The organism is Salinicola endophyticus (assembly GCF_040536835.1).
Lineage (GTDB): Bacteria > Pseudomonadota > Gammaproteobacteria > Pseudomonadales > Halomonadaceae > Salinicola > Salinicola endophyticus_A.
The window spans coordinates 4,202,388-4,316,971 of record NZ_CP159578.1 but is presented as its reverse complement, the minus strand read 5'-3'; the positions used below and the strand labels follow the sequence as shown (position 1 = coordinate 4,316,971).

The 114,584-nt window shown below is 67.3% G+C and carries 96 protein-coding genes (2 of these 96 cut by a window edge); 60 read left to right on the top strand and 36 right to left on the bottom strand.

What is annotated here, in order from left to right; all coding sequences use genetic code 11:
- The 5 genes from atpA to glmU all read left to right on the top strand — a co-directional run.
- Nucleotides 1–95, top strand: the final stretch of a protein-coding gene (gene atpA / locus ABV408_RS19420; protein ID WP_035470101.1) for a F0F1 ATP synthase subunit alpha. 1,450 nt of this gene lie to the left of the window's left edge; only the last 95 of its 1,545 coding nucleotides appear in the window; its start codon lies beyond the left edge, outside the window; it ends in the stop codon at nucleotides 93–95.
- A gap of 71 nt (nucleotides 96–166) precedes the next feature.
- The gene (gene atpG, locus ABV408_RS19415) at nucleotides 167–1,057 is read left to right on the top strand and encodes a F0F1 ATP synthase subunit gamma (RefSeq protein WP_106418975.1); all 891 of its coding nucleotides are present in this window, start codon (nucleotides 167–169) and stop codon (nucleotides 1,055–1,057) included.
- A 78-nt stretch (nucleotides 1,058–1,135) separates the two neighbouring features.
- Nucleotides 1,136–2,527: a F0F1 ATP synthase subunit beta gene (atpD, locus tag ABV408_RS19410; protein WP_353980507.1), complete on the top strand. Its 1,392-nt coding sequence runs from the start codon at nucleotides 1,136–1,138 to the stop codon at nucleotides 2,525–2,527.
- 57 nt (nucleotides 2,528–2,584) lie between these two features.
- Nucleotides 2,585–3,010: a F0F1 ATP synthase subunit epsilon gene (locus ABV408_RS19405; protein WP_035470097.1), complete on the top strand. Its 426-nt coding sequence runs from the start codon at nucleotides 2,585–2,587 to the stop codon at nucleotides 3,008–3,010.
- 135 nt (nucleotides 3,011–3,145) lie between these two features.
- Complete coding sequence (gene glmU, locus ABV408_RS19400; protein ID WP_353980506.1) at nucleotides 3,146–4,513, top strand: bifunctional UDP-N-acetylglucosamine diphosphorylase/glucosamine-1-phosphate N-acetyltransferase GlmU; 1,368 nt, start codon at nucleotides 3,146–3,148, stop codon at nucleotides 4,511–4,513.
- A 233-nt stretch (nucleotides 4,514–4,746) separates the two neighbouring features.
- Here glmU and ABV408_RS19395 read toward each other — a convergent pair whose 3' ends face one another.
- On the bottom strand, nucleotides 4,747–5,841 hold the full coding sequence (locus tag ABV408_RS19395) for a DUF1615 domain-containing protein (RefSeq protein ID WP_353980505.1): 1,095 nt from the start codon (nucleotides 5,839–5,841) through the stop codon (nucleotides 4,747–4,749).
- A gap of 246 nt (nucleotides 5,842–6,087) precedes the next feature.
- Here ABV408_RS19395 and ABV408_RS19390 point away from each other — a divergent pair, with 246 nt between their 5' ends.
- From ABV408_RS19390 to ABV408_RS19365, 6 genes are all read left to right on the top strand, one after another.
- On the top strand, nucleotides 6,088–6,168 hold the full coding sequence (locus ABV408_RS19390; RefSeq protein ID WP_353982257.1) for a potassium-transporting ATPase subunit F: 81 nt from the start codon (nucleotides 6,088–6,090) through the stop codon (nucleotides 6,166–6,168).
- Nucleotide 6,169: 1 nt separating this feature from the next.
- Nucleotides 6,170–7,870, top strand: a complete 1,701-nt coding sequence (gene kdpA, locus ABV408_RS19385; RefSeq protein WP_353980504.1) for a potassium-transporting ATPase subunit KdpA — start codon at nucleotides 6,170–6,172, stop codon at nucleotides 7,868–7,870.
- A gap of 30 nt (nucleotides 7,871–7,900) precedes the next feature.
- The gene (gene kdpB, locus ABV408_RS19380) at nucleotides 7,901–9,931 is read left to right on the top strand and encodes a potassium-transporting ATPase subunit KdpB (RefSeq protein ID WP_353980503.1); all 2,031 of its coding nucleotides are present in this window, start codon (nucleotides 7,901–7,903) and stop codon (nucleotides 9,929–9,931) included.
- 92 nt (nucleotides 9,932–10,023) lie between these two features.
- Nucleotides 10,024–10,665 (top strand): potassium-transporting ATPase subunit KdpC, encoded by a 642-nt coding sequence (gene kdpC / locus ABV408_RS19375; protein WP_353980502.1) that lies wholly within the window; start codon nucleotides 10,024–10,026, stop codon nucleotides 10,663–10,665.
- Between the two features lie 61 nt (nucleotides 10,666–10,726).
- Nucleotides 10,727–13,444, top strand: coding sequence for a sensor histidine kinase KdpD (locus ABV408_RS19370; protein ID WP_353980501.1), 2,718 nt, complete (start codon nucleotides 10,727–10,729; stop codon nucleotides 13,442–13,444).
- Nucleotides 13,441–14,145 carry a response regulator transcription factor gene (locus ABV408_RS19365; RefSeq protein WP_353980500.1) on the top strand — a complete coding sequence of 235 codons (705 nt, stop codon included), beginning with the start codon at nucleotides 13,441–13,443 and terminating at the stop codon, nucleotides 14,143–14,145. Before ABV408_RS19370 ends, ABV408_RS19365 begins: the two co-directional genes overlap by 4 nt.
- Before the next feature lie 22 nt (nucleotides 14,146–14,167).
- On the opposite strand, the gene ABV408_RS19360 is transcribed toward ABV408_RS19365, so the two are convergent.
- Entirely contained in the window at nucleotides 14,168–15,238 is a 1,071-nt protein-coding gene (locus ABV408_RS19360) for an FAD:protein FMN transferase (RefSeq protein ID WP_353980499.1), read from the bottom strand.
- A 169-nt stretch (nucleotides 15,239–15,407) separates the two neighbouring features.
- On the opposite strand from ABV408_RS19360, the gene ABV408_RS19355 reads away from it, so the two are divergent.
- The 6 genes from ABV408_RS19355 (at nucleotide 15,408) to ABV408_RS19330 (ending at nucleotide 23,483) form a co-directional block, all read left to right on the top strand.
- Nucleotides 15,408–16,178: a DeoR family transcriptional regulator gene (locus ABV408_RS19355; protein WP_353980498.1), complete on the top strand. Its 771-nt coding sequence runs from the start codon at nucleotides 15,408–15,410 to the stop codon at nucleotides 16,176–16,178.
- A gap of 17 nt (nucleotides 16,179–16,195) precedes the next feature.
- Nucleotides 16,196–18,037: a glutamine--fructose-6-phosphate transaminase (isomerizing) gene (gene glmS, locus ABV408_RS19350; protein WP_353980497.1), complete on the top strand. Its 1,842-nt coding sequence runs from the start codon at nucleotides 16,196–16,198 to the stop codon at nucleotides 18,035–18,037.
- Nucleotides 18,038–18,231: 194 nt separating this feature from the next.
- Nucleotides 18,232–19,077 (top strand): dipeptide/oligopeptide/nickel ABC transporter ATP-binding protein, encoded by an 846-nt coding sequence (locus ABV408_RS19345; RefSeq protein ID WP_353980496.1) that lies wholly within the window; start codon nucleotides 18,232–18,234, stop codon nucleotides 19,075–19,077.
- Nucleotides 19,078–19,304: 227 nt separating this feature from the next.
- Nucleotides 19,305–20,048 (top strand): dipeptide/oligopeptide/nickel ABC transporter ATP-binding protein, encoded by a 744-nt coding sequence (locus ABV408_RS19340; protein ID WP_353980495.1) that lies wholly within the window; start codon nucleotides 19,305–19,307, stop codon nucleotides 20,046–20,048.
- Nucleotides 20,045–21,685, top strand: coding sequence for an ABC transporter substrate-binding protein (locus ABV408_RS19335; RefSeq protein WP_353980494.1), 1,641 nt, complete (start codon nucleotides 20,045–20,047; stop codon nucleotides 21,683–21,685). The genes ABV408_RS19340 and ABV408_RS19335 overlap by 4 nt, the downstream gene beginning before the upstream one ends.
- Nucleotides 21,645–23,483, top strand: coding sequence for an ABC transporter permease subunit (locus ABV408_RS19330; protein ID WP_353980493.1), 1,839 nt, complete (start codon nucleotides 21,645–21,647; stop codon nucleotides 23,481–23,483). Before ABV408_RS19335 ends, ABV408_RS19330 begins: the two co-directional genes overlap by 41 nt.
- 79 nt (nucleotides 23,484–23,562) lie before the next feature.
- Here the strand turns inward: ABV408_RS19330 and ABV408_RS19325 are convergent, their stop codons facing one another.
- Nucleotides 23,563–24,654 (bottom strand): GTP-binding protein, encoded by a 1,092-nt coding sequence (locus tag ABV408_RS19325; RefSeq protein WP_353980492.1) that lies wholly within the window; start codon nucleotides 24,652–24,654, stop codon nucleotides 23,563–23,565.
- A 202-nt stretch (nucleotides 24,655–24,856) separates the two neighbouring features.
- On the opposite strand from ABV408_RS19325, the gene ABV408_RS19320 reads away from it, so the two are divergent.
- Entirely contained in the window at nucleotides 24,857–26,041 is a 1,185-nt protein-coding gene (locus ABV408_RS19320) for an S-(hydroxymethyl)glutathione dehydrogenase/class III alcohol dehydrogenase (protein WP_353980491.1), read from the top strand.
- A gap of 132 nt (nucleotides 26,042–26,173) precedes the next feature.
- On the opposite strand, the gene ABV408_RS19315 is transcribed toward ABV408_RS19320, so the two are convergent.
- From ABV408_RS19315 to ABV408_RS19305, 3 genes are read right to left on the bottom strand one after another with little or no spacing between them, the layout of a single operon-like run.
- Nucleotides 26,174–27,715 (bottom strand): MFS transporter, encoded by a 1,542-nt coding sequence (locus tag ABV408_RS19315; RefSeq protein ID WP_353980490.1) that lies wholly within the window; start codon nucleotides 27,713–27,715, stop codon nucleotides 26,174–26,176.
- Between the two features lie 42 nt (nucleotides 27,716–27,757).
- Nucleotides 27,758–30,877 (bottom strand): multidrug efflux RND transporter permease subunit, encoded by a 3,120-nt coding sequence (locus ABV408_RS19310; RefSeq protein WP_353980489.1) that lies wholly within the window; start codon nucleotides 30,875–30,877, stop codon nucleotides 27,758–27,760.
- A 16-nt stretch (nucleotides 30,878–30,893) separates the two neighbouring features.
- On the bottom strand, nucleotides 30,894–32,039 hold the full coding sequence (locus tag ABV408_RS19305) for an efflux RND transporter periplasmic adaptor subunit (RefSeq protein ID WP_353980488.1): 1,146 nt from the start codon (nucleotides 32,037–32,039) through the stop codon (nucleotides 30,894–30,896).
- A 298-nt stretch (nucleotides 32,040–32,337) separates the two neighbouring features.
- Here ABV408_RS19305 and ABV408_RS19300 point away from each other — a divergent pair, with 298 nt between their 5' ends.
- A complete protein-coding gene (locus ABV408_RS19300) occupies nucleotides 32,338–33,066 on the top strand; it encodes a response regulator (protein WP_353980487.1) in 729 nt (242 codons plus the stop codon).
- Nucleotides 33,063–34,133 carry an ATP-binding protein gene (locus ABV408_RS19295; protein WP_353980486.1) on the top strand — a complete coding sequence of 357 codons (1,071 nt, stop codon included), beginning with the start codon at nucleotides 33,063–33,065 and terminating at the stop codon, nucleotides 34,131–34,133. The genes ABV408_RS19300 and ABV408_RS19295 overlap by 4 nt, the downstream gene beginning before the upstream one ends.
- On the opposite strand, the gene ABV408_RS19290 is transcribed toward ABV408_RS19295, so the two are convergent.
- Nucleotides 34,130–35,047 (bottom strand): oxidoreductase, encoded by a 918-nt coding sequence (locus ABV408_RS19290; RefSeq protein WP_353980485.1) that lies wholly within the window; start codon nucleotides 35,045–35,047, stop codon nucleotides 34,130–34,132. The two genes, ABV408_RS19295 and ABV408_RS19290, sit on opposite strands and share 4 nt — an antisense overlap.
- 161 nt (nucleotides 35,048–35,208) lie before the next feature.
- Between ABV408_RS19290 and ABV408_RS19285 the strand changes: the two genes are divergently transcribed.
- Entirely contained in the window at nucleotides 35,209–35,775 is a 567-nt protein-coding gene (locus tag ABV408_RS19285; RefSeq protein WP_035475466.1) for an HdeD family acid-resistance protein, read from the top strand.
- 63 nt (nucleotides 35,776–35,838) lie between these two features.
- On the opposite strand, the gene ABV408_RS19280 is transcribed toward ABV408_RS19285, so the two are convergent.
- Complete coding sequence (locus tag ABV408_RS19280) at nucleotides 35,839–36,939, bottom strand: MltA domain-containing protein (protein ID WP_353980484.1); 1,101 nt, start codon at nucleotides 36,937–36,939, stop codon at nucleotides 35,839–35,841.
- Between the two features lie 455 nt (nucleotides 36,940–37,394).
- Between ABV408_RS19280 and pdxY the strand changes: the two genes are divergently transcribed.
- The 11 genes from pdxY to ABV408_RS19225 all read left to right on the top strand — a co-directional run bounded on the left by pdxY (nucleotide 37,395) and on the right by ABV408_RS19225 (nucleotide 45,663).
- Complete coding sequence (gene pdxY / locus ABV408_RS19275; RefSeq protein WP_353980483.1) at nucleotides 37,395–38,267, top strand: pyridoxal kinase PdxY; 873 nt, start codon at nucleotides 37,395–37,397, stop codon at nucleotides 38,265–38,267.
- Between the two features lie 3 nt (nucleotides 38,268–38,270).
- Nucleotides 38,271–39,143 (top strand): DUF72 domain-containing protein, encoded by an 873-nt coding sequence (locus ABV408_RS19270; RefSeq protein ID WP_110673782.1) that lies wholly within the window; start codon nucleotides 38,271–38,273, stop codon nucleotides 39,141–39,143.
- Nucleotides 39,144–39,245: 102 nt separating this feature from the next.
- Nucleotides 39,246–39,650, top strand: coding sequence for a MerR family DNA-binding transcriptional regulator (locus tag ABV408_RS19265; protein WP_035475471.1), 405 nt, complete (start codon nucleotides 39,246–39,248; stop codon nucleotides 39,648–39,650).
- A 535-nt stretch (nucleotides 39,651–40,185) separates the two neighbouring features.
- On the top strand, nucleotides 40,186–40,845 hold the full coding sequence (locus ABV408_RS19260; protein ID WP_353980482.1) for a hypothetical protein: 660 nt from the start codon (nucleotides 40,186–40,188) through the stop codon (nucleotides 40,843–40,845).
- A 20-nt stretch (nucleotides 40,846–40,865) separates the two neighbouring features.
- Nucleotides 40,866–41,465 (top strand): hypothetical protein, encoded by a 600-nt coding sequence (locus ABV408_RS19255; RefSeq protein ID WP_353980481.1) that lies wholly within the window; start codon nucleotides 40,866–40,868, stop codon nucleotides 41,463–41,465.
- A 94-nt stretch (nucleotides 41,466–41,559) separates the two neighbouring features.
- Nucleotides 41,560–41,898 (top strand): hypothetical protein, encoded by a 339-nt coding sequence (locus ABV408_RS19250; protein ID WP_353980480.1) that lies wholly within the window; start codon nucleotides 41,560–41,562, stop codon nucleotides 41,896–41,898.
- Between the two features lie 87 nt (nucleotides 41,899–41,985).
- The gene (locus ABV408_RS19245) at nucleotides 41,986–42,228 is read left to right on the top strand and encodes a hypothetical protein (RefSeq protein WP_353980479.1); all 243 of its coding nucleotides are present in this window, start codon (nucleotides 41,986–41,988) and stop codon (nucleotides 42,226–42,228) included.
- 267 nt (nucleotides 42,229–42,495) lie between these two features.
- Nucleotides 42,496–43,005: a hypothetical protein gene (locus ABV408_RS19240; protein WP_353980478.1), complete on the top strand. Its 510-nt coding sequence runs from the start codon at nucleotides 42,496–42,498 to the stop codon at nucleotides 43,003–43,005.
- Between the two features lie 370 nt (nucleotides 43,006–43,375).
- On the top strand, nucleotides 43,376–44,119 hold the full coding sequence (locus tag ABV408_RS19235) for a GNAT family N-acetyltransferase (protein ID WP_353980477.1): 744 nt from the start codon (nucleotides 43,376–43,378) through the stop codon (nucleotides 44,117–44,119).
- Between the two features lie 550 nt (nucleotides 44,120–44,669).
- Nucleotides 44,670–45,056, top strand: a complete 387-nt coding sequence (locus tag ABV408_RS19230) for a tautomerase family protein (RefSeq protein ID WP_353980476.1) — start codon at nucleotides 44,670–44,672, stop codon at nucleotides 45,054–45,056.
- Between the two features lie 52 nt (nucleotides 45,057–45,108).
- Nucleotides 45,109–45,663, top strand: a complete 555-nt coding sequence (locus ABV408_RS19225) for a hypothetical protein (protein WP_353980475.1) — start codon at nucleotides 45,109–45,111, stop codon at nucleotides 45,661–45,663.
- Between the two features lie 154 nt (nucleotides 45,664–45,817).
- Here the strand turns inward: ABV408_RS19225 and ABV408_RS19220 are convergent, their stop codons facing one another.
- The 8 genes from ABV408_RS19220 to ABV408_RS19185 all read right to left on the bottom strand — a co-directional run bounded on the left by ABV408_RS19220 (nucleotide 45,818) and on the right by ABV408_RS19185 (nucleotide 56,487).
- A complete protein-coding gene (locus ABV408_RS19220) occupies nucleotides 45,818–46,717 on the bottom strand; it encodes a hydroxymethylglutaryl-CoA lyase (protein ID WP_353980474.1) in 900 nt (299 codons plus the stop codon).
- A gap of 1 nt (nucleotide 46,718) precedes the next feature.
- Nucleotides 46,719–48,869: an acetyl/propionyl/methylcrotonyl-CoA carboxylase subunit alpha gene (locus tag ABV408_RS19215; protein ID WP_353980473.1), complete on the bottom strand. Its 2,151-nt coding sequence runs from the start codon at nucleotides 48,867–48,869 to the stop codon at nucleotides 46,719–46,721.
- Entirely contained in the window at nucleotides 48,866–49,693 is an 828-nt protein-coding gene (locus tag ABV408_RS19210) for an enoyl-CoA hydratase-related protein (protein ID WP_353980472.1), read from the bottom strand. Before ABV408_RS19210 ends, ABV408_RS19215 begins: the two co-directional genes overlap by 4 nt.
- Before the next feature lie 145 nt (nucleotides 49,694–49,838).
- Entirely contained in the window at nucleotides 49,839–51,446 is a 1,608-nt protein-coding gene (locus ABV408_RS19205) for a carboxyl transferase domain-containing protein (RefSeq protein WP_353980471.1), read from the bottom strand.
- Between the two features lie 9 nt (nucleotides 51,447–51,455).
- The gene (locus tag ABV408_RS19200; protein WP_353980470.1) at nucleotides 51,456–52,625 is read right to left on the bottom strand and encodes an isovaleryl-CoA dehydrogenase; all 1,170 of its coding nucleotides are present in this window, start codon (nucleotides 52,623–52,625) and stop codon (nucleotides 51,456–51,458) included.
- Between the two features lie 290 nt (nucleotides 52,626–52,915).
- Nucleotides 52,916–53,383 (bottom strand): MaoC family dehydratase, encoded by a 468-nt coding sequence (locus ABV408_RS19195; RefSeq protein ID WP_353980469.1) that lies wholly within the window; start codon nucleotides 53,381–53,383, stop codon nucleotides 52,916–52,918.
- Between the two features lie 31 nt (nucleotides 53,384–53,414).
- Entirely contained in the window at nucleotides 53,415–55,085 is a 1,671-nt protein-coding gene (locus ABV408_RS19190; RefSeq protein ID WP_353980468.1) for an acyl-CoA synthetase, read from the bottom strand.
- Between the two features lie 4 nt (nucleotides 55,086–55,089).
- Nucleotides 55,090–56,487: a GntP family permease gene (locus tag ABV408_RS19185; protein WP_353980467.1), complete on the bottom strand. Its 1,398-nt coding sequence runs from the start codon at nucleotides 56,485–56,487 to the stop codon at nucleotides 55,090–55,092.
- Nucleotides 56,488–56,712: 225 nt separating this feature from the next.
- On the opposite strand from ABV408_RS19185, the gene ABV408_RS19180 reads away from it, so the two are divergent.
- Complete coding sequence (locus ABV408_RS19180; RefSeq protein WP_353980466.1) at nucleotides 56,713–57,138, top strand: hotdog fold thioesterase; 426 nt, start codon at nucleotides 56,713–56,715, stop codon at nucleotides 57,136–57,138.
- A gap of 18 nt (nucleotides 57,139–57,156) precedes the next feature.
- Here ABV408_RS19180 and ABV408_RS19175 read toward each other — a convergent pair whose 3' ends face one another.
- The 7 genes from ABV408_RS19175 to ABV408_RS19145 all read right to left on the bottom strand — a co-directional run bounded on the left by ABV408_RS19175 (nucleotide 57,157) and on the right by ABV408_RS19145 (nucleotide 66,167).
- Nucleotides 57,157–58,902: an AMP-binding protein gene (locus ABV408_RS19175; protein WP_353980465.1), complete on the bottom strand. Its 1,746-nt coding sequence runs from the start codon at nucleotides 58,900–58,902 to the stop codon at nucleotides 57,157–57,159.
- A gap of 55 nt (nucleotides 58,903–58,957) precedes the next feature.
- Nucleotides 58,958–60,148 carry an acetyl-CoA C-acyltransferase gene (locus tag ABV408_RS19170; RefSeq protein ID WP_353980464.1) on the bottom strand — a complete coding sequence of 397 codons (1,191 nt, stop codon included), beginning with the start codon at nucleotides 60,146–60,148 and terminating at the stop codon, nucleotides 58,958–58,960.
- Between the two features lie 244 nt (nucleotides 60,149–60,392).
- Nucleotides 60,393–61,163 (bottom strand): SDR family NAD(P)-dependent oxidoreductase, encoded by a 771-nt coding sequence (locus ABV408_RS19165; RefSeq protein WP_353980463.1) that lies wholly within the window; start codon nucleotides 61,161–61,163, stop codon nucleotides 60,393–60,395.
- 125 nt (nucleotides 61,164–61,288) lie between these two features.
- A complete protein-coding gene (locus ABV408_RS19160) occupies nucleotides 61,289–62,995 on the bottom strand; it encodes an AMP-binding protein (RefSeq protein ID WP_353980462.1) in 1,707 nt (568 codons plus the stop codon).
- A 42-nt stretch (nucleotides 62,996–63,037) separates the two neighbouring features.
- Nucleotides 63,038–64,177 carry an enoyl-CoA hydratase/isomerase family protein gene (locus ABV408_RS19155; RefSeq protein ID WP_353980461.1) on the bottom strand — a complete coding sequence of 380 codons (1,140 nt, stop codon included), beginning with the start codon at nucleotides 64,175–64,177 and terminating at the stop codon, nucleotides 63,038–63,040.
- On the bottom strand, nucleotides 64,174–65,004 hold the full coding sequence (locus ABV408_RS19150) for an enoyl-CoA hydratase (RefSeq protein ID WP_353980460.1): 831 nt from the start codon (nucleotides 65,002–65,004) through the stop codon (nucleotides 64,174–64,176). Before ABV408_RS19150 ends, ABV408_RS19155 begins: the two co-directional genes overlap by 4 nt.
- Complete coding sequence (locus ABV408_RS19145) at nucleotides 65,001–66,167, bottom strand: acyl-CoA dehydrogenase family protein (protein ID WP_353980459.1); 1,167 nt, start codon at nucleotides 66,165–66,167, stop codon at nucleotides 65,001–65,003. The genes ABV408_RS19150 and ABV408_RS19145 overlap by 4 nt, the downstream gene beginning before the upstream one ends.
- Nucleotides 66,168–66,466: 299 nt before the next feature.
- Between ABV408_RS19145 and ABV408_RS19140 the strand changes: the two genes are divergently transcribed.
- The 5 genes from ABV408_RS19140 to ABV408_RS19120 all read left to right on the top strand — a co-directional run bounded on the left by ABV408_RS19140 (nucleotide 66,467) and on the right by ABV408_RS19120 (nucleotide 73,921).
- Nucleotides 66,467–67,711: a thiamine pyrophosphate-dependent dehydrogenase E1 component subunit alpha gene (locus ABV408_RS19140; RefSeq protein WP_353980458.1), complete on the top strand. Its 1,245-nt coding sequence runs from the start codon at nucleotides 66,467–66,469 to the stop codon at nucleotides 67,709–67,711.
- Nucleotides 67,708–68,685 carry an alpha-ketoacid dehydrogenase subunit beta gene (locus ABV408_RS19135; protein WP_285951105.1) on the top strand — a complete coding sequence of 326 codons (978 nt, stop codon included), beginning with the start codon at nucleotides 67,708–67,710 and terminating at the stop codon, nucleotides 68,683–68,685. Before ABV408_RS19140 ends, ABV408_RS19135 begins: the two co-directional genes overlap by 4 nt.
- 10 nt (nucleotides 68,686–68,695) lie before the next feature.
- Complete coding sequence (locus ABV408_RS19130; protein ID WP_353980457.1) at nucleotides 68,696–70,396, top strand: dihydrolipoyllysine-residue acetyltransferase; 1,701 nt, start codon at nucleotides 68,696–68,698, stop codon at nucleotides 70,394–70,396.
- A gap of 9 nt (nucleotides 70,397–70,405) precedes the next feature.
- A complete protein-coding gene (locus ABV408_RS19125; protein ID WP_353980456.1) occupies nucleotides 70,406–72,229 on the top strand; it encodes a protein kinase domain-containing protein in 1,824 nt (607 codons plus the stop codon).
- Between the two features lie 348 nt (nucleotides 72,230–72,577).
- Nucleotides 72,578–73,921 carry a sodium-dependent transporter gene (locus ABV408_RS19120; RefSeq protein ID WP_353980455.1) on the top strand — a complete coding sequence of 448 codons (1,344 nt, stop codon included), beginning with the start codon at nucleotides 72,578–72,580 and terminating at the stop codon, nucleotides 73,919–73,921.
- Between the two features lie 211 nt (nucleotides 73,922–74,132).
- On the opposite strand, the gene ABV408_RS19115 is transcribed toward ABV408_RS19120, so the two are convergent.
- Entirely contained in the window at nucleotides 74,133–74,321 is a 189-nt protein-coding gene (locus ABV408_RS19115) for a PA3496 family putative envelope integrity protein (protein WP_035469655.1), read from the bottom strand.
- A 344-nt stretch (nucleotides 74,322–74,665) separates the two neighbouring features.
- Between ABV408_RS19115 and hexR the strand changes: the two genes are divergently transcribed.
- The 11 genes from hexR (at nucleotide 74,666) to ABV408_RS19060 (ending at nucleotide 89,274) form a co-directional block, all read left to right on the top strand.
- Nucleotides 74,666–75,532: a transcriptional regulator HexR gene (gene hexR / locus ABV408_RS19110; RefSeq protein ID WP_035469657.1), complete on the top strand. Its 867-nt coding sequence runs from the start codon at nucleotides 74,666–74,668 to the stop codon at nucleotides 75,530–75,532.
- Between the two features lie 357 nt (nucleotides 75,533–75,889).
- Complete coding sequence (gene imuA / locus ABV408_RS19105) at nucleotides 75,890–76,516, top strand: translesion DNA synthesis-associated protein ImuA (RefSeq protein WP_353980454.1); 627 nt, start codon at nucleotides 75,890–75,892, stop codon at nucleotides 76,514–76,516.
- A 4-nt stretch (nucleotides 76,517–76,520) separates the two neighbouring features.
- On the top strand, nucleotides 76,521–77,930 hold the full coding sequence (locus ABV408_RS19100) for a DNA polymerase Y family protein (RefSeq protein ID WP_353980453.1): 1,410 nt from the start codon (nucleotides 76,521–76,523) through the stop codon (nucleotides 77,928–77,930).
- A complete protein-coding gene (locus tag ABV408_RS19095) occupies nucleotides 77,927–81,196 on the top strand; it encodes an error-prone DNA polymerase (protein ID WP_353980452.1) in 3,270 nt (1,089 codons plus the stop codon). The genes ABV408_RS19100 and ABV408_RS19095 overlap by 4 nt, the downstream gene beginning before the upstream one ends.
- Nucleotides 81,197–81,530: 334 nt before the next feature.
- Entirely contained in the window at nucleotides 81,531–82,082 is a 552-nt protein-coding gene (locus ABV408_RS19090) for a ZapG family protein (protein ID WP_353980451.1), read from the top strand.
- Between the two features lie 167 nt (nucleotides 82,083–82,249).
- Nucleotides 82,250–84,475: a DNA helicase II gene (uvrD, locus tag ABV408_RS19085; RefSeq protein ID WP_207036687.1), complete on the top strand. Its 2,226-nt coding sequence runs from the start codon at nucleotides 82,250–82,252 to the stop codon at nucleotides 84,473–84,475.
- Nucleotides 84,476–84,614: 139 nt separating this feature from the next.
- Nucleotides 84,615–85,391: a phosphate signaling complex protein PhoU gene (phoU, locus tag ABV408_RS19080; RefSeq protein WP_353980450.1), complete on the top strand. Its 777-nt coding sequence runs from the start codon at nucleotides 84,615–84,617 to the stop codon at nucleotides 85,389–85,391.
- A gap of 103 nt (nucleotides 85,392–85,494) precedes the next feature.
- Entirely contained in the window at nucleotides 85,495–86,223 is a 729-nt protein-coding gene (cysZ, locus tag ABV408_RS19075) for a sulfate transporter CysZ (RefSeq protein WP_353980449.1), read from the top strand.
- A gap of 7 nt (nucleotides 86,224–86,230) precedes the next feature.
- Nucleotides 86,231–87,121 (top strand): ZIP family metal transporter, encoded by an 891-nt coding sequence (locus ABV408_RS19070; RefSeq protein ID WP_353980448.1) that lies wholly within the window; start codon nucleotides 86,231–86,233, stop codon nucleotides 87,119–87,121.
- 297 nt (nucleotides 87,122–87,418) lie between these two features.
- Nucleotides 87,419–88,030, top strand: coding sequence for a superoxide dismutase (locus tag ABV408_RS19065; RefSeq protein WP_285951096.1), 612 nt, complete (start codon nucleotides 87,419–87,421; stop codon nucleotides 88,028–88,030).
- A gap of 194 nt (nucleotides 88,031–88,224) precedes the next feature.
- Complete coding sequence (locus ABV408_RS19060) at nucleotides 88,225–89,274, top strand: siderophore-interacting protein (RefSeq protein ID WP_353980447.1); 1,050 nt, start codon at nucleotides 88,225–88,227, stop codon at nucleotides 89,272–89,274.
- Nucleotides 89,275–89,326: 52 nt separating this feature from the next.
- Here the strand turns inward: ABV408_RS19060 and ABV408_RS19055 are convergent, their stop codons facing one another.
- The 5 genes from ABV408_RS19055 to ubiA all read right to left on the bottom strand — a co-directional run bounded on the left by ABV408_RS19055 (nucleotide 89,327) and on the right by ubiA (nucleotide 95,437).
- Nucleotides 89,327–90,130 (bottom strand): M23 family metallopeptidase, encoded by an 804-nt coding sequence (locus ABV408_RS19055; RefSeq protein WP_353980446.1) that lies wholly within the window; start codon nucleotides 90,128–90,130, stop codon nucleotides 89,327–89,329.
- A gap of 189 nt (nucleotides 90,131–90,319) precedes the next feature.
- Nucleotides 90,320–91,969 (bottom strand): methyl-accepting chemotaxis protein, encoded by a 1,650-nt coding sequence (locus ABV408_RS19050; RefSeq protein WP_353980445.1) that lies wholly within the window; start codon nucleotides 91,967–91,969, stop codon nucleotides 90,320–90,322.
- A gap of 299 nt (nucleotides 91,970–92,268) precedes the next feature.
- Nucleotides 92,269–93,618 (bottom strand): phosphate regulon sensor histidine kinase PhoR, encoded by a 1,350-nt coding sequence (gene phoR / locus ABV408_RS19045; RefSeq protein ID WP_353980444.1) that lies wholly within the window; start codon nucleotides 93,616–93,618, stop codon nucleotides 92,269–92,271.
- An 8-nt stretch (nucleotides 93,619–93,626) separates the two neighbouring features.
- Nucleotides 93,627–94,316 carry a phosphate regulon transcriptional regulator PhoB gene (phoB, locus tag ABV408_RS19040; RefSeq protein ID WP_353980443.1) on the bottom strand — a complete coding sequence of 230 codons (690 nt, stop codon included), beginning with the start codon at nucleotides 94,314–94,316 and terminating at the stop codon, nucleotides 93,627–93,629.
- 203 nt (nucleotides 94,317–94,519) lie between these two features.
- Nucleotides 94,520–95,437 (bottom strand): 4-hydroxybenzoate octaprenyltransferase, encoded by a 918-nt coding sequence (gene ubiA, locus ABV408_RS19035; protein ID WP_353980442.1) that lies wholly within the window; start codon nucleotides 95,435–95,437, stop codon nucleotides 94,520–94,522.
- A 304-nt stretch (nucleotides 95,438–95,741) separates the two neighbouring features.
- Between ubiA and ABV408_RS19030 the strand changes: the two genes are divergently transcribed.
- From ABV408_RS19030 to ABV408_RS19015, 4 genes are read left to right on the top strand one after another with little or no spacing between them, the layout of a single operon-like run.
- Nucleotides 95,742–97,262, top strand: coding sequence for an amino acid permease (locus ABV408_RS19030; RefSeq protein ID WP_353980441.1), 1,521 nt, complete (start codon nucleotides 95,742–95,744; stop codon nucleotides 97,260–97,262).
- Between the two features lie 30 nt (nucleotides 97,263–97,292).
- Nucleotides 97,293–98,672 (top strand): glutamine synthetase, encoded by a 1,380-nt coding sequence (locus ABV408_RS19025; protein ID WP_353980440.1) that lies wholly within the window; start codon nucleotides 97,293–97,295, stop codon nucleotides 98,670–98,672.
- 50 nt (nucleotides 98,673–98,722) lie between these two features.
- Complete coding sequence (locus tag ABV408_RS19020) at nucleotides 98,723–100,114, top strand: aldehyde dehydrogenase family protein (RefSeq protein ID WP_353980439.1); 1,392 nt, start codon at nucleotides 98,723–98,725, stop codon at nucleotides 100,112–100,114.
- A 31-nt stretch (nucleotides 100,115–100,145) separates the two neighbouring features.
- Nucleotides 100,146–101,330 carry an iron-containing alcohol dehydrogenase gene (locus tag ABV408_RS19015; protein ID WP_353980438.1) on the top strand — a complete coding sequence of 395 codons (1,185 nt, stop codon included), beginning with the start codon at nucleotides 100,146–100,148 and terminating at the stop codon, nucleotides 101,328–101,330.
- 38 nt (nucleotides 101,331–101,368) lie between these two features.
- On the opposite strand, the gene ABV408_RS19010 is transcribed toward ABV408_RS19015, so the two are convergent.
- Nucleotides 101,369–101,827 (bottom strand): chorismate lyase, encoded by a 459-nt coding sequence (locus ABV408_RS19010; protein WP_353980437.1) that lies wholly within the window; start codon nucleotides 101,825–101,827, stop codon nucleotides 101,369–101,371.
- Between the two features lie 250 nt (nucleotides 101,828–102,077).
- On the opposite strand from ABV408_RS19010, the gene ABV408_RS19005 reads away from it, so the two are divergent.
- The 3 genes from ABV408_RS19005 (at nucleotide 102,078) to ABV408_RS18995 (ending at nucleotide 104,184) form a co-directional block, all read left to right on the top strand.
- Nucleotides 102,078–103,241, top strand: coding sequence for an FAD-dependent oxidoreductase (locus ABV408_RS19005; protein ID WP_353980436.1), 1,164 nt, complete (start codon nucleotides 102,078–102,080; stop codon nucleotides 103,239–103,241).
- A gap of 188 nt (nucleotides 103,242–103,429) precedes the next feature.
- Nucleotides 103,430–103,705 (top strand): HU family DNA-binding protein, encoded by a 276-nt coding sequence (locus ABV408_RS19000; RefSeq protein ID WP_035472794.1) that lies wholly within the window; start codon nucleotides 103,430–103,432, stop codon nucleotides 103,703–103,705.
- A 122-nt stretch (nucleotides 103,706–103,827) separates the two neighbouring features.
- Nucleotides 103,828–104,184, top strand: coding sequence for a hypothetical protein (locus ABV408_RS18995; protein WP_353980435.1), 357 nt, complete (start codon nucleotides 103,828–103,830; stop codon nucleotides 104,182–104,184).
- A 105-nt stretch (nucleotides 104,185–104,289) separates the two neighbouring features.
- Here ABV408_RS18995 and ABV408_RS18990 read toward each other — a convergent pair whose 3' ends face one another.
- The 4 genes from ABV408_RS18990 to trpB all read right to left on the bottom strand — a co-directional run bounded on the left by ABV408_RS18990 (nucleotide 104,290) and on the right by trpB (nucleotide 107,924).
- The gene (locus ABV408_RS18990) at nucleotides 104,290–104,895 is read right to left on the bottom strand and encodes a YceI family protein (RefSeq protein ID WP_353980434.1); all 606 of its coding nucleotides are present in this window, start codon (nucleotides 104,893–104,895) and stop codon (nucleotides 104,290–104,292) included.
- 111 nt (nucleotides 104,896–105,006) lie between these two features.
- Complete coding sequence (locus tag ABV408_RS18985) at nucleotides 105,007–105,720, bottom strand: pirin family protein (protein WP_353980433.1); 714 nt, start codon at nucleotides 105,718–105,720, stop codon at nucleotides 105,007–105,009.
- A gap of 177 nt (nucleotides 105,721–105,897) precedes the next feature.
- Complete coding sequence (gene trpA, locus ABV408_RS18980; RefSeq protein ID WP_353980432.1) at nucleotides 105,898–106,719, bottom strand: tryptophan synthase subunit alpha; 822 nt, start codon at nucleotides 106,717–106,719, stop codon at nucleotides 105,898–105,900.
- Nucleotides 106,716–107,924: a tryptophan synthase subunit beta gene (gene trpB, locus ABV408_RS18975; protein WP_353980431.1), complete on the bottom strand. Its 1,209-nt coding sequence runs from the start codon at nucleotides 107,922–107,924 to the stop codon at nucleotides 106,716–106,718. Before trpB ends, trpA begins: the two co-directional genes overlap by 4 nt.
- Nucleotides 107,925–108,074: 150 nt before the next feature.
- Here trpB and ABV408_RS18970 point away from each other — a divergent pair, with 150 nt between their 5' ends.
- Nucleotides 108,075–108,980: a LysR family transcriptional regulator gene (locus ABV408_RS18970; RefSeq protein WP_353980430.1), complete on the top strand. Its 906-nt coding sequence runs from the start codon at nucleotides 108,075–108,077 to the stop codon at nucleotides 108,978–108,980.
- A gap of 26 nt (nucleotides 108,981–109,006) precedes the next feature.
- On the opposite strand, the gene ABV408_RS18965 is transcribed toward ABV408_RS18970, so the two are convergent.
- Both ABV408_RS18965 and ABV408_RS18960 read right to left on the bottom strand, forming a co-directional pair.
- Nucleotides 109,007–109,909 carry an oxygenase MpaB family protein gene (locus ABV408_RS18965; RefSeq protein WP_353980429.1) on the bottom strand — a complete coding sequence of 301 codons (903 nt, stop codon included), beginning with the start codon at nucleotides 109,907–109,909 and terminating at the stop codon, nucleotides 109,007–109,009.
- Complete coding sequence (locus tag ABV408_RS18960) at nucleotides 109,906–111,051, bottom strand: DUF4105 domain-containing protein (protein WP_353980428.1); 1,146 nt, start codon at nucleotides 111,049–111,051, stop codon at nucleotides 109,906–109,908. The genes ABV408_RS18965 and ABV408_RS18960 overlap by 4 nt, the downstream gene beginning before the upstream one ends.
- Nucleotides 111,052–111,323: 272 nt before the next feature.
- Here ABV408_RS18960 and yccS point away from each other — a divergent pair, with 272 nt between their 5' ends.
- From yccS to otnK, 3 genes are all read left to right on the top strand, one after another.
- Complete coding sequence (gene yccS, locus ABV408_RS18955; protein WP_353980427.1) at nucleotides 111,324–113,447, top strand: YccS family putative transporter; 2,124 nt, start codon at nucleotides 111,324–111,326, stop codon at nucleotides 113,445–113,447.
- A 233-nt stretch (nucleotides 113,448–113,680) separates the two neighbouring features.
- On the top strand, nucleotides 113,681–114,508 hold the full coding sequence (locus tag ABV408_RS18950) for a DeoR/GlpR family DNA-binding transcription regulator (protein WP_353980426.1): 828 nt from the start codon (nucleotides 113,681–113,683) through the stop codon (nucleotides 114,506–114,508).
- Between the two features lie 15 nt (nucleotides 114,509–114,523).
- Nucleotides 114,524–114,584: the 5' portion of a 3-oxo-tetronate kinase gene (otnK, locus tag ABV408_RS18945; protein WP_353980425.1), read on the top strand. 1,196 nt of this gene lie beyond the right edge of the window; 61 of the gene's 1,257 nt are visible here — the first part of the coding sequence; it begins with the start codon at nucleotides 114,524–114,526; its stop codon lies off the right edge, out of view.

The window sequence follows — 114,584 nt, the reverse complement described above, 5'->3', positions numbered from 1 at the left end:
TCGACAAGATCAACTCAAGCGGCGGCTACGACGACGAGATCCAGAAGGGTCTCAAGTCGGGTCTCGAGTCGTTCAAGTCCACTCAGACCTGGTAAGCGGTGCGGCCCGCCTCCTCCGGGAGCGGGCCGCCTCGCCCAGCTGAGCGGCAGGAATCAGGTGATCCGCGATGGCAGCTGCAAAAGAGATCAAATCCCAGATCGGGAGCATCAAGAACACGCAGAAAATCACCAGCGCCATGGAAATGGTCGCTGCGTCGAAAATGCGTCGGGCCCAGGACCGCATGGCGGCCAGCCAGCCCTATGCCAACCTGATCCGCCGGGTGGTCGGCCACGTCGCCAAGGCCAATCCGGAGTACCGTCACGAATATACCCTCGAGCGTGAGGTCAAGCGCGTGGGCTATATCGTGGTCTCCAGTGATCGGGGCCTGGCCGGCGGCTTGAACGTCAATCTGTTCAAGGCCGTGGTCAACCACGCCCGCGACTGGCACGACAAGGGTGTCGGCGCCGACTTCGCGGCCATCGGCAGCAAGGCCGGCGGCTTCTTCCGCAAGCGTGGCGGCAATCTGCTGGCGGCCAAGAAAGGGCTCGGCGATGCGCCGGAAGTCCAGGATCTGGTCGGCAGCATCAAGGTGATGCTCGATGCCTTCGACGAAGGCAGTCTGGATCGGCTCTACGTGGTGTACAACGAGTTCGTCAACACCATGAGCCAGAAACCCGTGGTGCGTCAGCTCCTGCCGCTCGAGGCGGTCGAGGACGACACCCAAGGCGATGAACAACCCAGTCCCGGTACGAATCAGGGTAATTGGGACTACCTGTATGAGCCGGATGCCAAGACCCTGCTCGATCACCTGCTGGTTCGCTACGTCGAATCCCAGGTGTATCAGGCCGTGGTCGAGAACGCGGCCTGCGAGCAGGCTGCGCGCATGATCGCGATGAAGAACGCGACCGACAACGCTGGCAATCTGATTGACGATCTGCAACTGGTGTACAACAAGGCGCGTCAGGCGGCCATTACCCAGGAAATTTCGGAAATCGTCGGTGGTGCCGCGGCGGTATGACGACGTCGCCCCGCGGGGCGACGCTCGCGAGTACGGCTTGGCCTACAGGTTTCATTTGCAGGTTTACGAGGAACCACTATGAGCGGACGTATCGTACAAATCATCGGCGCGGTGGTTGACGTAGAGTTTCCGCGGGACAATGTCCCCAAGGTCTACGAAGCGCTGACGGTCTCGGGCAAAGAGGCCATTCTCGAAGTGCAACAGCAGCTCGGCGACGGCGTGGTGCGCGCCATCGTCATGGGCTCCAGTGAAGGTCTGCAGCGCGGCATCGAAGTGGCCAACACCGGTGCCCCGATCTCCGTGCCGGTGGGCAAGGAGACGCTGGGCCGCATCATGAACGTGCTCGGAGAGCCGATCGACGAAGCCGGCGACATCGGTGGCAGCGCCAGCGCCGACGTCGAGCGCATGCCGATCCACCGTCAGGCACCGACCTACGCCGAGCAGGCCGCGTCGAGCGAACTGCTCGAGACCGGCATCAAGGTCATCGACCTGGTCTGCCCGTTCGCCAAGGGTGGTAAGGTCGGCCTGTTCGGCGGCGCCGGCGTGGGCAAGACCGTCAACATGATGGAGCTGATCCGTAACATCGCCACCGAGCACAGCGGTTACTCGGTGTTTGCCGGTGTCGGTGAGCGTACGCGTGAAGGTAACGACTTCTACCACGAGATGCAGGAGTCGAACGTTCTCGACAAGGTCGCACTCGTCTACGGCCAGATGAACGAGCCGCCGGGCAACCGTCTGCGCGTGGCCCTGACCGGCCTGACCATCGCCGAGAAGTTCCGTGACGAAGGTCGCGACGTACTGCTGTTCGTCGACAACATCTACCGCTACACCCTGGCCGGTACCGAAGTGTCGGCCCTGCTGGGTCGTATGCCGTCGGCGGTGGGCTACCAGCCGACCCTGGCCGAAGAGATGGGCGCCCTGCAGGAGCGTATCACCTCGACCAAGACCGGCTCGATCACCTCCGTGCAGGCCGTCTACGTGCCCGCGGACGACCTGACCGACCCGTCGCCGGCGACCACCTTCGCCCACCTCGACTCCACCGTGACGCTGTCGCGCTCGATCGCCGAGCTGGGTATCTACCCGGCCGTCGACCCGCTCGACTCCACCTCGCGTCAGCTCGACCCGCTGGTGGTCGGCGAGGAGCACTACGACACCGCGCGCGGCGTGCAGAACGTGCTCCAGCGCTACAAGGAGCTCAAGGACATCATCGCCATCCTGGGGATGGACGAGCTCTCCGACGAGGACAAGCTGGCGGTATCGCGGGCGCGTAAGATCCAGCGCTTCCTGTCGCAGCCGTTCTTCGTCGCCGAGGTGTTCACCGGTGCGCCCGGCAAGTACGTCTCGCTCAAGGAGACCATCCGTGGCTTCCAGGGCATCCTCAACGGTGACTACGACGACATGCCCGAGCAGGCTTTCTACATGGTCGGCACCATCGACGAAGCGGTCGAGAAAGCCAAGAGCATGAAGTAAGTCAGCCTGGTTCCGGGGTATCGTACCCCGGGGCCTCTGGCACAAGAGGATAGCGCTATGGCCACATTTCAGTGCGATATCGTCAGCGCCGAGAAGGAGATCTTCTCGGGCAGCGCGGAGCAGCTCATCGCTGCCGGCGTGGCTGGCGATCTGGGTATCCTGCGCGGTCACGCGCCGCTTCTGACCGAGCTCAAGCCCGGTCCGGTGCGCGTCATCCAGGAGAGCGGCGAGGAAGAGCTCTACTACGTCACCGGCGGCTTCCTCGAAGTCCAGCCGGACGTGGTCTCGGTGCTGGCGGATACCGCCATTCGCGCCAGCGACCTGGACGAAGCCGAAGCCGAGCAGGCGCGCCAGCATGCGCTGCAGTCGCTCAACGACCAGCAGTCGGAGCTCGACTACACGCGTGCCGCCGCCGAGCTTGCCGAAGCCGCCGCCCAGCTGCGTACGCTGCAGCAGCTTAGGCGCAAGGGCGGGCGCGGCTGATCCTGCGCACCTGCGCAGGCGCCGACTCCGCTGGCAGGACCCGAAAAAGGCGACTCTCCGGAGTCGCCTTTTTCATGCGGTGCGGTTACCTCGATAATGGCACCGACCCGATACCGAACAGGAAAGGATGATCCCATGTCACTCGACGTCGTGATTCTGGCCGCCGGCCAGGGAACCCGCATGCGCTCCAAGACCCCCAAAGTGCTGCACCGCCTGGCGGGCAGACCGCTGGTGCAGCACGTCGTGGACACCGCCGCGGGGCTCGAAGAGGCGCGTCTGCACGTGGTCGTCGGTCATGGCGGTGAGGCGGTGCGCGAAGCCCTCGACGGACGCGGCCTGAACTTCTGCGAGCAGGCCGAGCAGAAGGGGACCGGCCATGCCGTTGCCCAGGCCCTCGACGACCTCGGCGATGGCAAGGTGCTGGTGCTCTACGGCGACGTGCCGCTGATTCAGGCCAAGACCCTCAAGGCGCTGCTGGAGGGGGTCGACGAGCAGCACATGGGGCTTCTGACCGTGACCCTCGACGACCCCAGCGGCTACGGGCGCATCGTGCGTAACGACAAGCAGGCGGTGGTGGCGATCGTCGAGCACAAGGATGCCACCAGTGCGCAACGCGCCATCCGCGAGTGCAACACCGGGATCATGGCGATGACCGCGGCCCAGCTCAAGCGCTGGCTGCCGCAGCTCTCCGCCGAGAACGCCCAGGGCGAGTACTACCTGACCGATGTGATCGCCATGGCCGCCGGCGATGGGGTCGAGGTCAAGGCTGCCCAGCCGGCGTCGCCGATCGAGGTCGAGGGGGTCAACGAGCGCCGCCAGCTCGCCACCCTGGAGCGCGCCTTCCAGCGCCGCCAGGCCGAACGGCTGATGGCCGCCGGGGTGACCCTGGCCGACCCGGCACGCTTCGATCTACGCGGCGACGTCACTGTGGGGCGCGACATCGAGATCGATGTCGGGGTGATCCTCGAAGGCCATGTCACTCTCGAGGATGACGTGGTGATCGGCCCCCACTGCGTGATCAAGGACAGCGTCATCCGCCGCGGTGCGGTGATCAAGGCGCACAGCCACCTCGACGGCGCCGAGATGGGCGAGGAGAGCGACTGCGGGCCCTTCGCGCGTCTGCGCCCGGGGACGCGTCTCGGCGCCCGCGCCCATATCGGCAACTTCGTCGAGACCAAGAACGCCACCCTCGGCGAGGGCGTCAAGGCGGGGCATCTCAGCTATCTGGGGGATGCCGAGATCGGCCGCGACACCAACGTCGGCGCCGGCACCATCACCTGCAACTACGACGGTGCCAACAAGCACCTTACCCGGATCGGCGAGCGGGTCTTCGTCGGCTCCAACACTGCTCTGGTCGCGCCGCTGGCGATCGCCGACGACGCCACCATCGCCGCCGGCTCCACCATCACCCGCGAGGTAGCGCAGGGCGAGCTGGCGATCGCCCGGAGTCGACAGACCGCCAAGCCCGGCTGGCAGCGCCCGGTGAAGACACCGAAGCGTTGATGTTGCGTCTGACCGATGTTCCAAGAGGGTGTTTACAAACCCACTGATGATGGGCGCTGGGGGCAGGGCAAAGCGAGGGTCCTTTGCCAGGGATGGCAAAGGTAGCGCCCAGGGAAGGGTTCACAGCGCCCTCGCGACGCCCTGCCGCCGGATAAGCCCACGCCATCTACCGGTTGGAAAGGCGTTCTAAATCGGCATTGGCCATTCCTTGGCGTCTACCCTTTTGTATCCGTCTACCGAGCGCGGGCCATGCACTGCTGCCAGCGCGTTTCGACCCGCTGGGCGAACCAGGCGGTGGTCAGGTTGCGGGTGATCTTGGGGCTTTCGAGCTTGATCCCCGGGAGGCGTGCGTAGGGGGGCGGATGACCCGCCTGCCGCGCCGCCAGCGCGCGGACCTTGTCATAGAGCGCGGTACGCTCGAAGTCGAGGGAGTCTTCTTGCTCGAGGGCGTCGCGGATCTCGCCGTCATCCATCCCCAGGCGGGGTTTCAGCGTGCGTACCGCGAGTTCGGTCTGTCCGGCCTGGCGTGAGCCGGGAATGATCAGGTCGCCGTCGAGGGCGAGCGGAATGCCGGAGAGCTGGCTCACTGCAGCCTGAAAGGCCGCATTGCGGCTGGCGTACCAGCCGGCGTTGTAGTCGGCGAAGCGGTAGATCGGCTCAGCGTAGTGGGCCGGGTAGCCGAGCAGGTGGGCGATGCCGAAATAGACGCCGCCGCGCCGGGTGAACACCTCGTGACGGATCGAGCCGTCGATCGGGTACGGGTAGTTGTCGGCGTGCTTTTCGGCGAAGTCGACGCTGACCTGCATCGGCCCACCGGTATGCACCGGATTGAGACCGCCGAACAGCTCCCGACCCAGCGGCGCCATGTCTATGAAATCCTCGTACAGCTCGCTCAGTTGGCGCTCGCTGCGCACCTGGTCGAGGCGTTCGGCGTAGGTCTCGCCGGTGGGCGAGGTCAGCTTCAGCCCCGCCGCGAGCAGAAAACCGGGCACATGCAGCGCCGCGGCACGACGTTCGATCTCCTCCCGGGCGATACGCGCCAGATGGGGCACCTGCGGGTCGGCGTCGAAGGTCGACTCCTGGCCGATCACCGCCAGCGTGGCGCACAGGTTCTCGCGCGTGGCCGGCAGGTTCTGGGCCGCGAACGCCGCCGTGATATCCGTGGCCCAGCCGTCGCGGTCGCGGGTGCCGGCAGGCATCAGCGTGAACAACTGCTGCTTGACGCTCGCCGGGGGCTGGTCGAAGCCCGGCTGCGGCGCCTGCGAGCTGCAGCCGGCGAGCAGGGCCAGCAGCGCCACGCCCAGCCAGCGGCGGGGCGGGCGCCTCACGCGGTCGCGGTGACGAGCCTCATGACGAGGGCGCCCGCCAGGCAGGGCCGGGGCGAGGGGTGATAGCAGGGAAGTCGTCACGCGGGTCTCCATGGGCGAGAAGGGGGGATGATGCCCAGCCCGCGACGGCTTGACCATGACGTGGGACATTTTTACGCCCTCTTTACGCCTCACGGCGCTTTTCGATCTCGAATTTTTACGCCGCCGGCATCGAGACTGAGCCTCCCCTGACCTGGAGTGCTCGGCATGTCCTACCTGATGCTGGCGATCGTCGCCGCCACCGCGCTGTATCTGGGAGTCGCCCTGTGGCGGCCGGAGCGGTTTTGAGATGAGTGCGCTGACGCTCTGCTATGCGCTGCTCATCGGCCTGGCGCTGCCCCTGGGCCTCTACATGGGGCGTGCGCTGGATACGCATCGCCCCAGCGCGCTGGATCGCCTGTTCGGGCCGCTGGAGGCGGCCCTGATGCGCCTGGCCGGCGTCGACCGACGCGCGTCGATGACCTGGTCGGCCTATCTGCTCGCGGTGTTGAAACTCCACCTGCTGCTGATCGGGCTGGCCTGGCTCGTCTTCATGGGCCAGGGGGTGTTGCCGCTCAACCCCGATGGCATTCCCGGCATGCACTGGGATACGGCGCTGCATACGGCCGTTTCGTTCGCCACCAACACCAATCAGCAGCACTACTCGGGCCAGGCCCAGCTCTCCTACCTGAGCCAGACCCTGGCCATCGTCACCCTGCAGTTCCTGACCCCGGCCACCGGGCTTGCGGTGCTGCTGGCGATCACCCGCAGCCTGCTGCGCCGCCCCGCAGCCGCAGCCATGGACAGCGCGGCCACCGGCGTGGGCAACTACTACCTCGATCTGACCCGCATCGTGATCCGGGTACTGCTGCCGCTGGCGCTGGTGACTGCCCTGGTCCTGGTGTGGCAGGGCGTGCCGGCGACCTACCAGGGCGCCCAGCGGGTGACGATGCTCGAGGGTGGCGCGCTGCAGACGATCCCGCGCGGGCCAGTGGCTGCGATGGTGGCGATCAAGCAGTTGGGTACCAATGGCGGGGGTTGGTACGGGCCCAATTCGAGCGTGCCGCTGGAGAACCCCACCGCGCTCGCCGACGTGGTCGAGAGCGTGGCCCTGCTGCTGATTCCGGTGGCCTCGCTGATCGCGGTGGCGATGATCAGCGGGCGCCGTCGGCTCCTGCTAGGGATCGGTGGGGTGATGCTGGCGCTGTCGCTGTCGAGCACCACCCTGGTGATGTTCTCCGAGCGCCTGCCCAATGCCGCCCTCCACGGCCTGGCGCTGGCCGGGCCCAACCTGGAGGGCAAGGAGCTGCGCTTCGGCAGCGATCTCTCGGCGCTGTGGGGTAGCTGGACCACCCAGACCTCCAACGGCTCGGTCAACGCGATGCTCGACAGCTTCAATCCCCTCGGTGGGCTGGGTCTGCTGATGGACATGTTCGTCAACGTCACCTTCGGCGGTATCGGGGTCGGCCTGATCGGCTATCTGCTCTACCTGATGCTGGCGGCCTTCATCGGCTCGCTGATGGTGGGGCGGGCGCCGGAGCTGTTCGGCAAACCTCTGGAGACTCGTGAGATGCGCTGGATCTCGCTGGCGATCCTGGCCCAGCCGCTCAGCGTGCTCGGCCTGAGCGCCCTGGCGGTGAGCTTCCCCGGCCTCGCCGGCACCAGCAACCCGGGCTATCACGGGCTCTCCCAGGTGCTCTACGAATATACCTCGGCGTTCGCCAACAACGGCTCGGGCTTCGAAGGTCTCGCCGACGTCACGCCGTGGTGGAACCTGAGCTGCGTCGTGGCGCTGGCACTCGGGCGCTTCCTGCCCATGCTGGTGCCACTGGCGGTCGCCGGCTGGCTGGCCGGCAAGCGCAAGGCGCCGCAGGGGCGTGGCAGCCTGGATCTGGAGAGCGGCGCCTGCGTCGGGCTCACCGCCGGGGTCATCGTCATCGTCAATCTGCTGGGGTTTCTGCCCGTGCTGGTGCTGGGCCCCATCGCCGAACAGTTGAGCCTGGCCGGCTGAGCCCGCGCCCGGACATCACGAGGAGCTTCCATGACTCTGCTTGCCTCCGATACTGCCGCGCGCCGCGCGCGCCCGGCACCGCTGTGGCTGATGGGCGAGGCCCTGCGCCGGCTCGATCCGCGCAGTCTGGCGCGCAACCCGGTGATGGCGGTGGTCGCCATCGGCACCCTGGTGTGTGCGCTCTACACCGCGCTGACGTTCGCCCGCGGCGAGAGCAATACCGGCTTCGCCCTCGCCGTCAGCCTGATCCTGCTCGCCACGCTGCTGTTCGCCAATGCCGCCGAGGCCCTGGCCGAGTCGCGCGGCAAGGCCCACGCCGGTGCCCTGCGTGCCACCCGCGGCGAGTTGCAGGCACGCCGTCTGACCCAGAACGGCGAGGAGATCGTCGCCGCCGAGCGGCTGCGCCGGGGGGACCGCGTGCGGGTGGTCGCCGGCGAGCTGATCCCCGCCGACGGCGAGATCGTCGACGGGGCCGGCTCGATCAATGAATCCGCGGTCACCGGTGAATCGGCGCCGGTACTGCGCGAGGCGGGCACCGACAACAGCGGCGTCAGTGCTGGCACCAAGCTGCTCTCCGACGAACTGGTCATCGAGGTCAGCGTCGACCCCGGTGAGTCGCTGCTCGATCGCATGATCGCCCTGGTCGAGGGCGCCAGCCGCCAGAAGACTCCCAGCGAGCTGGCGCTCTCCGTGCTGCTGTCGACGCTCACCCTGATCTTTCTGATCGTCGTCGTCACGCTGGTACCGCTGGCCCAGTTCGTGGGTATCTCGGCTTCGCCGGTGATGCTGGTGGCGCTGCTGGTATGCCTGATTCCGACCACCATCGGTGGGCTTTTGCCGGCCATCGGTATCGCCGGGATGGAGCGCGCCATGCGTGCCAACCTGGTCGCCAAGTCGGGCAAGGCAGTGGAGATCGCCGGCAGCATCGACACCCTGCTGCTCGACAAGACCGGCACGATCACGCTCGGTGACCGCCGTGCCACCGAGTTCGCCGCCTGCCATGGGGTCGACCCGGCGCGACTGCGCGAGGTCGCAGCGCTCTGCTCGCTCGAGGACCCCACGCCGGAGGGCCGCTCGATCGTGGTGCTGGCGAGAGCGCAGGGTGCGGTGCTGGTACCCGTCGAGGACGCCGATGTGGTGCCATTCAGCGCCGCCAGCCGGGTCTCCGGGCTCGACTTCGCCGATGGCCGGCGTTGGCGCAAGGGCGCGCCCAACGCCATCGCCCGGCAGATAGAGGAAGCCGGTGGTCGCGTGCCGGAGGAGTTCGAGTCGCTGGTCGAGCGCATCTCGCGCCACGGTGCCACCCCCCTGGCGGTAGCCGAAGAGGCGCGCCTGCTGGGCGTGATCGCGCTCTCCGACGTGATCAAGCCGGGCATCGCCGAGCGCTTCGCGCAGCTGCGCCAGATGGGCGTGAAGACGCTGATGATCACCGGCGACAACCCGATCACCGCCGCGGCGATCGCTGCCGAAGCGGGGGTCGACGACTACGTCGCCGAGGCGACCCCCGAGCGCAAGCTCGCGCTGATCCGCGAGGAGCAGGCCGCCGGGCGGCTGGTGGCGATGATGGGCGACGGCACCAACGACGCTCCGGCGCTGGCCCAGGCCGATCTCGGCCTGGCGATGAACTCGGGCACCCAGGCCGCGCGCGAGGCGGCCAACATGGTCGATCTCGACTCCGACCCCGGCAAGCTGCTCAGCGCAGTGGAGATCGGCAAGCAACTGCTGATCACCCGCGGCGCGCTGACCACCTTCTCGCTGGCCAACGACGTGGCCAAGTACTTCGTCATCCTGCCGGCGATCTTTGCCGCCAGCGCGCCGGCGCTGGGCAGTCTCGACGTGCTCGATCTGCACTCGCCGCGGTCGGCGGTGCTGGCGGCGGTCATCTTCAACGCCCTGGTGATACCCGCGCTGATCCCGTTCGCCCTGCGGGGCGTGCGCGTACACGCGGCCTCGGCCAGCGCCATGCTGCGGCGCAATCTGCTGATCTACGGCGTAGGCGGCCTGCTGCTGCCGTTCCCGGCGATCAAGCTGATCGATCTGGCACTCGGCGCGCTGATGTGACGCCCTGCCGCTGGATAAGTCGACTGCTTCTACCGGTTGGGAAAGACGTTCTCAGAAAAGGTCGTGAAAGACGCTCCGAGAGGGACAAGACGATGAGCAACGAGACGATGAGTGATGTGAAGATGGTCGATGAGACTGGCGCGACCGGCGCGCCGGCCCGGGCTGGCGCCGGCTGGGGCTCGGCGCTGCGTTTCACGCTCGCCATGGCGCTGCTGCTGGGCCTGCTCTACCCGCTGGCCGTGGTCGGGCTGGGCCAGTGGCTGTTTCCCCATCAGGCCAACGCCAGTCTGTTGGCCGACCCCGAGGGGCGGGTGCTCGGCTCGACGCTGGTGGGGCAGGCGTTCACCGGCGAGCGCTACTTCCAGGGCCGGCCCTCGGCGGTGGACTACGCCGCCGACACCCTCGGTGGCTCCAATCTGGCGCCGAGCAATCCGGCGCTGCGTCAGCGCGTCGAAGCCGATGCCAAGCGCATCACGGCCCGTGACGGCGTGGCGCCGGGCCGGATACCGGGGGATCTGCTGACCGCCTCGGGCTCCGGGGTCGACCCGCATATCAGCCCTCAGGCGGCGGCGATCCAGATCGCCCGGGTGGCCCGCGCCCGCGGCCTGCGCGAGGCGGATGTCCGCGCGCTGGTGGCGCGCTATAGTGACAGCGGCGGGTTCGGCCAGCCGCGGGTAGCGGTGCTGCCGCTCAATCTGGCCCTCGATGGCATCGCCGTGCGGCCGCTGCCGTGAGCCTGCGTGGCGCGTGCCAGGAATCTGCCCGGCCAGCGTACCGCCCCTGTCGGAGCCCTGTGTGAACCACACCCAAGACCCCCCGCGTCCGGACCCGGATGCGCTGTTGGCCACCACTCAGCATGGCGCTGCGCTACGCATCTTTCTGGGTGCCGCGCCGGGGGTGGGCAAGACCAGCGCCATGCTGCGTACCGCCCGCGAACGCCACGAGCGCGGCGAGGAGGTGGTACTGGGGGTGATCGAGGCCCACGGGCGGGCCGAGACCGAGCAGCTGTGCGTCGGGCTCGAGCAACTGCCACCGGTGACGCGCGACTACCGCGGTCGTGGCTATTCGGAGTTCGATCTCGACGCAGCGCTGGCCCGGCGTCCGGCGATCCTGCTGGTCGACGAGCTGGCCCACCGCAATATTCCCGGTGGGCGCCACGCGCGGCGTTGGCAGGATATCGAAGAGCTGCTCGACGCGGGCATCGAGGTGTGGACCACGCTCAATGTCCAGCACGTCGAGCGGCTCAACGACGACGTCGCCCGGATCACCGGCGTGCGCATGCGCGAAACGGTGCCCGACGCGCTGATCGCCCGGGCCCGCGACCTGTCGCTGATCGACCTCACCCCGCAGGAGCTAATCGAGCGGCTCAAGCAGGGCAAGGTGTATGTCCCCGAGCAGGCCCGCGCGGCGCTGGCGCGCTACTTCTCCCCGGGTAACCTGACCGCGCTGCGTGAGCTGGCGCTGCAGGTGATGGCGGAGCGGCTCGACAGCGATGTGCGCCGGGTGATGGATGCCGGCGGTGTCGCCGGGCCCTGGCCGGTGCGCGCGCGTCTGCTGGTGGCGGTGGAGGGGCGGCGCGGCGACCAGGCGCTGCTGCGCGCCGCCAGCCGCTGGGCGCAGCGCCATCAGGCGCCGTGGGTGGTGGTGCTGGTGACGCCGCTGCGCGAGCTCGACGCCGCGGCGGCCGGCGAGGTGGGCACGCTGCGTCAGCAGAGCGAACAGCTCGGCGGCCGCTGGGAGACCCTGCGCGGTGACGATCCGCTGGCCGAGCTGCTCGAATACGCCACGCGCCACAATGTCACCACGCTGATGCTCGGACGCACCCCGCTAAAGTGGCGCTGGTGGCAGGCGCCGCTGGTCGATCGTCTGCTCGCCCGCCGCCCGCCATTCGATCTGATCCTGCTTGCCGAGGCGCCCTCGGTACCGTCGCGGCGTACCCGGCAGTGGCGCTGGCCGCGCTGGCGCGAAGGGCTATGGCCACTGGCCAGCGTGGCCCTGGCGGCAGCGGTGGCGGCGGGTCTGTCGAGCCTGCTCGATCTGGCCAACCTGTCGCTGGTGTTCCTCGCCGCGGTGCTGGCCTGCGCGCTCAAGGCGGGGACCCGCGCGGCGATGCTGGCGGTGGCGCTGAGCGCCCTGGTCTACAACTTCCTGTTCACCGAGCCGCGCTTCAGCCTGGCGATGATCCATCAGGACCAGGTGCTCACGGTGCTCGTATTCTGCCTGGTCGCGGCGGTGGCCGGGCAGCTGGCCGGCAAGGTGCGGCGCCAGCTGCTGCTGCTGCGTCAGAGCCGGCATCAGATCCAGGAGATGCTGTCGATCTCGCGTGCCCTGGCGGCGGCGGCGGACCGCGAGCGGGTCCGCGAGATCGCGGTCAAGGTGCTGGCGGACCAGCTCGAGTTGCCGTGCGTGTTCGTCGACAGCCCCGAGGCCGAGGCGCCGCCGCGGGTCAGCGCCTCGCACCCCGGTAGCATCTCACTCGACGCCGCGACGCTGCAGGCGGCGCACTGGAGTCAGCGCCACGCCCGTCCCAGTGGCCACGGCACCCAGACCCTGGCCGCGCAGCGCTGGCGCTTCGTGCCGATCCTCGAGCAGGGCGCCAGCGAGGGGCCGGTGCCGGCGGTGCTGGGGCTGGCGCTCGGCGAGCGCGGGGCGGGGCTCGACGAGGCCGAGGAGGCGCTGGTGGCCAACCTGGTCAATCAACTGGGCGCCGCGCTGGCGCGCACCCGGCTGGTCGAGGAGCTTGGCGCGGCCAGGCTGGCGGAAGAGAACGAACGCCTGCGCTCGGCGCTGCTGTCGTCGGTCTCCCACGACCTGCGTACGCCGCTGGCGGCGATCATCGGCTCCGCCAGCGCGCTGCGCGACCTGTGGGCAGAACTGGCGGAGAGCGACCGCCGCGAGCTGCTCGACGGCGTGCTCGGCGAGAGCGAACGTCTCAACCGCTATATCCAGAACCTGCTCGACATGACCCGGCTCGGACACGGCGGACTCAAGCTCGAGCGCGACTGGGTCGCCCTTGCCGATATCTTCCACTCGGCGCTCAAGCGTCTGGGCTCGGTGGTCGAGCCGCTGCGCATCGAGCGTCACCTCGACCCCCAGTTGCCACTGCTCTACGTGCATCCGGCGCTGATCGAGCAGGCGCTGATCAACGTGATCGAGAATGCTGCGCGTTTCTCGCCACCGGGCGGGCGGCTGCGGCTGGTGGGCGAACGGGAAGGGGAGTGGATCGTGATTCGGGTCGCCGATCAGGGGCCGGGTATTCCGGAAGCGCTGCGTGAGCGTATCTTCGACATGTTCTTCAGCGGTGGCGACGGCGACCGGGGCCCCCAGGGCAGCGGTCTGGGTCTGGCCATCTGCCGCGGCATGGTCGGCGCCCACGGTGGCGAGATCCGTGCCCGCGCAGCGGACTGGGGCAGCGGCAGCGAGATCGTGATCCGGCTGCCGCTGTGGGCGCTGCCCGAGACCGACACGCCCCCCCGAGATCGATATCAAGAGGGAGAGCCAACCCCGTCATGACTGATGTCTCCCCCGAGCGCGGGCCGCGCCTGCTGGTGATCGAGGATGACCGCCAGATTCGGCGCTTTCTACGCATCAGTCTCTGCTCCCAGGGCTTCGAGGTGGAGGAGTGCGAGAGCGGCGCCGCCGGGGTGGCGGCGTTCAACCGCCAGCCGCCGGCGCTGGTACTGCTCGATCTCGGCCTGCCCGACGTCGACGGCATGGAGGTGCTCGACGCCCTGCGCGCCCAGAGCGAGGTGCCGGTGCTGGTGGTCTCGGCCCGCGGCAGCGAGCGCGAGAAGGTCGCCGCGCTGGACGCCGGCGCCAATGACTACGTGACCAAGCCGTTCGGTATCCAGGAACTGCTGGCGCGGGTGCGTGTGGCGCTGCGCGCGCCCGCCCCCGGTGCCACCCCCACGCTTTATCATCTGGGCGAGCTGACGCTGGATATCGCCGGGCACCGTGTCACCCGGCGCGGCGAAGCGCTGCACCTGACGCCGCGCGAGTTCAGCGTGCTGGCGATGCTGGCGCGCCAGCCGGATCGGGTGGTCACCCAGCATCAGCTGCTGGCCGAGATCTGGGGCCCGGTGCATGTCCACGACACCCACTATCTGCGCATCGTCATCAGCCGCTTGCGCCACAAGCTGGGCGACGACCCCGACGCGCCGCGCCTGATCCAGACCGAGCCGGGGGTCGGCTACCGCCTGGTGGCGACCCCCTGAGTCGAGCCTTTCGCCGCGCCGCTCAAGGCAGCGCCTTCACCAGGTCGGACTCGGCGAGCGCCGGGCTCCGGCTCTCGTGCAGCTTGCCATCGCCATCCTCCTGGATGAACAGCACCGCCAGATGTTGGGCTCGCGCCACCGCCATGCCCGCCTGCTGACCCAGGCAGAGCATCGCCGTGGCCCAGGCATCGCCCAGGCGCGGGTCGCTGCCGATCACACTCGCCGAGACCAGGTCGTGGGTCACCGGGGCGCCGGTGCGCGGATCGAGAATATGCGAGTAGCGGTGGCCCGCGTCATCGAAGAAGTGGTGATAGGTGCCCGAGGTATTGATCGACACCCCCGATTTACCAGTGATCTCCAGTACCCGCTCGACCGCCATGCGATCCGGCGAGGGGCGCTCGATCGCCACCTTCCAGGTACTGCCATCCGGCTTGCGCCCGCGCGCCAGCATGTCACCACCGAACTCGATCAGATAGGCCTGGATGCCGGCGTTCTCCAGCACCTGACGCAGGCGCCACAGGGTGTAACCCTCGCCCATCGAGGACATGTCCACCGAGAGCCCGGGCAGGGTCTTGCGGACCCGATCCTGCGCCGGGTCGAGCTGCAGATGATCGAAGCCGATCTCGTCCAGGGTCGCCGTGATGCGCGCCGGGCTCGGCGGCTGGAAGTGGTCGGCGCGAAAGCCCCATAGATCGAACAGCGGCGCGATGGTGGGGTCGTAGCAGCCCCGCGATTCGCGGTGCACCGTCTGCGCGATCGCCAGCAGCTGGACGACATCGCTGGGGAATGTCTGCCACTGAGTGGACGACCCACGGTCGAAGCGCTCGATCAGGGAGTCGTCGCGGTAGTTGGAGATCCACAGATCGACCTGTCGCAGCGCCTGATCGATGTTCTTTTCGAGCGCATCGGGGTCGACCTCGCGCTGCGACCACCAGCTGATGTGATAGGTCGTGCCCTCGGCCGCCCCCGCCAGCTTGTGGATCTCCGGCGGGCGCGAACAGCCCCCCAGCAGCAGCATGGCGAACAGCGTGACGATGGTGATGAGCCAGCCGAGCGGGCGGCGGCGCGCAGCGAGCGAGACGGAATGCGGCATCGTGGAGTGACCTGACTGAACGGGAGACCGATGAACGGAATCGATTATCGCAGATCGGCTGACGACCGGGCTGCCCGTGCGCGGAAGATGGCGGATCGTCGCCCGCTCGCTTGACATGAGACGCACTTTAAGTTTCGATTCGCTCTCAATTATCTTTCGAAGTGAAAGAATGCCGAAACGCGACACCGCCCAGCGACGCCACGCCATCCTCGCCTACGTCAACGCCCATGGCGAGACACCGGTGGAGGCGCTGGCATCGCGCTTCGCCATCTCCGAGGTCACGGTGCGCAAGGATCTCGCCACCCTGGAGAGCAGCGGCCTGCTATTGCGCCGCTATGGCGGAGCGGCGCCGCTGCCCCAGGAGATGCTGGCCGAACCGGCGCAGACGCTCTCGCCCCTCAAGCGTGCCATCGCCCGCGCCGCCCGGGCGCGTATCCGTGAGCACAACCGCATTATCGTCGACAGCGGCACCACCACGGCGGCGCTGATCGGTGAACTCGGTGGCCTGCGCGGGCTGGTGGTGATGACCAACTCCCTCGCCGTGGCCGGCGCCCTGCGCGAACTCGAACCCGAGCCGGCGCTGCTGATGACCGGCGGCACCTGGGACCCGCACTCCGAATCCTTTCAGGGGCAGGTCGCCGAACAGGTGCTGCGCGCCTACGACTTCGATCAGCTCTTCGTCGGTGCCGACGGCATCGACATCGACCGCGGCACCACCACCTACAACGAGCTGTTCGGCCTTACCCGCGTGATGGCGGAGGTCGCGCGTGAAGTGGTGGTGATGGTCGAGGCCGACAAGCTCGGCCGCCGTATTCCCAATCTGGAACTCCCCTGGGCACGTATCGACACCCTGGTGACCGACTGGCGCCTCGCGACGGCGGATGCCGCCGCCATCGAGGCCCAGGGCGTGACGCTGGTGGTCGCCGACGCGCCCCAATAATCTCGAGGACATCGAACATGTGTGGAATCGTCGCCGCGCTGGCAGCGCGCAACGTGCAGGGCATCCTGCTGGAAGGGCTCAAGCGGCTCGAGTATCGCGGCTACGACAGCGCCGGCATGGCGGTGCTGTGCGGCGATGGTGCGCTGGCACGCCGGCGCGCGCTGGGCAAGGTCGCGGCGCTGGAAGAAAAGCTCGCTGCGGAGGATCTCAAGGGACATATCGGTATCGCCCACACCCGCTGGGCGACCCACGGCAAACCCTCCGAGGCCAATGCCCACCCGCACGTCGCCGGTGGCCGTTTGGCGCTGGTGCACAACGGCATCATCGAGAACTATGAACCGCTCAAGCGCGATCTCGAGGCCGAAGGCGTGACCTTCCACTCCGAGACCGACACCGAGGTGGTGGCGCATCTGCTCGAACGCGCCTTCGACGCCCATGGTGATCTGCTCGCCGCGGTGCAGGCGACCCTGGCCCGGATCGACGGCGCCTATGCGCTGGCAGTGATGCACGTGGAGGCGCCGCGCGAGATCGTCGGCGCGCGCAAGGGCAGCCCGCTGGTGGTCGGCGTAGGGATCGACGAGCACTTCCTCGCCTCCGACGCCCTGGCGCTTTTGCAGGTCACCGACCGCTTCATCTATCTGCAGGAGGGCGACGTGGTGCGCCTCTCCGACGCCCACGGGATCGAGATCCACAGCGCTGACGGCGAACGCGTCGAGCGCGAAGCCCACGTCTTCGAACATGGTGACGGCGCCGCCAGCCGCGGCGAGTATCGCCACTTCATGCTCAAGGAGATCCATGAGCAACCGGCGGTGGTCGCCGCCACCCTGGAGGGGCGCCTCAGCGGTAGCCGGGTACTGGAGAACAGCTTCGGGGTCGACGCCAAGGCACTGTTCGAGCGCGTCGAGCAGATCCATATCATCGCCTGCGGCACCAGCTATCACGCCGGTCTGGTGGCGCGCTACTGGCTGGAAAAGCTGGCCGGCATCCCGACCCAGGTGGAGGTCGCCTCGGAGTATCGCTACCGCGAGGTGGTGGTGCCGAAGAATACCCTTTTCGTCACCCTCTCCCAGTCCGGCGAAACCGCTGACACCCTGGCCGCGCTGCGCTACGCCAAGGGCCGCACGGACGGCCAGCGCTATCTCGGCGCGCTGGCGATCTGCAACGTGCCGGGCAGCTCGCTGACCCGTGAATCGGATCTGGCGCTGATGACCCAGGCCGGGCCGGAGATCGGGGTCGCCTCGACCAAGGCATTCACCACCCAGCTGGTGGCGCTGTTGCTGCTGACCCTGGCGCTGCGCCGCGAGCGCGGCGATGCCCGCGAGACGGCGCTGGTGCAGGCCCTGCGTGGGCTGCCGGCGCTGCTCGAACAGGCGCTGGAGATGGATGGCCCGATCGCCGAACTTTCGGAAGCCTTCGCCGAAAAGCACCATGCGCTGTTCCTGGGCCGGGGCACCCAGTTCCCGATCGCCCTGGAGGGCGCGCTCAAGCTCAAGGAGATCTCCTACATCCACGCCGAGGCCTATCCGGCGGGCGAGCTCAAGCACGGCCCGCTGGCGCTGGTCGACGCCGACATGCCGGTGATCGCGGTGGCGCCCAACGACGAGCTGCTGGAGAAGCTCAAGTCCAACCTGCAGGAAGTGCGCGCCCGCGGCGGTGAACTCTTCGTCTTCGCCGACGCCGACGTCGGGCTGACCGCCGCCGCCGACCTGCGCGTGCTGCACCTGCCGCAGGTCGACGAAGTGCTTGCGCCGATCCTCTACACCCTGCCGCTGCAGCTGCTCTCCTACCATGTCGCCGTGCTCAAGGGCACCGACGTGGATCAGCCGCGCAACCTGGCCAAGAGCGTAACGGTGGAATAAATCGCGACGGCGCGACGGGGACCAAGCGGTGCCCGTCGTGCCAACCGTTGCATTGAGTCATCTCTGCTGCCAGACAGCCTCACCCATCACCCGCGCGTACCGACACCGAAGCCATGCATATGGCCATAGCGCATCGCTAAATCGTTATGTTATAACTTCGCGATTCTCGGCCTTTCCAGCAGGAGCGTGGCGTGGTGCCCGAGCCCAATGAGCCCGTGTTACGGGTGGACAATCTGTCGGTGCGTCTCGGTGCGCAGCGCGTGGTGGATGGTCTCGATTTCACGGTCGGGGCGGGTGAGCGCGTCTGTCTGATCGGCCCTTCGGGCTCGGGCAAGTCGCTCACCGCGGCGGCGATCCTGGGCATCACGCCGCCCACGGCGAGCGTCGAAGGGCGTATTCGCCTCGGCGCGCATGAGGTCGCTGGTGTGGCGGCGGCCCGGCGACCGCGTGCGCTGCGTATCGGCATGGTGTTCCAGAACACCCAGGCGGCCCTGAACCCGCTGGTGAGCGTGGGCGCCCAACTGAGCGAGCCGTTCGTGCGCTTCCACGGTCTATCGCGCCGGGCGGCGCGAGTCGCCGCCGCCGAGCTGTTGGCCCGCATGCGACTGACGGCGGCTAATGAGCTGCTGATGCGCTCGCCCGCTGAACTCTCCGGTGGCCAGCGCCAGCGGGTCTGCGTGGCGCTGGCATTGGCCTGCAAGCCTTCACTGATCGTGGCCGATGAGCCGACCACCGCGCTGGATGCGTTGACCCAGGCGGAGGTGCTGACGCTGCTGCATGAGACCACCGGTGGCGCCGGGAAGCCCGCGCTGCTGTTCATCTCCCACGACATGGGGGCGGCCAGCCGGCTGTGTCAGCGCGCGGTGATTCTGGAGCAGGGGCGGATGATCGAGAGTGGTCCGCTGGCGGATCTGGTCGCGTCGCCCCAGCAGCGTTTCACCCGCGAGCTGGTGGCTGCGATGCGCAGTGCCGAGATAGCGCCCGAGATGCTGCCGGCAGCGAACGCCTGGCCCGCCGATGCTGCGGTGGGTGAGCGATGAGACACCTCGATGATTGCCATCCGTCGAAACGCGACGAGGGCGTTCGCCCAGACGCTGATGGCTCTCTTATTAGCGCTGAAGGCGCTTCTCTAAACGCCGATGGCGCTTGTTTAAACGCTGATGGCTCTCTCCTGCGCGTCAGCGGGCTGAGCCGTTGGGTGGCGGGGCCACGGCGCTGGGGCTGGCGGCGCGAGTGGCTGCCGATCTTGAAGGCAGTGGATTTCGCTATGCGCCCGGGTGAGCTGATTGGCCTCGCCGGGGTCTCCGGGGCGGGCAAGTCGACGCTGCTCAATCTGATGCTGGGTCTGGCACGTGCCGACAGCGGCGAGATCTGGTGCCAGGGCCGGCGCATTCGGCCCGGCTCGGTGCGTGCGCTGCGCTGGTACCGCCGGGTGGTGCAGTACATCCCGCAGGACCCGGCGGCCTCCCTCGACCCGCGTATGCGAGTCCGTGAACTGGTGCGCGAGCCGCTGGTACATCTGGGTATCGATGACGATCACCGGCGCCGGGTGAGCGAGGCGCTGGCGCAGGTGGGGCTGGATGGCAGCTTTCTCGAGCGCCGCCCGGCGTCGCTCTCGGGCGGGCAGGCGCAGCGCGTGGCGATTGCGCGGGCGATCGTGGTGCGGCCCCGGCTGCTGCTGGCGGACGAGCCGCTGAGCGGGCTCGACCTGCCGGTGCAGGCCAAGGTCACCCAGGTGCTCAAGTCGCTCAACCACGATGCCGGCATCGGCCTGTTGCTGATCTCCCACGATCTCTCGGTGGTGTGCCGGCTGTGCCAGCGCACGCTGATCCTCGACGCCGGCGAGATCATCGAAGACCGCCCCACCGCGGCGCTGTTCCGCCAACCGGCGCAGGCGCATACCGCGGCGCTGCTGCGCGCCGCCACGACCTTTTCCACGGCTTTTCCCGCGCCCGGGGCGCCTTCAAAGGCTGCCGCGTGCCGCACCATGATCCAGGAGATCCCCTCGTGACCTTCCCTGCTACCGCGATGTTCGGCACCGCCGCGCCGCTGCGCGCTTCCTCGATGCTGGCCGCGTCCCGGCGCGGCGCGGCCACACGCCAACCAGTCAGCCTGTTGCGTCGCGCCCTGGCGCTGCCGCTGATGCTGCTGTCGTTTTCTCTCCTCGCCGGCTGCGGGCAGGATGAGGAGACCTCGGCGGCGCGTGACGATGCTCCCGAGAAGACGCAGACGCAGGATCGGCGCCTCCGCGTCGCCATGCTGCAGCCGCCGCGCTCTGGGCTCAATCCGTTGACCGATGACGCTTTCAAGCTGTCACGCTGGCGCACCGCCGAGACGCTGATTCGGCTCGATACCGATGGCGATCCGCAGCCGTTTCTGGCCACCGAATGGGAACGGCTCGACCCGCAGACCTGGCGTTTCACCATCCGCCCGGGCGTGACCTTTCACGATGGCAGTGCGCTGACTGCCGAGCGCGTGGTCGCCTCGCTCACCGCCGCGACCAACGCCGTGCCCAAGCCGCGCATTCTCGATGGGGTCGAGATGCATATCGAGGCGGACGGCGAGAACGCCGTCATCGTGCGCACCGCGGATGCCGACCCGCTGGTGCCCAACCGGCTCTCCAGCCCGCAGCTGGCGATCATGGCGCAGCGGGCCTATACCCAGGCGGGCCACGTCGACCCCACCCGCGCGGGCACTGGGCCCTTCGTGCTCACCGAGATCAACGGCACCCAGAGCGCCACCCTCGAGCGTTACGACGGCTACTGGGGCGAGCGTGCCGAACTCGCCGGCATCGACGCCGACTACGTACCCGATGGCACTGCCCGCGGCGCCGCGCTGCGCACCGGGGCGGCGGATGTGGTCGAAGCTGTACCGGTGTCGCAGGTGGCGCTGATCGACCCCACGCTGATTCATGAAGTGCCGATGCCGCGTACCAACACCCTCTATCTCAATACCGCCTCCGGTGCGTTCCAGGACCCGGCTCTGCGTGCGGCGGCACGCGAGGCGCTCGACCGTGGTGCCATCGTGCGCACCGTCTACGAGGGGCGCGCCGATGTCGCCGAGGGGCTGCTGGGCCCGGCCCTGGCCTGGGCCAGCGGGCTGCGCCAGCCGCACGATTCGCGCACCGCGGCCGCCGAGCCGAAGGGGGCTTCCATCACACTGGCCACCTTCACCGATCGCGCCGAGCTGCCGGAAGTGGCCGTGCTGCTCGAGCAGCAGCTCGAGGCGGCGGGTTTCGATGTTCAGCAGGAGGTGCGCCAGTACGCGCATATCGAATCCGACATGCTGGCGGGCAAGTTCGACGCCTTCATCCTGTCGCGGGCGACCCTGCTCGACTCCGGCGACCCGGTCGCCTACATGGTCAGCGACTTCTCCTGCGCGGGCTCGTTCAATATCGCCCAGCTGTGCGATCCGGCGATCGACGCGGCGCTGGCGAAGGCCGGCGATCTGCCGCCGGGCCCCGAACGGCGCCAGGCGATCATCGCTGCCGAGGCGGCGATCCTGAAAACGGACGCCGCGATCCCCATGCTTCACGAGCGGGTGATCCAGGGCGAAGCCACCGGCGTGGTCGGGGCACTGCGCGACCCGCGCGAGCGCGAGCTGATCGATGAGCACACCCACTTCCGTCAGGCTGACGATGCCCGCTAGTCAGCCATCGAGTGCGACCCCGGGGGCTGCCGGGATGGCATGGCGCTGGGAGGCGTGGCAGCGCCTGCTGCCGACGCTGTCGCGGCTGGTGACGCTGGCCGGCGTGGTGGTACTGGTGGGGCTGCTGCCGTGGCTCTCCGGGCGCGATCCGGCGCTGAGTATTCTGCGTGCCCGCGCCGGTGATCAGAATCCGAGTGCAGAGGCGCTGGGTGCCATCCGTACCCAGCTCGGCCTGACCATGGGGCCGTTCGAGAAGCTGGGCCACTGGCTGAGCGGGCTCGTGCACTGCGATGCCGGTGTCTCCTGGATCTCCGGCACCCCGGTGCTGCCGGGCATGTTGCAGGCGTCACAGGTCTCGCTGACGCTGATGGCGGCAGCGCTGGGCGTGGCGCTGGTGGTCACCCTGCTGCTCTGCCTGCCGACGCTCAAGCGCGGGCTCGCCGGCGAGTCGGCCCCGACCTCCGGCGCGCTGGGGGCGGCGCTCACCGCGCTGCCGGAATTCCTGCTCGCGGCGCTGCTGCTGGTGGTATTCGCCGCCTGGCTCAACTGGCTGCCGCCCTATGGCTGGGGTGACTGGCGCCATCTGATTCTGCCGGCGGTTGCCCTCGGCCTGCCCGGCGGCGGGCTGCTCGGGCGGCTGTTCAGCGACGCGCTGACAGCGGCATTCGCCGAGCGCTGGGTGGTGACCTGGCACGTGGCCGGCTTTGCGCGCCGGCGTATCGCTCTGGCGGCGATCCAGCGCACCTTGCCCAGCCTGCTGCCGCAGGTGGGGCTGGTGATGGTGGGGCTGACCGGTGGCGCGATCGCGGTGGAGCAGGTGTTCTCCATCCCCGGGTTGGGGCGGGCCACCTTGGGGGCCGCCTCGGCCCAGGACCTGCCTGCACTGCAGACCGGTATCCTGATTCTGCTCGTCATCGCCATCGTGCTGGGTGGCGCCGCCAATCTGTGCCGGACGCTGCTGCTGGGGCGTACGCTGCGTGCCGGCGCGGTGCCGGTGGCGGTGACGCCACCCCGCCCCGGGCGTTGGCGCTGGCTGGTACCTGCGCTCGCGGCGGCGGCGCTCGCGCTGATCATCGTCGCGGGGCTTTGGCGCGATCCGCTGAGTTCGGCCTACCTGCGGCTGCAGCCGCCGAGCCTGGCGCTGCCGCTGGGGGCCGACGGTATCGGTCGCGATATTCTGGCGCGGGTCAGCCATGGCGCGCTCTCGACCATGGGCATGGCGCTGCTGGCTGTGGGCATCACCTTCGTGCTCGGGGTGACGATCGGGCTGATGCCGCGTCTCGCCGCCGGGCCGATCGAGATCACCAACGCCACCCCGCCGGTGATCGCCGGGCTGGTCGTCGCCGGCCTGATGGGGCCCAGCGCCAGCGGCGCGGTAATAGCGGTCACCCTGGTGAGCTGGGCGCCGCTGGCGGCCCACACCGCAGCGCTGGTGACCGAAACGCTGGGCCAGCCGCACGTGCGCATCACCCCGATGCTCGGCGTGGGGCGGCTGCGGTTGCTCACCCGCTATCTGCTGCCGGCGGTGGTCGGCCCGGTGTTCCGCCACGCCATGCTGCGCCTGCCGGGCACCGCGCTGGCGCTGGCGGCGCTGGGCTTTCTCGGGCTGGGCCCACGGCCACCGGCGCCCGAGTGGGGGCTGCTGCTGGCCGAGAGCCTGCCCTATCTCGAACGCGCGCCCTGGGCGGTACTGGTGCCCGCGCTGGCGCTGGTGCTGATGTCGATCCTGGCGGTCTCGCTCTCCAGCGCCGGGTCGCTACCGCGGTGGCGTCGGGCGGCAGCGCCGGCCCCGGCCTGAACGCCCGCGGCTACCGTGGTCTCCTTGCCAGACGCGACGCCTCTCGCCACCCATAGGACATCGGTGCCACGAGGCGTCTTTAGCTCACCGCCACCAGCAGGCTCTCCAGCGACTCGCGCGGGATATCCCGAGTGATGAACACCAGCCGCGAGCGGCGGTCTTCGTCGGGCCAGGCATCGAGCTCCACCGGCGGGTGGAAGATGTGCTGCACGCCATGGATCACGGTGGGGCGCTCGCGCCCGGCAAGATTGAGGATGCCCTTGATGCGCAGCATGTTCTCGCCCATCAGTGCCGCCATCAGTTCGAGCCAGGCCTCGAAGCGGCCGAGGTCGATCGGTGCATCCAGGATGAAGCAGTGGGCGCGTATGCGGTCGTCGTGGCGGTTGGGGTCGCGCGTGGGATCGGGTGCATCACCGTCCATCGACGTGAGCAGCGGTCCGGCACCCGCGGGGCCGGCACTGAAGGCCAGCCCGGACAGACTCGGTGGCTGGGCGTAGGCGTCGATCCAGCGGGCGAGATCGGGGCGGGTGCCGTCTTCCCCCATCAGGCCCAGCCCGGTCAAGGCGCTGGCCTCGATCTCCCCCTGCACCACCTGGCGCTGGCCGGCCCCCGGGTTGATCTCGGCCAGGCGCCGGGCGAGTGCTGCCAGCGTCTCAGCGGGGGCCAGATCGGCCTTGGTCAGCAGCAGGCGGTCGGCCACGGCGGCCTGCTTGAGCGCTTCCGCGTGCTGGTCGAGGGTGGCGCTGCCGTGGACGGCATCGACGGTGGTGACGATGCCATCGAGACGGTATTGGCCGACCAGTCTGAGTTCGGTCATCAGGGTGTGCAGGATCGGCGCCGGGTCGGCCAGGCCGGTGGTCTCGATCACCACACGGTCGAACTGGCGCCGCCCTTCTCGCGCGTAGCGCCAGGGCGCATCGCGCAGCGTGCGGGCGAGGTCGCCGCGAATGGTGCAGCACAGGCAGCCGCTCTCCAGCGCCACCACCTCGGTCTCGTCGGTGGCGCTGAACAGGCGATGATCGAGCCCGATCTCGCCGAACTCGTTGATGATCACCAGGGTGCGGTCCATCGCCGGCTGGCGCACCAGACGATTGAGCAGGGTGGTCTTGCCGCTGCCGAGAAAGCCGGTCAGCAGGGTGACGGGGATGGGTGTCGTCGCGGTGTTGGGCATGGCGGTCGGACCAGAGAGTGGATGCGTGTCGTCGATGAGAAGCTTTGTGTCGGGATACCATAGCATGCCGTTATTGTTATGTTATAACGTATCTATAACGTGTCATGTCGGCATCGTCACGCCGTTGGCGTGTCGGCCCGTCGCGGTGACACCCACAGGGTCGATATGACATCGCCCTCACTTTTCGTTGTCGGAGGTCCTCATGAAAACGCGTGCCGCCATTGCCTGGGAGCCGAATCGCCCGCTGGAGATCGAAGAGATCGATCTCGAAGGGCCCAAGGCGGGCGAGGTGCTGGTCCGGATCGTCACCACCAGCCTCTGCCACACCGATATGTTCACGCTCTCGGGGCGCGATCCCGAAGGGCTCTTCCCCTGCGTGCTGGGTCACGAGGGCGTGGGGATCGTCGAGGAGATCGGCAAGGGCGTCACCTCGGTCGCCCCGGGCGATCACATCATCCCGCTCTACACCCCGGAAGACCCCAACTGCCCCTATATCCAGTCCGGCAAGACCAACCTGTGCCAGACGATTCGCAAGACCCAGGGGCAGGGCCTGTTGCCGGATGGCACCAGCCGCTTCTCCTACAAGGGCAAGATGCTGCGCCACTACATGGGCACCAGCACCTTCAGCGAGTACACCGTGCTGCCGGAGATCGCGGTGGCCAAGATCAACCCACAGGCGCCGCTATCCAAGGCGTGCGTGATGGGCTGTGCGGTGCCCACCGGTATCGGCGCGGTGCGTAACACCGCCAAGGTGCAGCCGGGAGATACCGTCGCCGTATTCGGCCTCGGCGCGGTGGGCATGGCGGTGATCCAGGGCGCCAAGCTGCAGGGCGCGGGGCGGATCATCGGGATCGACGTCAACCCGGCCAAGTTCGCCCTGTCCGAGTCGCTGGGCGCCACCGAGTGCCTGAATCCGAACGAGCACCCCGAGCCGCTGCATGAAGTGATCATCGACATGACCAACGGCGGCGTCGACTTCTCCTTCGAGTGTGTCGGCAACGTGCGCCTGATGCGCGCGGCGCTGGAGTGCTGCCACAAGGGCTGGGGCGAGAGCATCATCATCGGCGTCGCCGGGGCCGGTGAGGAGATCGCCACGCGGCCGTTCCAACTGGTCACCGGGCGAGTCTGGCGTGGCAGCGCCTTCGGTGGCGTGCTGGGGCGGTCGGAGCTGCCGGGCATGGTCGACGAGTGGCTGTCGGGGCGCTTCGACGTCGACCCCTACATCACCCACAACATGACCCACGATCAGATCAATACGGCGTTCGATCTGCTCCATCGCGGTGAGGCGATACGCTCGGTGATCCACTACCAGCCGCAGGAGACGATGACCGGCGATCTCCCCGGGGTGACCCTCGGCGACAGCAAGAAGACCCCCGAGCCCGCCTGATCGCCAACGATTTAGCGCAGCTTGAACTCGCATCAACGCCCGGCTCGTCAGAGTCGGGCGTTGGCGTGAGAACGGACTTTGATGAGGCCACTATTTTTCTGATGCTGTTTTTATAACGCTATCGTTCTGATTCTATCTCTTTGATTCTGGGCGCCGGTCTGGATCTGCTGACGCCGGACGATATCCCCGCAGCAGATGGCACACCAGCATCGCCAGGGCCGCGAGCAGGACGGCGGCGCTCATCAACAGCAGCGAATGGGTGATCGAGAACGCTGCCTTGGCGGCCTCGACCAGGGCGCGAGCCTGGGGCGCGGTGAGGCTTTCGGCGATCACGTAGCTGTCGCCGATGGAGCGCGACGCGCGTTCGGCCAGGGGCGTGGCCAGTTCGGGGTCCAGGGTGAGGCTGTGACGGAACACGCGGCTCATGAACACGCCGAACAGGGTGATGCCCAGGCCCGTACCCAGCTCGTAGGCGGTCGCTTCGAGCGAGCCGGCCGCCGCGCCCTCGCTGGGCGCCACCGAACTCATGATGGCGATGGACGAAGCGGTCAGGCCGATGCTCAGGGCCAGACCCAGCAGCGCCAGCAGGGCCGGTACGCCGACACCGGGATGATGGAAGTCGGCCACGGCCAGCCATGCCAGTGCCACGGCGGAGAGTGCCAGGGACGCACTGGCCACCAGACGCAAGCCATAGCGGTGGGACAGGTGACCGGCGACCGGCCCCCCGAGCGCGGCCGCGGCCATGATCGGGATCATAAAAATGCCGGCCTGCAGCGGTGTCTTGCCCAGTACGTACTGCAGCTCCTGTGCCAGGGTCAGTTCGACCCCCGCCAGGGCACCGCTGGCGAGCGTGGCCATGATGATGCCGGCGAGGATCGCCGGGCGCGAGAACAGCGCCAGATCGAGCATGGGCGTCGTCGCGTGCAGTTGCAGGCGCGCGAACAGGCCCAGCAGCGCGGCCCCCAGCAGGGTGGCCGGCAGCGCCACGCCTAGCGGCTGGGTGCCTCCCACTGAGGCCTTGATGCCATACACCAGCCCCAGCATGCCGCCGATCAGTAGCAGCGCCTGGCCCGGTGTCCAGGTGCCCGGCGTGGTCACCTCGCTGCGCGGCAGCAGGAGGAATACCAGCGGCACGACCCCGAGCATGATCGGCACGTTGAGCAGAAATGCCGAGCCCCACCAGAAGTGCTCCAGCAGCGCCCCGCCGATCAGCGGCCCCAGCGCCGCGCCGGCCGCGCCCACCGTGCCCCACAACCCGAGTGCCAGGGCGCGCTCGCGCTCGTCCTCGAAGGTGCGGCGGATGATGCCCAGTACGCATGGCATGATCATCGAGCCGCCGAGGGCCAGCAGGACCCGCGCGCCGATGAGCAGGGCCGGGGTCGGCGCGAAGGCGGCTAGCAGCGAGGCGAGGCCGAATACCACCAGACCGCCGAGCAGCACGTGGCGGTTGCCGACCCGGTCGGCCAGGGTACCCATCGGCACCAGCAGGCCCGCCATCAGCAGCGGATAGATGTCGATGATCCACAGCACCTCGGTGGCCGAGGCGCCGAGCGCCAGGGTCAGCGAGGGCACGGCGATATGCAGGATGGTCATGTCGATGACCACCGGCAGGAAAGCCAGCATCACCGCCAGCAGGATCAGCCAGCGGCGAGGAATGGTGGGCAACCGTGACATCGCGCTCCTCCATTGTCGGGCTTGAGAGAGTGCCGGGACGTGTCAGGACCTGCGGCGACGCCCTGCGCGCCAGGCGCTGAAGCGTTCCTGGGTGCCGATGACGAAGACGAAGAACGCCGGTACGAAGAACACTGCCAGCAGGGTGCCGCTGAGCATGCCGCCGAACACGCCGGTGCCGATGGCGTGCTGGGTTTCGGCACTGGCGCCGGAGGCGATCATCAACGGCACCACGCCGAGGGTGAAGGCCAGCGAGGTCATCAGGATCGGGCGCAGGCGTAGACGCGCGGCGGTCACGGCGGATTCCACCAGCGGGCGGCCTTCGGCGTGCAGCTGGCGGGCGAACTCGACGATCAGGATGGCGTTCTTCGCCGACAGGCCGATGAGGGTGATCATCCCCACCTTGAAGAACACATCGTTGGGCAGGCCGCGCAGCATCACCGCGGCTACCGCGCCGAGCAGACCCAGTGGCACCACCAGCATCACCGACAGCGGGATCGACCAGCTCTCGTAGAGCGCCGCCAGCACCAGGAACACCACCAGCGCCGAGAGCGCCATGAGCATTGGCGCCTGCGACGCCGACTGGCGCTCCTGCAGCGACTGCCCGGTCCAGGCCACTGCGTAGCCCGGCGGCAACTGCGTCACTAGGCGCTCCATCTCGGCCATCGCCGCACCGCTGGAAACACCCGGCGCGGCGCCCCCGGCGATGCGCACGGCGGGAAAGCCCTGGAAGCGCAGCATTTGCTGCGGCATCTCACCCCATACCGGCGTCACCACCTCGCGCAGCGCCACCATGCCGCCGCTGGCGTTACGCACGCGCAGGCCGAGCACGTCGTCGAGCTGCATGCGCGCCGGGGCGTCGGCCTGCACGATCACCTGCTGCATGCGCCCGGCATTGGGGAAGTCGTTGACGTAGAGCGAGCCCATGGCCGCCGACAGCGTGTTGCTCACGGCGGCGAAGGACAGCCCCATGGCTTCGGCCTTCTGGCGGTCGATCTCCAGACGGATGCTCTCGCCGGGGGGCAGGCCATCGGGGTAGACATCGCTGACGAGCTTGCTCTGTGCGGCCAGTGCCACCAGCTGCGCCTGGGCCGTCAGCAGCGCGGCCTCGCCCCGATTGGCGCGATCCTGCAGGAACAGGCTGAAACCGGATGACGTACCCAGCTCGTCGATCGCCGGCGGCATCAGGCTCATCACCGTACCCTCGACGTTGTCCGCCATGGCCTGCTGCGCCAGCTCGGCTTCCTCGGCGGCGGTGGCGCCGTCGCGCTGATCCCAGTCCTTGAGCATGGTGAAGGCGATGGCCGCGTTGGGGCCAGAGCCGGAGAAACTGAAGCCCAGCACTACCAGATTGGCATCCAGCGCCGGGCGCGTGGCCACGTGCGCCTCGTAGGCCTTGACTACTTCCAGCGTGCGTTCGCTGGTGGCGACGGTGGGCAACTGGATGGAGGTCATGAAGTAGCCCTGGTCCTCGTCGGGCAGGAAGGACGACGGCAGCCTCGTGGCCGCGAAGGCCAGCACCGCGCAGAGCACGGCGAAGAGCGCCATCATCCGCCCGCTGCGCCCGAGCAGGCGCGTCACCCGCGTACTGTAGTTCGCCGTGAGGCGCTCGAAGCCGCGGTTGAAGGCACCGAAGAAGCCGCGCTTGGCATGATGATCCGCGCTTACCGGGCGCAGCAGCGTGGCACACAGCGCCGGGGTCAGGCTCAGGGCGAGGAAGGCCGAGAACAGGATCGATACCGCCATCGACAGGGTGAACTGCTGGTAGATCACCCCCACCGAGCCGCTGCCGAAGGCCATGGGGATGAAGACGGCGGTGAGCACCAGGGTGATGCCGATGATCGCCCCGGTGATCTCGCGCATCGCCCGCAGGGTCGCGGCTTTCGGCGACAGGCCCTGGGTGGCCATCAGCCGCTCGACGTTCTCCACCACCACGATGGCGTCGTCGACGATGATGCCGATGGCCAGCACCATGCCGAACATGGTCAGCGAGTTGATCGAGAAGCCGGCCAGCAGCATTACCGCGAAGGTGCCGAGCAGCGCGATCGGGGCGACGATGGCCGGAATCAGCGTATAGCGCAGGTTCTGCAGGAACAGCAGCATCACCAGGAACACCAGCGCCATGGCCTCGAACAGGGTGTGGACCACCTTCTCGATGGAGACCTTGACGAAGGGCGCGGTGTCGAACGGCACCGAGTAGGTCATGCCCGCTGGCAGGCTCGGCGCCAGCTCGGCGAGACGCTCACGCACCGCCGCGGCGGTGCGTACGGCATTGGCGCCGGGCGAGAGCTGAATGGCGGCACTGGTCGCCGCCACCCCGTTCTCGCGGTTGGAAAAGCCATAGGACTGCGCGCCCAGCTCGACCCGGGCCACGTCGCCGAGCACCACCTTGGCGCCATCGACGCTCGCGCGCAGCACGATGGCGGCGAACTGTTCCGGGGTGGAGAGTTGCCCTTGTACGGTCAGCGGCACGGTCACGCGCTGGCCCTGCACGGTTGGCTCGTCACCGATCCGGCCGGGAGCGATCGAGGTATTCTGCTGTTCGATCGCCTGGGCCAGGTCGTTCATGGTCAGCCCGTAGGCGGTGAGCTTGTGCGGGTCGACCCAGACGCGCATCGCCTGCTCGGCGCCGAACAGCTGCACGCGCCCCACGCCGTCGATACGACGCAGCTCCTGGACGATATTGCGCGCCAGGTAGTCGTTCAGCGCGATCTCATCAAACTGGCCGTTGGGCGAGGTCATGCCGACCATCATCAGAAAGTTGGAGGCGGCCGACTCCACCTCCAGGCCGTTCTGCCGCACGGCCTGGGGCAGGCGTGACTCGACCGCCCTGATGCGGTTCTGCACGTCCACCTGGGCCAGCTCGGGATTGGTGCCCGGCTTGAAGGTGGCGGTGATCTGCGCGCTGCCCGAGGCATCCACCGAGGACTCGAAGTAGAGCAGGTTCTTGACCCCCGAGAGTTCGCGCTCGATCAGGCTAACCACCGAGTCGTTGAGGGTCTGCGGCGTGGCCCCCGGGTAGGTGGCGGTGAGACTGACCGAGGGCGGCGCCACCGAGGGGTAGCGGGCGATGGGTAGCTGCGGGATGGCGATGACCCCGACCAGCACGATGAACAGGGCGATGACCCAGGCGAATACCGGGCGGTTGATGAAGAACTGCGGCATGACGATCTCTCCGAACTCAGCGCGCGGCGGCGCTGAGGGGTTCGCCGCTGGCAGCGGGCTGCCAGCGGCGCGTGGCGACCTGGGTCTCGGGTCTCAGGCGCTCGATGCCCTCGATGACCACCTGCTGCCCGGCGCTGAGCCCGGACACCACGCGGTAGCGGCCCGCGACCAGCTCGCCGAGTTCGACGGGCACCTGGCGCACCAGGTCCTGGCCATCGACCACCCACACGCTGGCCTGGCCCGCCGTGCGGGTCACCGCCTGCTTCGGCACGCTCAGCGCGGCGGGGTAATGCGCGCGGGGAATCCGCGCCTGCACGTAGAGGCCGGGCAGCAGGCGGTGCTGCGGGTTGTCCACCCGCACGCGCAGCAGCACGTCGCCGGTGCCGGCATCCACCTGGATGCCGGAGAACAGGATGCGCCCGAGCAGGCCCAGGGGCTTGCCGTCGCTGCCGAGGATCTCCACGTTCGGTTCCGGCGTCGCCGAGCCGACCTGCTGACGCAGCGTCTCCAGTCGCGAGGCGGGCTGGCGCACATCGACGTAGACCTGATCGATCTGCTGGATGCGCGCCATGGGCGTGGTATCGGTGGATGAGACCAGCGCGCCTTCGCTGACCATTGCCTGGTCGATGCGTCCGGCGATCGGCGCCTCGACGCTGGCGAAGCGCAGGTCCAGCTGGCGCCTTGCCAGCGTCGCTCTGGCCTGGGTCACATCGGCGGCGGCCTGATCGCGCAGCGCGATGGCGTCGTCGTAGGCCTGGCGGCTGATCGCCTCGCTGCGTCTCAGCGTGGTCAAACGCTCAGCCTTGGTGCGGGCCTGGGTCAGCGTCGCCTGGGCCCGTTGCAGCGCCGCCGCGGCGACGTCGACCTCGGCCTTGAAGGTTGCCGGGTCGATCTGGAAGAGCGTGGTGCCGGCTTCGACCTGGCTGCCCTCCTCGAACAGACGCCGCTTGACGATGCCGGAGACCTGGGCCCGCACCTCGGCGCTGCGTACGGCGGCCACGCGCCCGGGCAGCGCTTCATGCACCCACAGCTGGTGGGCGGTCAGTGTCATCACCGAGACCGGGGTCGGTGCGGCTGGGGCCGCGTCGGTGGCGGCGGACCGGGAGTCGCAGCTGGCCAGCCCGGCGATCATCAGCCCGACGATGATCATTCGGGCGATCATCGGCCGGGTCGGGGCCAGCGCGACCAACGCCGCCCGTAACCCGGCCCGCCCCTGGCGCAGACGCAAACCAGGCGCCGCATGCGCCTCGGATATGCCGCCACGCGGCTGGTACGCTCTTCGATTCACTCTCCGGCCTGCCATTTCCCACCTCGTTGAACGCGCTGTGCGATCCGGCCGCCGCGTCGGGCGACAGCCGTGGCGGCAGTCTGGCCTGGCGATGTCGAGAGGGTGTCGAGGCCTGATGGAGAAAGTGTGGAGGGCGCGTTACCATCGAGCGCCGCCGTTATCGAGCCCGCCCATGTCTGATACTGCAGCGCAACCTGGTACACCCGCTCAGGGGCTGGTGCTGATCGCCGAAGACGAAACCGAGATCGCCGAGATTCTCGCCGCCTATCTGCAGCGCAGCGGCCTGCGTACCCGCCACGCCACCGATGGCCAGCAGGCATTGGCCCTGCACCAATCGCTCAAACCGGATTTGTTGCTGCTCGACGTGCAGATGCCCGTTGTCGATGGCTGGAAGGTGCTCAGCGAGATCCGCGCCCGCGGCGAGACGCCGGTGATCATGCTCACCGCGCTCGATCAGGACATCGATAAGCTGATGGGCCTGCGCCTGGGCGCCGACGACTACGTGGTCAAACCCTTCAACGCGGCCGAGGTGGTGGCGCGGGTGCAGGCGGTGCTGCGGCGCACCCGGGCGAGTATCCCCGCCGCCACGCAGGTGCTACGCGTAGGCCCGTTCCAGGTTGACCTGGAGAGCCATGAGGCCAGCGTGGAGATCGACGGCCAGCGGCAGGCGCTGGCGCTGACCCTGACCGAGTTCAAGCTGCTGGCGTGCCTGATGCGAACGCCTCAGCGGGCATTCAGCCGCACCGAACTGCTGGTGAGCTGCCTGCCCGAAGGCGACACGCTGGAGCGCACCGTGGACAGCCACGTGAGCAAGCTGCGCAAGAAACTCGAAGCCTTCGATATCCAGGGCGTGCCGGCCAGCGTCTGGGGCGTGGGCTATCGCTTCGGTGTGGCGCCATGAAGCCGACACCGGGGCTGCGCCGGCAGATCATCCAGTCCCTGGCGGTGATGGCGCTGGGCATCATCGGCCTCTCGGTGATCGGCAGCTACGTGTTCTATGGCTTTGCGCTGACCTACCTGCCGGGCAGCATCTCAGACTCTCTGGTGCCCTCCCGGGTGGAGCTGGTCTGGATCGTCTGCACCATCATCGCCGCCCTGGCGCTGGCGGTAGTCGTCGCCATTCGGCTGTCGCGACGCCTGATCTCGCCGCTGAACGCGGTGGCGCACAGCCTGCGTGACGTGGCCGAGGGCAAGCTCGATGCCCGCGCCCCGCTGGACGACCAGGCCATGGGCGAGACCGCGCAACTGGTGCGCGACTTCAACGCCATGGCCGAACGTCTGCAGGGCATGACCCGCGAGCGCGAGTTCTGGAATGCCGCCATCGCCCACGAACTGCGCACCCCGTTGACCGTGCTGCGCGGCCGCCTGCAGGGCCTGGCGGAGGGCGTGTTCACTCCCAGCAGCGAGCTGTTCGAGGGGCTGCTGCGCCAGGTGGATGGCCTTGGCCGGCTGGTCGAGGACCTACGCGTGGTGAGCCTCAACGACAGCGGCCATCTGGACGTGCAGCGGATCCGCGTGAGGCTGGCCGATGAACTGCGCGCCGTCCTGCAGGCCTTCGCCACGCCGCTGGCGGACAAGGGCTTTCGGCTGGATGCGCAGCTGGATACCGAGCTGGAGGTGGCGTGCGATGCCGTGCGGCTCCGCCAGGCGCTGATGGCGCTGCTGGAAAACGCCCTGCGCCATGCCGACCCGGGCGCCCTGCACGTGCTCCTGGCACGGGTCGACGACGACTGCCTGCTGAGCGTGGAAGACGATGGCCCCGGTCTCGACAGCGCCCTGGCTGCCGACCTCTTCGAGGCCTTCCGCCGTGGCGAGCCCTCGCGCTCGCGCCAGAGTGGCGGCAGCGGCCTGGGGTTGGCGGTGGTCAAGGCGATCATCGAGGCGCACGGCGGGCAGGCGTACTGTCAGCCGTCCGCCCAAGGCGGTACTCGCTTCGTGTTGCGCTGGCCGCTCACCCCTTCGCGCTAACCCCAGCTCGCCCCGGTCAGCTCGCAGGAGACCTGCCACAGCCGCTCTTCCACCGCGCGGTCGCGGGCGGCCTCGCTGCGGTGGGCGGGTTTGGGCGCGCCGCGGGTCTCGCCGAGCCCATTGGGGCCGAAGTAGTCGCCGTTGTGGACATCCTCGGCGAGGGCCGCATGCAGCGTGGGCCGGGCGCCGTCGGCGGCGGACTGGCTGATCAGCGGCAGCAGCAGCTTGAAGGTGCGCCCCAGCAGCGGGCGGCTCTTCACGCCGCTGTCGAACAGCGCGGTACGCGAGAGCCCCGGGTGCGCGGCGACACTCACCAGCGGCCAGCTATCGGCCTCGCTGCGCCGCGCCAGCGCCTGGGCGAACAGCAGCATGGCCAGCTTGGACTGGCGATAGCCGCGCCAGGGGTCGTAGTCACGCGCGGCGTCGAGATTGTCGAAGTCGATCCGGCCGCTGCGGTGGGCCAGGCTGGAAAGCTGGACCACGCGGGCCGGGGTGGCCGGGCCAGCGGCCAGCAGCAGCGGCAGCAGCAGGCTAGTGAGCAGGAAGTGACCCAGGTAGTTGACCCCGAACTGACGCTCGAAGCCGTCACGGGTGGTCTCACGGCTGGGCGGGGCGAGCAGACCGGCGTTGTTGATCAACCGGGCCAGCGACTTTTCCTGCTGGCGCAGCAGCTCGGCGAAGGCGCGTACGGAGTCCAGCGAGTCGAGATCGAGCAGCTCGAAGCGCACCTGTGCGTGCGGATGCTGCGACCGTACGGCGTGGCAGGCGAGGCGCCCGCGCTCTTCGCTGCGCGCGGCGATCACCACGCGATAGCCCGCTGCCGCCAGGCCCTTGGCGGTCTCCAGCCCGAGCCCGGCGGTGGCGCCGGTGACCACGGCGAGTGGCGCGTCGGCGGTGTGAGTCTTGGCGATCATCGAGCTGGCTCCGGTATCGGACTATCTTTTGAGTGTCAGCCTGCAGGCTTGGCCATTGAGACCGCCTATCGCGGCACCTTTAGCGTGGCGGCAGGCGGACATATCAGCAAGCCTTGATACTCAGGGATACCCTGTTTCAGTAGTCACGAGGGGAGTGAAAGATGGCAACGAGAAGTCTGATCGGGCGTAGCTGGATCATCCTGATGGCGTTCGGCGTGGTCGCCGTGATCTTCGGCGCGATCGCGATCTTCAAGCCGCTGGGGGCGATCGCCGCGCTGACCTGGATCATGGGCATCCTGGCGCTGGCGGAAGGCATCACCACGCTGGTGACCACGGCCACCGCCTATCGTGGCGCCGGCAAGGGCTGGCTGATCGGTTATGCGCTGTTCTCGGTGCTGTTCGGCCTGCTCGCGATCTTCGACCCGCTCTCCATGGCCAGTGCACTGCTGGTGCTGGTGGGTATCTGGCTGGTGATCGCCGGGGTGTTCCGCCTGCTGCTCGCACTGCGCATTCGCCGCCCGGTGCCGGGCCAGGGCTGGACCGCCCCCGGCGAGGGCTGGACCGTGCTCAGTGGGGTGCTGGCGCTGCTGCTGGGTATCCTGCTGATCGCCAGCCCGCTGAGCGGCCTGGTGGCCACCGCGCTGTGGATCGGCGTCGTCGCGCTGATCTACGGGGTGATCCAGATCATCGCCGCGCTGCGCGTGCGTAAGGCGTTTTCCGGCCTTTGAGGGGAGCCCCTCCGTCGCCGGGTCGCGGAACGCCCGGCACGGCAGGGTCGAGCATGTTTCCGCTCACTTGGGCATCAGCACCCACATCTCGCCCCGCTGCTTCATGCGGCTGGCGGCCTCGCCGGCGGCGTCGCCGTGGCCCCAGTAGAAGTCCGCGCGCACCGCGCCCTTCACCGCGCTGCCGGTGTCCTGCGCCACCATTAGGCGTTGCAGCGGCTGCTGCGAAAGCGGCTGGGTGGTGGAGAGAAACACCGGCGCGCCGAGCGGGATCTCGCTGGGGTCCACTGCGATACTGCGCTCCGAGGTGAGCGGCACCCCCAGCGCGCCCACCGGGCCGCTGCTGTCGGAGAGCGCCTGGTCGCCGGTCAGCTCGCGGAAGAACACCATGCGCGGATTGACGTTGAGCATCTCTTCCACCTGGCTCGGGTGGCGCCGGGCCCAGGCGCGCACGCCGGGCAGCGTGGCCTCGGCGGGGGTGATCTCGCCGCGGTCGATCAGCCGCTTGGCGAAGGAGCGAAACGGCTGATTGTTGGTGCCGGCATAGGCCACGCGCATGGTGGTGCCATCGGTCATCTCGATGCGCCCCGAGCCCTGGATCTGTAGATAGGCTGCCTCTACCGGGTCATCGACCCATACCAGCTCGGTACCCTTCAGATCGCCGCTGCGCATCAGCTCGCGGCGGGTCGGGCCGACGTGGGTGTGCTTCTTCCAGTACTTCGGATACTCGTAGAGCGGCGTCTGGTAGGGGCCGCCGCGCACCCGCGAGCCGCGCAGGATGGGTTCGTAGTAGCCGGTGATCAGCCCGGTGGAACTGCCGTCGCTGTTGGTCACCCGGTAGGGCGTGAAGCGGGTCTCGAAGAATTGCTGAATCGCCTGGGCATTGAGCGGGTCGACCGATTTCGCATCGGCACACACCCCGCGCCACAGCGGCTTGCGCGCCAGCCGGGTGCAGCTTTCACGAAAGGCGCTCCACGCCGCCATCGGCTGATCCCGGCTCCAACCGGGGAGGTGCTGCCAACTGGTGGCGCGATCCTGGCGCTCGACCCGGGTCTCGGCATCACCGCTCGGCGCCACGCTGGTGATCGGCGCGCTGCTGCAGCCGGCCACTACCAGCGCCAGCAGCAGGCTCCCCAGCAGTGCCGCATGCCGGCGCAGCGCCGCCATCGGGCGGCGGCGCGAGCGCGGCGCCGAAAGAGACGCCGATAGCGGGCAAGACGACGCGGAAAAAGACAGCGCGGGGGAAGACGACGCGGGTAAAGACAACGCGGAAGGATAAGCGGCGGCGCGCTCGGCTGACAGCATACGGTTTCGATCCTTGAACACGGTAAGGTGGCGGCGCGGCGGGGCCTAGGTGCTGTTTGAAAAGTCGACGAGCGAAGGCCAGGCAAGGCAAAAAGCGGCGAAAACGCGGAGTTTACAGGGTGTAAATGAGCATTCTGAGCCGATTTTTAACACCGCATGGGCGAGCGCAGTACTTTTCAGACAGTGCCTAAGTCGCCAACCCGCGAGCATATCGCCACCGCCTGCCAGCGTCGAGACGCCGCCGTGCCCAGGCATGACCCTGCCCCTTGCTCGGCTGCGGCATTACACTGTGCTTTTTCCCGCGGCAGGAACGCCCCATGACCCATGTCATCTCCATCCAGAGCCACGTCGCCTACGGCTATGTCGGCAACCGCGCCGCGGTCTTCCCGCTGCAGCGGCTGGGGCTGGAAGTCACCGCCATCAACACGGTCCAGTTCTCCAACCACACCGGCTACGGCGCCTTCACCGGCGAGGTGTTCTCGCCCGCTCACCTGCGGAATGTGCTCGACGGGGTCGAATCGCTGGTCGGTCTGGGCGGCGTGGATGCGGTGCTCTCCGGCTACATGGGCGACGAAGGCATCGGCCGTGCGGTGCTCGACAGCGTCGACCGGGTCAAGCAGGCCAACCCCGAGGCGCTCTACTGCTGCGACCCGGTGATGGGCGATGTCGGCCGCGGCTTCTTCGTGCGCGAAGGTATCCCCGAGTGGATGCGCGACCACGCCATCCGCCGCGCCGATATCGTCACCCCCAACCAGTTCGAACTCGGCTTCCTCTCCGGGCGCGAGATTCACACCCTGAAAGACGCCCTCGCCGCCACCGCGGCGCTGCGGGCCCAGGGCCCGCGGGTGGTGCTGGTCACCTCGCTCGAGGTGGCGGACGACGACGCCGGCCATATCGGCATGCTGGTGGATGCCGCCGGCGGCAGCTGGCGCATCGCCACGCCCAAGGTAGACTTCGCCATTCCGCCCAACGGTGCGGGTGACTTCACCGCCGCCATGTTCCTGGCTCAGAGCCTGCGCGCCGGGCTCGGCGACGAAGGCCCGGCGCGGGCGCTGGAGCAGACCGCCGCCGCGGTGCAGATGCTATTCGAACACACCCGCCGCGCCGGCACCCGCGAACTGGCGATGATCAGCGCCCAGCACGATATCGTCTCGCCGAGGGTGACCCTGCACGCCGAGCGCCTGCGCTGACCGATGACCCTTGCGGAGACACCCCAGCCGCCGCTCTACCTGGGCATGGCGATGTGGGCCAACAACGACTGGCGCGGCAGCCTGCTGCCGGCCCACGGTGACGCCGGCCTGGCCGACTACGCCCGAGTGTTCAACGCGGTGGAGGGCAACACCACCTTCTACAGCGGCCTGCCCAAGGCGGAGACCATCGCCGCCTGGGCCGCGCAGGCGCCTTCGACCTTTCGCTTCTGCTTCAAGCTGCCGGGCCAGCTTACCCACGCCAAGCGCCTGCGAGAGATCGACGACGAGTTCGCCCGCTTCGTAGAGGGCCTCGGCCCGCTGGCGGATCGGCTCGGCCCGCTGATGGTGCAACTACCGCGGGATTTCGGCCACGCCGAGCTGCCGGCGCTGGCGCAGCTACTCTCGCGCTGGCCGCCGGGCCTGCCCTGCGCAGTGGAAGTGCGGGAGCTTGAATTTTTCCACAAGGGGTTGGCGGAACAGTCACTCAACCGCTTGTTGATAAGTCAAGACGTGGATCGCGTGATGCTCGACGTTCGCGCGCTATTTGCCACACCCGCGGGGCTTGACAAAAAGCTCGCAGCCGCTCAAGGCGAAAAGCCGAAAGTCCCACTACACGTGCTCTCCACGGCGGTCAACCCTGTCGTGCGCTTCATCGGACACTTCGATGAAGCGATCAACGCAGCGCGCTTCGCGCCGTGGATAGAACGGCTTAGCCTGTGGATAAAACAGGGGAAAACCCCTTTTCTCTTTGTGCATACGCCGGATAATCGCCAGGCGCCGGAGCTGGCGCGCCAGTGCTACAGCCGGCTCGCCGAGCGGGTTGCGCTACCCCCGCTGGCCGAGTTTGCCGGTGACCGGCAGGAATCCCTGTTCTGAGTGGTATCCCCCCGCTAGAAACACCGGCGGCACACCCTGCCTTGGTTGATCTTCACGTTAAGGTCAAATCCCGGTAGGGTGAAGAAAAGTTAACAACAGGCAATGCCCGTGTCCGGCCCAACCTACGCCATTGGCGAACTCGCGCAGCAGTTCGACGTTACCACCCGCACCATCCGCTTCTACGAGCAGGAAGGCCTGCTCTCCCCCGAGCGCCGGGGCAAGACCCGCGTCTACCGCGACAAGGACCGCGTGCGCCTCAAACTCGCCCTGCGTGGCAAACGGCTCGGCTTCTCGTTGATCGAGATACGCGAAGTGCTCGATCTCTACGACGACCGCAACCACGGCAGCGTGCGCCAGCTCGAACGCATGCTCGAAATCCTCGCCGACAAGCGCGCCAACCTCGAACGCCAGCTGGAAGACATCCGCGCCATGCAGCGCGAACTCGATCAGGTCGAAGCGCGGTGCCAGAGTGCACTAGGTGAATTGAAGGCATCCGAGCGTTCTTGAACCTGGCCGCTCTCGTTATGCCAAGCGTAAAGTGCCCCCGTCTCCTAAATAATCTTCGGTTTCCAACGCACCAGCGCCTCTCCCTCTGACGCCACGATTGATTAATCCTTTCGTGGCGTTGTCTCTAATGTAATGCTTGGTTACTGTGCGTAGAACAGCACAAGAGATGGCTTACAGCGTCACAAGCTCACAAGGGACAGCCGCGCTGGGATGATGGTAACCATCGTCATCCTCCATGGCTGGCGGTAGCGTGGCGGCCTTCCTCAATAGCTAACCGGACGACCCAACGCCACACGACTGTGTCTATGCACAGTTATATCGGAGCGAGCAAAACGTGTGAGCTTTTTCAAGTTGCAAAGCGAGCGGGCTATCTGACACCTGTTAATTGAAAAGGAGTATGTTTTGTCAAAATTAAACGTATTTGTAGATGGATCATGGCTTTTTAAGGCTTGTGCCCCAGAGAGGGCGCTAGCATACCGGCTCGAATACCCGGACCGTTTGTTCAAACTTGATTTTAAAAAGCTTGTCGACTCGCATGCTGAAGCATGCAAATAAACATGCGGAAGGCGGGTGTGCAGAGCTCGGGAATCTCTTTTTTTCTACCAGCATTTTTGATCTTCCCGATGACTTAGACGAATGGCCAAATGAGCGCGACAATATCTCACCCGCCGATATCGATAATGTTCGGAGAAGCACCGGAGCAAGGGATGTCTTCACCCAAAGGGCTATCGATGCCGGTTTTCTTGAGGATGCTATCTTCCGTCCTCGGCTGAAGGGCTGGATGATTGAGAATCTCAAAGGACATAAATTTCAGGAAAAACAAGTAGACACCACCGTTGTTGCTTTGCTTGTGAAGTCGGCTATCACGCAACCAGAGAATGTACATGTAATCATCACCGGTGATGCTGACATACTCCCTGCAATCAGGGTTGCGTATCCTGAATATTCAAATAATGTTTTTGTTGCAACAACTCATCCGGATCAACTTAAGTCAGAATCAAGGCAAACATCCTACGCACTTGCAGATTTTGATTATTCTATTGAGCCGTTCTTCTTAGAGCGAAAAGCGGAAGAGATATTGGAAGGGTGTAACGTCTATTCATGCGTACATTGCAACAAGGTGTTCTCGCGCCCAGCTCCTATTCCTACAAGAGCGCAACCGTGTTGTAATCCTTGTCATCAAAAACGAACATAATTAACCAGGCCATGCATCAGATGCCAAAACCTCTGTTTCGTGCTGGTTTTGTCACCGGTGATGGCAGCGTTAGCGAGAGGAATAGCTTCGTGCAACTTGATGGAAAATCTCTTACTACACCTGAATCAATAGACCAGAAAGTAGCTTCATTTTGTAGGAGCCTGAGCAGTGAGACTCCGGTATATGTTGAAGTTCACCCTGAGCCATGGTGCCGGCAAAGTTGCTGCGAAATGAATGTGGGTCGACTTATTGAGAAAGATGGAGGGAAGAAAGTTATTGGCTATAAAATTTGGTATAAGAAAAACAAATATATTGAAGCCGAGCGCCACGTCATTTGGAAGAAAGACGGCGCTCTAATCGATCCAACCTTCAATACAGATGGTGAGAAAAAGGTGCTCTTCTTACCAGATTCTAATGCTTCAAAAGAGTATGAAGATCGACCGATAAAAATCAGGAAAGGCTTTACTCAGAGATCGCGGCTGTTCGCGAAGCAGCAAGATGAAAATGACAGGAATATTGTCAGAATGAGTAATGAAGAGTCATGGGAGCGAATGCTTTCCTACGAGGATTGGCTAGCGGGGAAACGCATGCCAAATGTGTGGCGTGAACCAAGTCGCTAAAAATCGCTGACATGGCGACGTCTTTTCCATTGCGGCTGCGCCTTATTATAAAGTCGCGCATGCTGCGGGCGTTAGGCAAAATGATGGAGGACTCGTGGATTTAATCGACGAAATAAAGCATGCTTTAAGGGATGGCCTTGGTAGATCCGAGGCTGGGAGATATGAAGTTTTTGAGTGGGGCAATTCCCCCCCGTCAGCGTTGGCCTACTCTCGTCAGAACAAAGAGCTTCTAATGCTATCTTTGCCTGGCCAAGATGCTGTCGCATTAACTGCTGAAGAGTATTTGGACTTGGCAAAGGATATTAATGAGAAACTAGGGTCTTTTGTATCACCTAATCAGAAAATCGGTGGCTTGCTCCTCTGGGGTGGAAAGACTCAAGGGCCTGTGCATGTTTATCGCTTTCGTGTCTTCAATGAGCCTGGGTTTGCCTAACCAGTGCATGCACGGTGACGTCCATTACATTGCGCCTCCGGCTCCATTTCATGGGCGCGCATGCTGCAAGCGTTATATGAGTGAGAAATGGCCATGGAGAACAGATTTGCGGTCTCGCTGTATGACGTTGATCGATGGAAGCTAACCGATGAAAAGGGGCAAGCAGAAGTTGTCAATCAACTGATGCACGAGTGCGAATTTCATGATGAGAAAAAGTCAAAACTCATGACCTCGGGATTTCGTGCTAATAGCTCTTCCGCTCAGATTGCCAGTGACTTGATCTTGGGGTTTTTATACCTGCGGCCATCACTTTTGCCGGATTCCTTCTAAACATTGCGCCCCACTGATAATCGAATAACTCAAGACTCGCCCTCAGAAAGAGATCACGGTTGACTATAAAGGACACCGAATTACTATCCGAGGTTGTGGTGATGTTGCTAAAGAGCTACAGGGCTTGGTCGAAAAAATAGATGAAAGTGAGTCCGGTGATGACCGATAGAACATATAACCAGGCCGTACACCTGATGCCAATATCAGCGCTTCTCTTCAGTTTTTCCTTCGGTGACGGCAGGCATTACTGAGAAGGTAGGTCGGGCAATGTCTTTGGAAGAAACGCTGTTTATAGGGAGTCCAAAAATTTCTGTGGAGCTGCCCTTGGACCGGATCCTGGAGCACTATGCGATTATTCGAGATGCTATCGCTACCACAGAGCACATTGTGCCCGAAGATTTGCCTGATCTTCTGGTCAATCAATCTTTTATCTATGCTTTTAATTTTTACAAAGCAATCAGCTTTCTTCTGCCTCAGTTTTATCATGAAGCGGCAGCCGCTGTCGTGCGCCAACTCTGGGAGGTATCACTCAATCTTCATGGCGTCGGAATAGACGCTGAAAAACGGTCAAGGGATTTCTGCAACTATACGGTCATGGAATGCCGGAAGTTACTCAGTAAAGCAGATGCCAGCCACCAGATTGACGACTTCGATAAGGCTACCAAGCGTTTTCAAGAACGTTTCAGATATCAAGATAAAAGGGGGTGTAATCGGTCGTATGGCAATTTCGCAGTGGCCAGGATTCACGATAGGGCGACTGAGCTTGGTGAGCCTTGAGAATATGAATATACATTGGTCTACCATCTGGCGTCTATGCATGCTCATGGAGCACCAGTAGCTGTTTTGCGCGCGATTTTTCAAGCGAGTTACCCAAATCCGGAACGACTTGAAAAATTCAGCATCTTTAATGGCTATCCTCGCTGTAAAAGTAATGGTTCGCAATGTGGAGCTGCTTCATTAACTTGGCGTGATCTCTGATGCTTCTGCAACTCGGCAAGCGTTCCGGGACTTTGAGGCAACAATTAAAATAGAGCCCGAAGGCTCTCAGTAGCAAAGTGGTCAACGGGACGCCAACTACGCTGCGCTCCGTTGGTACCCATTACCACGGGCGTTATGCAGTGTATGTCAGAACCATCGAGGGCTGAAGATGAGAGAATCAAATTTGTCATTTGGATTGGCTACTGACCATGATGTCGCAACAATATATTCATGGCTTTTAGAGCATGATCGCCGGGAGGTGTATGGATCATTTTTATGCAATTGGAATTTAACGCAGCGCGTTCATGACGAACATCAGCTTTTCGTGGCCACTCTCGAGGATGAGCCGGTCGCCTACATCTGGGGCGATTTTGGCATACTGGAGGTTCGTGAAGATCTTAGAAAGAAGGGCGTTGGAAAGCAGCTAGTAGAATATGCAATGCAACGTGCCATTAGCAGTGGCAGAATTGCTGTTTCCATCGAGTGTAAACCCGAATCGTCCATTCCTTTTTGGAAAAAAATGGGGTTCGAATTTCATAATAACAATGAAGCGTCATTTGTTTTTGAAAAGTACCTGGATGTTCCTACTGACGGCTCGCCGGTAAACGTAAAGATAATGTTTTATCCAGAGCAAGCAAAATGGATATCCGAAACAGTACCGATAAAGTCCTTTTCTCCGACTGCTGTGCTAGATAATCAAGGAGTAATACATTTCCAAAATCGGGTGGCGGCCTACGTCAGGAGCGAAAATTATAAAGGCGATGCGATGATTAAAATATGCGTAGATGGTGAGTCTGTTTATTTTGATAAGGCAAAGTACTCCGAAGCAAGTGCAATAGGGGTGGCCTATAATTCAGGTGCCTTCTATATAGATAAGGTGCATAATAAAGCATTATGCCGGTCAAGCCGGTGAATGCGGCGTTATGAATAGGAAGCCCATGGATCAAGATCAGAAAGAGCGGTACATACGGTGGCAAAACTATCGCATTACCCAATTGTCATTTTCAATCAACTTGTTTCTTGGATTCGCTGTTGCATCACTAGCCTATGCTATAAATATAAAGTTGGGAAAAGTTGCTCAGCAGGCATTGCCTCTGAATTGTGTGATTATTGTTTGGTCAGTTTCGGCAGGGCTTGGTTGTGTTGCTACCGTATCGCGGCTCATTGACTATCGATACACCGCGAGGAAGATCAAAGATGGAGGTTGCTTTAATGCTCTCATGGCTAAATGTTGTGGTTCGGTCACGTGGGGCTGCTTTTGGCTGCAAATTATAGCTTACGGAATAGGAGCGTGCTTATTTGTCCAGGGCGTTGTAAATGCATAGCTAGTTGCATCAGTTCACGCCTGCGGCGCCAGACGCTCGTTCCTCGCGCCGCTGTGCAAAATGTTAGCTCGTCAGTGGTTCTACTAATTGATATATTTGCAGGTCGATTTATTAAACACACATTCTTTGGGGGCTCACATGGTCGTCGTTTATGGCATCAAAGAGTACTTGAATCCTATCAAGGCGCAGCTTTCGAATGTCATTCATGGCTGCATGCAGGATGTTCTCGGGATGCCGGCGGGCAAGCGAGCTCAACGGTTCGTACCGCTGGACTCAGAGGATTTCTATTTCCCTGACGATAGAACGTCGGCTTACACGGTTATCGAAATCAACATGATGCAGGGGCGGTCCAAGGAGACACAAAAGGCGCTAATCAAGGCGCTTTTCCGCCAGATAGAAGCCGAGATCGGCATATCGCCCATCGATATCGAGATCACGCTCAAGGAGCAGCCCGCTCACTGCTGGGGATTTCGTGGCATGACCGGAGATGAAGCACGTGATCTACAATATTCGGTGAATGTATGACGTGGCAGCTAGTGCCTAGACTCATGCACGTGGAACCAACCGAGTACTGACGATGGATTGGCTGACGTTCATTTCGAGCCTCGTCCGGTCGCTGGCCTGGCCGGTGTTCGCTCTGATTCTCGCGCTTCTCTTCCGCGACCAGATCCTGCAGTTTGGGTCCTTCATCAAGAAGCTGCGGGCCGGGCCTATCGAGGCTGAGTTCGAGCACGACCTTGAGCAGTTGCGCTCGCTATCGCCAGGTCGGGATAACGTCGTCGGTGTGCGTGGCGGTGAGGAGGAGACGTTTCTCACCGAGCTGGCCGAGCGCCATCCCCGTACGGCGATATTGGAGGCGTGGACTCGATTGGAGCGCGCGGCCCGAGCGTCGCTATCGCCACGGGAAAGCGAAGATAGTGGCCCGGGCGAGATATCAGCGGCTCGGCTGCCGGAACTACTGGTGCGGGAAGGGCTGATCGATCAGCCACAGGTGACGTTGTATCACGAGCTGCGGCGTTTGCGTCGTGAGGTGGCTCGCGATCTGGAACCGGCGAAAGAGGCGGCACGCACCTATGTCGAGTTGTCTCTAGCGCTGCAGTCTCAGCTAGATCGCGGGGCCTGGAGCGGTTGATCCATGAATGACCAGGCTTTTTACGAAAACTACCTGCGCTCGGCAATACGGCGTTAAAAATCGGCTCAAAATGCTCATTTACACCCCGTAAACTCCGCGTTTTCGCCGATTTTTGCCTTGTCTTGCCTTCGCTCGATGACTTTTCGTACAAACCCTAGCGCGCCGCCAGCGCTACGCCGACCCTCGACCGATTCGGCTTGCCGATCGTCTGTGTTATCCACACCCCTGTCTCTGCCAAGTTATCCAGATCCACGCCACTGTCGATGCCGAGGCCGTTGAGCAGGTAGATCACGTCTTCCGTGGCAACGTTGCCGGTGGCGCCCTTGGCGTAGGGGCAGCCGCCGAGTCCGGCGACGGCGCTGTCGATCACGCTGATGCCCTCTTCGAGCACGGCGTAGAGGTTGGCCAGCGCCTGGCCGTAGGTGTCGTGGAAGTGGGCGGCGAGTTTGTCCCTGGGGATATCCCGGCTCACGGCGTCGAGCAGGCGCTTGGCCGCGAGCGGGGTGCCGACGCCGATGGTGTCGCCCAGCGAGATTTCATAACAGCCCATCTGATAAAGCGCCCGAGAGACCTCGGCGACCCGTTGGGGGGCGATGTTGCCTTCGTAGGGGCAGCCGAGCACGCAGGAGACATAGCCGCGCACGCGCACGCCGGCTTCCCGGGCGCGTTCGATCACCGGTTCGAAGCGCGCCAGCGATTCGGCAATCGAGCAGTTGATGTTCTTGTGCGAGAAGGCTTCGCTGGCCGCCGCGAAGACGGCGACCTCCTCGACGCCGCACTCCAGCGCGGCTTCCAGCCCTTTGAGATTGGGCGTGAGCGCGGAGTAGACCACGCCCGGCCGGCGGCGAATGCCGGTCATCACCTCGCGGTGATCCGCCATCTGCGGCACCCATTTGGGCGAGACGAAACTCGCCACTTCGATCCGCTTGAGCCCCGCCGCACCGAGCCGCTCGATCAGTTCCAGCTTGGCGGCGGTGGCGATGGGCTCGGCTTCGTTCTGTAGCCCGTCGCGCGGGCCGACTTCGACGATACTGACGTGCTTCGGCATTGCCATGTCAGCTGTCCCCGTTCGTGTCGGCGCCGGCGTTGGTCATCGCCTCGGCATTGGTGAACGCGAGCAGCTCATCCCCCTGCGCCACGGCGTCACCCACCGCGACATGGAAGGCTTCCACCGCTCCGTCGGCGGGGGCGCTCAGGGTGTGCTCCATCTTCATCGCTTCCACCACCACCAGCGGGGTGCCTTTCTCCACCGTCTGGCTAGGTTCGACCAGCAGCGCCACCACGGTGCCGTGCATCGGCGCGGTCAGCTTGGCTTCGGTCTCTTGCGGTAGATGGTCGGCACGGTCGGCGCGGCGCCAGATCAGGCGCGACTCTTGACCTGCGGCGGTGAGCACGATGGCGTCGCCTTCGCTGGCCGGGTCGAGCCGGGCGAAGAGGCGCTGGCGATGGCCATCCAGGGTGAGCGCCAGGGTGTCGTTGTCGAGACGCTGGCACTGCCCGGCGACCCGGCTTGTCTCCTCGCCGTCGCGCTGTACCTGAAGCTGCCAGGTCTCTTGTGCTGGTTCTTGTGTCAGACCCTGTGTTAGTCCCTGGGTGGCGATCACCTCGTACGTGCCGCTGCCGTCGGTCTCCTGGAAGGCGAGACGTACTCGGTGTGGTGCGTTGAGCCGCCAGCCGTCGCGGCGCTGCCAGGGGTCGTCGGCGCGCGATGTTCCGTCGGTATGGTTCCTGGCAAGCTGATCGATAGCAACCAGGGCCGCGCGCGCGATATCGGCGTCGGTGGCGTGGAGCGCGGCGAACAGATCGTCGTGATGATGCTCGATGAAACGGGTATTCAGCTCGGCGGCGATGAAGTCCGGGTGGGTCACCAGCCGCTGCAGAAAGCGGCGATTGGTGGTCACGCCGCTGATATCCAGCGCGGCCAGGGCGCGGGCCATTTCGGCCAAGGCCTGGCCGCGATCCTCGCCGTGGACGATCAGCTTGGCCAGCATCGGGTCGTAGTGCATGGTCACCGTGTCACCGGCCTCGACGCCGCTATCCAGGCGGATTCGCCCGTGCGAATCGGCGCTCGCCAGCGGCAGCGCGAAACGCAGGAGCTTGCCGGTGGCGGGGAGGAAGTCGTTGTCCGGGTCTTCGGCATAGAGCCGCGCTTCGACGGCGTGGCCGGTGAGCGTCAGTTCGCTCTGCGCCTTGGGCAGCGCCAGGCCAGCGGCGACCCGTAGCTGCCACTCGACCAGATCCTCGCCGCTGATCATCTCGGTGACCGGGTGCTCGACCTGCAGCCGGGTGTTCATCTCCATGAAGTAGAACGGTGAGCCGTGCTCCTGCGTGGTCTCGGCGGCGGCATCCAGCAGGAACTCCACCGTGCCGGCGCCGACATAGCCGATCTCCTGGGCGGCGCGCACCGCGGCCTCACCCATCTCGCGGCGCAGCGCTTCGGGCAGGTGCGGTGCGGGGGCCTCTTCGAGCACCTTTTGGTGGCGTCGCTGCACGCTGCAGTCGCGCTCGAACAGGTAGACGCCGGCGCCGAGGCTGTCGCAGAACACCTGTACTTCGACATGGCGCGGCTGGGTCAGATACTTCTCGATCAGCATGCGCTCATCGCCGAAGGCGGCGCGGGATTCGCGGCGGCAGCCATCCAGCGCCGCCTGGAACTCGCGCTCGGACTCGACCACCCGCATGCCCTTGCCGCCGCCCCCGGCGCTGGCCTTGAGCAGCACCGGGTAGCCGATCTTGCCGGCTTCTTGCCGCAGCAGGGCGTCGTCCTGCGCTTCGCCGTGATAGCCGGGCACCAGTGGTACGCCGGCGCTGGCCATGCGTGCCTTGGCCGCGGCCTTGTCGCCCATGGCGGCGATGGCGCTGGCCGGCGGGCCGATGAAGACGAGCCCGGCGGCGTCGCAGGCGGCGACGAACTCGGCGTTCTCGGAGAGAAAGCCGTAGCCCGGATGGATGGCGTCGGCGCCGCTGCGCTGGGCGGCGGCGATGACCTTGTCGATGGCGAGATAGCTTTCGCCGGCCGCCGCCGGGCCGAGGCGGATCGCTTCGTCGGCCTCGCGCACGTGGCGGGCGCGGGCGTCGGCATCCGAATAGACCGCGATGGTACGCAGGCCGAGGCGCCGCGCGGTGCGGATCACCCGGCAGGCGATCTCGCCACGATTGGCGATCAGGACGGCGCGGAGCGGGCGGGGCGCAGTGGCGAGACTCATGAGCGCGGCTCCTTGTCGCCCCCGCTGGCCGCGAGCCAGGCGGGCGGGCGTTTGTCGAAGAAGGCGGCCAGCCCCTCCTGGCCTTCGGCGCTGACCCGTAGCTCGCTGATGGTGCGGCACGCGGCCTCGCGGGTGGCGTCGCTCTCCGGTTCGCGGGCGATCTGCGCGAGCAGCGCCTTGGTGGCGCGCTGGGCCTGGGGGGAGGCGGCGAGCAGGGTGTCGATCTGGCGGTTGATCTCTTCATCCAGCGCGTCGCCAGCCACCACCTGATGCACCAGCCCCAGCTCGCGGGCGGTGGCGGCGTCGATCACCTCGGCGGTCAACGCGTAGCGGCGCATCTGGCGGGCGCCGATGGCGCGCTGGACATAGGGCCCGACCACCGCCGGCGAGAGGCCGATCTTGACCTCGGAAAGACAGAAGCGCGCCGCATCCGAGGCGATGACCAGATCGCAGCAGGCGGCCAGCCCCACCGCGCCGCCGTAGGCCGCGCCCTGCACTCGGCAGAGCGTGGGGCAGGGCAGGGTGTCGAGCCCGTGCATCAGGCGCGAGAGCTGGCGCGAGTCGACCAGGTTGTCGTCGACGCTGTAGTCGACCATGCGCTTCATCCAGACGAGATCCGCCCCGGCGGAGAAGTGCTTGCCGTGGGAGCCGAGCACCACTACCCGCACCTCTCCGCTCGCAGCCAGGGCGTGGAGGCGCTCGAGATGGGCGTTGAGTGCGGCGATCAAGGCGTCGTCGAAGGCGTTGTGTACCGCGGGGCGGTCCAGCGTCAGCCGCGCGACGCCGCGAGAGTCGATGTCCAGTTGGCAGTGATGGGTGCTCATTTAGCCGTTTCCCTCTATCCGCTAAAGGTGGCGAGCGATGCTCAGGCGAGGCAAAAATCGGCGAAAAGACGGAGTTTACGGGCGTGTAAATGAGTACTTTGAGCCGATTTTTAACAAAGCATGAGCGAGCGCAGCCCCTTTAGGATTACATCCTGAAGACGCCGAAACGCGTCTCTTGTATCTCTGCGTTCATTGCGGCGGAGAGTGCCAGGCCGATCACATCGCGGGTCTGCAACGGGTCGATCACGCCGTCGTCCCACAGCCGGGCGCTGGCGTAGTACGGGTGCCCCTGGCGCTCATACTGTTCGCGAATCGGCGCCTTGAAGGCGGCTTCCTCGTCTTCCGGCCAGTCGCTGCCGTCGCGCTCCATCTGCTCCCGTTTCACCTGCGCCAGCACGTTGGCCGCCTGTTCGCCGCCCATCACCGAGATGCGCGCGTTGGGCCACATGAACAGCAGGTTGGGGTCATAGGCGCGGCCGCACATGCCGTAGTTGCCGGCGCCGAAGCTGCCGCCGATCAACACGGTGAACTTGGGCACCTTGGCGCAGGCCACGGCGGTGACCAGCTTGGCGCCGTGCTTGGCGATGCCCTCTTGCTCGTACTTGGAGCCGACCATGAAGCCGGTGATGTTCTGTAGGAAAATCAGCGGGATCTGGCGCTGGGCGCAGAGTTCGATGAAGTGCGCGCCCTTCTGTGCGGACTCCGAGAACAGCACACCGTTGTTGGCGACGATACCCACCGGATGGCCGCACCAGTGGGCGAAGCCGGTGACCAGGGTGTCGCCGTAATAGCGCTTGAACTCGTCGAAGTCGGAGTCGTCCACTAGCCGCCCGATCACCTCGCGCACGTCATACGGCTTGCGCAGGTCGGTGCCGACGATGCCGTAGAGCTCCGAAGGGTCGAGCCGCGGCGGGCGGGATTCGCGCAGCGCCAGTTCGCCGCGCTTGCGCCAGTTGAGCCGGGAGACCGCGCGGCGGGCGAGCTGCAGCGCATGGGCGTCGTTCTCGGCATAGTGGTCGACCACGCCGCTGATCCGTGCGTGCACGTCCGCGCCGCCGAGATCCTCGGCGCTGATGGTCTCACCGGTGGCGGCTTTCACCAGCGGCGGGCCGCCGAGAAAGATGGTGCCCTGGTTGCGCACGATGATCGATTCATCGGCCATCGCCGGCACGTAGGCGCCGCCGGCGGTGCACGAGCCCATCACCACCGCGATCTGCGGGATGCCGGCGGCGGAGAGCGTGGCCTGGTTGTAGAAGATGCGGCCGAAGTCGTCGTGGTCGGGAAAGACCTCGTCCTGCTCCGGCAGGTAGGCGCCGCCGGAGTCGACCAGGTAGAGGCAGGGCAGGCGGTGCTTGCGGGCGATCTCCTGGGCGCGCAGGTGCTTCTTCACCGTCAGCGGGAAGTAGGTGCCGCCCTTGACCGTGGCGTCGTTGGCGACGATCACGCACTCCACGCCGCTGACCCGGCCGATGCCGGCGACCACGCCGGCGGCGGGCACCGGGGTGTCGTAGACCTCGTGGGCCGCCAGCGCGCCGATCTCGAGAAAGGCCGCGCCCTCGTCGAGCAGCTGGTCGATGCGCTCGCGCACGAACAGCTTGCCGCGGGACTCGTGCCGGGCGCGGGCCTTGTCGCCGCCGCCCCGGGCGATCTCGGCGCTCAGCGCGTGGAGCTTGTCGACCTCCGCCCGCAGCGCCTGGGCGTTGGCCTGGAAGGCCTCGGCGCGGGGGTTTATCTGGCTACTCAGTATGGCCATGCGACCCTCCTATGCCGATTCGGAGAACAATTCTCGGCCAATCAGCATCCGCCGAATCTCGCTGGTGCCGGCGCCGATCTCGTAGAGCTTGGCGTCACGCAGCAGCCGCCCGGTGGGGTACTCGTTGATATAGCCGTTGCCGCCGAGCAGCTGGATGGCATCCAGCGCCATCTGGGTCGCCTTTTCGGCGCAGTAGAGGATCACCCCGGCGGCGTCCTTGCGGCTGACCCGGCCGCGGTCGCAGGCGCCGGCCACGGCGTAGAGATAGGCGCGGCAGGCGTTGAGCGTGGTGTACATGTCGGCGAGCTTGCCCTGGATCAGCTGGAACTCGCCGATCGCCTGGCCGAACTGCTTGCGCTCGTGGACGTAGGGCACCACCACGTCCAGACACGCCTGCATGATCCCGATCGGGCCGGCGGCGAGCACCGTGCGCTCGTAGTCGAGCCCGCTCATCAGCACGCGCACGCCGCGGTTCTCCTCGCCCAGCACGTTCTCCGCCGGTACCTGGCAATCCTCGAACACCAGCTCGCAGGTGTTGGAGCCGCGCATGCCCAGCTTGTCGAGCTTCTGCGCGGTGGAGAAACCGGCGAACCCCTTCTCGATCAGAAAGGCGGTGATGCCCTTGGCGCCGGCTTCGGGGTCGGTCTTGGCGTAGACCACCAGCACGTCGGCGTCGGGGCCGTTGGTGATCCACATCTTGTTGCCGTTGAGCACGTAGTGGTCGCCATGCCTGTCGGCGCGCAGGCTCATCGAGACCACATCCGAGCCGGCGCCGGGTTCGGACATCGCCAGCGCCCCCACGTGCTCGCCGCTGATCAGCTTGGGCAGGTACTTGGCCTTCTGCTCGGCCGTGGCGTTGAGCTTGATCTGATTGACGCAGAGATTGGCGTGGGCGCCGTAGGAGAGCCCCACCGAGGCGCTGGCCCGGGAGATCTCCTCCATGGCGATGCAGTGCGCCAGGTAGCCCATGCCGCTGCCGCCGTCTTCTTCGCTGACGGTGATGCCGAGCAGCCCCATGTCGCCGAACTTCTGCCACAGGTCCGCGGGGAAGGCGTTGTCGTGGTCGATCTGGGCCGCGCGCGGAGCGATCTCGTCGCGGGCGAAGGCGTTGACCTGTTCGCGCAGCATGTTCAACTCGTCGTCGAGGCCGAAATCGAGCTCGGTGTAGGGGGCGTGCATCGGATGATCCTCCGCTGTCGATAGGCAAGAACGCGGGGTCGCGGGACATGGCTCGCAGGCGCTCTCGGCTTTATACGTTGACGTTAACGTCAAATTTTGGATAGGGCCAGAGCCCCTCGACCATGGTCTTAGGCACTGTCTGAAAAGTACTGCGCTCGCCCATGCGTCGTTAAAAATCGGCTGGAACGCCAGCCCGGTCCGTTTTCGCCGATTTTTGCCTTAGCTGCGCGCCCCGGCCTTGCCTTCGCTCGTCGACTTTTCAGACAGCACCTAGGCTCTTCGAGAAAGATCTAGGCCCGCCCAGCCTTCTCCGGGACCGCCGCCCGATCCAGCAGCAGGATCTTGCCGTCGGCCTCGGCGACGATCTCGTCGCGCTGGTTGCGGCAGTGCCCCGCCAGCACCGCGATGCCGCCCTGATGGTGGGGCTTGGCGATCAGCTCGGCGATGCGCCACTCGGTGGTCAGGGTGTCACCGGCGAAGACCGGGGCCAGAAAGCGGCAGTCTTGCGCCAGATAGGCGACTGCGGTGGCATAGAAGTACATGCCGATGGAGGCGGTCATGTAGGCCGAGGTCATCGGCCCGTGCAGGATGCGCTGGCCGAAGCGTGTCTGCTGGGCGAAGGCGTCGTTGCTGTGCAGCGGGTTGAAGTCGCCGAACAGGCCACAGGCCTGGACGATATGCGCCTCGGTGATGGTCAGGGTCTGGCCGAAGGTGTCATCGACGGCGATCTCGTCGAAGGCGTTGCCGACAAAATTCATGCGATCACTCCAGGGCTCGCAAGGGGCGTGTTCATGGGGTCTCGTCGCGATCCAGCGTTCGCAGCGCCTTGCGCACGATCTTGCCGGTGGCGGTCATCGGGAATTCGTCGACGAAGTGGATCTCGCGCGGGTACTCATGGGCCGCCAGGCGCGAGCGCACGTGCTGCTGCAGCGTCTCCACCAGCGCCGGGGAAGCGTCCCAGCCTTCGGCGAGCACCACGTAGGCAGCGACGATCTCGGTGCGCAGCTCGTCAGGCTTGCCTACCACGGCGGCCATGCGCACCGCCGGATGGCCCAGCAGGCAGTTCTCGATCGGCGCGGGGCCGATGCGGTAGCCGGCACTGGTGATGACGTCGTCATCGCGGCTGAGAAAGCTGAAGTAGCCCTCGGCATCGCGCCGGCCCATGTCGCCGGTCAGCAGCCACTCGCCGGCGAACTTGGCCGCGGTCGCCTCCGGCTTCTGCCAGTAGTGCAGAAACATCACCGGGTCCGGTGCGCGCACCGCGATATGCCCGGTCTCGCCATCGGCGAGCCGCCGGCCCTCGGCGTCGACGATCGCCAGCTCGTGCCCCGGCACCGCCTTGCCGATCGCCCCCGGGCGGTGCACGCCGAGCGCCGCGCAGGCCGAGAGCACCATGTTGCACTCGGTCTGGCCGTAGAACTCGTTGATGGTGAGCCCGAAGGTCTCCTGCCCCCACGCCAGCAGCGCCTCCCCCAGCGACTCGCCACCGCTGGCGACGCTGCGCACGTCGAGCTGCCAGCGGCGTTGCGGCTGCTCGACTCGACGCATCAGCTTGAGCGCGGTCGGCGGCAGGAACAGGTTACGCACGCGGTGGCGCTCGATCAGCGCGAACGCCGCCTCCGGCGAGAACTTGAGCATGCGGTGGGCGACGATCGGCACCGCGTGGTAGAGCGCCGGCAGCAGCACGTCGAGCAGGCCGCCGATCCAGGCCCAGTCGGCCGGCGTCCACAGGCGGTCGCCGGGCTGCGGCAGCAGGTTGTGGGACATCTCCACCCCCGGCAGATGCCCCAGCAGCACGCGGTGGCCGTGCACCGCGCCCTTGGGGCTGCCGGTGGTGCCGGAGGTGTAGATGATCAGCGCCGGGTCGTCGGGATGGGTATCGCGGGTGACGAAGGCCTCGCTGGCAGCGGCCAGCTCGGCGTGGAAGTCGAGCGCGTCAGAGGTGGGCCTACCCGCTTCGGGCACGCCATCGACGGTGTAGATCGCCTGCAGCGTGGGTAGCTGGTGGCGGATCTCGTCGAGCGTCGCCAGGCCGCGGGCATCGCTGACGATGGCGCGCATGCCGCAGTCGGCAAGCCGGTGGAGCAGCGCCTCGGGGCCGAACAGGCTGAACAGCGGCACCGAAATCGCCCCCAGCTTGAAGCAGGCCAGATGCACCAGCACGGTCTCATGGCGCTGGGGCAGCAGCACCCCGACCCGGTCGCCGGGCTGAACGCCCTGGGCGACCAGGCTGTTGGCCAGCCGGTTGGCACCGCGCTGGAGCTCGGCGAAGGTGATCTCGCGGGCGCTGCCGTCGTCACCGATCTCGATCATCGCCAGGCGCTCGGTGTCCTCCGCCCAGCGGTCGCAGCAGACGCTGGCGATGTTGAAGCGCGCCGGCACCGTCCATGCGAAGTTGGCGTGGAGGCGGTCGTAATCGCTCTCTGGCGGCAGCAGGGCGCTGGCGTCGGGGGTATTCATCGGCTCAGAAACTCCCGAATAGGGTGCCCAGGGTGATCACCGCGACCAGCGTGATCATCGGCACCACGATGGTGACCATGGCGATGTTGGGATAGGCCTGGCGATGGGTGAGGCCGCAGATCGCCAGCAGCGTGATCACCGCGCCGGAGTGGGGCAGGGTATCCATGCCGCCGGCGGCGATGGTGGCGACCCGGTGCATCAGCTCGGGGTTGAGACCGACCGCATTGGCCATGCGCAGATAGTCGTCACCGAGCACGCTGAGGGCGATGCTCATGCCGCCGGAGGAGGAGCCGGTGACCGCCGCCAGCACGTTCATCGACACCGCCTCGGAGATCAGTGGATTGCCCGGCGCCAGGCTCAGCACCGCATCGCGGATGACCACGAAGCCGGCGAGGCTGGCGATCACCGCGCCGTAGCCGACCTCGGAGGCGGTGTTGAACACCGGCAGCATCGAGCCGAAGCAGCCCTTGTTGATGGTGCCCTTGAGATCCGCCCAGTGGCGCCAGCGGCTGACGACCAGCCAGGCGCACGACACCAGCAGCGCGATGATGATCGCCCACAGCCCGAGCATGGCGCCGGGGTCGAGGGTGCCGAAGCGCGCCTCCGGCAGCCCGGAGAAGTCGAGACCCGGCAGAATGGCGTAGGTCAACAGGGCGTTGAGGCCGATCACCATCACCAACGGGGTGAAGGCGGCCAGGGTACCGATCTCGGGTACGCCGGCCGCGGCCTCGAGGGGCTCGATCTGCTCGTCGGGGTGCTGGCCGTAGCCCTCGCCCCGGCGCGTCGCCCGGCTCGCCCGAGACTGCAGCCACCAGGTACCCAGCCCCAGCATCATCGCCCCGGCGATGATGCCGAGCCCGGGTGCGGCGAAGCTGGTGGTGTGGAAGAACGGAATCGGGATCGCGTTCTGGATCGCCGGCGTGCCGGGGAGCGCGGTCATGGTGAAGGTGAACGAGCCCAGGGCGATGGCGCCGGGGATCAGCCGCTTGGGCGTGTCGGTCTCGCGGAACAGCGCCGCCCCGATGGGGAAGACCGCGAACGCCACTACGAACAGCGACACGCCGCCATAGGTGAGAATGGCGCAGGCCAGCACCACGGTCAGCACCACATGGCGGGTGCCGAGGCGCTTGATGATCCAGCGCGCGATGGCGTGCGCGGCGCCGGAGTCGGCCATCAGCTGGCCGAACAGCGCGCCCAGGATGAACAGCGGGAAGAACTTGATCAGATAGCCGCCGAGCGCCTTCATGAAGGTATCGGTGTAGATCGGCAGCAGCAGCCCGCCATCACCGGAGAGCAGCACCGCCAGTGACGCCATCAGCGGCGCCAGCAGCAGCACGGTGATACCGCGATAGGCGAGGACGATCAGCAGGATCAGCGAGACGACGATAGCCAGGGTACTCATGGTGCCAGGCCCTTGTGTCGGGGGCTCATGGCGCAGGCACGCCGGAGCCTCGTTGTTGTGGTTGTGAACGTTGTCAGCGCTGCGGGAGACGCGCGTGGCGCGATGCCGCACGGGACGACATGACCATAGAGATCGATTAACGTTAACGTCAACGTGGTGTCGCGCCAACTAGCCGAAAGGGGGAGACTCCCCGCTGCCCCTATCTGTCGATCAAGGAGACCATCGATGTCGATCTGGAAACGTTCCGCTTCCCTGGAAGACCTCGCCACCCAGTGCCAGCAGACGCTGGTCGCGCATATCGGGATCGAGTTCACCGAGCTGGGTGACGACTGCCTGCGCGGGCGCATGCCGGTGGATGCGCGCACCCACCAGCCCTATGGCCTGCTCCACGGCGGCGCCTCGGTGGTGCTGGCGGAGACGCTGGGTAGCATCGCGGCGAACCTGTGTCTGGCCGACGAGAGCAAGATGGCGGTGGGCATGGAGATCAACGCCAACCACGTGCGCGCGGTGCGTGAAGGCTGGGTCGAAGGGTGTGCCCGGCCGCTACATCTGGGTAGTACCACCCAGCTGTGGGAGATCCGTATCGAGGACGAGCGTGGCCGGCTGGTGTGCGTGTCGCGGTTGACCATGGCGGTGGTCAAGGCGGCCTGACAGAGGCCGCCTCGGCTTTCAGTGCTCCAGTTCGTCGCTCATCGCCTGGCGCATGCGGAACTTCTGCACCTTGCCGCTGACGGTCATCGGGAAGTCGTCGACGAACTTCACGTAGCGCGGAATCTTGTGGTGGGCGATGCGCTCGCGGCAGTAGGCGCGCACGCCTTCGGCGTCGAGTTCGGCGCCCTCCACCAGGCGTATCCACACCGCCACCGCCTCGCCGTAGCGGGCATCCGGTACGCCGAACACCTGGGCGTCGGAGATTGCCGGGTGGGTGTAGAGAAACTCCTCGATCTCGCGCGGGTAGAGGTTCTCGCCGCCGCGGATGATCATGTCCTTGATGCGCCCGGTGATCGCCACATAGCCGTCGTCGTCCATCATCGCCAGGTCGCCGCTGTGCATCCAGCCGTGGGTGTCGATCGCCTGGCGGGTGGCGGTGTCGTTGTCCCAGTAGCCCTGCATTACGCTGTAGCCGCGGGTGCAGAGTTCGCCGCTGGTGCCGCGCGGGAGCACCTGGCCGCTGGCCGGGTCGATGATCTTCACCTCCAGGTGCGGATGAATGGTGCCGACGGTGGAGACGCGCTTCTCCAGCGGCGCGTCGGTGCGCGTCTGCAGACTCACCGGGCTGGTTTCGGTCATGCCGTAGGCGATGGTGACCGCTTCCATGTGCATGCGCTCGATCACCCGTTTCATCACCTCCACCGGGCAGTTGGAGCCGGCCATGATGCCGGTGCGCAGGCTGGAGAGATCGAAGTTGGCGAACTCGGGGTGTTCGAGCTCGGCGATAAACATGGTGGGCACGCCGTAGAGGGCGTCGGCGCGCTCGGCTTCCACCGCACGCAGGGTGGCCGCCGGGTCGAAGGCGGCGTTGGGGTAGATCATGGTGGCGCGGTGGGTGAGACATGCCAGGTTGCCCATCACCATGCCGAAGCAGTGGTAGAGCGGCACCGGGATCACCACGCGTTGTGCCGGCTGCAGGTTCATCCCGGCGCCGACGAAGTAGCCGTTGTTGAGAATGTTGTGGTGGGTCAGCGTCACCCCCTTGGGCGCACCGGTGGTGCCGGAGGTGTACTGGATGTTGATCGGGTCGTCGAACTGCAGCTCGCCCTGCAGCGCTGCCAGCCGCTCGGCGGGCACCGCCTCGGCGAGGGCGTGCAGCTCGTCCCAGCGCCACATGCCCGGGGTGGCGAGCTCGGGGTCGAGACACACCACCTGCTTGAGTTGGGGCAGGCTGGCGCAGTCGAGTCGGCGCTGCTCTTCGTTAGGAGCGGGGGCGTCGCGCAGCTCCGGGGCGAGCTGGCAGAGGATGTCGACGTAGTGGGAGCGGATCTCGCCGCCGGCCCGATGGGCGCCCTGCAGCACCAGTACCGAGAGCCCTGACTGCAGCAGCGCGTGCTCCAGCTCGCGCGCCCGATAGGCCGGGTTGAGGTTGACCAGGATCGCGCCGAGCTTGGCGCTTGCCAGCTGGGTGAGCGCCCACTCCGCACAGTTGAGTGACCAGATACCCACCCGGTCGCCGCGCTCGACCCCCAGCGCCAGCAGGGCGCGGGCGATGCGGTCCGCCTCGTCGCGCAGCTCTGCGTAGGTGTAGCGCAGATTCTGATGGCAGCTCACCAGCGCCTCGCGGTCGGGGCAGTCGCTGGCGGCGGCGTCGAGACAGTCGCCGATGGTCAGGCCCAGCAGCGGCTGCTCGCTGGTGCCGCTGACGTAGCTGGGCGCTGGGGCTTGAGCATGCGCCGAGGCGCCCGGGTCGTGGCTGTGCATCTCTCTTCCTCTCTTCTTGTCGTTGTCCTGAACGGCCGCGCTTTTCAGGCCGCGCCTAGCGCAGCCGTTCGATACCTACCGCCGTGGCCTCGCCGCCGCCGATGCAGATCGCCGCCACGCCCCGGGTCAGGTCGTGATGGGCGAGCGCGTTGAGCAGCGTGACCACAATGCGCGCGCCGGAGGCGCCGATCGGGTGGCCCAGGGCGCAGGCGCCGCCGTGCACATTGATCCGTTCGTGGTCGAGATCGAGCTCACGCATGGCCGCCATCGCCACCACCGCGAAGGCTTCGTTGATCTCGTAGAGCTCGACGCTCTCCCGCGACCAGCCGAGCCGCTCGTACAGCTTGCGCACCGCGTGGATCGGCGCCACCGGGAAATCGCCCGGGCGCATGGCGTGGCTGGCGTGGCCGTGCAGGCGCGCCAGCGGGGTCAGCCCCTGGCGCTCGGCCTCGCGCTGGCGCATCAGCACCAGCGCCGCGGCACCATCCGAGATCGAGCTGGCGTTGGCCGCGGTGACGCTGCCGCCCTCGCGAAAGGCGGGCTTGAGCTGGGGGATACGTTCGAGATTGGCCTTGTGCGGCTGTTCGTCCTGGTCGACCCGGCGGGTGTCGCGGCCGGTGGGGGCGTCGAGGGCGACGATCTCATCCCGAAAGACACCGCTCTCGATCGCCTGGCGCGCGCGGGTCAGCGAGGCGATGGCGTAGGCGTCCTGGGCCTCGCGGCCGAAGCCGAAGGCCTGGGCGCAATCCTCGGCATAGGTGCCCATCAGCCGCCCCGGCTCGTAGGCGTCCTCGAGCCCGTCGAGGAACATGTGATCGAGCACCTGGGCATGCCCCATGCGCAGCCCGGCGCGCGCCTTGGGCAGCAGGTAGGGGGCGTTGCTCATGCTCTCCATGCCGCCGGCGATGGCGTGGGCGGCGTGACCCAGCGACAGCGTGTCGAACGCCTGCATCACCGCCTTCATGCCGGAGCCGCACATCTTGTTGACGGTGGTGCAGGGCGTCGACTCGGCCAGGCCCGCGCCGAGTGCCGCCTGGCGCGCCGGCGCCTGGCCCTGCCCGGCGGGGAGCACGCAGCCCATGATCAGCTCGTCGAGGCTGTCGGGGCCCAGCCGGGCCTGTTCGAGGGCGCCGCGAATCGCCGCCGCGCCCAGCTGCGGGCAGTTAAGCCCGCCCAGGGCGCCCTGGAAAGCGCCCATCGGCGTGCGCTTGGCGCCGACGATGACGATCGGGTCCGGGGTGTTCATAGGCTGCTCTCCCATACAGGTGAGGGATCGATGCTCAGAGGGTGCTTACAAAATGCCTGCGCTCGACAATACGGCGTTGAAATCGACCTCACTGAACTAAGTTCAGAACGTCCGAAGGACGGCCCGAAGGGCGAGCGGAGCGAGTAAAATACTCATTTACCCCTTGTAAACTCCGCTTTTTCGGCCGATTTCGCCTTGTCTTGTCTTCGCTCGTCGAATTTGTAAACACCCTCTCAGTCGTTTTTCACCGCGCACTCATGCGAATGCCGCCATCCAGACGAATCACCTCGCCATTGAGATAGCGGTTTTCGAGGATCTGGCAGGCGAGCGCGGCGTACTCCTCGGCGTGGCCCATGCGCGGCGGGAACGGCACCTTGGCGTTGAGGCTCTCGCGCACCTCCTCCGGCATGCCCTGCATCATGGCGGTGTCGAAGATGCCGGGGGCGATCGCCATCACCCGGATGCCCGAGCTGGCCAGCTCGCGGGCGGCGGGCAGGGTCAGCCCGACCACGCCGGCCTTGGAGGCGGCGTAGGCGGCCTGGCCGATCTGGCCTTCGTAGGCCGCCACCGAGGCGGTGTTGATCACCACCCCGCGCTCGCCGTCGTCCTCCGTCGCCGGGTTCTCCTGCATCGCCGCCACCGCCAGGCGCAGCATGTTGAAGGTGCCGATCAGATTGATGTCGACCACCCGGCGGAAGCGTTCGAGATCGTGCACGCCGCGCTTGCCGTGTATCTTCTCTGCCGGCGCCACCCCGGCGCAGTTGATCAGCCCGTGGAGAGCACCGAAGTGGTCGCGGGTGGCGGCGATCACCCGCTCGGCATCCGCCGCCTGGGTGACATCGGCGGTCACCGCCAGGGCGTTCGCCCCCAGCGACTCGGCGTGGGCCTGCGCCGCTGCCTCGTCATGGTCGGCCAGGGTCACGCGGGCGCCGGCCGCCACCAGCCGCTGGGCGGTGGCGGCGCCCAGGCCGGAGCCGCCGCCGGTGACGATGAAGGTGTGGTCGGCCAGTTGCATGCGTAAAGCTCCTTGGGCTGTGTAAAAAACGACCTGCGCGCGCTGACTTTTTTTCAAACCCTAGTGTTTTCAAACCTTAGCGTTTTCAAACCCTAGCGTGGCGGTGGACGCGCCGCGGTGCAGGGTCAGGGGGTGCCGGGCGGCTGGCGCAGTTCGGGAAAGTCGCTCTCGCGGTACTCGTCGTGGGTGCCATTCGGGTCGGCGGCGGCCGTCGCTGCATGGGCGCGCAGCTCGACCCGGCGAATCTTGCCGGAGATGGTCTTGGGCAGTTCGAAGAATTCGAGCCGGCGGATACGCTGGTAGGGGGCCAGCCGCGCGGCGGCGAAGCGCAGGATCGAGAGCGCGGTATCGCGGTCGGGTTCGAAGCCCTGGCGCAGGGTCAGATACGCCTTGGGCACGTTGAGACGCAGCTCGTCGGGGGCGGGCACCACGGCGGCCTCGGCGACTGCTTCATGCTCGATCAGCAGCGACTCCAGCTCGAACGGGCTGATGCGGTAGTCGGAGCTCTTGAACACGTCGTCGGCGCGGCCGATGTACCAGTAGTAGCCGTCGGCGTCGCGGCGGGCGACATCGCCGGTGCGGTAGTAGCCCTCGTCGAGCACCTGGCGCATGCGCGCGGCGTCGTCGCGGTACTCCTGCATCAGGCCCACCGGGCGCTCGTCGAGGCGGATCGCGATCTCGCCCTCGTCGCGCTCCTGGCCATCGGCGTCGAGCAGCGCGATGCGATACCCCGGCAGCGGCCGCCCCATCGAACCGGCGCGCATCGGCTGCCCCGGCGGGTTGCCGATCTGGGCGGTGGTCTCGGTCTGGCCGTAGCCGTCGCGAATCTCCAGCTTCCAGGCCCGGCGCACTCGCTCGATCACTTCGGGGTTGAGCGGTTCGCCGGCGCCGACCAGCGCGCGCAGCTGGGTTCGGTAGCTGGCCAGATCCTCCTGGATCAGATGCCGCCACACCGTCGGCGGGGCGCACAGGGTGGTGACCCCGTAGCGCGCGATGGCGTCCAGGGTCGCCGCGGCGGAGAAGCGCGCGGCGCGATAGACGAAGATGGTGCAGCCGGCGTTCCAGGGCGCGAAGACGTTGGACCAGGCGTGCTTGGCCCAGCCCGGCGAGCTGATGTTGTAGTGGATGTCGTCCGGGCGCAGGCCGATCCAGTAGAGGGTCGAGAGCGACCCCAGCGGATAGCTCTGATGGGTGTGTACCACCAGCTTGGGCCGCGAGGTGGTGCCGGAGGTGAAGTAGAGCAGCAGCGGCTCGTCGGCCCGGGTCGGGGCGTCCGGGGTGAAGCTGTCATCGGCGTCGAAGGCGTCGTCGTAGGCCTGCCAGCCGGGCACCGTGTCGCCCACGGCGATTCGTGTCAGGCCGGGGTCGAGCCCGTCGAACTTGGCCGTGTGCGCCTGACCTACCACCAGATGGCGGATATTGCCGCGCTGCAGGCGGTCGGGCAGGTCCTGCGCCGCCAGCAGCGTGGTCGCCGGCACGATCACCGCGCCGAGCTTGATCGCCGCGAGCAGGGTCTCCCACAGCTCGACCACGTTATCCAGCATCAGCAGCAGGGCGTCGCCGCGCTTCACCCCCTGGGCGCGCAGATGGTTGGCGAGCTGGTTGGAGCGCCGGCGCATGTCGTCGAACGAGCGCTTGAGCTCACCGCCGTCTTCGTCCACCAGCCACAGCGCGGTGCGGGTATTGCCCGCGGCTTGAACGTCGAAGACATCCAGGGCCCAGTTGAAGTGGGTCAGGCGTGGCCAGCGGAAATCCTGGTAGGCACGGGTGTAGTCCTCGCGCTGGGCGAGCAGGAAATCGCGGGCGGCGAAGAACTCGGCGGTGGCGGACATGACGATCGGCTCTCCTGGTGGCGTTGGTGGCGCGGACTACGCTTACCCGATGACGTGGTCGTGCAGGTCGCGCAGCGGATGCGCCTGCCGCGGCCACGCCGGGGCAAGGCAGGCCTCGAGGTCGGCCGCCGGCACCGCGCCGTGGGCGTGGCGCCAGGCCGGCGCGTGATCCTTGTCGATCAGCAGCGCACGCACGCCCTCGGCGATATCGCCGTGATTGGCGCAGGCCAGCGACAGGTCGAGCTCGCTGCGCAGCGCCTCGGCCAGCGAGACCCGCCGGCAGCGCGCCAGCTGGCGCAGGATCAACCGTGCCGAGAGCGGTGAGCCGGCGGCCAGGCTGCGCGCGGCGCGGGCGATCCAGGCGTCGTCGCTGTCGCTGGCGGCGATGACCGCGGCGATCAGGTCTTCGTCGCAGTCGGCGTCGGTCAGTGCGGCGATCGCCTCCTGGCGCGGGGCGACCTCGGCGGGCGGGGCGAGCTCGCGGCTCGCGGCGGCGTGCGTGCGCAGCACCCGGTCGAGTGCCGGGCGCGGCCGCGACCAGTCGGCCTCGAGCAGGTCGTCGATCACCGCATCGCGGCGTTCGGCGGCGATCAAGCGGTCGGCGAGACCGACGAACAGGGCGTCGCTGGCGTTGAGGCGGGCGCCGGTCAGGCCGAGGAAGGTGCCGCTGGCTCCCGGCATACGGTTCAGGAACCAGCTCGCGCCCACGTCCGGGTAGAGGCCGATGGTGATCTCCGGCATCGCCAGCATCGAGCGCGGCGTCACCACCCGATGCGAGGCCCCGGCCAGCAGCCCCATGCCGCCGCCCATGACGATACCGTCGCCCCAGGCGACGATCGGCTTGGGATAGGTATGGAGGGCGTGGTCGAGGCGATACTCGTGGGTGAAGTAGCGCGCCACGGCGCCATCCGCGGCCTCGGGATCGCGGCCGGTGCGGCCCTCGGCGATGGCGTGATAGAGCGCGACCACGTCGCCGCCGGCGCAGAACGCCTTGTCGCCGGCGCCCTCCAGCCACAGCGCGACTATCTCGGGGTCCGCGGCCCAGGCGTCGATCTGCGCCTGGATGGCCTCGATCATCTCCAGCGACAGCGCATTGAGACTCTTGGGGGCATCAAGGACGATGCGCCCGAGACGGTGGCCGTCGGCGGTGGCCAGGGTGTCGAATTGCACCGGCGCGCTCATGCCTGATCTCCTTCGCCGGTGTCGTCGGCAGCGCCCGAAGTCGGGGCCTCGCGCCAGCGCGGCGGGCGCTTGTCGAGGAAGGCGCCGATGCCTTCCCCCGGGGCGGCGGTGTCGAACAGTTCCATGAACAGCTCGCGCTCCATGCGGTAGCCGTGGGGCATGCCGTGGTCGCGGGCATTCATGATCAGGCGCTTGCAGCGTATCAGCGCGTCCGGGCTCTGGCCGCCGCTCTGCTCGGCCAGGGCCAGCGCGGTGGGCAGCGCCTGGCCGGCGTCGACCAGCTCCTCGACCAGACCGATGCTCAGCGCGCGCTCGGCATCGATACGCTCGCCGCACAGGATGATGCGCTTGGCCCAGCCTTCGCCGACCAGCCACGGCAGGTGCTGGGTGCCGCCGGCGCAGGGCAGCAGCCCCACCTTGGCTTCGGGCAGCGCCAGCTTCGCCTGGCGCTCGGCGATCCGGATGTCACAGGCCAGCGCGCACTCCAGCCCGCCGCCCATGGCGTAGCCGTTGATCGCGGCGATGGTGACCCCGGGGTAGGCGCTCAGGGTCTCGAAAGCGCGGCCGAAGCGGGTCGCCATCTCCAGCGCGGTGGCCTTGCCTTCGGAGAAGCGCTTGAGGTCGGCCCCGGCGGAGAAGAACTTGTCGCCGGCGCCGGTGATCACCAGCGCCGGCGGCTGGGGCTCGGCGGCCAGCGCGTCGAGATGCTCGGCGAGCGCCGTCAGCGAGCCTTCGTGCCAGGTGTTGGCGGGTGGGTTGTCGATGGTCAGCACGGCGATAGCGCCACGGCGTTCCAGGCGCAGGCCGTCGGCGGCGTGGTCGGTCATATCAGGGTCTCCAGGTCGTCCTTGTCGAGCAGGCGGCGGGCGATCACCAGGCGCATGATCTCGTTGGTGCCTTCGAGAATCTGGTGCACCCGGCAGTCGCGCACGTGACGCTCCAGCGGGTAGTCGCGCAGGTAGCCGTAGCCGCCATGGAGCTGCAGGGCCTCGTTGCAGATGGCGAAGCCCTGGTCGGTGGCGAAGCGCTTGGCCATGGCGCAGTAGAGCGTGGCGTCGGGGTCGCCGCGGTCGAGCTTGCTCGCCGCCAGGCGCACCATCTGGCGCGCGGCGACGAGCTGGGTGGCCATGTCGGCGAGCTTGAACTGCAGCGCCTGGAAGCTGGCCAGCGCCCGGCCGAACTGTTCGCGCTCGTTCAGGTAGCGGTGGGCGGTGGTGAGCGCAGCCTGGGCGGTGCCCACCGAACAGGTGGCGATATTGATACGCCCGCCGTCGAGGGCGCGCATGGCGATACGGAAGCCTTCGCCCTCGTCGCCGAGGCGATGGTCCGCCGGCACGCGCACGCCGTCGAAGCTGATCGCCCGGGTAGGCTGGCTGTTCCAGCCCATCTTGGTCTCTTTCTTGCCGTAGTCGATGCCCGGGGTGTCCGCCGGCACGGCGAAGGCGGAGATGCCGCCGGCGCCGCTATCGGGGGCACCGGTGCGGGCCATCACCACCAGCAGCTGGGTATCCCCGGCGCCGGAGATGAACATCTTGTTGCCGTCGATCACGTAGGCGTCGCCGTCGCGGCGCGCCCGGGTGCGCAGCGAGGCGGCATCGGAGCCGGCGTTGGGTTCGGTGAGGCAGTAGGAGCCGAGCTTCTCACCGGTGAGCATCGACGGCAGCCAGGCCTCGCGCACGGCCTCAGTGGCATAGCTGGCGAGAATCCAGTTGACCATGTTGTGGATGGTCAGAAAGGCGGTGGTGGAGGTGCAGCCCTGGGCCAGCTCCTCGATGATCAGGGTCGCATCGAGGCGGCTCAGCCCCAGCCCGCCGGCGGCTTCCGGGGTGTACAGGCCGCAGAAGCCGAGGTCTCCGGCCTGACGCAGGACATCCACCGGAAAGACGCTGTTGGCGTCCCATTCGGCGGCGTTGGGTGCCATTTCGCGCTGGGCGAACTGACGTGCCGCCTCCCGATAGGCCTGCTGGTCGGCGTCGAGTTCGAAGTCCATGAGCAGTCGACACTCCTCGTCTTGGAAAATCCCGTCTGGAACGCATCCGTCTGGAGCAGCCCGTCCGGGAATAGCCCGTCTGGAAATAGCCTCATGATGAGAGGACGCACGTGCCTGACCGGGTAGATCGGGCGCGTCGCACTGTTCTAGCGACGCTGCGTCGCGCAGGACAATAGGACCTAGTGCTGAAAGACCAAGGTCGGATGGCGGCGAGTTGACATTAACGTCAAGGTCATATGTCGAAAGTCGCTCACAAAGCGCATCGCCCTCTCGGCCATCTCGATTTCAGGAAGCGTCAGATGAAGACGACCCGATCCACGGCGAAGCCGGTCCACAAGCCCGTCTTCGCCAATGGCGACGATATCCAGATCCCCGTATTCACGCTGCTCAAGCCCGATGGCACCCTCTACGCCGGTGCGGGCCAGTCGAGCCTGGAACGCGACACGGCGCGGCGCCTCTACCGCGCCATGCTCTACACCCGGGTGCTCGACGAGCGCATGATGGCGGCCCAGCGCCAGGGGCGGCTCAGCTTCTACATGCAGTGCACCGGCGAGGAGGCCGCGGTGGTCGGCGCCACCGCGGCACTCGACGATGCCGACATGATCATGGCGCAGTACCGCGAACAGGGGGCGCTGGCCTACCGCGGCTTCACCACCGAGGACTTCATGGATCAGCTGTTCGGCAACCAGGGGGACCCCGCCCACGGCCGCCAGATGCCGATCCACTACGGCTCGCGTGAGCTTTACTACCTCACCATCTCGTCGCCGCTGGCGACCCAGATTCCCCAGGCCACCGGCTACGCCTACGGTCAGAAGCTGGCTGGCCAGGGCCACTGCACGCTGGCGATCTTCGGCGAGGGGGCGGCCTCGGAGGGGGATTTCCACGCCGCGCTCAACATGGCCTCGGTGCACAAGGTGCCGGTGATCTTCCTGTGCCGTAACAACGGCTACGCCATCTCCACCCCGGTCACCGAGCAGTTCGCCGGCGACGGCGTCGCCGCGCGCGCGTTCGGCTATCGCATGCAGTCGATCCGGGTCGATGGCAACGATGCCCTGGCGGTCTACGAGGCGACCCGCGAGGCCCGGCGGCTGGCGGTGGAGGAGAACGAGCCGGTGCTGATCGAGGCGATGACCTACCGCCTGGCGGCGCACTCCTCCTCCGACGACCCCTCCGGCTACCGCAGCAAGAAGGAGGAGGAGGCGTGGCGCAAGAAGGACCCGCTGCGCCGCCTGCAGCGCTGGCTGCTCGATCGCGGCTGGTGGGAGGAAGACGAAGAGCGCGAGCTGGTGGAGTCGCTGCGTCGCGAGGTGCTCGACACCATGAAGCGCGCCGAGAAGCGCCGCCCGCCGGCGCTGGAGACGCTGGTCACCGACGTCTACGCCGAGGTGCCGCCGGCGCTGCGTGAGCAGTTCGATGAATTGGTGGCGCATGTGCGGCGCCACCCGGAGGCCTACCCGCGCAGCGCACCCTGGCTCGATGCCGACCAGGCCGATGATGCACTGCGGGATGACACTTCGGCCCATGCCGGGGAGGCGCGCCCATGAGCCGCATGAATCTGCTCCAGGCGATCAATAACGCGCTGGATACCGCCATGGCGGCGGACCCGCGGGTACTCTGCTTCGGTGAGGACGTGGGCGTGTTCGGTGGTGTGTTCCGCGCCACCAGCCATCTACAGGAGAAGTACGGCCGCGAGCGCTGCTTCAACACCCCGCTGGTGGAGCAGGGCATCGTCGGCTTCGCCAACGGGCTGGCGGCCCAGGGTTCGGTGCCGGTGGCCGAGATCCAGTTCGCCGACTACATCTTTCCGGCGTTCGACCAGATCGTCAACGAGAGCGCCAAGTTCCGCTACCGCTCCGGCAGCCTGTTCGATGTCGGCGGGCTCACCATCCGCGCTCCCTACGGCGGCGGTATCGCTGGCGGCCACTACCACTCGCAGTCGCCGGAGGCCTATTTCGCCCACACCCCGGGGCTGACCGTGGTCGTGCCGCGCAATCCGCATCAGGCCAAGGGGCTGCTGCTGGCCGCGATCCGCTCGCCGGACCCGGTCATCTTCTTCGAGCCCAAGCGCCTCTACCGCGCCGCCGTGGGCGAGGTGCCGGACGAGGACTACCAGCTGCCGCTGCGCCAGGCCGAGGTGATCAAGGCCGGCGAAGATATCACCCTGCTCGCCTGGGGCGCCCAGGTCGAGGTGGTCGAGCAGGCGGCGGAGATGGCCGAGGAGGCGGGTATCTCGTGTGAAATCATCGACCTGCGCACCATCGTGCCGTGGGACGTGGAGACCGTGGCCAGCTCGGTGCTGAAGACCGGGCGGCTGGTGGTGAGCCACGAGGCGCCGCTGACCGGCGGTTTCGCCGCCGAGATCGCGGCCACCATCCAGAGCCGCTGCTTCCTCTACCTGGAGTCGCCGATCGCGCGGGTCACCGGGCTCGATACGCCGTTTCCGCTGACCCTGGAGAAGGAGTACATGCCCGGGCCCCTGAAGGTGTTCGAAGCGATCCAGCAGACGATGGACTTTTGAGGGGGCGACGATGAGCGATTTCCTGCTACCCGATCTCGGTGAAGGCATCGTCGAGTGCGAAGTGGTCAAGTGGCTGGTCGCCGAGGGCGACAGCATCGCCGAGGATCAGCCGGTGGTCGAAGTGAGCACCGACAAGGCGGTGATGGAGATCACCGCGCCCGACGCCGGGCGGGTGACCCGGCTCTACTGCGGCGAGGGGGAGACCGCCCGCGTGCACGCGCCGCTGTTCGCCTATGTCGTGTCGACTGACACCGATAGCGCCGCCGCCGGCCCGGCAGCCCGCGCGCCCGCGCCCGAGGCGGCCACCCCCGAGACGGAAATTCCGCAGCCGCCGGCGCCGCAGGACGAACAGACGCCACAGGACGAACCGACGCCGCAGGACGAGCCGGCGACCGCCGCGGCCAAGCCGTTCCTGCTGCCCGATCTCGGCGAGGGCATCGTCGAGTGCGAGGTGGTGGCGTGGCGGGTCGCGGAAGGCGAGGAGATCGCCGAGGACCAGCCGGTGGTCGAGGTGAGTACCGACAAGGCGGTGATGGAGATCACCGCGCCGGAGGCGGGGCGCCTGGCACAGCACCACTGTCAGGTCGGCGAGAGCGCCCGGGTGCATACGCCGCTGTTTACCTATCACCCCGCGACGAGCGAAACGTCCACCGCTTCCGGCACGACAACCGACACGGCCCCTGGCGCGGCAGCCGACGCCCCGCAGTCGACCCCGTTGGCGAGTGTTTCACGTGGAACCTCGGCGCCCGCGGCATCGCCGACTGGGCGGCGGCGTATCCCCGCCAGCCCGGCGGTGCGCCGGCGGGTGCGCGAGCTGGGGCTGACGCTCGATGAGATCCCCGGCAGCGGCAAGGATGGCCGCGTGCTCAAGGAGGACGTGCTGGCGTTCCAGCAGCGCCGTGACAGTGCCGCCGAGACAGCACAGCCTACGGCCGAGCGCGGCGCCCAGAATCAGACCCAGGCCCGGAGCCAGAGCCCGACCACCACCGCTGGCGAGACGGCGGCGGCGGATCGGATCGAGCCGCTCAAGGGCATCCGCGCGGTGATGGCGCGGCGCATGAGCGAGGCCGCGGCGAGCATTCCCCACTTCGCCTACGGCGACGAGTTCGATGTCACCGAGCTGCTGGCCCTGCGCGAGCGGCTCAAGGCCAGTTTCGCCGAGCGCGACGAGCGGCTTACCCTGATGCCGCTGCTGATGAAGGCGCTGGCGCTGGCGGTGAGCGAGTTCCCGCTACTCAACTGCCGCTTCGATGCTGACGCCGAGGCGATCCACTATCAGCCCGGGTGCCATATCGGCATGGCGGTGGATAGCCAGAGCGGCCTGCTGGTGCCCAACGTCAAGCATGTGGAGACGCTGAGCCTGCGCCAGGTGGCGGCCGAGGTCGAGCGCCTGACCCGCGCCGCGCGGGATGGCCGGGTGGCGCCGGCGGATCTCAAGGGCGGCACCATCAGCATCTCCAACATCGGCGCGCTCGGCGGCACCTACGCCATGCCGATCATCAACGCGCCGGAAGTGGCGATCGTCGCCCTCGGCCGGGTGCAGCGGCTGCCGCGCTTCGATGCCGAGGGGCGGGTGGTGGCGCGCTCGATCATGACCGTGACCTGGTCCGGCGACCACCGCGTGCTCGATGGCGGCACCATGGCGCGCTTCTGCAACCGCTGGAAGGGCTACCTCGAAGCGCCGGAGAGCATGCTCGCCGAGCTGCGCTGAGTCGATCCCATGACCTCCGAGCCGACGGGACTGCAGCAGTTCTATATCCCCGAGGAGCAGTCGGTCTACCTGCTCAGCCAGAGCCAGGCGCGCCAGCTGCGCGCCTGGATCGCCCGCTGCTGCCGCCAGCTGACCCAGATCGGCTATCGCGACGTCGAGCTGATCGGCAAGGGCGCCTACGGCTTCGTCTTCGCCGGCGTCGAGGCGGGTGGCGCCAGCCACGTGTTCAAGTTCACCCGCCAGAATCTGCCCCAGGCGTTCCACGAGCGCCTCGAGGAGGAGGCGTTCATGCTCGAGCAGGTCGAGCATCCACGGGTGCCGCGGCTGATCGCCTATCGCACCCTGCGCCATCAGGCGATGCTGGTGATGCAGCGTGCCCCCGGGGTCAATCTGGAGGAGTACTCGCTGCGCCACGGGCGCCTGCCGGCGCGGCTGATCATCGCCATTGCCGCCCAGCTCGCCGACATCCTGCGCGCGCTGCGGCGCGATGCCGAGCAGGGGCGCATCGTGGTCCACGGTGACATCAAGCCCTCCAACCTGATGTTCGACCCGCAGAGCGGGCACATCGCGTTGATCGACTGGGGCTCCTCGGTCTTCGCCCAGCTCGATGCCGAGGGCCAGTTCCTGTCGCGCCATGTGATGGCGCTGATGTCCGACGACCTGCAGCACACCAATGCACGCATGGGCGACGTCTACTATATCGGCGAGGCCCAGCTCAACGGCGCGCTGTCGTCGCCGCGCTTCGACGAGCAGGGCGCTGCGGCGACCCTCTACGCCCTGGCCTCGGCGCAGTCGAGCCGCTTCGGCCGTGCCACCATTCCGGCCACCGCGCTGGGCCTGCCGGTGGAGTTCGCGCGCCTGCTGGATGCCATGCTCGCCGACGACCCCAGGCTGGCGCGCCGCGCCGGGGACTATTTCCTCGCCCATATGCCGCGGATCGCCCGCACCCGGCTGCCCGAGGTCGCTTCTCCCGCGGAGACACCGCTGGTGCCGGTGTGGGTGCGCTCGCTGGAGCAGGAGATCGAGACTGTGGTCTACAGCTCGCGCAAGGCCTTCCTGCGCGAGGACGCGCGCCAGGAAGGGCGCGACGAGGACGCCCTGCGGGCGGTCAACGACGTGCAGCTCGACCGCTACTACAAGCACTTCATGCAGGGCATGGGCGATCTCGAGAAGGCATTCCTGGTCGCGGTGGGGCGGCTCGGCCGCTATCCGGTGGTGGGCGGGCTGGCGCTGCGCTGGAGTGATGCCGGGGTGGAGGTCGACACCTCGCTGAGCCTGCACGAGAGCGAACTGCGCAGCGCCTTCGTCGCCGCGGTCAACAACATGGTCACCCTGGCACGGGCGATTCATCGCCCCGAGGGCGTGTTCAAGGCGTGTCTGTTCAATGCCCGGCGCACCCTGCACATCGACCGCGACGACCCTGCCCAGCCGTTCGTGCCCGAGCCCGGCTGGGCGATCCCCTACGAGGTCAGCCCCACGCCGGAGCTGGAGGACACCAGCCGTGAGCACTCCTATTTCGAGGATGGCCCCGACCCGGAAGAGTTCCTGCGCCTGCCGCCGGTGATGATCGAGGCGCTGTCACGCCTCAACGCCATCCACCACACCGGGATGATCATCTTCGAGGCGCTGCCGAACCATCTCAAGATTCACAGCCATTACCGCCTGCTCGACCCGGCCCGCGAGGGGGAGTTTCGCCAGTGTCTGGAGACGCTGTTGGCGGCGGTGCCGGAGATCGACGGCCTGGGGATCTCCGGCTACATGAAGATGCCCTACAAGAACGCCCGGCACTTCGGCCATCGGGCGCATCTGCCGGAGCACTTCCATCCACGCTGAGACGGTGCTTTAGAGGGTGTTTACAAACCCTCTGACGATGGGCGCCGGAGGCAGGGCAAAGCGAGGGTCCTTTGCCAGGGAAGGCAAAGGTAGCGCCCAGGGAGGGGTTCACAGCGCCCTCGCGATGGCCTGACGCTTCGGGCCCTGCCGCCGGATCAGCTCACGTCGTCCAGCGGTTGTGAAGAGCGCGCTTAGCGAGGAGATTCCGGGCTTTTGCCCCGTTTTTTATCGCTTTTCCCGCGCAGGGCGGGATCAACAATGCGCGAGTCGCTATAATCCGCGCGGAAAATAAGAAGCCCCGGCTGGCCCGGTGGACTTCCAACAACACATCCAGTCGATGGTGAACTCATGGCCAAATCCCACACCCATGCGCAGTGGTCCTCTCGCACGGCCTTCGTCCTGGCGGCGACCGGCTCGGCGGTCGGGCTCGGCAATATCTGGAAATTCCCCTACATGGTGGGCGACAGCGGCGGCGCCGTGTTCGTGCTCGTCTACCTGGTGTGTATCGCGCTGATCGGGCTGCCGATCCTGGTCTCCGAGTGGCTGCTCGGCCGCCGCGGCCAGTCCAACCCGATCAACACCATGCAGACGCTCAGCCGCAAGGAGAAGAAATCGCCGGACTGGGTGCTGGTGGGGATCGCCGGCGTGCTCGGGTCGTTCCTGATTCTCTCTTTCTACAGCGTGGTCGGCGGCTGGTCGCTCAACTACACCTGGAGCACGCTGAGCGGTGATCTCGGCCGCTCCAGCGGGGTCAGCGTGGGTGACTACTTCACCACTCTGCTGGGCCAGCCGGGTACGCTGCTGCTGTGGCACACGCTGTTCATGCTGCTGACCTTCGGCATCGTCGCCGGCGGGGTCAAGGGCGGCCTGGAACGCGCCGCCAAGTGGCTGATGCCGCTGCTGATCGTGGCGCTGATCGTGCTGATCGGCTTCGGCATGACCACTTCCGGCTTCGGCGAGGCGGCCACCTTCATGTTCTCCCCCGACTGGAGCAAGCTCAACGGAGGGGTCATCCTCGCCGCGCTGGGTCACGCCTTCTTCACCCTGTCGCTGGGCATGGGCATCATGATGGCCTACGGCTCCTACCTGGGGCAGGACGTCGATCTGATCAAGACCGCGCGTACCGTGGTGATCCTGGATACGGTGATCGCCCTCGGCGCCGGCATGGCGATCTTCCCGGTGGTCTTCGCCAACAATCTCGACCCCAGCGCCGGCCCGGGCCTGCTCTTCGTCACCCTGCCGCTGGCGTTCATCGACATGCCCTGGGGGCTGGCGTTCGGCACCATCTTCTTCGCCCTGCTCACGGTAGCCGCGCTGACCTCGGCGATCTCGCTGCTGGAGCCGGTCACCGAGTTCCTCGAAGAGCGCACGCCGCTGTCGCGCCTCGGTTCGGCGTTCGTCGCCGCGCTGGCGACCTGGAGCCTGGGGATCGCCGCGCTGCTGGCGTTCAACCTCTGGTCCGGCTTCCAGCCGTTCGGCTTCAACGTCTTCGATCTGCTCGATGCGCTCACCAGCAAGCTGATGCTGCCGCTGACCGGGCTCGCGGTGATCGTCTTCACCGCCTGGTTCCTGGACAGCGACGACGTCAAGCAGGAGCTGGGCCTGGGGCCGAAAGGGCGCATGCTGTGGCACTACGTGTCGCGCTACGTCGCCCCCATCGGCGTCATCGTGGTGTTCTTCAACAGCCTCTGATGCTCAGAAGCGCTTGAGTTTCGAAAGCGCCTGTTTTCACAAGCTGAAAGACGCAAACGGCAGGGGCCCGGGAGCATGATGCTCCCGGGCCCCGGTGTCGTTTTAGCGCCGGCATCGGCGCGAAAGAAGGGGCAGGGCAGCGGCCGCGTGGCGCTGCCCCGAGGGCCAGACACCCCCTCAGCGGGGCGCCTGATGTGCCGGACGAACCGCCCTAGTCGGGCAGCTCGGCGATATGCTGCTGCAGACGGCGCCTCTCCGCGCGCTGTTCGATACCGCGACGCGCCTTCAGGTAGCGTACCGCGGCGCGACGCTTGCGCTGCTCGTGCTCGTCGACTTCGAGATGCATGAAAATGTCGAAAATTTCGCTCTTCAGGGCGTGAAGATTTTCAATGTCCTTCATTGATCGAATCTCCTGGCATCCTCAGGTCATCGGGTTGGGTGCCCGACATGCATACTATACCCAACTTTACAAGATCGTGACGTCCGACTTTTTTCCCTTTTTCGGCGCCCGGTGGGCGCGTGCTCCCGCCCGGCGAGTGGGGCATACTTAGGGTTTGTACGAAAAGTCGGCGAGCGAAGGTAAGACAAGGCAAAAATCGACGAAAAAGCGGAGTTTACGGGGTGTAAATGAGCATTTTGAGCCGATTTTTAACGCCGTATTGCCGAGCGCAGGCAGTTTTCGTATAGACCCTAGCCACCCCACGCTAAAGCGAGACCGATAATGCTGCGATACGAGGGATGGGCATGAGCCGTTCGCTGTTCGACGAACTGCGTGTGCACATGGATCGCCTGCGGCGCTCCGAGCAGAAAGTCGCCCGTTTCGTGCTGCGCCACCCCGAAGAAGTGATCCTGATGCGGATCACCGATCTCGCCAGCGAAGCCCAGGTGAGCGAGCCGACGGTGGTGCGCTTCTGCCGCGCCATGGGCATGGCCGGCTTCCAGGAGTTCAAGCTCAAGCTGGCCCAGATGATGGCCAAGGGCAGCCAGTACGCGCAGTTCTCGCTGACCGATGCCGAGAGCGTCTCCGAGTTCTCCCACGGCATCTTCGATACCACCATCGAGACCCTCGAGCAGGTACGCGACAGCCTCGACAACGAGGCGCTGGGCCGCGCGATCGCCGCGCTGGCGGTGGCCAATCGGGTCGAGTTCTACGGCTATGGCGCCTCCGGCGTGGTCGCCGCCGACGCCCAGCACAAGTTCTTCCGCCTGCAGATCCAGACCTCGGCCTACGCCGATCCGCACATGCAGGCGATGTCGGCGGCGACGCTGAAGGTCGGCGATGTGGTGGTGGCGATCTCCCAGACCGGACGCACCCGGGCGCTGCTGGCCAGCGCCAAGACCGCGGTCAAGGCGGGGGCCACGGTGATCGGGCTGTGTCCCAGCGACTCGCCGCTGGCCCATGAGGTGAGTCTGGTGCTGCCGGTGGACGTGCAGGAGGATACCGAGGTCTACATCCCCATGACCTCGCGTATCGCGCATCTATTGACCATCGATGTGCTGGCGGTGGGCGTGGCCAAGAACCGCGGCCCGCAGATCAGCGACCAGCTCAAGGCGATCAAGCGCAGCCTGGGCACGCTACGGGTGCCCAATACCCCCTCGTCCTCGGCCTGACGCACACGCCTTCTCGGTTCCGCGCTCTCGGACGCCGTTCTCTCGAATCCCGCTCTCTCTGTCTTCTCTCTTCCTTTTCCCCGGCGCTTGCCGGGGCGCGCCCGTGCGGTCCATGCGTTCGTTCAAGATTCGTTCGATCAGACGTTGCCTGCCCGCGCGGTAGCCGGGCTGCTGAGCGATGTCATGTCATTAATACTGTATATATAGACAGTATTTGGGTTTGTGAGCGACACTATCCCCTTCGAAGGCCAGGGGGATGTCGCCCATGTCTGAGTGTCATCGTCAGCTTTGCCGTCACGGTGACGCGAGCTGCCGCCTCCGGTGTGCCTGGCGTTGCCATTGCCGGAGCCGCGGGCGGTGAGCGCGCTCGATCGGCTGCTCGATAGCCGCGTCGTCTGGCGCGCCCAGGAGAGCGCCGCCGAGGCCCCTGCCAGCGCGATCGCCAGTGGTCACCCGGCGCTGGATGCGGTGCTGCCGGCGGGCGGCTGGCCGCGCGGGGCGATCAGCGAGCTGCTCTGTGGCGGTGCCGGCAGCGGGGAGCTCGCGCTGCTGTGGCCGCTGCTGGCGCGTCTGACCCGCGAGCAGCGGCCGGTGGTGCTGGTGGCGCCGCCGGCGCTGCCCTATCCGGCGGCCTGGCGGCGCGCCGGGATCGAACTCGACCACTGCCACTGGCTCGACGTGAGCGGGCGCGAAGCGCTCTGGGCCACCGAGCAGTGCCTGCGGGCCGGCTGCTGTGCGGCGGTGCTGGCGTGGCTGCCGCAGGCCGATGCGCGCGCGCTGCGCCGGCTGCAGGTGGCCGCGGCGAGCGGCGATACCCTGGGCTTCGTGCATCGGCCGCTGGCGCGCGCCAGCGAGGCGTCGCCGGCGGCGCTGCGACTGCGCCTCCACCCGCCGGGCACCGGGCGCACGCCGGCGCTGGAATTGCTCAAGTGTCGCGGCGGATGGCCGCGCGCCACGCACATCGCCTTCGGCGCGGGGACGTGACGCCGTGCGCTGGGCCTGTCTGCTGTTTCCGCGGCTGGCGCTGGAGGGGGCGCTGCGTCGCCGCGACGACCCCACGGCACCTTTCGCGCTGCTGGAGGGCGCGCCGCCGCGCCAGCGTATTCGTGCCGCGAATCAGGCCGCGCGCGACCAGGGGGTCAAACCCGGCCAGCCGCGTGGGCTGGCCGAGGCCTTCTGCCCGGCGCTGAAATGCGCCCCGCTGGAGGCCACGGCGGTGGAGCGCTGGCGCCAGCGTCTGGCCGCCTGGGCCTACGCCTACAGTGGTCAGGTGAGTCTCGACTATCCGCATGCGCTGGTATTCGAGGTCGCCAGCAGTCTGGCCCTGTTCGGCCCCTGGCCGACGTTCGAGGCGCGGCTACGCGGTGAGCTCGCCGCGCTGGGATTTACCCACCGCCTGGTGGTGGCGCCCAATCCGGCGGCGGCGCGGGTGCTGGCCAACGCCCACGATGGCCTGGCGGTGGACGATGCCGGGCTGGAAGCGGCGCTGGCGAGGCTACCGCTGGCGCGCAGCGGGCTGACGGCGGAGAGCGTGCAGACCCTGAACCGCAGCGGCTTCCGGCGGCTCGGTGAGCTGTTCACGCTGCCGCGCCCGGCGCTGGCGCGACGCTTCGGTGGCGGCGTGATGCGCCATCTCGGCGAGCTGCGCGGGGAGTGGCCGCTGGCGCTGGCGGTCTATCGCCCGGCGATGCACTTCTCGCGCAGCTTCGAGTTCGAACGCCCGGTGCACGCCATCGCCGGGCTGGCCTTTCCGCTCAAACGCCTGCTGCAGGAGCTGAGCGCTTTCCTGCGCGGCCAGGATGCCGGGGTCGAGCGTTTCAGCCTGGTGCTGGGGCTGGAGGGTGGCCCGGCGCAGCGCTTCGAGGTTGGCCTGCTGGCCCCCCAGCGCGACGCCGAGACGCTGCTCGAACTGACCCGCGCGCAGCTCGAGCGGGTGCGTCTCGAAGGGCCGGTGCTGAGCGTGACCCTGGCGGCCTCGCGGTTCACTGCCTATGCCCCGGTGCGCCGCGAGCTGCTGGCCGGCCCCGCGCGCCAGGCCCAGGCCTGGGCGGCGCTGCATCAGCGGCTGGTGGCGCGGCTGGGCGAGGCGGCGCTGAAGCCGCTGGTCGAGCATCGCGAGCACCGCCCCGAGGCCGCCGTGTTCGCCGCCGCCGGTCCGCGCGCCACCGACACCCCCGAGGCCCGACTGCGCCCCGGCTGGCTGCTCGCCGAGATGCCCCCGGCGGAGCCCGGTATCGCCCGGCTGCTGGCCGGGCCCGAGCGGATCGAGAGCGGCTGGTGGGATGGTGACGACGTGCGTCGCGATTACTATCTGGCCGAGTGGCATGACGGCCGCCACGCCTGGGTCTGGCGCGAGCCCGGCGGTGAGGGCTTTCATCTGCACGGGTGGTTCGGATGAGCCGCCCGCCTGCCTGGCCGCCCGGCGATGCCGCCAACGATGCCGGCGCGGCCGCCCACGGCGACGAGACAATGGCCCCCGGCGCGGCTGCGGGCGCCCAGGACGGGGCAACGCCCCCGGGCGCGGCTTCGGGCGCCCACGAATCGCCGGGCCACGAGGCCAACGCCTACGCCGAGCTGCACTGTCTCTCGGCCTTCAGCTTCCAGCGCGGTGCCTCCACCGCGGACGAGCTGTTCGCCCGCGCCGCGCGGCTCGGCTATCACGCCCTGGCGATCACCGACGAGGCGACCCTGGCCGGTATCGTGCGCGCCTGGCAGGCCGCCAGGGCCCACGGGGTGCGCCTGATCGTGGGTGCCGAGCTGCGCAGCGACAGCGGCCTCAAGCTGGTGCTGCTGGTGGAGAACCGCCACGGCTATGCCCAGCTGTGCGGGCTGCTGACGCGGATTCGCGGCCGCGCGCCCAAGGGCGAGTACCGGCTCTACGACAGCGACCTGGCCGCGCTCGACGGCGGTGCCGGCCTGTTCGCGCTGTGGCTGCCGGGCGACAGCGCCACGTTCGCGGCAGGCGCGCGCCTGGCCGGTTACTTCCCCGGGCGGCTGTGGCTGGCGGCAGAACTGCACTACGGCTTCGCCCAGGGGCTCGACGATGCTGCCCGGCTGGCCCGCTGGCAGGCCCTGGCGGCGACGCTGAAGATGCCGCTGGTGGCCGCGGGCGATGTCCACATGCACGCCCGCGGGCGGCGCGCGCTGCAGGACTGCCTGACCGCGATCCGCCAGCACCAGAGCGTGTTCGAGGCCGGCGATACGCTGTTCCCCAACGGTGAACGCCATCTGCGTACGCGTGCCGCGCTGGCGGCGATCTACCCCGCCGAGCTGCTGGCGGAGAGCGTGGCACTGGCAGCACGCTGCCACTTCGATCTCGGCGAACTCGAGTACACCTATCCCCATGAAGTGGTGCCGGCGGGGCAGACCCCGGCGGCGTGGCTCGCCGAGCTGACCTGCCAGGGCGCGCGGCGGCGCTGGCCCGATGGCGTACCGGAGACGGTGCAGCGCCAGCTCGACCACGAGCTCGCGCTGATCACCGCGCTGGGTTACGAGCACTACTTCCTGACCGTGCACGACATCGTCGCCTTTGCCCGCGGCGAGGGCATCCTGTGCCAGGGGCGCGGCTCGGCGGCCAACTCCGCGGTCTGCTTCGCCCTCGGCATCACCTCGATCGACCCGGCTCATAGCGCGCTGCTGTTCGAGCGCTTCATCTCGCCGGAGCGCAACGAGCCGCCGGACATCGACGTCGATTTCGAGCACGCGCGCCGCGAGGAGGTGATCCAGTACGTCTTCCGCCGCTATGGCCGCCAGCGTGCGGCGTTGACCGCGGTGGTCAGCCACTACCACGCCGCCGGGGCGATCCGCGATATCGGCCGCGCGCTGGGCTTCGCCCCCGAGCGCATCGATCAGCTGGCGCGCTGTGCCGGGCGCTGGAGCGACGAAATCCCCGATGCGGCGCGCCTGCGCGAGTACGGCTTCGTTCCCGAAGAGCCGCCGCTGCGGCGGCTGCTGGTGCTGGCCGCGAGCCTGATCGGCTTTCCGCGTCATCTGTCCCAGCACCCCGGCGGCTTCGTCATCTCGGACGCCCCGCTCGACACCCTGGTGCCGGTGGAGAACGCGGCCATGGCCGAGCGCACCGTGATCCAGTGGGACAAGGACGATCTCGATCTGGTCGGGCTGATGAAGGTCGACGTGCTCGCCCTGGGCATGCTCACGGTGCTGCGGCGCAGCTTCGACCTGCTGCGCCGCCACCGCGGCCTCGACTACGGCCTGGCGGACCTGCCTGCGGAGGACCCCGAGACCTACGCCATGATCCAGCGCGCCGATACCCTGGGTGTGTTCCAGATCGAGTCCCGCGCGCAGATGGCGATGCTGCCGCGGCTGAAGCCGGCCACCTTCTACGATCTGGTGATCGAGGTGGCGATCGTGCGCCCGGGGCCGATCCAGGGCGACATGGTGCACCCCTATCTCAAGCGGCGCAGCGGCGAGGAGCCGATCACCTACCCCTCGGCGGAGGTCGAAGCGGTGTTCGCGCGCACCCTCGGCGTGCCGCTGTTCCAGGAGCAGGTGATGGCACTGGCGGTGGCGGCGGCCGGTTACACCCCCGGCGAGGCGGACCAACTGCGCCGCTCGATGGCGGCGTGGAAGCGCCACGGCGGGCTCGAACACCACCGCCAGCGGATCGTCGAGGGCATGCTGGCGCGGGGCTATACGCAGGCGTTCGCCGAGCGTCTGTTCGAGCAGATCAAGGGCTTCGGCAGCTACGGCTTCCCCGAATCCCACGCCGCCAGCTTCGCCCTGCTCACCTACGCCAGCTGCTGGCTCAAGTGCCATGAGCAGGCGATCTTCGCCTGTGCGCTGATCAACAGCTGGCCGATGGGCTTCTACTCGCCCGATCAGGTACTGCAGGACGCTCGCCGCCACGGGGTCGAGGTGCGCCCGGTCGATATTCGCCTGAGCCAGTGGGAGAGCACCCTGGAGCCGGTGGAGGAATACACCGGCGCTGACACCGGCGAGCTGGCGATCCGCCTCGGCCTGCACATGATCCAGGGGCTCGCCGAGGCCGATGCCGAGCGCCTGCTGGCGGCGCGCGACACGCCCGGCTGCGATAGCGTGGCGCGGCTGGCCGCGCGTGCCGGGGTCAAGCCGGCGGTGATGTCGCGGCTGGCCGATGCCGGCGCCCTGGCGGCGCTCGTCGGCGACCGTCACCAGGCGCGCTGGGCGGTGGCGGGTATCGAGACCACGCTGCCGCTGTTCGGCGAGCTGGAGGGGGAGGAGGAGGCGCTCGCGTTGCCGGCCATGGCGGTGGCCGAGGCGGTGCGCGCCGACTACGCCAGCGTCGGCACGACGCTGGGCCCGCACCCGCTGGCGCTGCTGCGCCAGGCCCGCGGCCTCGGCGGGGTGGTGGACTCGCGCCGTCTGGCCACGCTGCCCGGCGATATCGGTGTCAACGTGGCCGGGCTGGTGGTCGGGCGCCAGCGGCCCGGCTCGGCCAAGGGTGTGACTTTTCTCACCCTCGAGGATGAGTTCGGGCTGGTCAACGTGGTGGTGTGGAAGCGGCTCGCCGAGCGCTACCGCCGCGTGCTGCTGGAGGCACGCCTGCTGCGGGTGGTGGGGCGCCACGAGTGTCATCAGGGCGTGCGCCACGTCATCGCCCGGCGCCTGATCGACCTCAGCGCACTGCTCGACGGGCTCGCCCCGCGCAGCCGCGACTTTCATTGAGTCGATGTCACTGGGCCGATGCCACTGAACCGAAGCCCACGGCGAGACCTGTCGGGCTGGCCGCCGGCGGCTGGATTATGCTTAGGTAAGGAACCATACGCGCTCGTTTCCGGTCTCTTGAGAAACGCTGCATAAATGCCTGCGCTAGCGAATCGCTGCGTTGCGTGGTACTGGTGCGCCAGCCCGGTCGAACACTCGCTTAACCCCATGTTATGTCTCGTGTTCTGTGTTCCATGCGGCTTGCGCTTCATCGCGCTCGTCGATTTATTCAGCGTTTCTCTTATGGCCGGGGCACGAGCGCCCGATTTCATCGATAACCGAGAGGCAGCGGAGTATGGAGAGCATTGGCGTAGGGCCCTGGATCGCGATCGTCGTGGCGGTGGGTGCCGTGGGCGTGCTGGTGGGTTACTGGCTGGGGGCCAAGCTCGGGGGGCACAACACCGAGCCGATGCGCGAACTGCATCGTGAGCAGAAGGCCTACAAGGACGAGGTGCGTGAGCACTTCGAGCAGGTCTCGGCCACCATGACGCGCATGGTCGATGACTACCGCGACCTTTACCACCACGTGGCCAAGGGGGCCGAGAAACTCGCCGATATGCACCATGAAACCGTGATCGAGCCGCCGCCCAAGCCCGAGGCCATCACCCGCCAGCGCGCAGCCTCCGACAGCGAGAGCGACGCCGGTGCCGCCCGCCGCGCCTCGGCCACGCCGACCACCCAGGCTGCCGCCGAGGCCAGCGCCGGGCCCGCCGGTACCACCCACGACCACGGCAAGCCGCTGGATGCCAAGCAGCAGGCTCCGGGCTCTTCGACGCCCTCGGCCACCGAGCGCCCGCAGGACGCCGCCATCCGCGCTGCCGCCGAGGACGCCGCGAGCAAGCGCTGAGCGTGGCTCGGCGCCCGCAGCGGGCGCCGGGGCAAGAGGCGGCTGTGGTAGACTGGTAGTTCGTTGCGCGGCCGTCACAGGAGCAGGCCGGCTCGTGCCTTCGAGCCGCGCCGGCCTGCGTGTGGCCGCGCCGGCCGCTTCTCCAACCGCAGGTCTCGCAGCTCTCCATGGACGACGTCTCGGCACTCATCGACTCCCTCAACGCCAACCAGCGCGACGCCGTGGCCGCCGCGCCGGGCAATATGCTGGTGCTGGCCGGCGCCGGGTCGGGCAAGACCCGGGTGCTGGTGCATCGCATCGCCTGGCTGTTGCAGGCCGAGGGCGTCTCGCCCTACGCCATCCTGGCGGTGACCTTCACCAACAAGGCGGCGCGCGAGATGCGTACCCGTCTGGAGGCGCTGCAGGGCGTCTCGCTGCGCAGCCTGTGGGTGGGCACCTTCCACTCCATCGCCCACCGTCTGCTGCGCACCCACTGGCACGATGCGCGCCTGCCGCAGCACTTCCAGATCATCGACAGCGACGATCAGCTGCGGCTGGTCAAGCGCCTGCTGCGCGACCACGGCGTCGACGACGAGCGCTTTCCGCCCAAGCAGGTGCAGTACTTCATCAGTGGCTGCAAGGAAGAGGGCCTGCGTCCGTCCCAGGTCGCCACCCACGGTGACGCCTACATGGCGCAGATGGTCGATCTCTACGAGCGCTATCAGTTGACCTGCGAGCGCGGCGGGCTGGTCGATTTCGGCGAGCTGCTGCTGCGCAGCCTGGAGCTTCTGCGCGACAACGCGGCGCTGCTCAAGCACTACCGCGAGCGCTTCGGGCACATCCTGGTCGACGAGTTCCAGGACACCAACACCCTGCAGTACGCCTGGCTCAAGCTGCTCGCGGGCACCGAAGGCGACGGCGAGAGCGCCTGCATGACGGTGGTCGGCGACGACGACCAGTCGATCTACGGCTGGCGCGGCGCGCGGGTCGAGAACATCCGTCGTTTCGAGAGCGAGTTCCGTGACACGCGCACGGTGCGCCTGGAGCAGAACTACCGCTCCACCAGTGCCATTCTGGATGCCGCCAACGCCCTGATCAGCCACAACACCGGGCGTATGGGCAAGGAGCTGTGGACCGACGGCGACGCCGGCGACAAGATCTCGGTCTACGCCGGTTTCAACGATCTCGACGAGGCGCGCTTCATCGTCGACACCATCAACGAGCAGCACCGCAACGGCCACGCCCGGCGCGAGATGGCGGTGCTCTACCGCTCCAACGCCCAGTCGCGGGTGATCGAGGAGGCGCTGATCCGCAGCGGCGTGCCGTATCGCATCTATGGCGGCCAGCGCTTCTACGAGCGGCTCGAGATCAAGAATGCTCTGGCCTATCTGCGCCTGCTGCTCAACCGCGAGGACGATGCCTCGCTGGAGCGGGTGATCAACGTGCCGGCGCGGGGCATCGGCACGCGCACGGTCGAGATCCTGCGCATGCGCGCCCGCGACACCGGCGTCTCGCTGTGGCAGGCGCTCCACGACAGCCTGGGCGATGCCACCCTCAAGGGGCGCGCCGGCAACGCGGTCAACGCCTTCGCCGAGCTGATCGAACGGCTCGACAACGACACCGCGGGGATGGCGCTGCACGAGATCATCGATCACGTGATCACGCTCACCGGGCTGGTCGAGCATCACCGCAACGAGAAGGGCGAGAAGGGCCAGGCGCGGGTCGAGAACCTGGAGGAGCTGGTCAACGCCGCGCGCGCCTTCCAGCAGAGCGAAGGCAACCCGATCGACCTGCAGGAGGCCGGCGAGGGCGCGGCAGCACTGGAGCCGTTCCTGGCCGAGGCGGCGCTCAACGCCGGTGACCACGAGGCCGACGAGTTCGAGGACTGCGTGCAGATGATGACGCTGCACTCGGCCAAGGGGCTGGAGTTCCCGGTGGTGTTCGTCGCCGGCATCGAGGAGGGGTTGTTCCCACACAAGATGTCGCTGGAGGAGCCGGGGCGTCTCGAGGAAGAGCGCCGGCTCTGCTATGTCGGCCTGACCCGGGCGATGCGCAAGCTCTATCTCACCTACGCCGAGATTCGCCGCCTGCACGGCCGCGAGACGATGGCGCGGCCGTCGCGCTTTCTGCGCGAGATCCCCGAGGCGCTGCTCGAGGAGGTCCGTCTGCGCGGCCAGGTGTCGCGTCCGGTGACCTCGCGGCCGAGCGTCGGCGTGGCACGCCAGCAGGGCGTCGAGGGTGGCGACGAGCTGCCCTCGCTGGCCCTGGGGCAGCGTGTCAGCCACCCGCTGTTCGGCGAAGGGGTGATTCTGGATGCCGAAGGCGAGGGCGCCCGCGCCCGGGTCCATGTCAGCTTCGAGGGCGAAGGCGACAAGTGGCTGGTGCTGGGCTTTGCCAAGCTGACGCCGCTGTGACCGCCAGAGCGCTGTGATTGCCAGGTCGGTGTCATAAGCTTGCAATAAAACCGCGGCACCATGCTGCGATAGGTGGTAATACGCCCACACCGTCCGCGTACGGCCATCGCCCTGACGTCTCGTCCTTTCGGAGCCCTCGATGGATATCACCAGCGATACCCACAGCCAGCACATCTCGCAGCAGTTCAACCAGGATCTCGAAGCGCTCAAGAGCCAGCTGATGGCCATGGGTGGCCTGGTCGAAAAGCAGCTGCAGGAATCCATCACGGCGCTGCTCGAAGGGGACAGCACGCTGGCCACCCGCGTGCGCGACAACGACACCAGCGTCAACGACCTGCAGCTCAAGATCGATGAGGAGTGCGTGCGCATTCTGGCCCGGCGCCAGCCGGCGGCCTCCGACCTGCGTCTGGTGATCGCGGTGATCCGCGCCACCAACGACCTCGAGCGCATGGGCGACGAGGCCAACAAGATCGCCCGCAACGCCATCGATCTGATCGATGCCGGGCGCATCCCTCAGGGTAGCGTCGAGATCCGCCACATCAGCGAGCACGTGCGCCGCATGCTGCGCGACGCCCTGACCTCCTTCGCGCGCTTCGATACCGATCTGGCGCTGAGCGTGCTGCAGGAAGACGACTCGGTGGATACCGAATACACCTCCGCCATGCGCTCGCTCTCCACCTTCATGATGGAAGACCCGCGTTCGATCAGCGGCATTCTCAACGTGATGACGGTGCTGCGTGCCCTCGAGCGGATCGGCGACCATGCCGACAACCTGGCCGAGCACGTGGTCTACCTGGTCAAGGGTCGCGATATCCGCCATACCTCGATCGACAAGCTCGATGCCGCCTCGCTGGGCCAGAGCGGCCCGGCGGACAAAAACAGCGCCAAGCGCGACGACAAACCCACCCAGGGCTGAGTCGGGCGATCGCCCCCGCGGTGACGCCAGGGTAGCTTGCCGGGGGCGCGGACTGTGTTAGCTTGTCGATCTTGCAACACACTGTCCGGATGGCGGAATTCGAATGATCTACTCCCTGCAAGCGATCGTCCGTGGGACCCGGCTGGTACTCGAACCGGGCCTGCGGCGCTTCGTCATCGGCCCGATCGTGGTCAACCTGCTGCTCTACGGCGGCGCCATCTACTATCTGATCGGCAACTTCGGCGGCTGGCTCGACTACGGCATGCGCCAGGTGCCCAGCTGGCTCGAGTGGCTGGAGTGGTTGATCTGGCCGCTGCTGGTGATTGCGCTGGTGCTGATGGTGTTCTTCACCTTCACCCTGGTGTCCAACCTCATCGCGGCACCGTTCTACGGCTTTCTGGCCGAAAAGGTGGAGACCCGCCTGACCGGGCGCCCGCCCAGCGACGAGCGCGGCTGGATCAAGACCGGCGTCGACGCCCTGGGGCGCGAACTGGTCAAGTTGGGCTACCTGCTGCCGCGCATGGCACTGCTGTTTCTGCTCGGTTTCGTGCCCGGCCTCAACCTGATCACCCCCTTCCTGTGGGCGGCGTTCTCCGCCTGGATGATGGCGATCCAGTATCTCGACTACCCGATGGACAACAACCAGGTCGCCTTCACCGACATGCGCCGGCGGCTGCGCGCGCGCTGGTGGCCGACCCTCACCTACGGCGGCTGCATGTCGCTGGCGACCTGGGTGCCGCTGCTCAATCTGGTGCTGCTGCCGGGCGGCGTCGCCGGCGGGGTGATGCTGTGGGACCGCTACTACCGCTCCCTGCCCGTGCCGGCGCGCTGAGCTCACCATGTCGGATCTGCGTGATGTTGTGAGCTGGCAACGCGGCCTCGGAGCGCTGCTGCTGGTGGCCGCCATCCTGCTGGCGGCGGTCTCTCTCTCCGGCCTGCACGAGAGCTTCGCCGCGCTGGGCAACGTCCAGGCGGGGATTCTGGCGAGCCTGATCGCGGGGCTGTTCACCCCGGTGGGGGCGCTACCGATTCTGCTGCTGCGGCGTATCAGCCAGCGGCTGGAGGATTCGCTGATGGGCTTCGGCGCCGGCGTGATGCTGGCGGCCACCGCCTACTCGCTGATGCTGCCGGGGTTCGAGGAGGCGCTGATGCTGAGCGGCAGCCAGTGGCTGGCGCTGGCCATCGTCTGCGCCGGCATGACCCTGGGCGGGGTCACCATCCTGGCGATCGAGCGCCTGCTGCCCCACGAGCACTTCGCCCTGGGCAAGCAGAGCGGTGCCGATGCGCTGCAGATTCGGCGTATCTGGCTGTTCGTGCTCGCCATCACCATCCACAACTTCCCCGAGGGGGTGGCGGTGGGTGTGGGTTACGGCACCGGCGACGTCTCCGCCGGGCTGGCGCTGACGCTGGGGATCGGCATCCAGAACCTGCCCGAGGGGCTGATCGTGGCGCTGGGCTTGATCGCCATCGGCTATTCGCGCGGCATGGCGCTGCTGGCGGCATTGATCAGCGGCCTGGTGGAGCCGGTCGGCGGTATCGTCGGTGCGCTGGCGGTCAATCTGGCTTCGGCGCTGCTGCCGGTGGGGCTGGCCTTTGCTGCCGGTGCCATGCTGTTCGTGATCAGCCACGAGGTGATTCCCGAGTCGCACCGCAAGGGCCACGAGAGCTTCGCCACCGCCGGCGTGCTGCTGGGGTTCATGCTGATGTTCGTGTTCACCCAGGTGCTGTGAGCGGCGTCTGGCGGCGTTGCGGGGCGGGTGCGGGCGCGTGCCCGGAAAAAAACCTGCCCGCGGGGTTGAAAGCGCCCCTGTGGCACGCCATGTAGGTGGTGTGAGACGAGATTTTTGCCAAGTCGCTCCGCGTCGGGCGGCTTTGTAAAAGGCACTGAAGATCAGCAGGTTAGCGTCAAAAGGCAGGGCGCCAGACGGTGCCGATCGGTTTGACACCGCCGCGCGCTGCTCACTATTGTTATTCACCCGCGAGGCGCCCACGTCGGGCACAGGCCTCTTGAGAAAGGGAGTTTGATCATGGCTCATAGCTTACCGTCACTGCCGTACGCCTACGACGCGCTGGAACCCAAGATCGATGCGATGACGATGGAGATCCACCACTCCCGTCACCATCAGACCTACGTCAACAACCTGAATGCCGCGCTGGAAGGCACCGGGCTGGAAGACGTGCCGGTCGACAAGCTGATGGCCGACATCGACAAGGTGCCGCAGGACAAGCGCCAGGCGGTCATCAACAACGGTGGCGGCCACGCCAACCACTCGCTGTTCTGGACCGTCATGTCCAAGGATGGCGGCGGTGCCCCGACCGGCAAGGTCGCCGAGGCGATCGACAGCGAGCTCGGCGGCTACGAGAACTTCAAAGAGGAGTTCAAGAAGGCGGCCACCGGTCGTTTCGGTAGCGGCTGGGCGTGGCTGGTGGTGACCCCGGAGAAGAAGCTCAAGGTCATCAACACCCTCAACCAGGACAGCCCGCTGATGGACGGCCTGACGCCGATCCTGGGTCTGGACGTGTGGGAGCACGCCTACTACCTGAAGTATCAGAACAAGCGCCCGGACTACATCGCGGCCTTCTTCGACGTCATCAACTGGGATGAGGTCAACCGCCGCTACGCCGAAGCGACCGCCTGATCGGTCCATCGCACCCGGCGCCGAGCCGGGTCGCGTGATCCTGCCATGCCCCCGTCTCGACGGGGGCATGCTGCGTCTGGGGCCTGTATCCCGACGCCATGTCTGCTAGTCTGTCGTTCGATGCTGGCGCTCGCCGGCCTGCCTTATAACGCCCCCTCGCGTTTCCCGCGCCACCCCGCTGACGGTTCGACATCATGACTGCACTTCGCTGCGATGCCACACTGACGCTTACTGATGTAAATAATTTTCAATCGCGCCTGAGAGCCTTTCTGGATGAGTACGATGTCGGCTATCGCAGCGAGGGCGCCAGCATCGTGGTCGAGCTGCCCGGCGGCGAGGCGAGCTTCACCGCCATTCGGGTCGGCCTGCGCCTGGAGGCGTGTGCCGCCACCCGCGACGGCCTGGAGACGCTGCGCAGCGTGATCGAGCACTATGCGGCGCTGTTCGCCGGCGACAACGCGGTGCCGCTGCACTGGCATGGCGATGTCGTCGCTGCGCCGACCTTCGCCAACTTTCGCGAGATGCGCGTGGTCAAGAGCGAGGCGCTGTCGCCGAGCATGCGCCGGCTGACCCTGGCCGGTGAGGACCTGGCGCGTTTCGACCACGACGAGGAGTGGCACGTGCGGCTGCACTTTCCGCCGCCGGGGCTGGCGCGGCCGCAGTGGCCGCGACCGACGGCGGAGGGCGCCACGTTGTGGCCGCCGGAAGACGCGCGCGCGGCGATCCGCTACTACACCATCCGGCGCCTGGATCGCGAGCGTGGTGAGGTCGAGATCGACTTCCTGCTGCATGCGGCGCCGGGGCCGGGCGGCGACTTCGCCCGCCGCGCCCGGCCCGGTGATCTCTGCGGCATGGCCGGGCCCTACGGGCGCGGTGTCGCCAGCGCCGCGCACTATCTGCTGGCGGGGGACGAGACCGCGCTGCCGGCGATCTCACGCCTGCTCGAGACGCTGCCGGCCGCGGCGCGCATCGAGGCGTGGCTGGAGGTCGAGTCGCCGGCGGATCGGCTCACGCTGCCGGTTCACCCCGGTGCGCGCCTGCACTGGTGCTATCGCGGCCAGGGCCACGCGCCCAGCGAACAGCTCGCCAGTGCGGTGGTCGCGGCGCTGCCGACGGCGGACAGTGACCGCTTCGTGTGGTTCGCCGGCGAGGCCGAGGTCAGCCAGCGCCTGCGCAAGCGCCTGAAGCAGGAGTTCGCCCTGGCCAAGGGGCAGCATCTGGTCACGGGTTACTGGAAACGCTGAGCTTCGTCTGAAAAATGTCTGCACTCGCCGATGGTTCAGACGAAGCGCGGGCTCATTTAGCCCTATCGAGCACCAGCAGCGGATCGATACGCGTATCGAACCAGTTCATGCCCCAGTGCAGGTGCGGCCCGGTGGCCCGGCCGGTGGCACCCACCGCGCCGATCACCTCGCCCTGGGTGACGTGCTGGCCCACCGCGACATCGATCCGCGACAGATGCAGGAAGTTGGAGCTGATGCCGTAGCCGTGGTCGAGCAGCACGGTGCCGCCGGTGAGATAGAGATCGTCGGCGAAGGTGATCACGCCGCTGGCCGGTGCCTTTACCGGCGTGCCGGTGGCGGCGGCGATATCCATACCCGAGTGGGCCGAGCCGGGGGTGCCGTTGTAGACCCGCTGATTGCCGAAGCGCCCGCTGATGCGCCCCTTCACCGGCCAGATGAAGGCCTCGGCGAAGCCGACCCGGTCGTCGTCGCGGCGGCGCTGGGCGCTCACCGCGGCCTGCTCGCGGGCGATGCGGGCGGCGATCTTGGGCGGCGGTGAGACCGTCTTCGGCGGCACGCCATCGATACGTTCGATCGGCCAGTCGCGTGGGGTGATCGTCACCGACGCCTGCTGCTGCCGGCCATCCGGGGTGACGATCTCGATCGACTGCGCGCCCTGGGCGTCGCGGCCGACGCCGAACACCACCGTGCCGTAGCCAGTGACCCGCAGCGTATGCCCCGCCACCCGTACCTGGCTGCCCGGCGGCACCCGCCCGATCACCATCGAGCCCTGTTCGACGCTGGCGGGGAAGGTGATCGCGACCGGTGCCGCCACGCCAGCGGCGGCCCACAGCCATAGCGTCGCGACCAGGAGCAAGGCGCTCGCAGCGCGATACGGGTGGCGTCCAGCGGGGCGAGATCGCAGGCGGGTGATCGGCAGCATGGGTACGGCGCTCCGGCAGAGAGAAAGGCGCCTATCTTAACGTGCCGACGTCGAGTGAAGCATTGTCAGAGAGAGCGGGGCCGGCATGCCGGCCCCGCTGGGGTGGGAGCTTGTCGCTCAGGCTCAGAACGACTCCCAGTCGTCCTCGGTGCTCGCCATGGCCGGCCGGCGGGTCGCGCTCAGACGGGGGGCTGGCGCTGCCACCTGGGGCGCGGAGGTGGCCGCCGGCATCGGGCGCGACTCGGCCCCGGCGATCTGGAAGCCGGCCAGGGCCTGTTCCAGGCGCTGGACCTGTTCATTGAGACTGGCCGCGGCGCTGCTCGCCTGTTGCACCAGCGAGGCATTCTGCTGGGTGACCTGATCCATCTGCACCACGGCTTCGTTGACCTGATCGATACCGTTGGACTGCTCGGCGGAGGCGACCGAGATCTCCTCGATCAGATCGGTCATGCGCGAGACCGACTCGACCACCCGGCCGATGGTCTCGCCGGCCTCGGCGACGATCCCCGACCCCGCTTCGATCTTGCGATTGGAGGCATCGATCAGCTCGCGGATCTGACGCGAGGCGTCTGCGCTGCGGCTGGCCAGGGTGCGTACCTCGTTGGCGACCACGGCGAAGCCACGCCCTTGCTCGCCGGCACGGGCCGCTTCCACCGAGGCGTTGAGGGCGAGGATATTGGTCTGAAAGGCGATCGAGTCGATCACGCCGACGATATCGGTCACCTGGCGCGAGCTGTCGGTGATGCCCTGCATGGTGGAGACGACCTGATCCATCATCGCCCCGCCCTCGCTGGCGGTGCTGCGTGCCTGGCCGGCGAGCCCATTGGCCTGGCGCGCGTTCTCGGCGTTCTGACGTACGGTCTGGGTCAACTGCTCCATGCTCGAGGCGGTCTCGCCGATCGAGGCGGCCTGCTGGTCGGTACGTGCCGCCAGATCCTGATTGCCGCTGTGAATCTGCCCCACACCCACGGTGATGGTGGTGGAGGCCTGGCGTACGCCACCCAGGGCCTCGGCCAGGTGCAGGCGCATGCCCTCGATGGCGTGCAGCAGGCTATGGCGGTCGTTGGGCTTGAGCGTCAGCGCCCGGGTCAGGTCGCCCTCGGCGATGCCCTGCACCGCGTTACGCGCGTGACGTGGGTCTCCGCCGAGGTCGCTCAGTACGCTGCGGATGATCCACGCCATCACCAGGGTGATCGCGATGCCGATCGTGCCGGCGATCAGCCCCATCTTGAGCACACCCATCCAGAACGCATGCTGGATGTCGCTGACATAGACGTTGGCGGCGAGATACCAGTCCCAGGCGGGGACATGGCGCACGTAATTGATGCGCGAGACGTCGTCGCCGTCGGCGTTGGTCGAGGTGTACTCCAGGGTGCCGTCGTCGGGCGAGTCGGCCAGCGCCTTCAGCTCGCGATAGAAGTAGACGCCGTTGTCGTCACGGAAGTTGCTCATGTCGGTGCCGATCGCCCGCTTGGGGTGATAGACGAGGTGAATCTTGCCATCGAAGGCGTAGACATAGCTGCCGTCGAGATCGAGCGCCGACAGGTCGCGCCGTGCCAGATCCTGCGCCGCTTCGATGCTGAACTCACCCTGGGCGGCGCGATCGGCGTAGCGCTGTACCATTGTCTGGGCGCTGGCGACGAAGCTCTTGAGCCCCTTGACCCGCTCGGCCATCAGGGTGTCGCGCTTCTCCAGGGCCATCCAGCCCACCAGCACCAGCATGCCGAGCCACATCAATCCCACCGTGATCCAGAGTTTTTGCCGCATCGTCATCGCGAAAACCGTCCTTATCCGAGGTGTCTGCCGACTCATATAGAGGAGTGAATTACTAGTCAGCTCCCTTTATCGGCAGCACCTACTTAAGATTGAGATAACGATTCGCTGCGCATCGAGCCGCTGCCGCCGGAGACGTGCGCGGCAGCCCGATACGAGACAAGGGGGCGATGGGGCGAGGGCCTATAAATCGCGGGCCGAGAGAGCGGGCCTAGAGCGAGCGGGTCGAGCGCCAGGGGCGGCGAGAGCAGGGCAACTGCGCGGGAAGAAGCGAGCGGCACGGTTGCCGCCCGTAGCGTTCATGGCAGCGCCGAGGTGGCCAGCGTATTGCCCTCGTCGCCTTCGACCAGACGCGTGGCAGGGAATACACAGCGAAAGCGGGCGCCCATGCCGGGTCGGCTGACGATCTCCAGTTGGGCATCGTGGCGCAGCAGCACGTGCTTGACGATGGCCAGCCCGAGGCCGGTACCGCCGGTGGCGGCGCTGCGGCCCTTGTCGACACGGTAGAAGCGCTCGGTCAGGCGCGGGATGTGCACCGGGTCGAAACCCTCACCATCGTCCTCCACCTCGATCGCGGCGCCATCGTGCCACGGCTTCCAGCGCAGCGTGATACAGCTACCATCAGGGGTGTAGCGCACGGCGTTGAAGACCAGGTTGGAGACGGCGCTGCGGATCTCCTTGGTATTGCCGAGCAGCTGGCGCGGCTCGTCGACCTGCAGCGCGAGCTGCTGGCGTCCCGCGCTGAGCCCGCGGGCGTCGTCGAGCACACTGTCGAGCAGGGCGCGGATATCGAGGGTATCGCGGTCGTTGTCTGGGCTATCGATCTCGAGCCGCGACAACAGCAGCAGATCCTCGACCAGGTTCTGCATGCGCGTGGTCTGCGCCTGCATCTGCGAGAAACCGCGCTGCCAGCGGGTCGGCAGCTGGTCGGCGTGGTCGGAGTAGGTCTCCAGATAGCCGGCCAGCACGGTCAGCGGGGTGCGCAGCTCGTGGGAGACATTGGCGACGAAGTCGCGGCGCATCATCTCCAGCTGGTGCAGCCGGGTCACGTCGCGCACCATCAGCAGGCGTTCGTCATCGCCGAACAGGGTGATATGGAACTGCAGCGTATGCGCGGCGTCGATCGGTGAGGGGATCAGCAGCGGCTCGCGGTAGTCGCGGGCCTCGAAGTAGTCGATGAAGCGCGGATCGCGCAGCAGGTTGGTGATCGGCTGGCCGCGGTCATGGTCGGGCTGCAGGCCGAGCATGTCGGAGGCGGCGCTGTTCCACCACTCCAGGTCGCCGCGCGGATCCAGCATCACCACGCTGTCGCGCATCGCCTCGCAGGAGTCCTGGATGCGCCGCAGGATATCGCGCAGCCGGCGCTGCATCTGGCTCTGCGCTTTCTGGTAAGTGTAGAGGCGGTCGAACAGATCGCCCCATACGCCGGTGCCGGGCGGCGGCGCCTCACGCGGATGGCGCAGCAGCCACACATAGAGCAGGCGCACATGGCGTAGATGCAGGAAGACATAGAGCCCGAGCCCCGCGGCCAGCCCCCAGCCGAGGCCAGCGAACAGCGCGCCGAACAGCTCGCCCAGCAGCGTACCCATCGCGCCGAGCCCGAACAGCATGTAGCCAAGGCGCCACAGTTCGTTGATCCAGTAGCGCACGCTGCGACTTACTCCCTGATCGAAAAGCGGTAACCGGTGCCGCGCACCGTCTGGATCAGATGCTGGTGCGTCTCGCCCAGCGACTTGCGCAGCCGGCGGATATGCACGTCGACGGTGCGCTCCTCGACGTAGACGTTGCCACCCCAGACCTGATCGAGCAACTGGCTACGCGTGTAGGCGCGCTCCTGGTGGGTCATGAAGAACTGCAGCAGGCGGTACTCGGTGGGGCCGATCTCCAGCGCGCTGCCGTGTGAGGTGACGCGATGGCTGGCGGGGTCGAGCTTGAGCCCCTCGACCTCGACCGCCTCCTCGATGCCCGGTGGCGTGGCCCGGCGCAGCACCGCCTTGAGCCGGGCTACCAGCTCGCGCGGCGAGAACGGCTTGGTGATGTAGTCGTCGGCGCCCGCCTCGAGCCCCTGGACCTTGTTGTCCTCCTCACCCTTGGCGGTGAGCAGGATGATCGGCATCTCGGCGGTGGCTTCCTCGCGCTTGAGGCGGCGCGCCAGCTCGATCCCGCTGGTGCCCGGCATCATCCAGTCGAGCAGGATCAGATCCGGCTTGTGGTCCAGCGCCATGGCGTGGGCGCTCTGAGCGTTGTCCGCCTCCAGCACGCGGTAGTCGGCCATCTCCAGTGCCACGGCGATCATTTCGCGGATGGAGGGCTCGTCGTCAACGATGAGTACGGTCTTGGAGCTCATGACAGGCCTCGAGTGAGCCGCCGGAGGAGGCGCGCGTGCAGCGGACAACCTTCCGGCCGTGACAGAACGGTGACGATTACAGCGTGAAAATATGACAAATGCGTGACATCGATATCATCCCTCACATCTCTCATCGAGACCATCGGCCCTGGCGACGGCCGGCGGCCGATGGGGACGAAGGGGCGATCGATGAGGGCAGCGGCTCATATCATCGGCCACAGGCTCAGCACCACGCCGGCGAACAGCAACAGCCCCGACCAGAAGTTGTTGAGGAAGGCCTGGAAGCAGGGGCCGCGCTCGCGCTCACGGATCAGCCACTGCTGATAGATGAAAGTTGCCGCCATCGCTGCCAGCCCCAGCCAGAAGAACCCGCCCAGCGCCAGGCGTGCACCGATCCAGGCCAGCAGCGCCAGCGTGGCCAGTTGCAGCAGACCGATGATCAGCTTGTCGGCGCGGCCGAACAGGCGCGCGGTGGATTTCACTCCGATCTTGATGTCGTCGTCGCGATCGACCATGGCGTACTGGGTGTCGTAGGCCACGGTCCAGGCCAGGTTGGCCAGCAGCAGCAGCCACGCTTCCAGCGGCACGCTGCGGCTCACCGCCATGAACGCCATCGGGATGCTCCACGAGAACGCCAGCCCCAGCACCACCTGGGGCAGATGGGTGTAGCGCTTCATGAAGGGGTAGAGCGCGGCCAGCGCCACGCCGACGAAGGAGAGCAGCACCGTGGGCAGGTTGGTGAAGCAGACCAGCACGAAGGCTGCCGCGACCAGCACCGCGAACAGGATCTTGGCCTCGCGCTCGCGGATACGCCCGGTGGCCAGCGGGCGCTCGCGGGTGCGCTTGACGTGGCCATCGATCCTGCGGTCGGCGTAGTCGTTGACCACGCAGCCGGCGGCGCGCATCAGATAGACGCCGAGCACGAAGATGATCAGGTTGGCGCGATCCGGCAGGCCGTCGGCGGCGAGCCACAGCGCCCACAGCGTGGGCCACATCAGCAGCCAGGTGCCGATCGGCTTGTCGAGCCGGGTCAGGCGCAGGAAATCGGGGATTCGCGCCAGGCCGCGGGGGCGTGGCGTGGGGTCGGCGGCGGTGACGGGATCGGGGCCGGCGGCGGACATCGAATTCTCCAGAACGGCGAGCGGGACGCGACTGGCTGGACCTTACACCACAACCCCGCCGGCAGCGAGGCGTGGCAATGGGGTGCCGCGATAGGGGTAGCAATAGGGGGTAGCGATAGAGGGTAACGATAGGGGGTAGCGATAGCGTACGGGACGTAGCGATAGATATTGCTTTTGTCACGCCGACGTGCTCAGACTCAAGGTGGGCGCGGTCAGCGGATGTCGGCGTCGCTCCTGCGTGTCGATAGGCGCTGGCAGCACTGGGATCGCGGGACAGGGTGGCTCGATCCTTGGGAGTAGAACAATGACAAACCACGGTAAACCCGCCGCCGGCATCCACTACCAGCAGCAGGATGCCAGCTATTTCGACAAACGCGGCCTGCGTCGCCACGCCGGGCCCTGGTCGCTCTGGGCACTGGGCGTGGGGGCGGTGATCTCGGGCCACTACTCGGGCTGGAACCTGGGGCTCGCCTCGGGCGGTTGGGGCGGCATGGCGATCGCCACCGCGATCATCGCGGTGATGTACCTGGGCCTGACCTTCTGTATCGCCGAGATGTCGCCGGCCCTGCCGCACACCGGTGCTGCCTACTCCTTCGCGCGCTCTTCCATGGGGCCCTGGGGCGGTTTCGTCACCGGCCTGTGCGAGAACGTCGAGTACGTGCTCACGCCGGCGGTGATCGTGTTCTTCATCGGGGCTTATCTGGGCAGCATCTTCGAGACGCCGGCGGCGTTCCAGCCGGTGTGGTGGCTGCTGGGCTATCTCCTCTTTGTCGGTCTCAACATCGTCGGGGTCGAGCTGTCGTTCAGGGTGACGCTGGCGGTGACCCTGCTGGCGCTGGCGGTTCTGGTGGTGTTCTGGTTCAGCGCCTTCACCCATCTCGACTTTTCGACCTGGGCGCTGAACATCGCACCCGGCGGCGGTGAGCTCGAAGGCGGCCACGGACCCCTGCTGCCGATGGGTATCGGCGGCGCCCTGGCGGCGATGCCGTTCGCGGTGTGGCTGTTCCTGGCCATCGAGCAGCTGCCGCTGGCCGCCGAGGAGTCGGTCGACCCGCGGCGTGACATGCCGCGCGGCATCCTGCTCGGCATCACCACCCTGATCATCTCCGCCACCCTGATTCTGGTGCTCAACCCCGCGGTAGTGGGCGTCGGTAGCTACGCCCTGAGCCAGTCCGGTGAGCCGTTGCTGGATGGTTTCCAGGCGATCTTCGGGGCCGGCACCGCCAAGTTCCTCGCGCTGCTGGCACTGGTCGGGCTGATCGCCAGTTTCCATACCATCATTTTTGCCCAGGGCCGGCAGATCTACTCGCTCTCCCGCGCCGGCTACTTTCCCACCTTCCTCTCGGTGACCCACGGTACGCGCAAGACACCGTACGTGGCGATGATCGGCGGTGCGCTGGTGGGCATGACCATCATGCTGATCTGCTTCTTCGGCCTCGGCACCCAGGAGGGCTCGGCGGTGATCGGGGGCACGCTGCTCAACATGGCGGTATTCGGCGCCATGTGCTCCTACATCGCCCAGGCGCTCTCCTTCATCCTGTTGCGCCGCCATCACGCCCATATCGAGCGCCCCTACCGCAGCCCCTTCGGTATCCCCGGTGCCGTGGCGACCATCGTCATCGCGCTGATGACGATCTACTTCCAGCTCAGCGACAGCACCTATCGGATCGGCGTGATCGGCGTCGCCCTGTGGCTGGCGGTGGGTATCGGCTACTTCGCCTGCGTCGGGCGGCACCGTCTGATCCTGTCGCCGGAGGAGGAGTTCGCCATGCAGCGAGGCGAGCAGGCCGAGGCGGACGACGACAGCCGTGCAGCGGGCTCCTGATCTCCCTGACATCGTGAGCGAGGAACGGCCATGAGTGATCGCCAAGTCAGAAGCGTGCGCACCGCCGCCGAGGCGCGTGAACTCGTCGAGGCGCGCGGATTGACCCACGTCAAGGTCGGCATGTTCGACATCGACGGCGTGATGCGCGGTAAGTACATGCAGCGCGACAAGTTCTTCGCCGCGCTGAAGAAGGGGTTCGCCTTCTGCGATGTGGTACTGGGCTGGGACAGCAAGGACGAGCTCTACGACAACGTCGCTTTCACCGGCTGGCATACCGGCTATCCGGATGCGCCGCTGCGGATCGTCCCCGAGAGCTGCCGCGAGGTGCCGTTCGAGGGCGACATGCTGCTGTTTCTGGCCGAGTTCGAGGGTGATGCCGGCCAGCTCTGCCCGCGCGGGCTGCTCAGGCGCGTGCTGGCCCGCGCCGAGGCGCAGGGGTTCGATGTCCTCGGTTCGCTGGAGTACGAGTTCTTCCTGTTCCAGGAGACCCCGGAGTCGATCCGCGAGAAGGGCTATCGTGACCTCAAGCCGCTGACGCCGGACATGATGGGCTACTCGATGCTGCGCAGCTCGGTGCATGGCGAGCTCTACCACGACCTGCTGGCGCTGGCGGAGACCATGGATTTCCCCATCGAGGGGCTGCATACCGAGACCGGGCCCGGCGTGCTCGAGGCGGCGATCGGCGTCGACGACGCCCTGAACGCCGGCGACAAGGGGGCGCTGTTCAAGACCTTCACCAAGGTGTGGGCGCAGCGGCGCGGGCTGATGGCGACCTTCATGGCCAAGTGGTCGCCGGACTACCCCGGTCAGAGCGGGCATATCCATCTCTCGCTGCGCCATCGCGACGGCGACCGTTCGGCTTTCTTCGATGCCGACGCGGCCGATGGCATGAGCCAGATCCAGCGCCACTTCGTCGCCGGCCAGCAGCGTCTGATGCCGGAGCTGCTGGCGATGTTCGCGCCGACGATCAACAGCTATACCCGACTGATTCCCGGCTTCTGGGCGCCCACCGATGCCACCTGGGGGGTCGAGAACCGCACCTGTGCGCTGCGCGTGATCCCCGGCTCTGAGACGTCTCAGCGGGTCGAGTATCGCCTCGGCAGCGCCGACGCCAATCCCTACCTGGCCCTGGCCGCAGCGATCGGTTCCGGGCTCTACGGCATCGAGCAGGGCCTAGAGCCGGAGGCCCCGATCACCGGCAATGCCTACGAACTCGAACACCCGGCGTCGCTGGCGTTGCCGCGCACGCTAGGGGAGGCCGCCGGCCGGCTGCGCGACTCGCGTGCTGCCCGCGAGCTGTTCGGCGACGCCTTCGTCGAGCATTTCGCCGCCACCCGCGAGTGGGAGGAGCGCCAGTTCCGTCGCCATATCACCGATTGGGAGTTGGCACGTTACTTCGAGATTATTTGAGCCCCCGGGGCACGGCCGGGATAACGGGAATTTCTGGGTGGGAGCAGCGCATGGCACGACAACGTACGATTTCCCCCGTGGATGGCGGGGTCTATGTCGAACGCGAGCTGGCCGAGGCGACACAGATCGAGGCCTGCATCGCCCGCGCCGTGGCGGCGCAACGAACGTGGCGCGAAACGCCGTTGGCGACCCGCGCGCGATTCTGCTCGGCGATGGTCGATGCCTTCGTCGCGCGGCGCGATCAGCTGGCGGAGGAGCTGACCTGGCAGATGGGGCGGCCGATCGCCGCCGCCGGCGGTGAGATCGGCGGCTTCGAGGAGCGTGCGCGCGGCATGATCGCGCTCGCCGAGTCGGCGCTGGCGCCGATCCGGCTGCCGGAAAAGCCGGGCTTCACCCGCTATATCACCCGCGAGCCATTGGGCGTGTCGCTGATCGTGGCGCCCTGGAATTTCCCTTTCATGACCGCCGTCAATGCGGTGGTGCCGGCGATCATGGCGGGCAATACGGTAATCCTCAAACACTCCGCGCAGACCCCGCTATGCGCTGAGCGTATCCATGAAGCCTTCCAGGCCGCCGGATTGCCCGAAGGTGTGTTTCAGTTCCTGCATCTGGCGCATGCCGACACCGAGGCGCTGATCCGCGATTCCCGCATCGCTCACGTCTCCTTCACCGGCTCGGTGGCCGGCGGCGAGATGGTCGAGCGCAATGCGGCGGGGCGCTTCATCGCCACCGGGCTGGAGCTGGGCGGCAAGGATCCGGCCTATATTCGTGCCGACGTCGACGTCGACCTCGACGCCGCCGTGCCGGCGGTGATGGATGGCGCCTTCTTCAACTCGGGGCAGAGCTGCTGCGGGATCGAGCGCATCTATGTCCATCGCGATATCGCCGAGGCCTTCGTCGAGCGCGCGGTGGCCTGGGTGCGCCAGCTCAGGCTGGGCAACCCCACCGACCCGCAGACCACGCTGGGGCCGCTGGTACGGCCGGCAGCGGCCGACTTCGTACGCGGGCAGATCGAGGCCGCGGTTGCCGCCGGCGCCAAGGCTTGGATCGACCCCGCTGACTATCCGCTGTCGGTGCCGGGCAGCGCCTATCTGGCGCCCCAGGTGCTCACCCAGGTGACCCACGATATGGCGGTGATGCGCGAGGAGAGCTTCGGGCCGGTGGTGGGCATCAAGACGGTGGATGACGACGACGAGGCGGTACGCCTGATGAACGATAGCGAGTTCGGCCTCACCGCCGCCGTGTTCACCCGCGATCTGGCCATGGGCGAGGCACTCGCCGCCCGCCTCGAGGCGGGTACCGTGTTCACCAACCGCTGTGACTATCTCGACCCGGCGCTGGCCTGGACCGGGGTCAAGCAGTCCGGACGCGGCTGTTCGCTGTCGCAGGTCGGCTACGAGACGCTGACACGGCCGAAATCCTTCCACCTGAAGCACGCCTGAAACGCGGCGACCCCGTACAGGAGATGTTTTCATGAGTGACTTCGATCGCGCCCGTTACACCGCGAACTGGAACTATCCCGCACCCATCCGTGTCGGCGCCGGGCGGGCCGCGGAGCTGCCCGATGCCTGCCAGGCGCTGGGCATGCGCGCGCCGTTGCTGATCACCGACCCCGGGCTGGCGGCGCTGCCGATGGTCGAGCAGGCGCTTACGCGCTGCCGTGAGGCAGGGCTGGCGGTCGAGGTGTTCAGTCAGATTCAGGGCAACCCCACCGGGGCCAACGTCGCGGCCGGGGTGCGCGCCTTCCATGACGGTGGCCACGACGGCGTGATCGCCTTCGGCGGCGGTTCGGGACTGGACGCGGCCAAGGCGGTGGCGCTGATGGCGCGCCAACCCGAGTCGCTGTCGCTGTGGGCGCTGGAGGATCGCGGCGACAACTGGCGCCAGGCCGATGCCGACGCCGTGCTGCCGGTGGTGGCGGTGCCCACCACCGCGGGTACCGGCTCGGAGGTCGGGCGTGCCTCGGTGATCACTGACTCTCAGGCCCAGGTCAAGCGCATCATCTTCCACCCGCGCATGCTGCCCGGCGCGGTGATCCTCGACCCGTTGCTGACCCAGGGGCTACCGCCGACGATCACCGCCGCCACCGGCATGGATGCGCTCTCCCACTGTCTCGAAGCGTGGTGCGCGCCCGGCTATCACCCTCAGGCCGAGGGTATCGCCTTGGAAGGTATGCGGCGCATCCGCGATGCGCTGCCGCGGGCCTACCAGCACGGCGACGATCTCGCCGCGCGCACCGACATGCTGGTGGCGTCGATGATGGGGGCGACCGCCTTCCAGCGTGGGCTGGGCGCGATGCATGCGCTGGCGCATCCGCTGGGCGCGCTGTTCGACGCCCACCACGGCATGCTCAATGCGGTGCTGATGCCCTACGTGCTGCGTGCCAACACCCGCGCGATCGGCGAGCCGATGGTGCGCCTGGCGCGTTATCTCGACCTGCCACAGCCGGGGGTTGCCGCGGTGATCGACTGGGTGCTGGATCTGCGTGAGCGTCTGGGTATCCCCCATGCGCTGAGTGCGCTGGGCATCGACGACAGCCATGCCGAACGGGTCGGGCAGATGGCGGTGGAGGACCCCTCCGCCGGTGGCAACCCGATCACCTTCGATGCGGCGGCCTACCGCGGCATCTTCGAGGCGGCCCTCGCCGGGCGGCTGTAGGCGGCAAGCGGGGGGCTCACACAGTCCGCAAGCCGGGCTCACCCCGCCGGCGGCAGCGCCAGGTCGGCGGCCATCTGCGCCAGGAAGCACTCCTGCACCAGCAGCTGTATGCGGCCGTGGCGAAAGCGCGAACGGCGCAGCCACACGCCGGCGTGGTCCGCACTCAGCTCGATCGGTCCGCGTTCGAGATCCGGTTGGGCGAACAGCCAACTGCCCAGCGAGCGCTCGCCCAGGGCGCGCAGGCTGCGGCAGCCGCTGCGGGTGAGCGGCGCCACCGAGCGCGCCGCGACCCAGGGGCGCTCGCCGCTCATCAGCAGCACTTCGCGGATCCAGGCCACGCGGCCCGGCGCCAGGCCCAGCGCCTGGGCCTCGTCACGTCGCGGTACGCCGATGCCCTCATCGAGCAGGCGGACGCGAAATGGCCGCGGCGAGGCGGCGATCAGACGCGCGGTGAGCGAATCGGTCGAGGCGACCCAGCGCCACCAGCGCGGGTCCATCGCTGGGCGCCAGGCGGCGGCCGGGCTCCAGCGCCGTAGCGTCGGCGTAGTCTGCCAATGGCTCGCAGCCCCGGAGGGAGGCGCCGAGGAACCGGTGTCCGTAGACCTTGAGCGGGCGCTGCTGGGCAGACGAAGGGATGAAGATGAGGGCACGCACGACTCCGAACAGGACTGGCCGCGAGGGCTAGGGCGCGGCGGCCCCGGGGCGGCGTAGTGTATCATGGGGCCATTCCGCGACCGAGAGGATGGCATGAGTGCGCCCCTGACGATCATCGGCACCGGCATGGCCGGCCTGGGCCTGGCCCGTGCGATACGCAGCCGCGACCCCCACCGCGCGCTGACCCTGATCACCGCCGACAGCGGCGATGAGTACGCCAAGCCGCTGCTCTCGAGCGCCTTCACCAAGGGACAGAGCGCCGCGGCGCTGGCGCAGCGCGACGCCATCGGTGTGGCCGATGCGCTTGGCGCCACCCTGCGCTGCCATACCCCGGTCGAGGCGATCGACCCGCGCCAGCGCACGCTTTGGCTGGGCGCCGAGCGCCTGCCCTACGAGCAGCTGGTGCTGGCCACCGGTGCGGCGCCGTGGCAGCCGTTCGCAACCCCCGAGGGGCTCGCCGAGCGGGTCTTCCAGGTCAACGATCTCGATGACTACCGGCGTTTTCGCGCCGCCCTCGAGCGCCACCCCGGGCAACCGGCCCGAGTGGCCATCGTCGGCGCCGGGCTGGTGGGCTGCGAGTTCGCCAACGATCTCCACGCCGGTGGCCACCGGGTGGCGTTGATCGCCCCGGAGCCGGCCCCGCTGCCGCGGCTGCTGCCGCCACCGCTGGGGCGAGCGCTGGCCGAAGCGTTCGCTGCCGCTGGTATCGCCGGTTACTTCGAGCGCCAGGTCAGCGCGCTCGAGGCCAGTGACGGTGGCGTGGCGCTGACGCTCGACGACGGCGAGCGCCTGGCCGCCGATCTGGTCCTGGTGGCCACCGGGCTGCGTCCGCGCACCGCACTGGCCGCCGCTGCCGGGCTGCAGAGCGGCCCCGCGGGCATTCTCACCGACCGCTATCTGCAGACCAGCGACCCGCACATTCATGCGCTCGGCGACGTGGCCTGCGTCGACGGCATCAACGCCATGTACGTACAGCCGCTGCAGGCCAGCGCCAAGGCGCTGGCAGCCACGCTCACCGGCACGCCGACGGCGGTCGGTTACGGCGCCTGGCCGGTGATGGTCAAGACCTCGCTGCTACCGATCGCCGCGCTGCCGCCGCGGGAGACCCCGGCGCGCTGGCGTATCGACGGCGAGGCGGGGGATTTCAGCGCCGTGGCCGAGGATGCCGCCGGGCGGCTGATCGGATTCGCGCTGACCGGTGCCTGTGTTCGGCGAAAAGTCGAACTGGCGCGGGCGGCACCGCTGTTGCTAGGCTAGCGGCAGTGGTCGGACGCGAGCGGCAAATCCTCATATAAGGCTTTACAAACCGCGTCGAGAGCTGCCTATTATGCGCTCGGGGGCGTCCCCATATCCGATGTACGTGCCCCGATAACAATAGCGCTTAGGAACTGCGAGGCGTAGCGACTGACGCCTTCGCCCAAGTAGAGCCAACTAAGGAGGGCTTTATGCGTAAGCCAGAACTCGCGGCGGCGATTGCCGAGCGTGCGGACCTTTCCAAGGACAAGGCCAGCCAGGTACTCAATGTCATTCTCGATGAGATCACCGGCACGGTATCCAAGGGCAGCGACGTCACACTGATCGGCTTCGGCTCTTTCACCGTACGCGAGCGTGCCGCCCGCACCGGCAAGAACCCGCAGACCGGCAAACCGCTGAACATTCCTGCCAGCAAGACCGTGGCGTTCAAGCCCGGCAAGGCGCTCAAGGACGCGGTCAGCAAGTAATCGCTGCCGTGACGGGCTCGGCGCCTGGCGGCGTCTGCCCACCGTGAGTGACCCATCGATGACCGATCCGCCGGCACCGGGCGGGTCGGCATTTCTTCCTTCCTGACGGCTTGCGAGGGCGCATGAAGCTCAAGTTGATGCTGTGGTGGCTGGGCGTGATGCTGAAGCGGACGCGCGCGCGCAAGCCCGAATTTCGTGAGGCCCTGACGCGCCTGAAGCGCTTCGATTGGGGCGTGGCGACCGAGGATAGAGCGATTGCTCGCCACTATCGGATGACGCCTGAGCAGGTCGACAGCCAGAGCGGGCTGCCGGTGGATCTCAATCTCGAACTGCGCTTTCGCGATGCCGACAGCGCTACCCATTTCCTGCGCAAGCCTTCCCAGCGCGCCTTCCGCGAAGGTCTGTTCGACGGACGTCTGCGCCTGGTCGGCGACTCGCGTGATCTGGAGCGGTTGCAGAGTCTGCTCAAATATTTATAGCAGGCCGGGTCTGCAAGACGCCCGACCGACCTGCACAAGGCCCCCGGCGCTTTCGCGCTCGGGGGCCTTTCGCGTTCTAGGCTTGTTACCCGATAGGCGCGGGTATCAGCTGTCGCTGCCGCCGGCCTCGGCTTCGCTCGAGATGCGGATATGGATCGCGTCGCTGACGTTGGGTACGTACTGGTCGAGCCCGTAGTCGCTGCGCTGAATGGTCGTCTCGGCGTCGAAGCCGAGCGCCGGCACCTTGGCCATGGGGTGCTCGCCGACCTGGTTGAGGGTGGCGTGGAGCACCGCGGGGTGCGTCACGCCCTTGATGGTCAGCTTGCCGTGCACGTCGTAGTGATCATCGCCGGTGGCCTCGATGCGGGTGCTCTCGAAGGTCGCCTCGGGGTACTGCGCGACGTCGAAGTAGTCCTCTCCCAGGAACTCCTCGTTCAGCGCCGGCACGCGCGTATCCACCGTCTTGACCGGGATGCTCACCGTCACGCTGGAGTCGGCGATAGCGTCGCGGTCGAAGTGGATCGTGCCCTTGACGTCGGAGAAGCTCGCCGTGGGGTGAGAGAAGCCGAAGTGGCTCCACGAGGCCACCACGCTGGTGTGGGTCGGGTCCATCTGGTAGGTCACACTGTCTGCCAGGGCACTGACACTGGTGGCACCAGCGAGCAGGGCAGCGGTCAGGGTCAGGGATTGGCGCAGGTTGCGGTAGAACATCGTGTCACTCCTGGGTAGAGATAAGAACGTCAGATCTTGGGTAGCACGCGCCTCGAGGCGCGCGCACTTCGCACGGGCGGTCGGCGCGGCCGCGCCGACCGCCGTCGACTCTCAGGCCGCGTGGATCACCGGCAGGTCGAATACCAGCACCTCGGCATCCTCGCCCTGTTCCAGCGTCAGCGTCGGCTCGTCGGTCAGCATCAGCGCATCGCCGCCCGCGAGCCGGGTGCCGTTGACCGTCAGCGCGCCACGCACCAGGTGCACGTAGGCCTGGCGCTGTGCGCCCAGCGCCAGTTCGGCGCGCTCGTCGCCATCGAGCAGCGAGGCGTAGATGAAGGCGTCCTGCTGCAGGGTGAGCGAGCCGTCGCGGCCGTCCGGCGACAGGATCAGGCACAGCCGGCCGCGCTTGTCGGCGGCGTCGAAATCCTTCTCGGCATAGCGCGGTTCGAGGTTGCGCGCGCGCGGGAACAGCCAGATCTGCAGGAAATGCACCGGCTCGCTGGCGGAGTGGTTGAATTCGCTGTGCTCGACCCCTGTGCCGGTGGTCATGATCTGCACCCGGCCAGGGCCGATCGCCGAGCCGTTGCCCAGGGTGTCATGGTGGGCCAGCTCGCCGCTGAGCACGTAGGAGAAGATCTCCATGTCGCGGTGGCCGTGCTGGCCGAAGCCCTGACCCGGCGCCACGCGGTCTTCGTTGATCACCCGCAGGACGCTGAAGTGGACGTGCTGCGGGTCGTGATAGCCCGCGAAGGAGAACGAATGGAAGCTCTTGAGCCAGCCGTGGTCGGCATAGCCGCGTTCGTCGCTGCGTCGGATCGTCAACATGGCGTCTCTCCTGAAAGAGGGCCGACACCCGGGTCGGCACCGTTGGAGAGAGTCTAGATTCTATTTTTTGGTATAAAAGCGCGTTTTATCGCCTGTTTCATCCTAAGCAATAGAATGGCTGCGGCGAGAGCCGAACGACATGGATGATGCGAGTGCAGGTAGTTATCGTACAGAGTCTCAGCCAACGCTACGTTTCATGCTCGCCGCCAATTCGCGCACCAGCGCCAGGGCGGCCGCCTGCCCCTGCGTTTCCAGGCGCTCGACCAGGGCGCTGCCCACCACCACCGCATCGGCCACCGCGGCGACCGCGGCCGCGGCGTCGCCATCGCGGATACCGAAGCCCACTGCCAGCGGCAAGGGAGTGTGCTCGCGCAGCTGTGCCAGCGCCGTCCCGAGATCGCCGCTGGGGGCGCTGCCGGCGCGCCCGGTGATGCCGTTGTAGGCGATGCGGTAGACGAAGCCATCACCCTGGGCGAGCAGCGCCGGCAGCCGCTCGGCCGGCGTGGTCGGGGCGACCAGCGGTATCCGCGCCAGACCGAGATCGCGGGCCCGGGCGGTGAAACCGGCGCCGTGCTCCGGCGGCAGGTCGACCACGATCAGGCCATCCACCCCCGCCGCCGCAGCGTCGCTGAGAAAGCGCGTCTCACCGTAGCACTGGATCGGGTTGAGATAGCCCATCAAGACCAGCGGCGTGGTGGTGTTCTGGCGCCGGAACTCGCGCACCATGTCGAGGGTGCCGGCCAGGGTCTGGCCGTCGCCCAGCGCGCGCTGGCCGGCGCGCTGGATCGCCTCGCCGTCGGCCATGGGGTCGCTGAACGGCATGCCCAGCTCGATGATATCGGCGCCGGCGGCGGGCAGCGCCGCCAGCAGTGCCTGACTGCTGGCGCGGTTCGGATCGCCGGCCATGACGTAGGTCACCAGCGCGGCGCGCCGCTCTGCCTGGCAGGTGGCGAAGCGCGCTGCGAGACGCGACGGCGGAGTGAGATCGTGCGGGCTCATGGGGTTGCCTCCTGCGCGGGTAGATGCTCGATGATGGTGGCCATGTCCTTGTCGCCGCGGCCGCTCAGGCAGACCACTACGGAGGCCTCCGGCGGCAGCTCGGCGGCGACCCGGGTCGCCTCGGCCAGCGCATGGGCCGACTCCAGCGCCGGCAGGATGCCCTCCAGACGGCAGCACAGCGCGACCGCGGCCAGCGCTTCGCTGTCGGTGACGCTGACATAGCGCGCACGCCCGCTGTCGTGGAGCCAGGCGTGCTCGGGGCCGATGCCGGGATAGTCGAGCCCGGCGGAGATCGAGTGGGCATCCTGAATCTGGCCGTCGGCGTTCTGCAGCAGATAGGTGCGGTTGCCGTGGAGCACCCCGGGGCTGCCCCCGTTCAGGCTGGCGGCGTGGCACCCGCTCTCGATCCCTTCACCGCCGGCCTCGACGCCGATCAGCGCCACCGGATCATCGAGGAAGGCGTGGAACAGCCCCATGGCGTTGGAGCCGCCGCCGACACAGGCGATCAGGCTGTGGGGCAGGCGCCCGGTCTTCTCGACGATCTGCGCCCGCGCCTCGCGGCCGATCACCGACTGGAAGTCGCGCACCATGCGCGGGTAGGGCGCCGGCCCGGCCACCGTGCCGATCACGTAGAAGGTGTCATCGACGCTGGCGACCCAGGCGCGCAGGGCCTCGTTCATGGCGTCCTTGAGCGTCGCGGTGCCGTTTTCCACCGCCACGATCCTGGCTCCGAGCAGGCGCATGCGCTGCACGTTGGGCTGCTGACGGTGGATATCCTTGGCGCCCATGTAGATGGTGCAGGTCATGCCCAGACGCGCCGCTACCGTGGCCACCGCCACCCCGTGCATGCCGGCGCCGGTCTCGGCGATCAGCCGGGTGCGACCCATGCGCCGGGCCAGCAGCGCCTGGCCGAGGGCGTTGTTGATCTTGTGCGCGCCGGTATGGTTGAGATCCTCGCGCTTGAGATAGATGCGTGCGCCGCCGGCGTGGGCGCTCAGCCGCTCGGCCAGGTAAAGGGGCGTGGCGCGGCCGACGTAGTCGCACTGCAGCGCCGCCAGCTCGGCGTTGAAGTCGGGGTCCTGACGGGCGTCGTCGTAGGCGGCTTCGATCTCACCGATCAGCGGCATCAGCGTTTCGGCGACATAGCGCCCGCCGTAGCCGTCGCTACCGCCGAAAAAGCCGTTTCTATCGGGATAGTCAGTCATTGCGGGGGCTCCGGTTGGCATCATGGCGTCCACGTTAGCCTGGCGCGGGCACGGAAAAAATCGATAAACTCTCGCCAACCTGTGAGCAAAACTCACAATAGAGTGCCTGCGAGAACCTCGTGGGCGAGCCCGTCGACCGCGAGGATCGTCATGGCGCCAATCTCGTCACTCCCGTCGCTCAATGCGCTGCGCGCCTTCGATGCCGTGGCCCGGCTGGGCAGCGTCACCGCCGCCGCCGAAGAGCTGCATGTCACCCACGGTGCGGTCAGTCGCCAACTGCGCACGCTGGAAGCCCACTTCGGCACGTCGCTGTTCGACAAGTCGGGGCGCGGGCTCGCGCTCACCGCCCATGGCCGCCTGCTGCAGCCGTCGATCCGTGAGGCGTTCGCCCGGCTCGGCGAGGGCTGCGCTGCCCTCTCCCGCGAGCTCGCAAGCCAGCCCTTCACCCTGGCCTGCCCCGGCAGCCTGCTGGCGCGCTGGTTGATCCCGCGGCTCGACCGGCTCAACGCGGATCTGCCCGCGCTGCGTCTGCGCGTGGTCTCCAGCGAAGGGGAGCTCGATCCGCGGCGCGAGGATATCGATGCCACGCTGCGCTTCGCTGCACCGCCGTGGCCGGCGGATATCGCGGTGTTTCCGCTCCAGGCCGAGCGTATCGTCGCTGTGGCCACACCGGCGGTGTGGGCGCACACGCCTCACGCAACGGCTGATGCGATGCTGGGAGAGGCCACGCTGCTGGATACCGCCTCACGGCCGCAGGCGTGGCCGCAGTGGGCCGCGGCGCTGGGCGCCGAGCCGGCGACGCTGGCCGCGGCACGTCAGCGCGGGCGTACCTTCGAGCATCTCTACTATCTGCTGGAGGCGGCGCTGGCGGGGCTGGGGGTGGCGATCGCCCCCGAGCTGCTGGTGGCGAACGATCTGGCCCAGGGGCGGCTGGTGGCGCCCTGGCCGGCACAGGAGACCGATGCCGCACTGGGGCTGTGGCTCGCCCCGGGGCGTGAACGAAGCCGCGGCGAAAGTCTGGCGAACTGGCTGACTAGGGAGCTGGTAGCGGGCTGACGCACCGGGGCGCGTGCCAACGACGCTCAGCGCGGCTGGCGCGCCTGCTCGCGGGCCTGCATGCGCTCCATGGCGCGGCGGTAGGAGCCGTTGCGCACCGCCCAGCGCATCATCGGGGCGAGGGTGCGGATGCCGCCGCGTACCGCGCGGCGTTCGGGCGCGGCGAGCTCGAGACTCAGCAGGGTGGCGGCCCAGGGCGGCAGCAGGTCGATGCCGGCGCGCATGAACAGCGCCCCCACCGGCTTGACCAGCGGGCTCGGCGGCAGCGCGTGAAGCAGGATCTCGGTCACCTCGCGGGTGCGCGCATCGCACACCAGATAGCGGCGCTTGTGCTCGAAGTAGGCATCCACCGCCGCCCGGCTGGTGGGCACCTGGGTCGCGCCCAGCGCCTCGGCCACGCGGGCGGTCTCGGCGAAGTAGCGGTCCTGCTCGGCAAGCGACAGGCGCGGATTGCGGTAGCGCAGGTGGGCAGCGAGAAAGCGGCTCATCTCGGCCACATGGACCCAGGTGAGCAGCGCCGGGTCGCTGGCGGCATAGGCGCGGCCATCCGCGGTCGTCCCCTCCACCCCGGCATGCACCCGGCGCACCCGCTCGAGCAGGCGTTCGGCGTCGTCGTGGGAACCGAAGGTGGTCACCGCGATGAACTGGCTGGTGCGGCGCAGACGGCCGATCATGTCGTGGCGGAAGTTGGAGTGGTCCCACACTCCGGCCAGCGCCAGCGGGTGCAGCATCTGCAGCAGCAGGGCGCTGATGCCGCCGCACATCATCGAGGTGAAGTCGCCATGCACCCGCCAGGCCACGGTGTCCGGGCCGAACAGCCCCGGGTCGCCCTTGGGCTGGGTGTAATCGACCCCGCCCAGGGTGCGCCCGGTCAGATGGCTGATGCGCTTCTCGATGGCATCGCGCAGCGGCGTGAAACGCTGGGTCATGGGGAGCGCTCGGGGGTGTCGGCGGCGGGCGGCGTGGCACTCGGCACGCCGTCGCGGATGGCCCGGGAGAAGGCCAGACTGCCCGCGGCGTAGGGCACCGCCCGGGCGCGCGGGTCGATATAGCCGCGCTGGCGCAGCGTCTCCAGTGGCACCCCCGGGGCCAGACCGCCGACATCGTGGACATAGCCGGGCAGATAGCCGGAGAGGATCAACCGCGGGTCGCGTGGCAGGCCGTCGACGATCCGGGCGACCATGTCGAAGACGATGGTGGTGCAGTTGCTGGTCAGGGTGTTGTAGAACGCGGGCTCGGCGCGCAGCCGCTCGGCCTCGTCGAGATAGGCCAGGAACAGCTCGCGCCGGGCCTGCGGCGTCAGCCCCACGCTGTAGAGGTAGACGTCTTCGCCGCGGACATTGCTGCGCAGGCGCAGGATATCGTTCTCGTCGGCGGCGATCAGATTGAGCTCGAACTGCTTGAAGAAGCCGCCGGCGATCGAGAACGCCTCGTTCCGCTCGCGGCGGATCTCCACCGAGAAGGTAAGGTGGCGGCCATCGGCGAAGCCGAAGCTGACCAGGGTGTGGGCGATCGCCGGGCCCATCCAGTAGGAGACGATCATGTCCACGCTCGCAAGCGTCGAGAGATCGTAGTCGCGGCTCTCCCAGCGCACTCGGGCGAGATCCGGGGTGAGCCACTCGAAGTCGCGCACGTTGTCCAGGTGTACCCGGTCGCCGTGGCGCTCGACCACCAGCTGCCGCGCCACGTCCGGGGCCCAGTCGCGGTCGTTGCGTGGCGTCAGCTGCTGCCACCAGATCACCACCGCCAGCAGCGCCAGGGCGAAGGCGAGGCGGGTGGCGAGACTCGCATGCTGCAGGCCGCGGTGGAGGGGCTGGCGAGCCGCGCTGCCGTGTGGCCGATAGCGGCGCCAGGCCGGGGCGAACAGGGCGGCGAGGCCGAGTGTCACCCACAGGGCGATGACCGCCAGCACCAGCGGATGCGGCCCCGGCAGCGCGAAGTGCAGCGCCAGGGCGCCCCAGGCGATGACCAGCGCCAGCGCCAGGGCGCGCAGGAGATGACCCACACCACGCAGCAGTCGGCGCGCGCGGGAGACGGGGGCGGTCGCATGGCGGGATGGCGGTCTGGGCATGGGCGGGTGGGGGTCCTCTGCTGGGGCTGCCCGGCATGACGGGCGCACCACGATGGTGCCGGAGTCCCGCCGTGGAGGGAAGCGTGGGGCGTTGCCGAGGGCGGGGCGAGAGGCGTTATACTAAAGTCTAATCTGGGTCTGTCCGCTGCCCCGACAGACTATCGTGTGATCATCACCATTTTGCTGGAGCCGCCGCAATCTCCGACTCGCTCTCCCACTCCCTGCGTCGCCTGTGGACCCTCGACAAGTTCGCCTACAGCCTGCGCGTATTCATGGCCTTCAGCGGCGCCATGGCGCTGAGCTGGCAGCAGGACCAGATCGGACTCGCCATCCCGCTGTTTCTGGGCATCATCGCCAGCGCCCTGGCCGAGACCGACGATAGCTGGGAGGGGCGGGTGAGGGCGCTGCTGGTGACCCTGTCGTGCTTCTTCGTCGCCTCGCTCAGCGTCGAGATACTGTTTCCGTGGCCGTGGCTATTCGCCCCGGGGCTGGCGCTGTCGGCGTTCGTCCTGATCATGCTGGGTGCGGTGGAGCAGCGCTACGCCACCATCGCCTCCGCGACTCTGATCCTCTCGGTCTACTCGATGATCAATATCGAGCAGCACGGCGGAACCAGCGAGGATGTGTGGCGTCAGCCGCTGCTGCTGGTGGCAGGTGCCGCGTGGTACGGGGTCATCTCGGTGGTGTGGTGTGCGCTCTTCTCGCGCCAGCCGGTGAAGCAGAGCATGGCCCAGCTCTATCGCGAGCTGGGCACCTACCTGATCATCAAGGCTACCCTGTTCGAGCCGCTGCGCGGGCTCGACGTGGAGGCGCGCCGGGTCGAGCTGGCACGCCAGAACGGGCGCGTGGTGAGCGCGCTCAATCAGGCCAAGGAGATGATCTTCCGGCGTCTCGAAGGCCAGCGCACCAGCCGCAAGCTCAATCGCTATCTGCGTCTCTACTTCATCGCCCAGGATATCCACGAGCGCGTCAGCGCCTCGCACTACCCCTACTCGGCGCTGGCCGAGACCTTCTTTCATCACGACGTGCTGTTCCGCTGCCAGCGTCTGCTCGACCAGCAGGGGCGGGCGTGCAAGCGGCTGGCCAAGGCGCTGCTGCTGCGCCAGCCGTTCGATCACGGATTGAGCGAGCAGGCACTGGAGGACCTGCGCGCCTCGATCGTCTATCTGCGTGCCCAGCGCAACCCCGCCTGGACCCCGCTGCTGCGCTCGCTGCAGGCGCTGGGGCGCAATCTGGCGACGCTGGAGGATCAGCTCTCGCGCGCCCACAACCCCGATATGGTCGCCGACCAGCAGGATGCCAGCCTGTTCAACCGCTCGCCGCGCAGTCTCAAGGACGCCTGGGAGCGGGTGCGCCTCAACCTGACGCCGGGCTCGCCGCTGTTCCGCCACGCGCTGCGGCTCTCCACCGCGCTGCTGGTGGGCTACGGCGTGCTGCATCTGGTCCATCCCACCCAGGGGTTCTGGATCCTGCTCACCACGCTGTTCGTGTGCCGGCCCAACTTCGGCGCCACCCGGCGCTTTCTGTACCAGCGTATCGTCGGCACCGTGCTCGGGCTGGTGGCCGGCTGGGCGTTGATCAGCCTGTTCACCGACCCGCTGATGCAGTCGCTGATCGCGATCGCCGCCGGGGTGGTGTTCTTCGCCAATCGCGAGAAGCACTATGTGATCGCCACCGCCGCCATCACCACCCTGGTGCTGGCGAGCTTCAACCAGGTCGGCGACGGCTTCGACCTGATCCTGCCGCGGCTGTTCGATACCCTGATCGGCGCGCTGATCTCCGGCCTGGCGGTATTCTTGATTCTGCCCGACTGGCAGGGGCGGCGGCTGCACAAGGTGGCCGCGGCGGCGCTCGCCAACAGCACCGCCTATCTGCGCGAGATCATTCACCAGTACGAGAGCGGCAAGCAGGACGATCTCGCCTATCGGCTGGCACGGCGCAATGCCCACAACGCCGACGCCGCGCTCTCCACCGTGCTCTCCAACATGCTGCAGGAGCCGGGCCACTACCGGAAGAAGGATGCCGACGAGGGATTCCGCTTCCTGGTCGCCTCGCACACCCTGCTGGGTTACCTCTCGGCGCTGGGGGCCCACCGCGGCAGCGTCAGCGCCAGCGCCCAGGACGCCGAGCTCTACGCCGCCGCGCGCACTCTGGCGGATCGCTTCGACGCGCTGGCGGCGCGGCTGGCCGCCCGCGAGACGCCCCCCGACCCCAAGGCCGTGCAGGCCGAGCTGATGGCGGTGTTCGAGCGCGAGCCGACCAGCGCCCAGGACGACGCCGACGACGAGCGCCGCCTGATCCAGGGCCAGCTGCTGCATATCGCGCGCCAGCTGACGCCGCTGCACGACGCCGCCGAACGGCTGATCGCCCGGCCCGCCGAGAGCGCCCCGGCCTGAGGACAAGCGCCCGCCACGCGCTCTTCATGCAGGTTCCGCGTGTTTCCGCGTCGGCTCCCCCCCGCCGGCACCCTCGACTGCACTCGGCCTGGTCTTGGGCCTGGCCTTGAACCTGGACTAACGTCGAGGGCGCCGGCGTTTGACTTCCGACGGCGCTGGGACGAGCATGAGCTCGTCTTGAGCATTTTTGTGAATTTTTCACAAAATGCATCATCCGTTTTCGAGGGTGACTCGTGATTCCCAGCCAGCGCCGCCAGCAGCTGCTCGATCTGCTCGATACCCACAGCGTGCTCGGTATCGCCGAGCTCGCCACCTATCTGGCGGTCTCGCAGATGACCGTGCGCCGCGACATCCAGCGTCTCGAGCAGGCCGGGCAGGTGCTCTCGGTCAGCGGCGGGGTGCGCCGGATCGCACCACTCCACCGCGAGCCCGCCTGGCCGCTCAAGGCCGCCACCAACATCGCGGCCAAGCGCGCCATCGCCCGCCATGCCGCCTCGCTGGTCAAGCCGGGGCAGACCATTTATCTGGATGCCGGGACCACTCTCTACGAGCTGGCGGCGCTGCTCACCGGCCACCGCGAGCTGTGCGTGATCACCAACAGCTTCCAGGTCAGCGCGCTGCTCGCCGACTACCCGCAGATCGAGCTGCACCACGCCGGCGGCCGGGTCGACCCCGACAACCACGCTACCGTGGGGCCGGCGGTGGCGGCCTATCTGAGCGGGGTCAATCTGGATCTGGCCTTCTTCAGCTCGTCCTCGTGGCATCTAGAGCGCGGCCTGACCACGCCGGACGAGGCCAAGCTGGTGGTCAAGCAGCAGCTGCTGCACAGCGCCGCGCGGCGGGTACTGCTCGCCGACAGCGCCAAGTACGGCCGCTTCGGGCGCTTTCGCGCCTGCTCGCTGGAGGCATTCGATCTCATCGTCACCGACGATGCGCTGCCGCCGCCGGCGCGTCAGGCGCTGGCCGAGCGCGGCATCGCGCTGAGCTGCGTGCCCGTCACCGAGCCCGCCGCCGCCGAAGGCGCTGGCCACCCTCACCCCGACCCGCTTCTCAACCGCTAGCCCAGGAGCCCCACGATGCCTCTGATTGGCTGTATCGCCGACGATTTCACCGGTGGCACCGACCTCGCCAACAATC

Coding starts and splice junctions, on each gene's coding strand:
- atpG (WP_106418975.1), top strand. CDS start 167: ATGGCAGCTGCAAAAGAGATCAAATCCCAGATCGGGAGCATCAAGAAC.
- atpD (WP_353980507.1), top strand. CDS start 1,136: ATGAGCGGACGTATCGTACAAATCATCGGCGCGGTGGTTGACGTAGAG.
- ABV408_RS19405 (WP_035470097.1), top strand. CDS start 2,585: ATGGCCACATTTCAGTGCGATATCGTCAGCGCCGAGAAGGAGATCTTC.
- glmU (WP_353980506.1), top strand. CDS start 3,146: ATGTCACTCGACGTCGTGATTCTGGCCGCCGGCCAGGGAACCCGCATG.
- ABV408_RS19390 (WP_353982257.1), top strand. CDS start 6,088: ATGTCCTACCTGATGCTGGCGATCGTCGCCGCCACCGCGCTGTATCTG.
- kdpA (WP_353980504.1), top strand. CDS start 6,170: ATGAGTGCGCTGACGCTCTGCTATGCGCTGCTCATCGGCCTGGCGCTG.
- kdpB (WP_353980503.1), top strand. CDS start 7,901: ATGACTCTGCTTGCCTCCGATACTGCCGCGCGCCGCGCGCGCCCGGCA.
- kdpC (WP_353980502.1), top strand. CDS start 10,024: ATGAGCAACGAGACGATGAGTGATGTGAAGATGGTCGATGAGACTGGC.
- ABV408_RS19365 (WP_353980500.1), top strand. CDS start 13,441: ATGACTGATGTCTCCCCCGAGCGCGGGCCGCGCCTGCTGGTGATCGAG.
- ABV408_RS19360 (WP_353980499.1), bottom strand. CDS start 15,238: ATGCCGCATTCCGTCTCGCTCGCTGCGCGCCGCCGCCCGCTCGGCTGG.
- ABV408_RS19355 (WP_353980498.1), top strand. CDS start 15,408: ATGCCGAAACGCGACACCGCCCAGCGACGCCACGCCATCCTCGCCTAC.
- glmS (WP_353980497.1), top strand. CDS start 16,196: ATGTGTGGAATCGTCGCCGCGCTGGCAGCGCGCAACGTGCAGGGCATC.
- ABV408_RS19340 (WP_353980495.1), top strand. CDS start 19,305: ATGCGCCCGGGTGAGCTGATTGGCCTCGCCGGGGTCTCCGGGGCGGGC.
- ABV408_RS19330 (WP_353980493.1), top strand. CDS start 21,645: ATGAGCACACCCACTTCCGTCAGGCTGACGATGCCCGCTAGTCAGCCA.
- ABV408_RS19325 (WP_353980492.1), bottom strand. CDS start 24,654: ATGCCCAACACCGCGACGACACCCATCCCCGTCACCCTGCTGACCGGC.
- ABV408_RS19320 (WP_353980491.1), top strand. CDS start 24,857: ATGAAAACGCGTGCCGCCATTGCCTGGGAGCCGAATCGCCCGCTGGAG.
- ABV408_RS19315 (WP_353980490.1), bottom strand. CDS start 27,715: ATGTCACGGTTGCCCACCATTCCTCGCCGCTGGCTGATCCTGCTGGCG.
- ABV408_RS19310 (WP_353980489.1), bottom strand. CDS start 30,877: ATGCCGCAGTTCTTCATCAACCGCCCGGTATTCGCCTGGGTCATCGCC.
- ABV408_RS19305 (WP_353980488.1), bottom strand. CDS start 32,039: ATGATCGCCCGAATGATCATCGTCGGGCTGATGATCGCCGGGCTGGCC.
- ABV408_RS19300 (WP_353980487.1), top strand. CDS start 32,338: ATGTCTGATACTGCAGCGCAACCTGGTACACCCGCTCAGGGGCTGGTG.
- ABV408_RS19295 (WP_353980486.1), top strand. CDS start 33,063: ATGAAGCCGACACCGGGGCTGCGCCGGCAGATCATCCAGTCCCTGGCG.
- ABV408_RS19290 (WP_353980485.1), bottom strand. CDS start 35,047: ATGATCGCCAAGACTCACACCGCCGACGCGCCACTCGCCGTGGTCACC.
- ABV408_RS19285 (WP_035475466.1), top strand. CDS start 35,209: ATGGCAACGAGAAGTCTGATCGGGCGTAGCTGGATCATCCTGATGGCG.
- ABV408_RS19280 (WP_353980484.1), bottom strand. CDS start 36,939: ATGGCGGCGCTGCGCCGGCATGCGGCACTGCTGGGGAGCCTGCTGCTG.
- pdxY (WP_353980483.1), top strand. CDS start 37,395: ATGACCCATGTCATCTCCATCCAGAGCCACGTCGCCTACGGCTATGTC.
- ABV408_RS19270 (WP_110673782.1), top strand. CDS start 38,271: ATGACCCTTGCGGAGACACCCCAGCCGCCGCTCTACCTGGGCATGGCG.
- ABV408_RS19265 (WP_035475471.1), top strand. CDS start 39,246: ATGCCCGTGTCCGGCCCAACCTACGCCATTGGCGAACTCGCGCAGCAG.
- ABV408_RS19260 (WP_353980482.1), top strand. CDS start 40,186: ATGCTGAAGCATGCAAATAAACATGCGGAAGGCGGGTGTGCAGAGCTC.
- ABV408_RS19255 (WP_353980481.1), top strand. CDS start 40,866: ATGCCAAAACCTCTGTTTCGTGCTGGTTTTGTCACCGGTGATGGCAGC.
- ABV408_RS19245 (WP_353980479.1), top strand. CDS start 41,986: ATGGCCATGGAGAACAGATTTGCGGTCTCGCTGTATGACGTTGATCGA.
- ABV408_RS19240 (WP_353980478.1), top strand. CDS start 42,496: ATGTCTTTGGAAGAAACGCTGTTTATAGGGAGTCCAAAAATTTCTGTG.
- ABV408_RS19235 (WP_353980477.1), top strand. CDS start 43,376: ATGAGAGAATCAAATTTGTCATTTGGATTGGCTACTGACCATGATGTC.
- ABV408_RS19230 (WP_353980476.1), top strand. CDS start 44,670: ATGGTCGTCGTTTATGGCATCAAAGAGTACTTGAATCCTATCAAGGCG.
- ABV408_RS19225 (WP_353980475.1), top strand. CDS start 45,109: ATGGATTGGCTGACGTTCATTTCGAGCCTCGTCCGGTCGCTGGCCTGG.
- ABV408_RS19220 (WP_353980474.1), bottom strand. CDS start 46,717: ATGGCAATGCCGAAGCACGTCAGTATCGTCGAAGTCGGCCCGCGCGAC.
- ABV408_RS19215 (WP_353980473.1), bottom strand. CDS start 48,869: ATGAGTCTCGCCACTGCGCCCCGCCCGCTCCGCGCCGTCCTGATCGCC.
- ABV408_RS19210 (WP_353980472.1), bottom strand. CDS start 49,693: ATGAGCACCCATCACTGCCAACTGGACATCGACTCTCGCGGCGTCGCG.
- ABV408_RS19205 (WP_353980471.1), bottom strand. CDS start 51,446: ATGGCCATACTGAGTAGCCAGATAAACCCCCGCGCCGAGGCCTTCCAG.
- ABV408_RS19200 (WP_353980470.1), bottom strand. CDS start 52,625: ATGCACGCCCCCTACACCGAGCTCGATTTCGGCCTCGACGACGAGTTG.
- ABV408_RS19195 (WP_353980469.1), bottom strand. CDS start 53,383: ATGAATTTTGTCGGCAACGCCTTCGACGAGATCGCCGTCGATGACACC.
- ABV408_RS19190 (WP_353980468.1), bottom strand. CDS start 55,085: ATGAATACCCCCGACGCCAGCGCCCTGCTGCCGCCAGAGAGCGATTAC.
- ABV408_RS19185 (WP_353980467.1), bottom strand. CDS start 56,487: ATGAGTACCCTGGCTATCGTCGTCTCGCTGATCCTGCTGATCGTCCTC.
- ABV408_RS19180 (WP_353980466.1), top strand. CDS start 56,713: ATGTCGATCTGGAAACGTTCCGCTTCCCTGGAAGACCTCGCCACCCAG.
- ABV408_RS19175 (WP_353980465.1), bottom strand. CDS start 58,902: ATGCACAGCCACGACCCGGGCGCCTCGGCGCATGCTCAAGCCCCAGCG.
- ABV408_RS19170 (WP_353980464.1), bottom strand. CDS start 60,148: ATGAACACCCCGGACCCGATCGTCATCGTCGGCGCCAAGCGCACGCCG.
- ABV408_RS19165 (WP_353980463.1), bottom strand. CDS start 61,163: ATGCAACTGGCCGACCACACCTTCATCGTCACCGGCGGCGGCTCCGGC.
- ABV408_RS19160 (WP_353980462.1), bottom strand. CDS start 62,995: ATGTCCGCCACCGCCGAGTTCTTCGCCGCCCGCGATTTCCTGCTCGCC.
- ABV408_RS19155 (WP_353980461.1), bottom strand. CDS start 64,177: ATGAGCGCGCCGGTGCAATTCGACACCCTGGCCACCGCCGACGGCCAC.
- ABV408_RS19150 (WP_353980460.1), bottom strand. CDS start 65,004: ATGACCGACCACGCCGCCGACGGCCTGCGCCTGGAACGCCGTGGCGCT.
- ABV408_RS19145 (WP_353980459.1), bottom strand. CDS start 66,167: ATGGACTTCGAACTCGACGCCGACCAGCAGGCCTATCGGGAGGCGGCA.
- ABV408_RS19140 (WP_353980458.1), top strand. CDS start 66,467: ATGAAGACGACCCGATCCACGGCGAAGCCGGTCCACAAGCCCGTCTTC.
- ABV408_RS19135 (WP_285951105.1), top strand. CDS start 67,708: ATGAGCCGCATGAATCTGCTCCAGGCGATCAATAACGCGCTGGATACC.
- ABV408_RS19130 (WP_353980457.1), top strand. CDS start 68,696: ATGAGCGATTTCCTGCTACCCGATCTCGGTGAAGGCATCGTCGAGTGC.
- ABV408_RS19125 (WP_353980456.1), top strand. CDS start 70,406: ATGACCTCCGAGCCGACGGGACTGCAGCAGTTCTATATCCCCGAGGAG.
- ABV408_RS19120 (WP_353980455.1), top strand. CDS start 72,578: ATGGCCAAATCCCACACCCATGCGCAGTGGTCCTCTCGCACGGCCTTC.
- ABV408_RS19115 (WP_035469655.1), bottom strand. CDS start 74,321: ATGAAGGACATTGAAAATCTTCACGCCCTGAAGAGCGAAATTTTCGAC.
- hexR (WP_035469657.1), top strand. CDS start 74,666: ATGAGCCGTTCGCTGTTCGACGAACTGCGTGTGCACATGGATCGCCTG.
- ABV408_RS19095 (WP_353980452.1), top strand. CDS start 77,927: ATGAGCCGCCCGCCTGCCTGGCCGCCCGGCGATGCCGCCAACGATGCC.
- ABV408_RS19090 (WP_353980451.1), top strand. CDS start 81,531: ATGGAGAGCATTGGCGTAGGGCCCTGGATCGCGATCGTCGTGGCGGTG.
- uvrD (WP_207036687.1), top strand. CDS start 82,250: ATGGACGACGTCTCGGCACTCATCGACTCCCTCAACGCCAACCAGCGC.
- phoU (WP_353980450.1), top strand. CDS start 84,615: ATGGATATCACCAGCGATACCCACAGCCAGCACATCTCGCAGCAGTTC.
- cysZ (WP_353980449.1), top strand. CDS start 85,495: ATGATCTACTCCCTGCAAGCGATCGTCCGTGGGACCCGGCTGGTACTC.
- ABV408_RS19070 (WP_353980448.1), top strand. CDS start 86,231: ATGTCGGATCTGCGTGATGTTGTGAGCTGGCAACGCGGCCTCGGAGCG.
- ABV408_RS19065 (WP_285951096.1), top strand. CDS start 87,419: ATGGCTCATAGCTTACCGTCACTGCCGTACGCCTACGACGCGCTGGAA.
- ABV408_RS19060 (WP_353980447.1), top strand. CDS start 88,225: ATGACTGCACTTCGCTGCGATGCCACACTGACGCTTACTGATGTAAAT.
- ABV408_RS19050 (WP_353980445.1), bottom strand. CDS start 91,969: ATGACGATGCGGCAAAAACTCTGGATCACGGTGGGATTGATGTGGCTC.
- phoB (WP_353980443.1), bottom strand. CDS start 94,316: ATGAGCTCCAAGACCGTACTCATCGTTGACGACGAGCCCTCCATCCGC.
- ubiA (WP_353980442.1), bottom strand. CDS start 95,437: ATGTCCGCCGCCGGCCCCGATCCCGTCACCGCCGCCGACCCCACGCCA.
- ABV408_RS19030 (WP_353980441.1), top strand. CDS start 95,742: ATGACAAACCACGGTAAACCCGCCGCCGGCATCCACTACCAGCAGCAG.
- ABV408_RS19025 (WP_353980440.1), top strand. CDS start 97,293: ATGAGTGATCGCCAAGTCAGAAGCGTGCGCACCGCCGCCGAGGCGCGT.
- ABV408_RS19020 (WP_353980439.1), top strand. CDS start 98,723: ATGGCACGACAACGTACGATTTCCCCCGTGGATGGCGGGGTCTATGTC.
- ABV408_RS19015 (WP_353980438.1), top strand. CDS start 100,146: ATGAGTGACTTCGATCGCGCCCGTTACACCGCGAACTGGAACTATCCC.
- ABV408_RS19010 (WP_353980437.1), bottom strand. CDS start 101,827: ATGGACCCGCGCTGGTGGCGCTGGGTCGCCTCGACCGATTCGCTCACC.
- ABV408_RS19005 (WP_353980436.1), top strand. CDS start 102,078: ATGAGTGCGCCCCTGACGATCATCGGCACCGGCATGGCCGGCCTGGGC.
- ABV408_RS19000 (WP_035472794.1), top strand. CDS start 103,430: ATGCGTAAGCCAGAACTCGCGGCGGCGATTGCCGAGCGTGCGGACCTT.
- ABV408_RS18995 (WP_353980435.1), top strand. CDS start 103,828: ATGAAGCTCAAGTTGATGCTGTGGTGGCTGGGCGTGATGCTGAAGCGG.
- ABV408_RS18990 (WP_353980434.1), bottom strand. CDS start 104,895: ATGTTCTACCGCAACCTGCGCCAATCCCTGACCCTGACCGCTGCCCTG.
- ABV408_RS18985 (WP_353980433.1), bottom strand. CDS start 105,720: ATGTTGACGATCCGACGCAGCGACGAACGCGGCTATGCCGACCACGGC.
- trpA (WP_353980432.1), bottom strand. CDS start 106,719: ATGAGCCCGCACGATCTCACTCCGCCGTCGCGTCTCGCAGCGCGCTTC.
- trpB (WP_353980431.1), bottom strand. CDS start 107,924: ATGACTGACTATCCCGATAGAAACGGCTTTTTCGGCGGTAGCGACGGC.
- ABV408_RS18970 (WP_353980430.1), top strand. CDS start 108,075: ATGGCGCCAATCTCGTCACTCCCGTCGCTCAATGCGCTGCGCGCCTTC.
- ABV408_RS18965 (WP_353980429.1), bottom strand. CDS start 109,909: ATGACCCAGCGTTTCACGCCGCTGCGCGATGCCATCGAGAAGCGCATC.
- ABV408_RS18960 (WP_353980428.1), bottom strand. CDS start 111,051: ATGCCCAGACCGCCATCCCGCCATGCGACCGCCCCCGTCTCCCGCGCG.
- yccS (WP_353980427.1), top strand. CDS start 111,324: ATGGCCTTCAGCGGCGCCATGGCGCTGAGCTGGCAGCAGGACCAGATC.